The following is a 113536-nucleotide window of genomic DNA, read 5'->3' on the forward strand; positions in this document are numbered from 1 at the left end:
CGCGGCAGTGGGGCGCTTGCCGGCGCCCTTACCGGCTCGTTTGCCGGCTCGCTTGCCGGCTCGCTTACCGGGGCGCCGCTGCCATTGCCGCATCATCCTCCTGCCACCACCCGCCGCCCAGCGCCTGCAGCAGCGCTGCCGAATCCGCCAGCCGGTCGGCGCGCGACTGCGCCAGGTCGAGGGATGCCTGCCGCGCCTCGCGCTCGGCATCGAGCACGGCCAGCTGGCTGACGCCGCCGAGCCGGTACTGTTCCGACACCACCGCCAGCGTGTCGCGTGCCTGGCGCGCGTTGTCGGCGCGTTCGCGCAGCGTGGCGGCGTCGGCCTCGAGCGCGCGCAGCGAGTCCGCCACGTCCTGCAAGCCCTGCAGCACGGCCTGCCGGTAGGCGGCCAGCGCCTGCTCGTACGCCGCTTCGGCCGCGCGCTTGCGCGCCTGCAGCTCGCCGCCGCGGAACACCGGCTGCACCAGCCCGGCCGCCAGGCTCCACACATTCAGGCTGCTGAACAGGTCGCGCGCGGCGGTGGCCTGGCTGCCGCCGCTGGCGCTTAGCGTGACCTGCGGATAGAGGTTGGCCGTGGCCACGCCGATATCGGCGCTGGCCTGGTGCAGCAGCGCTTCGGCCGCGCGGATGTCGGGGCGGCGCCGCGCCAGCGTGGCCGGCAGGCTGACCGGCAGCGTGTCGGGCAGGTGCAGTGCGTCCAGCGTGAATGTCGGCAAGGACGCCGCCGCCGGGGTCTGGCCGGTGTAGACCGCGAGCTGGTGGCGCGTCGTTTCCAGCTGGCGCTGCAGGCCCGGCACCAGCGCCTGCGTCTGGGCGAGCTGTGCGCGCTGGCGCTGCACGTCGACGCGCGCGACACCGCCGGCGCGCAGGCGTTCCTCGGCGATGCCAAGCTGGCGCCGCTGGGCTTCGGCCAGCGCCACCGTGTCGACCAGCTGCGCGCGCAGTCCGGCCTCGCGGATCGCCGCGGTGGCGACGTTGGCGGCCAGCGCCAGCCGCGCCGCTTCCAGCTCGTAGCGCTGGTAGTCGACCGCCGCCTGCAGCCCTTCCAGCTCGCGCCGCTGCCCGCCGAACAGGTCGAGCACGTAGGACACCTGCACCGTGGCGCCGTACAGCGTGAACGGTCCCGGGCTGGGGATCGACGTGATGCCCATCGACTGGAAATTGACCTGCTGGCGCGTGGTATCGAGCTGCGCGTCGACCGCGGGCCAGCGCGTGGCGCCAGTGCGCGCGGCGAGATTTTCCTGCGCCTCGCGCAGCCGCGCGCGCGCCTGCGCCAGCGTGGGGCTGGCGTCGAGCGCCATGCGCATGGTGGCGTCCAGCTCGGGGCTGCGGAACAGCGTCCACCATTGCGCCGGCACGTCGGCGCCGGCGGCCAGCGTCTGCGCGTGCGATTGCGCGTGGCGATCGCCGCTGTCGGCCGCCACGGTGGCAACCGGTTGCGGGCCCGGCACGTAGCCGGCATCGTCGGGCGGCGCAGGGCTGCGGAAGTCGGGGCCGACGGCACAGCCGGCCAGCAGCGCGGCCGCGGCCATCAAGGGAAAAAGTCGGGCCATGGCAGCCATCCTTCAGTCCAGCGTGCGGCGGTAGAAGCGCACCGCGATCATCATCACCACCACGATGAACAGCGCCATCGGCCAGACCTGCGGCCATAGCTCGGCCCAGCCGCTGCCCTTGAGCAGGATGCCGCGCACCATGCGGTTGAAATACGTCATCGGCAGGATGTTGCCGATCGCCTGCGCCCAGCCGGGCATGCCGGCGAACGGGAACATGAAGCCCGACAGCAGGATGTTGGGCAGGAAGTAGAAGAAGGTCAGCTGCATCGCCTGCAGCTGGTTCTGCGCCAGCGACGACAGCGTGATGCCCACCGTCAGGTTGGCCGCGATAAACAGCAGCGCCGCCAGGTACACCGCCGTCACCGAGCCGACGAACGGCACGCTGAAGACCCAGCGCGCGGCCAGCAGCACGATGGTCACCTGGATCAGCCCGATGAAGATGTACGGCACGATCTTGCCGGTCATCACCTCCAGCGGCCGCACCGGCGTGGCCAGCAGGTTCTCCATGGTGCCGCGCTCGCGTTCGCGCGTCATCGCCAGCCCGGTCATCATCACCATGGTCATCGACAGGATCACGCCCATCAGGCCGGGGATGATGTTGTACTGGGTCAGGCCTTCGGGGTTGTACAGGCGCTGCACCTGCACGTCGAACGGCGCCTTGCCGCCCGCCAGCGGCGCCAGCGAGCCTTTCAGGTCATGCTTGCCGACGCTGAACGGCAGTTGCGGCAGCGCCGCGATCGCCTGCCCGGTGGCCGAGGGATCGGTGGCATCGGCCTCCACCAGCAGCGCGGGGCGTTCGCCGCGCAGCAGCTTGCGCGTGAAGTCGGGCGGGATGCTGAGCACGAACTGCACGTCGCCCTTCATCAGCGCCTCGCGTCCGGCGGCTTCGTCGGGCAGCGTCGCGACCACCTTGAAGTAGGTGGAGTTCTGCATGCTGGCAATAAAGGTGCGCGTGAATTCGCTCTGGTCGGCGGCGATCACCGCGGTCGGCAGGTGGCGCGGGTCGGTGTTGATGGCAAAGCCGAACAGCAGCAGCTGCATGATCGGCAGGCCGACGATCATGCCGAAGGTGACGCGGTCGCGGCGCAGCTGCAGGAATTCCTTCAGCACGATGCTCCACCAGCGCTGGAGCGAGAAGCGCGTGGCGTTGGCACGTGGCTTGCGGGGGTTTGGGATTGCGGCGGCGTTCATGTCGGCTCCTTCGCCTTGCGCGTGCCCATGTTGTCCTCGGCCCGGCCCATCATGTGGATGAACACGTCTTCGAGGCTGGTCTCGGCCTGCGTCACGCGGCGCCCCGGTCCGGCCAGGCGTTCCAGCGTGGCGGCCAGCGCTTGCGCATCGCGGCCGGTGACGTGCAGCGCGGTGCCGAATGCCACGGTCTGCTCCACGCCGGGCGCGCCCTGCAACTGCTCCGACAGCGTGGCGAGGTCGTCGCCTTCCACGCTCCATGTCGACAGCTGCTGGCTGGCCACGACTTCGTCGGCGGTGCCCTGCGCCAGCAGCTTGCCGTAGGCGATATAGGCGAGCTTGTGGCAACGCTCGGCCTCGTCCATATAGTGCGTGCTGACCAGCACCGAGATGCCGCGCGCGGCGAGCAGGTGCAGCTGCTCCCAGAACTCGCGGCGCGCCTTGGGGTCCACGCCGGCAGTGGGCTCGTCGAGCAGCAGCAGTTCCGGCTCGTGCAGCAGGCAGGCCGCCAGCGCCAGCCGCTGCTTCCAGCCGCCCGACAGCGACCCCGCGAGCTGCGCCGAGCGCGTGGCCAGGCCCAGGTCCTCGAGCGCGCGGTCGACGGCATTGCGCCGGTCCGGCATGCCGTACACGCGCGCGACGAAGTCGAGGTTCTCGCGGATCGACAGGTCGTCCCAGTACGAGAACTTCTGCGTCATGTAGCCGACGCGGCGCTTGATCTGGTCGGCCTCGCTCAGGATGTCGAAGCCCAGGCAGGTGCCTTCGCCAGAATCGGGCGTCAGCAGGCCGCACATCATGCGGATCGACGTGGTCTTGCCGCTGCCGTTGGGGCCGAGGAAACCGAAGATTTCGCCGCGCGCGACCTGCATGCTGAGGTCGTTGACCACGTGCTTGTCGCCGAAGTGCTTGTTCAGCCCGCGCACGTCGATGGCGAGTTCCTGCGCGCGGCCGTTGGCAGCGTGGCTGGTTTCCATGTTCATTGCCGCACCACCTCGACGGGCTGGCCGGGCCGCAGCTTGGTGGCGTCGGCTGCTGACGGGCGCGCTTCCACCAGGAACACCAGCTTGTTGCGGGTCTCGTTGCTGTAGATCACCGGCGGCGTGTATTCGGCTTCGTTGGCGACATAGGTGATGCTGGCCGCCACCGGCGCGGCGCAGCCATCGCAGCGCACCTGCACCGCCTGGCCGTTGCGCAGCGCGCCGACCACGGCCTCGGGCACGTAGAAGCGCACCTTGACGTTGCCGGGCGGCAGCATGCGCACCACCGGGCTGCCGGCGGGCACCCATTCGCCGAGGCGGTAGGGCGTGTCGTAGACCAGCCCGGCCTGCGTGGCGGCCACGGTCTTGCGCGACAGTTTCCAGTCCGCCTGCGCCAGCGCGGCGCGCGCCGCGGCCACTTGCGCGGCCTGCGCCGCCTGTTGCGCATCGCGGCCCGGCAGCCGTGCCACGTCGATATCGCGCTGCAGCTCGCGCACGCGCGCCGCATCGCTGCGGGCCTGCGCGCGCGATTCATCGAGCTGCGCCTGCGCGATGCCGCCAATCTCGAACTGGCGCTCGTCGCGCCGCAGTGCGGCGGCGCTGCGTTGCGCCTGGGCCTGGGCCTGCGCCAGCTGGGCACGGCTCACGTCGACTTCGACCGGGCGTTTGCCGGTCTTCATGTCCTGCAACTGCGCTTCGGCGGCGCGCAACTGGTCCTCGGCCTGCTGGCGCGCGGCGCGTTCGTCGTCGGATTCAAGCGCGAACAGCGCGGCGCCTTGCGCGACCTGCTGGCCGCGCTGCACGGAGAGGGTGTCGAGGCGGCCGGCAAAGGGTGACGCGACGCTGACGAACTCGCCTTCGATATAGCCTTGCCAGTTGTCGGTACCGGGCTTGCTGCAGCCGGCGGCCAGCAGCGTGGCGCCAAGCAGCGCAGCGATGGGAAGCGCGCGCGACAGCGCGCGAAAGGTGGAAACAGCGGCGTTCATGAAGCGGACTCCGGGGAATGCCTGGGCGCGCGGCCCTTCTTCTTCGATGCGGGCGAGGTTTCGGCGCCGGCAGCCGGCGCGGGGGCCAGCCCATGCGTGAGCAGCGCCGAGACATGGCGCACCAGCGCGTCGGTATCGACCGCTTCGGCGCCCGGCAGCCGGCGCCAGATATGCGTGGTGGCCAGCGGCAGCAGCGTCAGGCCCACCAGCGACGGCATCACCAGCGCCGGCTCCAGCCCGCGGTTGAGCTGCCCGTTGGCGATCGCCGCCGCCAGCGGCGCCATCATGGCGCCGGCACGCTGCAGCGCAAAGCGCTTGAGCACGCGCTCGCGCAGCGCGCCGTCGTCGCTGGCGACCTCGCGGATCCACAGGCCGGGAAACCATGGCGTATCGGCCGCGGCACGGACCAGCCGGGTGGCGATGCCGACCAGCATCGCCAATGGCTCCGTGTCCTGCGGGCCGGCTGCGAAGAACTGCGCCACCAGCGGCTGCACCTTTTCCTCGATCACGGCATCGAGCAGCAGCTCGCGGTCGCTGAAGTAGTAGTGGACCAGTGCTGGCGTGACGCCTGCCTGCACAGCGATGGCCTTGACCGGCGTGCCGGCGACGCCTTGCCGCGAAAACAGGTCGGTGGCAGCGTCGAGAATGCGCTCGCGCTGGCCGGGCTGGCCCGCGGCGGGGCGGCCGGGCGTGCGACGCTCGGGGGGCTTCGGGGTAGCGGGTTTGCGCGGCATGGACGTGTGTCGAACCGGGTTGAATTAATATTAATTTTAGAATTAATTAATTCAAGTTCGGTTACAACGTCGGCATTCGCGCACCTGGCGTGCGGGCAGGTGTCAGCGGGCGGCGCGCTGAAGTGGAGTCCCTGGGGGCCGGTGAAGCCCTAAGGGTGAGGTTGCGCAGGGAGTCTTGAGGCCGGCACGAAGCGCCGGTGGTCGACGATGCCGCTTCAAATCCAGTACGCCGGTCCCCTCTCCCGCGTGCTTGCGGGAGAGGGGAGCAAACTGGTAGCGCTTGAAAACACCTACTGCCGCGCATTCCTCTTGTTGTCCGGCCAGGCCGTATTGAAGTTCGTCCGGAACGGATTGATATCCAGCCCCCCACGCCGCGTGTAGCGCGCATACACCGCCAGCTTCACCGGCTTGCACTGCCGCAGCACGTCCATGAAGATCCGCTCGACGCATTGCTCGTGGAACTCGTTGTGGTTGCGGAACGAGATCAGGTACTTGAGCAGCGCTTCCTGGTTGATCGGCGCGCCCACGTAGCGGATCTGCACGCTGCCCCAGTCGGGCTGGCCCGTGACCAGGCAGTTGGATTTGAGCAGGTGCGACACCAGCGTTTCTTCCACCGGCGTTTCTCCCTGGTCGGCGAACAGCAGTTCGGGCGCGGGCTCGTAGCGGTCGACCTCGATGTCGAGCCGGTCCAGCAGCAGGCCGTCGAGCTCGCCCATCTGCTGCTTGCCGAGATCCGCCTCCGTTACCAGCCGCACCTGCACCGTGCCGCCGGTGGCTTCGGACAGGTCGTGGTGCAGCAGCTGCTGCAGCGCTTCGGGCGAAGCGATTTTGGTCTGGTTGAACGAATTCAGGTACAGCTTGAACGACTTGGACTCGACAATGTTGGGCGTGTCCGACGGGATGATGAAGGTGGCCAGCGCCACCTGCGGCTTGCCCTTCAGGTTCAGCCATGACAGTTCGTACGCGTTCCAGATGTCGACGCCGAAGAAAGGCACCGGCTTGCCTTCGGGCAGGCCGATCTCGGTGCGCTTGGGCTGGCGCGGGATCGGGAACAGCAGCGAGGCGTCGTATTCGGTCTTGTAGGCCGAGGGCTTGCCCAGCGGCGAGTGTTCGGGGAGGCTCATGGGGCGCTCAGCGGAAATCGGGACAGCGGTCAGGACAGCAATCAGGACAGGAACAGCTTGTACACCGGGTTGTCGGTTTCGTCCCAGTGTACGTAGCCCAGCGTCGAAAGGAAGGCGCGGAAGGCGCGCTTTTCGTTCTTCGGCACCTGGATGCCGACCAGGATGTTGGAGGTGTCCGCCCCCTGGTTGCGGTAGTGGAACAGGCTGATGTTCCAGTTCGGGCTCATGCTCGACAGGAACCGCATCAGCGCACCCGGCCGCTCGGGGAACTCGAAGCGGTACAGCAGCTCGTCATGCGCCAGCGCCGAGCGGCCGCCCACCATGTAGCGGATGTGCTGCTTGGCCAGTTCGTCGTTGGACAGGTCGAGCGTGTCGAAGCCATGCTTGCGGAAGCTGGCGGCGATCTTGTCGTTCTCGGCGCGGCTGGCGATCTGCACGCCGACGAAGATATGCGCCATGCTGGTGTCGGCGATGCGGTAGTTGAACTCGGTCACGCTGCGCGTGCCGACCAGCTCGCAGAAGCGCTTGAAACTGCCGCGCTCCTCGGGGATGGTCACGGCGAACACACCTTCGCGCGCCTCGCCCACCTCGGCGCGCTCGGCGACGAAGCGCAGGCGGTCGAAGTTCATGTTGGCGCCGCACGCGATGGCGACCAGGTGCTGGCCCTTGAGCTTCTCGCGCTCGGCATACGCCTTCAGGCCGGCTACCGCCAGCGCGCCGGCCGGCTCCAGGATGCTGCGCGTGTCCTGGAACACGTCCTTCACGCCGGCGCAGATGGCATCGGTGTCGACCAGGATGATGTCGTCGACCAGCTCGCGCGTGATGCGGAAGGTCTCCTTGCCGACCAGCTTGACCGCGGTGCCGTCCGAGAACAGGCCCACTTCCTTCAGCTCGATGCGCTTGCCGGCGTCGACCGAGCGCTTCATCGCATCCGAGTCGACGGTCTGCACGCCGATCACCTTGATCTCCGGACGCACCGCCTTGATGTAGGCGGCAACGCCCGAGATCAGCCCGCCGCCGCCGATGGCGACGAACACGGCATGGATCGGGCCCGGGTGCTGGCGCAGGATTTCCATGGCGATGGTGCCCTGGCCCGCGATCACCTCGGGATCGTCGAACGGGTGGATGAAGGTCAGCTTGTGCTTTTTCTCCAGCTCGGCGGCGTGGTGGTAGGCATCGCTGTAGGACTCGCCGTGCAGCTCGACCTGGACCCACTGGCCGCCGCGCTCGCGCACCGCGTCGATCTTTACCTGCGGCGTGGTCACCGGCATGGCGATGATGGCCTTGCACTGCAGCCGGGCCGCGGACAGCGCCACGCCCTGGGCATGGTTGCCGGCCGACGCGGCAACCACGCCGCGCTTGAGCTCCTCCGCCGACAGCGACGCCATCTTGTTGTACGCGCCGCGCAGCTTGAACGAGAACACGGGCTGCGTGTCCTCGCGCTTGAACCAGACCGAATTGCCGGTGCGCGCCGACAGCTGGTGCGCATAGGTCAGTTCGGTCTCCTGCGCCACGTCGTAGACCTTGGCGGTCAGGATTTTCTTCAGGTAATCGGGGCGGGCGGCGGACGAGCGGGTCATGGTGTCAGGGCAGGGGCCGCGGGGGCGGCGCAAAAAAACCGGAAATTCTGGCGGAAACCGCCAATGATAAAGGATGGCGGCACCGCGCACCCCACCGGGGCGGCCCACCCGTCGCCCGGCGCGGCGTGCACGGGAGGGCGGTGGGCGTTGTCTGAAGTGGCTGGGAGTGCACTGGTGGCGTGGCTCGGAACGAGGCGCCGGGGCTGGCCCCGGACTTGCATCGGCTGACGATTGCGCTGCCGCCATGTAGGACGGCGCCCGGTGGACGCCGGTCAAACTGACGTGTTACGGTGTAACGCGATGCCTCAGCTACCGCTTATCGAACCCAATACCGCCCTGTTTCTCGACTTCGACGGCACGCTGGCCGACCTCGCGCCGCGGCCCGAACTGGTGCAGGTGGAGCCTGAACTGGTCGGCACGCTGCGCCTGCTGTACCAGCGGCTGGACGGCGCGCTCGCCGTCATCTCCGGCAGGCCGATCGTCGAGCTGGACCACTTCCTGCGGCCCTTGCAGCTGCCGGCGGCCGGCATCCACGGGGCCGAATTCCGCACCGACGGCGGCATGGTGTCCCAGACCCCCGCGCCCGCCCTCGAGCCGCTGATCCCACACCTTGAAGCGCTGGTGCACGCCTACCCGGCGTTGCGGCTGGAGCGCAAGTCCGTCGCCGTTGCCATCCACTACCGCCAGGCGCCCGAGCTCGCCGGCCTGGTCGATGCCGCCGTCACTGACGTATTGCGCCACGCGGTGGGGCTGGAGGCCTTGCCCGGCAAGATGGTGGTCGAGATCAAGCCCGCCGGGGTCGACAAGGGCGACGCCATCGCCGCCTTCATGAAGTCGGCACCGTTTTGCGACCGCACGCCGCTGTTTGCCGGCGACGACATGACCGACGAGCCCGGCTTTGCCGCCGTGCGCAAGCTCGGCGGGCTGGGCGTGCTGGTGGGCCGGCGCGAGACCGTGGCCGGCGTCAGCGTGGAGGGGCCCGCGGCGCTGCGCAGCTGGCTGCACCGCTCGGCGCGGGCGCTGGATCAATCCGCGCGCGCCGCCGGCCAGCCCGGCGCCGTGCCGCACGAGGCCGAGCCAGGCCGCGAAGGCGCACCGCGCCACAACCCGCATCCGACAGCATCCTGAGGGAGGTACTGCTGTGACCAATACGAGCAGCCCCAGCGAGCTGGGCAAGCCGCCGAGTGAAGGCGTGAACAAGACCGTGGACGGCAGCAGCCGGTATGCCGAGCCGTCGCTGTCGCTGGGCATGATCGGCAACTGCGCGATCTCCGCGCTGGTGGATGGCCGAGGGCGCATCGTCTGGTCGTGCCTGCCGCGCTTTGACGGCGATCCGGTCTTCAATGCGCTGCTGGACCCCAGCGAGAACGCGGGCCAGTTCTCGATCGAGATCGAGGACTTCCACAGCGCCAGCCAGTGGTATGAACCCAATACCGCGGTGCTGCGCACGCGGCTGACCGACACCCATGGCAACTGCCTGGAAATCACCGATTTCGCGCCGCGCTTCTTCCGGCTGGGACGCTATTTCCGCCCGACCACGCTGATCCGGCGCATCCGTCCCGTGCGCGGCGCACCGCGCGTGCGGGTGGTGGTGGCGCCGCGTTTCGAATGGGGCCGCAAGGCGCCCGAGATCACGCGCGGCAGCAGCCATGTGCGCTACATCGGGGAATCGATGACGCTGCGCATGACCACCGATGCGCCGCTGGCCTACGTGCTGTCGCACACGCCGTTCCTGGTCACGCGCGGGCACAACTTCATCCTGGGCCCGGACGAAACCCTGGCGCATGGCGTGGAAGAGATCGCGCGCGACTTCGAGCAGGAAACCACCGCTTACTGGCGCCTGTGGAGCCGCCGGCTGGCGGTGCCGCGCGAATGGCAGGACGCGGTGATCCGGGCGGCCATCACGCTGAAGATGTCGCTGTACGAAGAGACCGGTGCCATCGTCGCGGCGATGACCACCAGCATCCCCGAGGCGCCAGGCAGCGGCCGCAACTGGGACTACCGCTTCTGCTGGCTGCGCGACGCGTTTTTCGTGGTGCGCGCGCTCAACAGCCTGTCCGAGGTCGGCACCATGGAGGACTACCTGCGCTGGCTCTCCAACGTGGTGATGCAGTCGCAGGACGGGCATATCCAGCCGCTGTATGGCATCGGCCTGGAGCGCGAGCTGCCCGAGAGCATGCTCGACCACCTGGCCGGCTACCGCGGCATGGGGCCGGTGCGCGTGGGCAACCAGGCGCAGGAACACTTCCAGCATGACGTCTACGGCAACGTGGTGCTGGGCGCGGCGCAGGCCTTCCATGACCACCGGCTGCTGCACCGCGGCGGCCCGGCCGAGTTCCGCCGGCTGGAAGAGGTGGGCGAGCAGGCAGTGAAGGTCTTTGGCACGCCCGATGCCGGCATGTGGGAGTTGCGCACGCGCGCCCGCGTGCATACCTCGTCGGCGCTGATGAGCTGGGCCGCGTGCGACCGGCTGGCCAAGGTCGCCGAGAAGCTGCAGATCCCGACGCGCGCGGCGTACTGGCACGACCATGCCAGCCGCATGAAGGAACAGATCCTGGCCGAGTCGTGGAGCGAATCGCGCCAGGCCTTTGCCGAAAGCTTCGGCGGGCGCGAGCTCGACGCCAGCGTGCTGCTGATGGCCGAGGTCAACTTCATCGATCCGCGCGACCCCCGTTTTATCGCCACGGTGAAGGCGCTGGAGACTTCGCTGTGCGACGGGCCGTATATGCGCCGCTACGAGGCGCCCGACGATTTCGGCAAGCCCGAGACCGCGTTCAATATCTGCACCTTCTGGCGCATCGACGCGCTGGCGCGCATCGGCCGGCGCGAAGAGGCGCGCGAGATCTTCGAAGCGATGCTCGCGGCGCGCAACCCGCTCGGCTTGCTGTCCGAGGACACCCATCCCGTGACCGGCGAGATGTGGGGCAATTTCCCGCAGACCTACTCGATGGTCGGGCTGATCAATGGCGCGATGCGGCTGTCGGCGCCGTGGGACACGGTGATCTGACCCTGCACCCGCGCCCCCGTCATCCCGCACCACAACAACAAAGGAATCCAGAAAACAACATATGCCAAGACTTGTAGCCGTATCCAACCGTGTCGCAGATCCGCGCAACGTGGCCGCCGGCGGCCTTGCCGTGGCGCTTTCCGAAGCCTTGCGCCAGACTGGGGGGATGTGGTTTGGCTGGAGCGGCAAGGCGCTGGACTCTGCCCAGGGCGGCACCCCCGGCGAAGGCGAACTGCACCTGCAGCAGGCCGGCAACGTGACGCTGGCCACGGTGGACCTGAGCCGCGAAGACCACGACGCGTATTACCTCGGCTACAGCAACGGCGTGCTGTGGCCGGTGTTCCACTACCGGCTCGACCTCGCCGACTTCGATTCCAACTTCCTCAACGGCTATCGCCGGGTGAACCAGCTGTTCGCGCGCAAGCTGGCGCCGCTGCTCAAGCCCGACGACGTCATCTGGATCCACGACTACCACCTGATCCCGCTGGCGTCCGAGTTGCGCGCGATCGGCTGCGGCCAGAAGATCGGCTTCTTCCTGCATGTGCCGCTGCCGCCGCCGCTGATCCTGGCTGCCATCCCGCAGCATGAGTGGCTGATGCGCGCGCTGTTTGCGTACGACCTGCTCGGCTTCCAGAGCCATGCCGACGTGGAGCACTTCTCGCGCTACGTGCAGGCCGAGGCCCAGGCCGAACCGATGGGCGAACACCGCTACCGCGCCTTCCATCGCACGGTGCGCGCGCAGGCCTTCCCGATCGGGATCGACGTGGATGAGTTCATTGCGCTCGGCCGCGGCGAGGAAGCGCAGGAAACCTACGAGATGATGTGCGCCCAGTACGCGCGCCGGCGGCTGCTGCTTGGCATCGACCGGCTCGATTACTCCAAGGGTTTGCCGCAGCGGCTGAAGGCGTTCTACCGGCTGCTGGCGGAATATCCGGAAAACCGGATGAGCGCCACGCTGGTGCAGATCGCCGCGCCGTCGCGCGAGTCGGTCGATGCCTATGTGGACCTGCGCAGCGCGATGGAGCAGCTGACTGGTGCGATCAATGGCGAGTTCGGCGAGCTGGACTGGATGCCGGTGCGGTATATCCATCGCACTACCGCGCGCAAGCGGCTGCCCGGGCTATGCCGCGCGAGCCGCGTGGCGTTGGTGACGCCGCTGCGGGACGGGATGAACCTGGTGGCCAAGGAGTTTATTGCCGCGCAGGATCCGGAGGATCCGGGGGTGCTGGTGTTGTCGCGTTTTGCCGGGGCGGCGGAGCAATTGAAGGAGGCGCTGCTGGTGAATCCCTACGATACCCGTGCGACTGCGCAGGCGATCCAGCAGGCGTTGCATATGCCGCTGGCCGAGCGCCAGTCGCGGCACCAGAAGCTGCTGGAGCGGATTCGGGTGCAGGATGTGCACTGGTGGAGTGGTGAATTCTTGCGCGCGTTGGCTGAGACTGAGGGTGGTTGATTTGTTCTGCTACCGCCTGTTTGGGAGTGCGCTATGAGTGAGGATCTGGCATCGCAAACATGCACGCCATGTCGTGGCGGCGTGCCGCCGCTGACGCCTGATGAGGCAGAGGCGTTATTGCCGCAGGCGCCTGGATGGGATCTGGTGGATGGGGCTACGCGGTTGGAGAGGCGATTTTCATTTGCCAACTTTGCCGAGGCATTGGCGTTTGTTGATCGCGTCGGGCAGCTGGCGGAAGAGCAGGGGCATCATCCGGAGATCAGTTTTGGATGGGGGCATGCTACGGTTTCCTGGCGGACCAAGAAGATCAAGGGGTTGCATCGGAATGATTTTATTATGGCGGTGAGGAGTGGGGAGTTGGTGGGATAGGGTTCTTGCTGACTGCTGACTGCTGACTGCTGACGTTGCTTGCTGCGGCCTGCATCTGGTGGATATTTGATGTGCCCGGTTCCGCCCTAAAGGGCGGGTAACTTTTTGTCCGAGCGACAAAAAGTCACCAAAAAGCGCGTTTACGGCCCTGCGGGCGGTCACTCTTATCGTAGTGTGCCGGGGCTTTCGTACGGGGCTGGGCTTCGTTGCAGGACAGGGCTGCCTGACGCCTTGGTGCGCCACCGTGGCTCGGGATTGACGCGGTGATTGAACGAGCCCAGAGCTGTGATTGGCCCCTGCTGCGTGGGTCAACGTAGGAACGCCTGCGGCTGCGCTGCGCGCCGGCAGCATCTCAGGGGCAGGGGCAGGGGCAGGGGCAAGGGCTCGGGCACGGAACGCGTCGCTGCGCTCGCTTGGCGCTATTGCTGATGAGCCCACAAGCCTATCCCTGCCCGTTGTTTGCTCCCCTCTCCCGCTTGCGGGAGAGGGGCCGGGGGTGAGGGCCGGAGCCTCCACGAAGTGCATCCAGCCAATTCTGTCAGGCCGGGCCCGAATCCACGTTAGCGATAGCCATATCGCCACGCCCAGCAGACAGGACCTGCGCGCAGCGCAGCCGAAGGCGTTCCTACCACGCCGCCCGCAGCAGGGCCACTCACAGCTCTGGGCTCGTTCAAAAACCGTATCAACCCCAAGCCACGGTGGCGCACCAAGGCGTCAGGCAGTCCTGCCCTGCAACGAAGCAAAGCCCGTACGAAAGCCGTAGCCCACTACGATAAGAGTGACCGCCCGCAGGGCCGTAAACGCGCTTTTTGGTGACTTTTTGTCGCTCGGACAAAAAGTTACCCGCCCTTTAGGGCGGAACCGGGCATATCAAATAGCCACCAGATGCCCAGCCGCAGGCACAGACACATAGGCAAAAAAATTCACCCCAAATCCCCAGGCGTATCAATATCCCGAAACGCCCCCTCATCCTCCGTCAATATCCGCGTCACCGGCTTACCCTGAAGCAAAGCCCGCGCCCCTTCATCCCCATCAAGCCTCAGCAGGTCATCCCGCCAGGCAGCACCAAAGCCGACAGGATGCCCTCGCTGACCATCCCGCCAAGGCGCAGCAATAATATCCGGCGCGGTAATCGTCAACGCCACTGCCCGCACCAGTTCCATCGGCAACCAAGGCATATCGGCAAGCGCAACCACCCATCCCCGCGCCTCAGGCGTAGCCGCCACCGCCGCGCGCAGCGCGGCCCCCATGCCTTGCTCGGCCTCGGCCGATTCGAGTACACGGCACCCCCCACGCCTCAACTCTTCCGCCAACTCCGGATTACCCGGCCGAATCACCGCAATCGAATCCGGCAGCGCCGCAGCCAACGTCCGCGCACTGCGCCAGGCGACAGTGCGCCCGCCGGGCAACACTTCAAGCAACTTGTTCCGTTTGCCGGCAGCATCAAACCGCCGGCCAAAACCCGCCGCCAGCAAAATCCCGGTAGGCAGGTCGGTGCGAAGCAAGGGAGCATTGGGGGCGGCAGTCATGGCGGGTACTCGGTTATCACGCGTCAGGTCGACGGACCAGGAGAAACATCGCAGCTGCTGCCGGTGCCGGCAGCCATCTCGCGCGCGGCCTTGGCGCCTTCCACCTGCAGGATGTCCGGCAGCGACACATGGTTCTTGGCGGCAACGACTTCGGCCAGAATCGAGATGGCGATTTCCGGCGGCGTACGGCTGCCAATATAGATGCCGACCGGCCCATGCAGCCGCGCCAGCTGCAGCTCGGTCAGGTCGAATTCCTTCAGCCGCTCGCGCCGCGTCTGGTTGTTGCGGCGCGAGCCCAGCGCGCCCACATAGAAGGCGTTGGTGCGCAGCGCTTCCATCAGCGCGAGGTCGTCCAGCTTGGGATCGTGCGTCAGCGCGATCACCGCGCAGCGCTCGTCCAGCTTCATGTCCATCACGGTGTCGTCCGGCATGGTGCGCACCATGGTCACGCCGGGGATGTCCCACGTTTCCGTGTATTCCTCGCGCGGATCGCACACGGTGACCTGGAAGCCCAGTCCGACGGCGATCTGGCACAGGTACTTCGACAGCTGCCCCGCGCCGATCACCAGCATCCGGTAGCGCGGGCCGTGGATGGTCAGCAGGGTCTTGCCGTCGAAGCCCAGCCCGTCGGTGGCATTGGCCGGCCCCAGCGTGGCCACACCCGTAGCCATGTCGAGCGTGCGCGCGACCAGCCGGCCGTTTTCCACGGCCTCGAGCAATTCGGCAATGCCGCTGGCCGGCTTGAGCGGCTCGGTGACCAGTTCGATGGTGCCGCCGCAGGGCAGCCCGAAGCGGTGGGCTTCTTCGGCGCTGATGCCGTACTTGATGGCTTCCGGGTGGTCCGACGTGATGCCTTGCCGGCGCACGCGGTCGATGATGTCGTCTTCGATGCAGCCGCCCGAGACCGAGCCGACCACCAGGCCATCATCACGCACCGCCAGCATCGCGCCCTCGGGGCGGGGCGACGAGCCCCAGGTGCGCACTACCGTGACCAGCAGCACGCGATGGCCCTGCTGCTGCCAGTGCACGCCGTTCTTCAGGACTTCGAGATCCACGCTGTCCATGATCGTTTCCGCTTCGGTTCCTCTGTCTGTTCATTCTCGCCCGCGGCTGCGGCGGGGGCGCCCTCGGCCGCTGGCGTTTCTTGTGTGGTGTCCGGTGTTACCGCCTCGGTGAAGCGCGCAAAGAAGGTATCCGCCAGCTTGCGTGCCGCGGCGTCCACCAGCCGCGAGCCGATCTGTGCGATCTTGCCCCCCACATGGGCGTCGACGGTGTACGTCAGCACGGTCTCGTCGCCGTCGGGCTCCAGCTTTACGCGGGCGGTGCCCTTGCCGAATCCGGCCGCGCCACCCTGGCCGTCGAAACGGATCGTGTAGCTGTCCGGCGCCTGGATGTCCTCCAGCGCCATGCGGCCCTTGAAGCGTGCCTTGACCGGGCCTACCGCGGCCGTCATGGCCACCAGGTAGGCGTTTTCGCCGTCGGGCTCGATACTCTCACATCCGGGGATGCATTGCTTGAGCAGCGCGGTGTCGTTGAGCGCTTCCCATGCCACCTGCTGGGGAATCGGCAGGCGCTGGCTCTGGTTCATTTCCATGGCGGGGCTTCCTTTCTTGGTGGGTTGGGGGCGCCGGCCCGCACGGGGTCACCCTGGCCGCCCTGGTCTGACAGCAGGGATTCGAGCGCCAGCAGGCTGGCCAGGTTGTGCGCCGGGCGCAGCGCGTCGACATGCGGCAGGATCGCCTGCACGCCGCGCGCCTGCGGCGTGAATCCAGGGTAGCGCAGCAGCGGGTTGAGCCAGACGATGCGGTGCGCAAAGCGGCGCAAGCGAGCCATTTCGTCGCCGAGCAGGTCGATATGCTCGTGATCGAGCCCGTCGGTGACCAGCAGCACGGTGGCGCGGCCGGACAGCGTGCGGCGCGCCCAGTGGCGGTTGAAGCTCGCCAGCGCGGCGCCGATGCGGGTGCCGCCGGCCCAGTCGCGCACCTGGGCGGTGATCACGGCGACGGCCTCGTCGGGGTCGCGTTCGCGCAGCGAGCGGGTGATGTTGGTCAGCCGTGTGCCGAACAGGAACACCGACAGCCGCTCGCGCGACTGCATCAGCGCATGGCAGAAGTACAGCACCGCGCGCGAGTACTGGCTCATCGAGCCGGAAATATCGAGCAGCAGCACCAGCGGGGGCTTGCGCTCGGCGTGCTTGCGGAATTTCCAGCGCAGCCATTCGCCGTGCTGGCGCACCGCCAGGCGCGCGCTGGCGCGCAGGTCGGCGTGGGTGCCGCAGGTGGCGGCGCGCAGCCGGCGCGTGCGCTGCAGTGCAAGATGGGTGCGGCGGGTGCGCACCAGATGCTGCAGGGCACGCCATTCCTGCGCGGTCAGGGTTTCGAAGTCGCGCTGCGCCAGGCGTTCCTGGTCGGAGAAGGTCAGCGGCACATGGATACGCTCGGGCTCTGTCTGCGCCGGGCGCGATGGCATGTCCGGCTGGCGCGCGGCCAGCGCATCGGCGAGCCGGTTGCTGCGCCTGGGCGGCGGCGCGCCCGCGTCGACGCGCGGCAGCAGCAACGCGCGCAGCTTGCCTTCCCAGTCGGGGTCGCGCCAGAACAGGTCGAAAGCGGCGTCGAACAGCGGCCGCTGGTCGGGGCCGGACAGCACCAGGGCCGCCAGCGCGGCGCGCACGTCATCGCGCCGGCCGATGTCGACGAGGCGCAGCGCGGCCAGTGCATCGACCGCGTGCGCCGGCGACAGGGCGAAGCCGCCGTCGCGCAGCAGCCGCATGAAGTGGGTGACGTTGCGCGCCAGCACCGGCAGTCCTGCATGCGGACCGCCGCTGCGCGCCGCGGCGTGCAGCATGGGCACGGTTCAGCCTCCCGGCGCGGCGCCCGCCAGCAGTTCCGCCACGGTGGGGCCGTCGACGCGCGCCAGGTCGTCCTGGTACTTGAGCAGCACGCCGAGCGTATCGCGCACCGATTGCGGGTCGAGCTCGGTTACGCCCAGCGCCGCGAGCGCGCGGCACCAGTCGATGGCCTCGGCAATGCCGGGCGCCTTGAACAGGTCGATGCCGCGCAGCCGGTGCACGAAGTCGATCGCCCGCGCCTGCAGCGCCGCGGCGGCTTCGGGCGCGCGCGCGGCGACGATCTGCAGTTCGCGGTCGCGGTCCGGATAGCCAACCCATTGGTACAGGCAGCGGCGCTTGAGCGCGTCATGCACTTCGCGCGTGCGGTTCGAGGTGATCACGATCAGCGGCGGGCGCTCGGCGCGGATCACGCCGATCTCGGGGATAGAGACCTGGAATTCGGACAGCACCTCCAGCAGGAAGGCTTCGAACGGTTCGTCGGCACGGTCGATCTCGTCGATCAGCAGCACGCGCGGCACGCCCGGTGCGGCGGGGTCGGGCAGCAGCGACTCCAGCAGCGGGCGCTTGAGCAGGTAGTCGTCGTGGTACAGCGATTGCGCCTCGGGCCGCTCGCCGCGGGCCTCGGCCAGGCGCAGCGCCATGATCTGGCGGGGGTAGTCCCATTCGTAGAGCGCGCTGGCGGCGTCGAGTCCCTCATAGCACTGCAGACGCAGCAGACGCGTGCCGAGGACGCCCGCCATGGCTTGCGCCAGTGCGGTCTTGCCGACGCCGGGCTCGCCTTCGAGGAACAGCGGGCGCTGCATGCGCAGGGCAAGGTAGAGCACCGTGGCGGTTTCGCGGTCGGCGAAGTATTGCTGGTGTTCGAGCTGGGCGAGGGTGTCGTCGATGGAGGTGGGGAGCATGGGGCGATCTATATTGCCGACGCGTCTCGCACGCCAGCGGTTTGCTCCCCTCTCCCACTCGTGGGAGAGGGGCGGGGGTGAGGGCGGGCGCTGGCAACTGCGACGGCGATCACTTCGTTGAGGCGCCGGCCCTCACCCCCGGCCCCTCTCCCGCCTTGCGGGAGAGGGGAGGCCACAATGGGAAACAGGATCCGCCAACTATCCCTTCACCGCCGCCTCCACCGCCCTTGCCGCCAGCACCGGAATCAAATGCGCCCGGTACTCCGCCGACGCATGCAGGTCGGTATTCAGCGTCCCCGCATCGACCTTCACGCCACGCGCCGCCTGCGCGGTGAAGCTGGCCGACAGTGCCTGCTCCAGCGGCCGGCACCGGAACACGCTGTCGGCAGCCCCGGTGACCGCCACGCGCACCGAATTCCCGGAGCGCGCCACCATCACCCCCACCAGCGCAAAGCGCGATGCCGGATTGCGGAACTTCACATAGGCCGCCTGATCCGGGATCGGAAAGCGCACCGCGGTGATCAGCTCGTCCGGCTCCAGCGCGGTCTCATACAGCCCCTTGAAGAAGTCATCCGCCGCGATGCTGCGCCGGTCGGTGACCACGGTGGCGCCCAGCCCCAGCACCGCCGCGGGATAGCACGCCGCCGGATCATCGTTCGCCAGCGCGCCGCCGATGGTTCCCATCGCGCGCACCTGCCGGTCGCCGATGCCGCCGGCCAGCGCCGCCAGCGCCGGGATGCGCTGGCGTACCTCGGCGTTCTCGGCTACGTCGGCATGGCGCGCGGCGGCGCCGATGACGATCTCTTGGCCGTCGACGCGGATCTCGGCCATGCCGGGAATGCGCGTTACGTCGACCAGCGCGGAAGGCGATGCCAGCCGCAGCTTCATCGCCGCCAGCAGGCTCTGGCCGCCGCCGAGGAACTTGGCGTCGGGATCGGCCTTGACCTTGGCCACCGCCGCCTTGGCATCCGCGGCGCGTTCAAAGTTGAATGCGTACATGTCGGTTTCCTTTGCGGTGTGGATGGATCAGGGCTGAGGCCGCGCGGCCTGGATCGCCTGCCATACGCGATGCGGCGTGGCGGGCATCTGCACATCCTTCACGCCCAGCGGCGACAGCGCATCGACCAGCGCGTTGATGAACGCCGGCGGCGAGCCGATCGCGCCGGCTTCGCCGCAGCCCTTTACGCCCAGCGGGTTGTGCGTGCACGGCGTGCCGGTGGCTGTTTCGACGGTGAAGTCGGGCAGGTCTCCTGCGCGCGGCATGGCGTAGTCCATGTACGAGCCGGTCAGCAGCTGGCCGCTGTCGTCGTCGTACACGCACTGCTCCAGCATGGCCTGGCCCAACCCTTGGCCGATGCCGCCATGCACCTGGCCTTCGACGATCATCGGGTTGATGATGTTGCCGAAGTCGTCCACCGCGGTGAACTTGATCACCTGCGACTCGCCCGTGTCGGGATCGACTTCGACCTCGCACACATAGGCGCCGGACGGGTAGGTGAAGTTGGTCGGGTCGTAGAAGGCGTTTTCGTTCAGGCCCGGCTCCAGCTTGTCGAGCGGGTAGTTGTGCGGCACGTAGGCGCTCAGCGCGACCTCGCCGAAAGTTTTGGTCCGGTCCGTGCCCGCCACGCGGAACACGCCATTGCTGAACTCGATGTCGTTGTCCGACGCCTCCAGTAGGTGCGCGGCGATCTTCTTTGCCTTGGCCTCGATCTTGTCGAGCGCCTTGACGATGGCCGAGCCGCCCACCGCCAGCGAGCGCGAGCCGTAGGTGCCCATGCCGAACGGCACGCGCCCGGTGTCGCCGTGCACGATCTCGACCTGGTCGAGCTGCAGCCCGAGGCGGTCGGCCACCACTTGCGCGAAGGTGGTTTCGTGCCCCTGGCCGTGGCTGTGCGAGCCGGTGAAGACCGTCACCGTGCCGGTCGGATGCACGCGGATCTCGCCGACTTCGAACAGCCCCGCGCGTGCGCCGAGCGCGCCGGCGATGTTCGAAGGTGCGAGGCCGCACGCTTCGATGTAGCAGGAATAGCCAAGGCCACGCAGCTTGCCGCGCTGCTTCGCTTCATCGCGCCGTGCCGGGAAGCCCTTGACGTCGGCCAGCTCCTGCGCGCGCGCCAGGCAGGGCTCGTAGTCGCCGGTGTCGTAGGTCAGGCCCACCGGCGTGGCATACGGGAACTGGCGGATGAAGTTCTTGCGGCGCAGCTCGGCCGGATCGGTCTTCAGCTCGTGCGCGGCGGTTTCGACCAGCCGTTCGACCACGAAGGTCGCTTCAGGCCGCCCCGCGCCGCGGTAGGCATCGACCGGCGCGGTGTTGGTGAACACCGCCTTGACCTCGGCATAGATCGCCGGGGTCGAGTACTGGCCGGCCAGCAGCGTCGCGTACAGGATGGTCGGCACGCTGCTGGCAAAGGTCGACAGGTACGCGCCCATGTTGGCGACCGTATGCACGCGCATCGCCAGGAACTTGCCGTCGGCATCGAGCGCCAGCTCGGCCCTGGTCACGTGGTCGCGGCCATGCGCGTCGGTCAGGAAGGACTCGGAGCGGTCCGCGGTCCACTTGACCGGGCGGCCGACCTTCTTCGACGCCCAGGTCAGCGCCACGTCTTCCGGATACAGGAAGATCTTGGAGCCAAAGCCGCCGCCCACGTCCGGCGCGATGATGCGCAGCCGCGACTCCGGCAGCCCCAGCACGAACGCGCCCATCAGCAGGCGTTCGACGTGCGGGTTCTGGTTGGCGACGTAGACGGTGTAGCTGTCGTCCTGGCGCGCATAGCTGGCGTTGACCGCGCGCGGCTCGATCGCGTTGGGGATGAGCCGGTTGTTGACGATCTCCAGCGTGGTCACGTGCGCGGCCCTGGCGAAGGCGGCGTCGGTGGCGGCCTTGTCGCCGTGGCCCCAGGTGTAGCAGGTGTTGGCCGGCACGTCGTCGTGCACCAGCGTCGACGCCGACGCGGCATCGGCGGCGCGCACCACGGCGGGCAGCTCTTCGTAGTCGACGTCGATCTTCTCGGCGGCGTCGCGCGCCTGCTGCAGCGTCTCGGCGATCACCAGCGCCACCTGGTCGCCCACATGGCGCACCTTGCCCTGCGCGATCACCGGATGCGGTGGCTCTTTCATCGGCGAGCCGTCGATGCTGTGGATCAGCCAGCCGCAGGGCAGGCCGCCCACCTTGTCGGCGGCGAGGTCGTCTCCGGTCAGCACGGCGATCACGCCGGGCGCGGCCAGCGCCCCGGTCTTGTCGATCGAGCGGATGCGCGCATGCGCATACGGCGAGCGCAGGAAATACGCATAGCTCTGCTGCGGCAGCACGATGTCGTCGGTGTACTGCCCGTTGCCGGTCAGGTAGCGGAAGTCTTCCTTGCGCTTGACCGGTGCGCCCACCAGGCGCTGGCTCTCGGGTGCGTTCATGGCGTCTCCCCTTTATTCAGCGCTGGCGGCCGTGCCCTGCATGGCCGCCTGGCCCTGCTGCACCGCACGCACGATGTTGTGGTAGCCCGTGCAGCGGCACAGGTTGCCTTCCAGGTGCGCGCGGATGGTGGCGGCGTCGGCGCCGGGATGTTCCTGGACGAGTGCCGTCGCGCTCATCACCATGCCCGGCGTGCAGAAGCCGCATTGCAGCCCGTGGCATTCGCGGAAGGCCTCCTGCATCGGGTGCAGGCCGTTGCCAGGCTTGTCGCCGGCCAGCCCTTCGATGGTGGTCACGGTGGCGCCGTCCGCCTGCAGCGCCAGGATGTTGCACGACTTGACCGCCCGGCCATCCAGGTGGACCGTGCAGGCGCCGCACTGCGCGGTGTCGCAGCCGACGTGGGTGCCGGTCAGGCGCAGCTGTTCGCGCAGGAACTGGACCAGGAGGGTGTTGGGTTCTACCTGCGCGTCAACGGCCTTGCCGTTGACCGTCAGGCGGATCGGAATCGCCATGCTTGTCTCCATGTGGGGTGGACGCGCATGACCAATTCCCAAATCCCGAAAGCAACTGCGCGGGACTGGCCACGACGCGGTATTGCCGCTTAAGACGGCTATAGGACGGCTAATTCGTGATATTGGTGCTGCCGCTGCAACGGCTCCAGGTGCGCCAGCGAACGCTGCGGCCGGCGCTTTGGCACGGCCGGCGAACGTTTGGCCGCGACAGGCTCTAACAGTTAATCACAAATCCCAGGCAGGTGCCATGAGGTTTGCCCGGGCCCCAACCGGGGTAGGGCGCCTCGATTCGGACTGGCCGGGCCGCTGCTAGAATGACCCGGCCCTCCCGCCTGCCCCGACATGGAAGCCTTCTTCGACTGGCTGTTTCAAACCGTCGCCTTGCCCAAGGTGGGCCTGCCCGCGATCTTCGTGGTCAGCCTGGTCTCGGCCACGCTGCTGCCGCTGGGCTCGGAGCCGGCCGTGTTCGGCTACGTCAAGCTCAATCCCGGGATGTTCTGGCCGGCGATCCTGGTGGCCACCGCCGGCAATACCGTAGGCGGCGCGATCGACTGGTGGCTGGGCTATGCCGCCAAGCTGGCGCTGGTGCGCTACCACCTGCGGCGCCGGGCGCGCCAGCACGAACTGGAGCACGAACAGCACCGGGGGCACGCGCGCAAGCCGCCCAAGCCCAAGCTCGACGCCAAATATTTCCGCTGGATGCGGCGGCTGGGGCCCCCTACGCTGCTGCTTTCATGGTTGCCGGGCATCGGTGATCCCTTGTGCACGCTGGCCGGCTGGCTGCGGCTGTCGTTCTGGCCGAGCCTGGCCTGGATGGCGGTTGGCAAGTTCCTGCGCTACCTGGTGATGACGGCCAGTCTGCTATGGATCCCGGACAGTTTTTGGCAGAACATTGCGCATACGGTCAAGGCACTCTTCTGAGTGGAGTGCGTGAAGTGGCACATTTGCCGTAACATGCGCACCACGCCAGTGCGCCTAATCCCTTGTTCCGGCAAGGATTCCTCCTTGTTGCGGTGCGGCGAAACCGGGCCTTGCAGTACAATCGCCCTTTAATGAACGATTCGCGCACTGTCCCCGTGCGCAGCAGGAAGCGGTCCCCTCCATGAACGCCCCACTCGTGCTCGACGCCAAGCTCGCCGCGCAGGACGCCCCGCCGCGCCTGCGTGAGATTCCTTATAACTACACGTCCTTCTCGGACCGCGAGATTGTCATCCGCCTGCTCGGCGAAGAGGCCTGGCGCATCCTGGACGAGCTGCGCAGCGAGCGCCGCACCGGCCGCTCGGCCCGCATGCTGTACGAGGTGCTGGGCGATATCTGGGTGGTTCGCCGCAATCCCTACCTGCAGGACGACCTGCTGGAGAATCCCAAACGCCGTCAGATGCTGGTCAGCGCGCTGCACCACCGCCTGAACGAGATCGAGAAGCGCCGCGCCGCCGACCGTGCCGAGCACGCCGAGCCCGCCGCCGAAGACCGCTCGCACCGCGTGGAGCAGCTGGTCGCCTTCGCCAAGCAGGCGATCGAAGACTTCAAGAACGAATTCGCCGCCGCCTACGACCTGCGCAAGCGCGCGCAGCGCGTGCTGGGCCGCGTCACGCAGAAGGACAACATCAAGTTCGATGGTTTGTCGCGCGTGTCGCACGTGACCGACGCCACCGACTGGCGCGTGGAATACCCGTTCGTGGTGCTGACGCCGGACACCGAGGAAGAGATCGCCGGCCTGGTCAAGGGCTGCTTCGAGCTCGGCCTGACCATCATCCCGCGCGGGGGCGGCACCGGCTATACCGGCGGCGCCGTGCCGCTGACGCCGATGAGCGCGGTGATCAATACCGAGAAGCTGGAGCAGCTGGATCCGGTCGAGCAGACCGACCTGCCGGGCGTGTCGCACAAGGTGGCGACCATCTTCTCGGGTGCCGGCGTGGTGACGCGCCGCGTGGCCGATGCCGCGGACAAGGCCGGCCTGGTGTTCGCGGTCGACCCGACTTCGATCGACGCCTCGTGCATCGGCGGCAATGTCGCCATGAACGCCGGCGGCAAGAAGGCCGTGCTGTGGGGCACCGCGCTCGACAACCTGGCCTGGTGGCGCATGGTGGACCCGGAAGGCAACTGGCTGGAAATCACCCGGCTGGACCACAACCTGGGCAAGATCCACGACGTGCCGGTGGCCACCTTCGAGCTGAAGTGGTCGGACGGCAACCGTGCCCCGGGCGAGAAGGTGCTACGCACCGAGACGCTCGCGATCGAGGGCCGCAAGTTCCGCAAGGAAGGCCTGGGCAAGGACGTCACCGACAAGTTCCTGGCCGGCCTGCCCGGCGTGCAGAAGGAAGGCTGCGACGGCATCATCACCAGCGCGCGCTGGATCCTGCACCGCATGCCGAAGTTCATCCGCACCGTGTGCCTGGAGTTCTTCGGCCAGGCGCGCGACGCCATCCCCAGCATCGTCGAGATCAAGGACTTCCTCGACGCCGAGACGAAAAAGCCCGGCGGCGCCATCCTGGCCGGCCTGGAGCACCTGGACGAGCGCTACCTGCGCGCGGTCGGCTACGCCACCAAGAGCAAGCGCAACGCCTTCCCGAAGATGGTGCTGATCGGCGATATCGTCGGCGACGATGAAGACGCCGTGGCGCGCGCCACCTCGGAAGTGATCCGCATGGCCAACGGCAAGAGCGGCGAAGGCTTTATCGCCGTCAGCCCCGAGGCGCGCAAGAAGTTCTGGCTGGACCGCTCGCGCACCGCCGCGATCGCCAAGCACACCAACGCCTTCAAGATCAACGAAGACGTGGTGATCCCGCTCAACCGCATGGGCGAGTACACCGACGGCATCGAGCGCATCAATATCGAGCTGTCGATCAAGAGCAAGCTACAGCTGGTCGACACGCTCGAAGCGTTCTTCGCACGCGGCAACCTGCCGCTGGGCCGCAGCGACGACGCCAACGAAATCCCCAGCGCCGAGCTGCTGGAAGACCGCGTGCAGCACGCGCTGACGCTGCTGCGCGAGATCCGCGCGCGCTGGCGCTATCTGCAAGACCACCTCGACACGCCGCTGGCGCAGGCCAGGGCCTCGCTGATCGGGCACGGGCTGGGCTTGCTGGGGCAGGAATTCGAGGCGCGGCTGCACCAGCAGCCGGACGCCAGCGTGTTCCACCTGCTGCAGGACCGCACCATCCGCGTGTCGTGGAAGAACGAGATTCGCGCCGAGCTGCGCAAGATCTTCAACGGCGGCGAATTCAAGCCGATCCTGGACGAAGCCCAGAAGATCCACAAGCAGGTGCTGCGCGGCCGCGTCTTCGTGGCGCTGCACATGCACGCCGGCGACGGCAACGTGCACACCAACATCCCGGTCAACTCCGACGACTACGACATGCTGCAGGACGCGCACCGCGCGGTGGCCCGCATCATGGACCTGGCGCGTTCGCTGGACGGCGTGATCTCGGGCGAGCACGGCATCGGCATCACCAAGCTGGAGTTCCTGACCGAGGCAGAGATCGGCGACTTCCGCGCCTACAAGCAGAAGGTCGACCCGCAGGGCCGCTTCAACAAGGGCAAGCTGCTGCCTGGCGCCGACCTGCGCAATGCCTACACGCCGTCGTTCGGCCTGATGGGGCATGAGTCGCTGATCATGCAGCAGAGCGATATCGGCGCGATTGCCGAAAGCGTCAAGGACTGCCTGCGCTGCGGCAAGTGCAAGCCGGTGTGCGCCACGCACGTGCCGCGCGCCAACCTGCTGTACAGCCCGCGCAACAAGATCCTGGCGACCTCGCTGCTGGTCGAGGCCTTCTTGTACGAAGAGCAGACCCGCCGCGGCATCTCGGTCAAGCACTGGGACGAGTTCTCCGACGTGGCCGACCACTGCACCGTGTGCCACAAGTGCGTGACGCCGTGCCCGGTCAAGATCGACTTCGGCGACGTGTCGATGAACATGCGCAACCTGCTGCGCAAGATGGGGCAGAAGAAATTCAACCCCGGCACCGCGGCGTCGATGTTCTTCCTGAACGCCACCAACCCCGAGACCATCAACCTGACCCGCAAGGTCATGATCGACTGGGGCTACAAGGCGCAGCGCCTGGGCAACGAGGTGCTGAAGAAGCTGGCCAAGAAGCAGACCGCGCATCCGCCCGCCACCGTGGGCAAGCCGCCGGTGCGCGAGCAGGTGATCCACTTCATCAACAAGAAGATGCCGGGCAACCTGCCCAAGAAGACCGCGCGCGCGCTGCTCGACATCGAGGACAACGAGATCGTGCCGATCATCCGCGACCCGAAGGCGACCACGCCGGAGTCGGAAGCGGTGTTCTACTTCCCGGGCTGCGGCTCGGAGCGGCTGTTCTCGCAGGTGGGCCTGGCGACGCAGGCGATGCTGTGGCACGTCGGCGTGCAGACCGTGCTGCCGCCGGGCTACCTGTGTTGCGGCTATCCGCAGCGCGGCAGCGGCCAGTACGACAAGGCCGAGAAGATCGTCACCGACAACCGCGTGCTGTTCCATCGCGTGGCCAACACGCTGAACTACCTCGACATCAAGACCGTGGTGGTCAGCTGCGGGACCTGCTACGACCAGCTCGCCGGCTATGAATTCGAGAAGATCTTCCCCGGCTGCCGCATCATCGACATCCACGAGTACCTGCTGGAGAAGGGCGTCAAGCTGGAAGGCGTGACCGGTACGCGCTACATGTACCACGATCCCTGCCACACGCCGATCAAGACCATGGACCCGACCAAGCTGGTCAACGACCTGATGGGCGGCAACACGGGGCTGGGCAAGATCGAGAAGAACGAGCGCTGCTGCGGGGAATCGGGCACGCTGGCGGTGACGCGTCCTGACATTTCGACGCAGGTCCGCTTCCGCAAGGAAGAGGAAATGACCAAGGGCGCCGACAAGCTGCGTGCCGACGGATTCACCGGCGACGTCAAGATCCTGACCAGCTGCCCGTCGTGCCTGCAAGGTCTGTCGCGCTACAACGAAGATGCGTCGGTGCAGGCGGATTACATCGTGATCGAGATGGCGAAGCACCTGCTTGGGGAGAACTGGATGCCGGAGTATGTGGCCAAGGCCAATGCGGGTGGGATTGAGCGGGTGCTGGTGTAAGGCCTGACGGCGTTGACTCTCCCTGCCGGTTTGCTCCCCTCTCCCACTTGTGGGAGAGGGGCCGGGGGTGAGGGGAGGCGCCGGCATACCGCAGTCCTTCGCCATGGCAAGCGCCGGCCCTCACCCCCGCCCCTCTCCCGCTCGCGGGAGAGGGGAGCAAACCGACAGGGTTTGACATTCGCTACTGCAGCGCAATCTGAAAGGACCGCAATGCCCCGCAGCCCCAACTGCCCCCTCTGCGAAACCGACGGCGGCGAACTGGTCTGGATGGGCGACCGCGCCCGCCTGATCCTGGTCGAGCATGACCGCTTTCCCGGCTTCTGCCGCATCGTCTGGAACGACCACGTGGCCGAACTCACCGACCTGGACGATGCCGACCAGGCCTGGCTGATGCGGCTGGTGGCGCGCGTGGAGCGGGTGGTGCGCGAGGTGATGGCGCCCGACAAGGTCAACCTGGCGGCGTTTGGCAACATGGTGCCGCACCTGCACTGGCACATCATCCCGCGCTACCGCTGGGACACGCATTTCCCCGAGGCGATCTGGGCGGCGCCGCAGCGCGCGGCGGACAGCGTGCGGGTGCAGGAACTGGCCAGCCGGCTGCCGGCGCTGCGCACGGCACTTTCGCTGGTCGAAGCCAGCGACGCCTGAAGCCTGAGGCCGGGCGCGGAACCCGCGCCGGCCCGCAACCGTCTGAATGCTGTTGCCGCCGCGGTCGCGCCCGCGCGCCGCGGCACGAGAACAACAAGCCCGGCCATGCATCCCGCTGGCGGGCCAGAAAGCTGCCGCTATGTCCTCGACCCCGACTTCCGTCACCGTGCCGGGCCCGGCCGTCCCCGCCAAGGCCCTCAAGATCCAGAGCCGGCTGCGCATGGCCGCGACCTGGGCATTGATCAAGCCCTACTGGAAATCCGACGACCGCGTCGCCGGCCTCGGCCTGCTGGCGCTGGTGGTCGTGCTCAACCTGGGCATCGTCTATATCAACGTGCTGCTCAACGAGTGGAACCGCGTGTTCTACAACGCGCTGGAGCAGCGCGACTACGCCTCGTTCAAGGTACTGCTGCTGCGGTTCTCGTGGATCGCGGCGTTCTTCATCGTCGCGGCGATCTCGCGCCAGTACTACACCATGATGCTGCAGATGCGCTGGCGTACCTGGATGACCGGCCGCTTCATGGGCCACTGGCTCGGGCACCAGGCCTACTACCGCATCGAGCAGACCCGCGCCACCGACAACCCCGACCAGCGGATCGCCGACGACCTGCGCCTGTTTACCGACGGCGCGCTGTCGCTGTCGCTCGGCCTGCTCAACTCGGTGGTGACGCTGCTGTCCTTCGTCGGCATCCTGTGGACGGTGTCGGGGCCGATCAGCTTTGCGCTGGGCGGCACCGTGTGGACCATTCCCGGCTACATGGTGTGGTTCGCGGCCGGCTATGCGGTGATCGGCTCGCTGGTGGCGCACGTGGTCGGGCGCCCGCTGATCGGCCTGAACTTCCAGCAGGAACAGTACGAGGCGGATTTCCGTTTCACGCTGGTGCGCCTGCGCGAGAACAGCGAGCCGGTGGCGCTGTACCGCGGCGAGCCGACCGAGCAGGCCGGGCTGCGCGCGCGCTTCGACCGCATCCGCGCCAACTGGTACCAGCTGATGCGCTATACCCGGCGGCTGACCTTCGTCAGCTCAGGCTACGCGCAGTTCGCCATCATCTTCCCGATCCTGGTGGCGGCGCCGCGCTACTTTGCGGGCAAGATGACGCTGGGCGGGCTGATGCAGACCAGCTCCGCGTTCGGGCAGGTGCAGGGGGCGCTGTCGTGGTTCGTCGACAGCTATGCCACGCTGGTGGGCTGGAAGGCCGCGGCCAACCGCCTGATCGACTTCCAGGAAGCCATTCGCGTGGCCGAACGCCAGGACCAGGCCCCCGGCGGCACGCGCGACGTCGAGGTCGAGCATACCGGCAAGGCGGAGCAAGGCATCGTGATCGACGGCCTGGCGCTGGCGCTGCCGGTGCGCGCCGCGCGCGGCAGCGCCGTCGGCCAGCGCCCGCTGGTGGCGCCGTTCTCGTTGTCGGTCGCGCCGGGCGAGCGCTGGCTGGTCAGCGGCCCGTCCGGCTGCGGCAAGAGCGTGCTGTTCCGTGCGCTCGCCGGGATCTGGCCGTACGGCAGCGGCACCGTGACCATGCCCGAGGGCAAGCGCATGCTGTTCCTGCCGCAGCGCAGCTACCTGCCGATCGGCACGCTGGCCGATGCGCTGGCTTACCCGGACGCCGGCACCGAGCACAGCAAGGAAACCCTGCAGGCGGCGCTGCGCCAGGCGCGGCTGGCTGCGCTCACCGACCAGCTTGACGTGTTCGACAACTGGTCGCTGCGGCTGTCGCCGGGCGAGCAGCAGCGGCTGGCGTTCGCGCGCGCGCTGCTGCAGAAGCCCGACTACCTGTTCCTGGACGAAGCCACCAGCGCGCTCGACGAGGAGACCGAAGAGGCGATGTACCGGCTGATGGTGGAGTCGCTGCCGGGCGCGGCGATCGTCAGCATTGCGCACCGCAGCACGGTCGCTGCCTTCCACGGCCGGCGCCTGCGCTACCTGCCGCAGGACGAGGAGGCGGCGCGGGCTGCGCAAGCCGGCGAGCCTAGGGTAAGCTATCGGGTCGTAAGCGAAGCGTGATGCGGCGCGAGGCGGCGCCCCCGGGGCGCCGCCTCGCTCATGCCGCTGCGCCGGATTCCCCCCTTAGAGCGCCCGTAAGCGGGCCGCGATCATCATGGCAGGCCTGGACAAAGACACTCCCCATCCCACCGCTCTGACCGTCCACACGCAATCGCGCGTGCTGGAGGTCGGCTTCGACAACGGCCGCAGCTTCCGCCTGCCGTTCGAACTGCTGCGCGTGTATTCGCCCTCGGCGGAAGTGCAGGGCCACGGCCCCGGGCAGGAAATCCTGCAGACCGGCAAGCGCGACGTCGGCATTGGCGCCGTCGAGCCGGTGGGCAACTACGCCATCCTGATCCGCTTCACCGACGGCCACGACACCGGCATTTATTCATGGGAACTGCTGTACCGGCTGGGCGACCAGCAGGATGCGCTGTGGCAGGACTACCTGAAGCGGCTGGAAGCCGCCGGCGTCGATCGCGATACCCCCATGCCTGGCGCCGGCGCGGCCGGCGGCCACGGTTGCGGCCACCACCATTGAGCCGCCCCCGACCATCCTGGAGTCTGAGAAATGAGTGAAACCCACTTCGGGTTTGAGAAAGTCGACGAAACGGAAAAAGCCGGCAAGGTCGCCGGCGTGTTCCATTCGGTGGCGAGCAAGTATGACGTGATGAACGACCTGATGTCGGGCGGCATGCACCGGCTGTGGAAGATGTTCACCATCGCCCAGGCCAATGTGCGGCCCGGCCACAAGGTGCTGGACATCGCCGGCGGCACCGGCGACCTGGCCAAGGCGTTCGCGAAGCAGGCCGGCCCGACCGGCCAGGTCTGGCTGACCGATATCAACGAGTCGATGCTGCGCGTCGGCCGCGACCGGCTGCTGAACAAGGGCATCGTCACGCCGGTGGCGCTGTGCGACGCCGAGAAGATCCCGTTCCCCGACAACTACTTCGACCTGGTTACGGTGGCCTTCGGCCTGCGCAACATGACGCACAAGGAAGCCGCGCTGGCCGAGATGCGCCGCGTGGTCAAGCCGGGCGGCAAGGTCATGGTGCTGGAGTTCTCCAAGGTGTGGAAACCGCTGGAGAAGGCGTACGACGTCTATTCTTTCAAGGTACTGCCGTGGCTGGGCGAGCGCGTGGCAGGGGATGCCCCCAGCTATCGTTATCTGGCAGAATCCATCAGAATGCATCCAGACCAGGCTTCACTTGTACGCTTGATGGAACATGCCGGCCTGGAGAATGTCGAATACTTCAATCTGACGGCCGGAGTGGTGGCGCTCCACGTCGGGCGAAAGTATTAAGAACACTTGAAATTGCCATGCCTCACCCATAGATGGGTGAAACTGACAGGGGATAACAGCATATGTCGTCAATTCGTGGAAAATTCCTGGTAGGGTCGCTGGTCACGGCGCTGGCCTTCGGGATGGCGTTCGACGCCGAGGCCAAGCGCATGGGCGGCTCGCGCAGCATGGGCAAGCAGTCTGAATCGGTGACGCAGCGCCAGCAGACGCAGCCCACCTCGCCCACGCAGCAAGCGCAGCAACCTGCACAGCAGGCAGCGCCGGCCACGGCCGGGGCGGCCGGCGCGGCAGCGGCCGCGGCGCCCAAGCGTAACTGGGGCGGCATCCTGGGCGGCATCGCCGCCGGCCTGGGTATCGGCTGGCTGCTGTCGCACTTCGGCCTGGGCGGCGCGGCGCTGAGCTTCCTGTCCAACCTGATCCTGATCGCGATCGTCGCCTTCGCGGTGATGTGGCTGATCCGCAAGTTCCGCGGCGGCAGCCAGCGCAGCCAGCAGCCGGCTTATGCAGGTGCCGGCAATGCCGGCGGCATGGGCCGCAGCGCCGAGCCGATGCTGCGCCAGCCGACGGCCACCCCGGCGTCCAACCCGGTGATGCCGGGCGCGGCGGCCGCACCGGTGGCAGCCGATGCCGGGGCCCCGCAGCCGTGGGGCGTGCCGGCCGATTTCGACGCCGACAACTTCCTGCGCAACGCCAAGGTCCACTTCGTGCGCCTGCAGGCAGCCTGGGACGCCGGCAATCTCGACGACATCCGCGAATTCACCACGCCTGAGATGTTCGCCGAGATCAAGATGGACCTGTCCGAGCGCGGCGCCGAGGTCAACAAGACCGACGTGGTCACGCTGGAAGGCCAACTGCTCGGCATCGAGTCGACGCCGTCGCAGCATATCGCCAGCGTGCGCTTCTCCGGCATGATCCGCGAGAAGGCCGGCGAGGCGGCGCAGCCGTTCGCCGAGGTCTGGAACCTGGCCAAGCCGGCGACCGGCACCGGCGGCTGGCTGCTGGCCGGCATCCAGCAGGAGTCGTGATGCCGCGCCTCCGTGGCGAGTGATGCGCCCGGGGGAGTAGCTTAGAATGGAGGCCCACGTGAAAGCGTGGGCCTTTTTGTTTTGGGCGCCCGGCGTGCAACCTCGCCGGATGCCCGCATGTCTTCCAGCCAGCCAACCCGCGCTGCCATGAACACTCTGCCTTCCGCCCTGGCCACTCCCGCGATCTCTGCACTGAACCACCTGCTCGAGCAGGAGCCGTGGGCCCGCAACCAGCTCGCGCCGTTTGCCGGGCGCGTGATCCGCTTCGATGCCGCCGCCTTCGTGCTGTCGCTGAAGGTCACCGAACACGGCGGCACCGAGCAGGCGCCGGAAGCCGAGGCGCCCGCGGTGACGCTGCGCGTGCCGGTGCAGCAGTGGCCGCTGGTTGCCGCCGACGTCGCCGAAGGCGGCCAGGCCGCGGCCATGCGCCATGTGCGCATCGAAGGCGATGCCGAACTGGCCAACACCGTGTCGGCGCTGGCGCGCAACCTGCGTTGGGATGCCGAGGAAGACCTGTCCCTGGCGCTGCGCGGCATCATGGGCGGGCCGCTCAGCGACAGCGTGGCGCAGCGCGTGGTCGGCGGTGCGCGCCAGGTGCACGAACAGGCCATGCGCGTCGGCCGTGCGCTGGTCGACAACGTCACCGATTACCTGCTGGACGAGCAGCCGACACTGGTGCGCCACGCCGCGCTGGATGCCTTCGGCACCGACGTGGGCCAGCTGCGCGACAGCCTGGCCCGGCTGGAGAAGCGGCTGGAAAAGCTCGAGCGCGCCGGCCTCTCGGCCAACCCCGCCGCCAGCCCCGCCGCGCCCGGCCAGCTGCCGTCGCCGCACCGCTGAGTCGGCCCCGCCCGAATCCCCCCAATGCCAACCGCTACCCTGACTGCCCGCCCCGGCCCCGAGAAGACTCCCGAATGACCCGCCTCCTGCGCCTTGGCAAGATCCTCTTCGTCATCCTCTACTACGGCCTGGACGAGCTGGTGCTGTCCGGCTTCAGCAACCGCAAGATCCGTTTCCTGGTGCGCGTCATCACCATCGGGCGCAAGCTCGACATGCCGCGCGGCGAGCGCCTGCGGCGGGCGCTGACGGCGCTGGGACCGATCTTCGTCAAGTTTGGCCAGGTCCTGTCGACGCGGCGCGACCTGATGCCGCCCGACATTGCCGACGAGCTGGCCAAGCTGCAGGACCAGGTGCCGCCGTTCGACTCGGTGGTGGCGGTCAGGATCATCGAGCGCTCGCTGGGGCGGCCGATCGCCCAGCTGTTCGAGACCTTCGAGCACCAGCCGGTGGCCAGCGCCTCGATCGCGCAGGTCCACTTCGCCACGCTCAAGGGCGGCCCCAACCACGGCCGCGAGGTCGCGGTGAAGGTGCTGCGCCCGGGCATGCTGCCGGTGATCGACAGCGACCTGGCGCTGATGCGCGACATGGCCACCTGGCTGGAGCGCTTCTGGGCCGACGGCAAGCGCCTGAAGCCGCGCGAGGTGGTGGCCGAGTTCGACAAATACCTGCACGACGAACTCGACCTGATGATCGAGGCGGCCAACGCCAGCCAGCTGCGCCGCAATTTTGCCGACACCAACCTGCTGCTGGTGCCCGAGGTGTTCTGGGACTGGTGCAGCAGCTCGGTGTTCGTGATGGAGCGCATGCACGGCATCCCGATCTCGCGCACCGAATCGCTCAAGGCCGCCGGCGTCGACATGCACCAGCTGGCCGAAGAGGGCGTCGAGATCTTCTTCACCCAGGTGTTCCGCGACGGCTTCTTCCATGCCGACATGCACCCGGGCAACATCCTGGTGTCGGTGCAGCCGGAGTCCTTCGGCCGCTATATCGCGCTGGACTTCGGCATCGTCGGGGCGCTGTCCGAGTTCGACAAGAACTACCTGGCGCAGAATTTCATCGCCTTCTTCCGGCGCGACTACCACCGCGTGGCGCTGCTGCACGTGGAATCCGGCTGGGTCCCGCCCGAGACCCGCGTGGAAGAGCTGGAAAGCGCGGTGCGCGCCTGCTGCGAGCCGTACTTCGACAAGCCGCTCAAGGAAATCTCGCTGGGCATGGTGCTGATGCGGCTGTTCCAGACCTCGCGCCGCTTCAACGTCGAGATCCAGCCGCAGCTGGTGCTGCTGCAGAAGACGCTGCTCAATATCGAAGGGCTGGGCCGCCAGCTCGATCCGGACCTGGACCTGTGGAAGACCGCCAAGCCGTTCCTGGAGCGCTGGATGTACGAGCAGGTCGGCTGGAAGGGCGCCTGGGAGCGGGTCAAGGTAGAAGCCCCGCAGTGGGCCAAGATGCTGCCCGACTTCCCGCGCCTGGCGCACCAGTTCCTGGAGCGGCGCGCGCTGGCCGGCAACGGCGAGCAGGACAAGCTGCTGGCACTGCTGGTGGCCGAGCAGCGCCGCACCAACCGGCTGCTGGGCACCGCACTGCTGCTGGTGGGCGGCTTCGTCGCCGGCATCGTGCTGACGCACGTGCTGGCCTGGGCCGGCCACTGGTAAGCCCGGCCACCGCATATCGCATCCCCTGTATATAGAAAGCAAGAAGCGAGGAGACCATGCCTGACGCGCCCAAGCCCGCCGCGGGCCCCGCCCCGGCCTTCAGCACCCGCAACGCCGCCGATCCGTCGTTCTGGGACGAGCGTTTCGCGCAGCACTACACGCCGTGGGACGCGGGCGGCGTGCCGGAAGAGTTCCGCCAGTTCATCGCCGGTCGTGCCCCGTGCCCGACGCTGGTGCCGGGCTGCGGCAACGGCTGGGAGGCGGCCTGGCTGTTCGAGCAGGGCTGGCCGGTGACGGCGATCGATTTTTCGGCCCAGGCGGTGGCGTCGGCCAGGCGCGAGCTGGGTCCCGCCGGCGCAGTGGTGCAGCAGGCCGACTTCTTCGTCTTCACGCCGCAGCCGCAGTGCCAGCTGGTCTACGAGCGCGCCTTCCTGTGCGCGCTGCCGCCGGCGATGCGCGCGGCCTATGGCGCCCGCGTGGCCGAGCTGCTGCCGCCGGGCGGCCTGCTGGCGGGTTACTTCTACCTGGGCGAGAACCGCGGCGGTCCGCCGTTCGCGATGCCGGAGGCGGAGCTGGATGCCCTGCTAGGCGCAGCCTTCGAGCGCATCGAAGACCGCTCCTCGGCCGCGCCGCTGCCGGTATTCCAGGGGCAGGAGCGCTGGCAGGTGTGGCGCCGGCGGGCTGTCTGAGCCTGGATTGAGTGATGTCTTATCCGCTTCCTCTGTCATTCCTGCGCAGGCGGAAATCCAGCGTCTTTTGAAGTCACGGGGTTCCCGCCTGCGCGGGAACGACGGGGCGTGGCGCATTTGCCCCACCCGGGAATTTTTTTCTCACGCGCTGGTCTCGTCGCTATAATCCGCGTTTTGATTCGGCTACGACCGCAGGCCCTGCCGCGCGCTCCCGCTCCGGGAACTCGCCAAGAAGCTCCTCACGCGGCCCCGACCGATGAATTGGACTCCGGGCAGGCGCGCACCCGTGACGCATGCATGATCTTGCCCGGCATTCGGTTTTTCGCCACAAGGGCACTTTCTGCATAGGGCAGCGGCATGCTGATCTGGTTTGTCATCATCTACTGGGTAATCTCGGTCGGCATCGGCCTGTGGGCGGCGCTGCGCGTACGCAACACCACCGATTTCGCCGTCGCCGGGCGCAGCCTGCCGTTCCATATCGTCACCGCCACTGTCTTTGCCACCTGGTTCGGCTCCGAGACCGTGCTTGGCATCCCCGCCGTGTTCCTCAAGGAGGGGCTGTCGGGCGTGGTGTCTGATCCGTTCGGCTCGTCGCTGTGCCTGATCCTGGTGGGCCTGTTCTTTGCCCGGCCGCTGTACCGGATGAACCTGCTGACCATCGGCGACTACTACCACAACCGCTACGGCAGGCTGGCCGAGGTGCTGACCACGCTGTGCATCGTGGTGTCCTACCTGGGCTGGGTGGCGGCGCAGATCAAGGCGCTGGGACTGGTGTTCTATACCGTGTCGGACGGGGCGCTGTCGCAGGAGGCCGGCATGATGATCGGCGCTGCCAGCGTGCTGATCTATACGCTGTTCGGCGGCATGTGGTCGGTGGCGATCACCGACTTCATCCAGATGATCATCATCGTGATCGGCATGATGTATATCGGCTACGAGGTCAGCGGCCAGGCCGGCGGCTTCACGGCGGTGGTGTCGCACGCGGCCGCGGCCGGCAAGCTCGAATTCCTGCCGGCGCTGGATTTCGTGCAGATCATCGGTTTCTCGGCCGCGCTGTTCACCATGATGCTGGGCTCGATCCCGCAGCAGGACGTGTTCCAGCGGGTGACTTCGTCGCGCACCGAACAGATCGCCGGGCGCGCCTCGGTGCTGGGCGGCGTGCTGTATTTCTGCTTCGCCTTCATCCCGATGTTCCTGGCGTATTCGGCCACGCTGATCGATCCGGGCATGGTGGACAAGTACATCGACACCGATTCGCAGCTGATTTTGCCGCAACTGATCCTGCAGCACGCCCCGATGTTCGCCCAGGTGATGTTCTTCGGCGCGCTGCTGTCGGCGATCAAGAGCTGCGCCTCGGCGACACTGCTGGCGCCGTCGGTGACCTTTGCCGAAAACATCCTGCGCCCTTACTTCCGCCACCTCGACGACAAGCAGTTCCTGCGCGTGATGCGGGCCGTGGTGCTGGTGTTCACCACGCTGGTGACGCTGTTCGCGCTGAACTCGCACCTGTCGATCTTCCATATGGTCGAAAATGCCTACAAGGTCACGCTGGTGTCGTCCTTCGTCCCGCTGGCCTTCGGCATGTTCTGGAAGCACGCCACCCGCCAGGGCGGCCTCGCCGCGATCCTGCTGGGCCTGACCTCATGGCTGACCTGCGAGGTTGCCTTCGCCGATGCGGTGGTGCCGCCGCAGATGGTGGGCCTGCTGTTCTCGGTCAGCGGCATGGTGGTCGGGTCGCTGCTGCCGCAGTGGATCGCGGATCACGCACCGGTCAAGGAAGTGCATATCGCCTGACCCGGCGCCACCGCCACTCCCAGGCAGGGCCCCCGATAGCCCTCCATTTCCGGCCATCAGCCAGCCACAGAACGGTTTATAATTCAAGGCTTTGCATCGCCATGCGGGGCGGCCTGCGCGGGTTTCCGCGCTCCCCGGCACCGGCGGCGATGCCCGCCTTTGTACCGATTTCCGTAGTTTTCTCGCCAAAAGACACCATGCCGATCTATGCCTACCGTTGCGACGCCTGCGGCCACGGGCGCGATGTGCTGCAAAAAATGAGCGACGCCCCGCTGACGGACTGCCCGTCGTGCGGCGCCGCCGGTTCGTTCAAGAAGCAGCTGACCGCGGCCGGCTTCCAGCTCAAGGGCTCGGGCTGGTACGTGACCGACTTCCGCGGCGGCAGCGGCGGCACCAGCGCGCCGGCCGCGGGCGGTGCGGCTGCCGGCGCGGCTGCGGCCAGCGCCCCGGCTGCCGCCGAATCGTCTTCGGCCAGCACCACCACCGCCGCCGCACCTGCCGCCGGCGGTTGCGGCAGCGCCTGCGCCTGCCACTGATCCGGATCGCCACGTGGTTGCCAAGAAGACTTCCGCCCTCAAGACCTGGTTCCTGACCGGTCTGCTGGTGCTGGTGCCGCTGGGCATCACGCTGTGGGTGCTCAGCCTGATCATCGGCACGATGGACCAGAGCCTGGCACTGCTGCCCGAGGCCTGGCGCCCGGACCGGCTCATGTTCGGCAAGCGCGTCACCGGCCTGGGCGCCATCCTGACGCTGCTGTTCATCCTGCTGGTCGGCCTGCTGGCGCATAACTTCATCGGCCAGCGCCTGGTGCGCTGGTGGGAAGCGCTGCTGGGCCATATCCCGGTGGTCGGCCCGATCTACACCAGCGTCAAGCAGGTGTCGGACACGCTGCTGTCGTCGTCGGGCAATGCCTTTCGCAAGGCGCTGCTGGTGCAGTACCCGCGCGAGGGCTCGTGGACCATCGCCTTCCTGACCGGCCGCCCCGGCGGGGACGTGCAGAATCACCTGCAGGGCGAGTACGTCAGCGTCTACGTGCCGACCACGCCGAACCCGACTTCGGGCTTCTTCCTGATGATGCCCAAGGCCGACACCATCGAACTCGACATGACCGTCGACGCCGCGCTCAAGTACATCGTCTCGATGGGCGTGGTGGCGCCGGCCGAACTGCCCCGCAAGAGCGACAGCGGGCCAGCGCCGCAGCGGCCGCCGGCCAGCCGCGCCAGCAGCGGGGAAGCGGTCGAGACGACCGATCCTTAAGCATTCAAACAGATACGAGCCGCCCGATCTGCTGCGGGCGGCAGCGTTTTACCGGGAATCTCCTTATGTCCTCCATGCGTACTCACTACTGCGGTCTGGTGACCGAACAACTCTCGGGCCAGGAAGTGGCCCTGACCGGCTGGGTCCAGCGCCGCCGCGACCATGGCGGCGTGATCTTCATCGACCTGCGTGACCGCGAAGGCCTGGTGCAGGTGGTGTGCGACCCGGACCGCCCCGAGATGTTCAAGGCCGCGGAAGAGATCCGCAACGAGTTCTGCATCCGCGTCACCGGCAAGGTGCGTCCGCGCCCGGCCGGCACCGAGAACGCCAACCTGACCTCGGGCAAGATCGAAGTGCTGTGCCACGAGCTGACCGTGCTGAACCCGTCGGTCACGCCCCCGTTCCAGCTCGACGACGACAACCTGTCGGAAACCACGCGCCTGACGCACCGCGTGCTCGACCTGCGCCGCCCGCAGATGCAGTACAACCTGCGCCTGCGCTACAAGGTGGCGATGGAAGTGCGCAAGTTCCTGGACGCCCAGGGCTTCATCGACATCGAGACCCCGATGCTGGGCAAGAGCACGCCCGAAGGCGCGCGCGACTACCTGGTGCCGTCGCGCGTGAACCCGGGCCACTTCTTCGCGCTGCCGCAGTCGCCGCAGATCTTCAAGCAGATGCTGATGGTCTCGGGCTTCGACCGCTACTACCAGATCACCAAGTGCTTCCGCGACGAAGACCTGCGCGCGGATCGCCAGCCTGAATTTACGCAGATCGACTGCGAGACCTCGTTCCTGAGCGAGCAGGAGATCCGCGACCTGTTCGAGGGCATGATGTGCACGGTGTTCAAGAACGCGATCGATGTCGACCTGGGCGCCTTCCCGGTGATGGAGTTCCGCGAGGCCATGGCCCGCTTCGGCTCGGACAAGCCTGACCTGCGCGTCAAGCTGGAATTCACCGAGCTGACCGAGGTGATGAAGGACGTCGACTTCAAGGTGTTCTCGGGCCCGGCCAACAGCGACAACGGCCGCGTGGTCGGCCTGCGCGTGCCCGGCGGCGGTGCCATCTCGCGCGGCGAGATCGACGCCTACACCCAGTTCGTCGGCATCTACGGCGCCAAGGGCCTGGCCTGGATCAAGGTCAACGAAGTGGCCAAGGGCCGCGACGGCCTGCAGTCGCCGATCGTCAAGAACCTGCACGACGCCGCCATTGCCGAGATCCTGAAGCGCACCGGCGCCCAGGACGGCGACATCATCTTCTTCGGCGCCGACAAGGCCAAGGTGGTCAACGACTCGATCGGCGCACTGCGCCTGAAGATCGGCCACTCCGACTTCGGCAAGGCCAACGGCCTGTTCGAGGACGCCTGGAAGCCGCTGTGGGTGGTGGACTTCCCGATGTTCGAGTACGACGAGGAAGACGCCCGCTGGGTCGCCATGCACCATCCGTTCACCAGCCCCAAGGACGAGCACCTGGAGTACCTGGAGACCGACCCGGGCAAGTGCCTGGCCAAGGCCTACGACATGGTGCTGAACGGCTGGGAAATGGGCGGCGGCTCGGTCCGTATCTTCCGCTCGGACATCCAGAGCAAGGTGTTCCGCGCGCTCAACATCAATGACGATGAAGCCCGCGCCAAGTTCGGCTACCTGCTGGACGCGCTGCAGTACGGCGCGCCCCCGCACGGCGGCCTGGCCTTCGGCCTGGACCGTATCGTGACCATGATGGCCGGCGCCGACTCGATCCGCGACGTGATCGCCTTCCCGAAGACCCAGCGCGCGCAGGACCTGCTGACCCAGGCCCCGAGCCCGGTCGACGAGAAGCAGCTGCGCGAGCTGCATATCCGCCTGCGCGCTGCCGAGCCGAAGCCGAACGCCTGAGCCGCTTCAGCACTTGGGTAAAGAAAGCCGCGCCGATGCGCGGCTTTTTTGCCTTCTGCGCAATACCGGTCGGTGTGACGGTGCCGCCACCAGCGCTTTGGTTTCGATTTGTTACCGGTAGGAACGAAGCCCGCGACGGCCGTGTCTCCTTTCTTTGACACGCAATTTGCCGAGGGGCCCCGCGATGAAGGCTCCCGGCGCTCGGGAGGAAATTCGTGAACCTGAACCTGGATACCGAACTGATCCGCCAGTTTCTGCTGGCCCACCAGGAGACCATCGTGACCTGGCTGGTGGCGGGGCTGGTGATGCTGCTGCTGGCCCGCTTCGAGCTGCGCCGGGCCCAGCGCCGCGCCGCGTTGGCCATGTCCGAAGCGGTGGCGACCACCGTGGCCGCGTGCGTGCCCGATATCGCCCACGCCGTGCAGGCGGCGTCGCCGCAGCCGCTGGCCGAGCCGGTCGAGATGCAGCGCGCCGAAGCGCTGCGCCGGCTGGCGCTGGATACCGTCGGCGCGGTCATGACGCGCGGGCGCTGGCTCGATGAGCTGGGCAACCTGCGCCTGGCCGACGACGCGCTGCTCGACGGCCAGCGTGCCGGCGGCGCCGACCCGCTGCTGGTGGTGGCGCCGCAGCCGGCGGTACAGGCCTACCTGGCGGCCCAGCGCGTGTTCGAGGACGAGGCCGCGCAGGTGCAGGCGCTGCGCCGCGATGCCCAGCGCCACCAGGAAGGGCTGCAGGCGCTGGATGCCGAGGCCGCGCATATCGAGCAGGAGACCGGCAGCATCGTGCTGCGCTTCGAGCAGGTCAATGCGCAGGCCGCCCAGGGCGTCGATGGCGGCGACTACCAGCGCTTCCTGATCCAGAAGTACAACGCTCTTGGCCAGCGTGAGAAGGAAATCGCACAGGAGCGTGTACACCTGCAGGCCCAGGCGCGGCTGAGCGCCGACGTGCTGGCGGATCGCGCCCACGCTGCCTCCCGGCGCTATCGCGAGTCACTGGCGCCGCTGATGGAACAGCTGCGGGCCGCATGGGGCCATGGCGATTCGCCGCAGGTGTTCGATACCTGGCAGCATAGAGGCACCGAGCCGGGCACCGAGCCGTACCTCGCGCCGCACGCCCCCGCGCGCAACGCCGCCTGAGACAAGGGTCATCGGACCCGGGGATAGCGCTTTCGCGTGGCAAGCGCGCGCGGCTGCGCTATCCTTGGGTTTGTCCTTTCGCCCAGACCCATGCCCTACAAGATTCCGGAATCCGTGCTGGTCGTGATCTACACGCCAGATCTTCAAGTCTTGCTGCTGGAACGCGCCGATCGCCCGGGATTCTGGCAGTCCGTGACCGGCAGCCTCGATACCCTGGACGAACCGCTGGCAGTGACCGCCGCGCGCGAGGTGGCAGAGGAAACCGGCATCATCGCCGGCGAGCACCTGCTGGCCGACTGGGGCCATTCGATCCAGTACGAGATCTACCCGCAATGGCGGCACCGCTATGCCGAAGGCGTCACGCGCAATACCGAGCACTGGTTCGGCCTGCGCGTGCATGAAGCGCTGCCGGTGACGCTGGCGCCACGCGAGCACCTGCAATACAAGTGGCTGCCGTGGGAGCAGGCCGCCGCGCACTGCTTTTCCAGCAGCAACGCCGAAGCCATCCGGCAACTGGCCTGGCGTGCCACCACCGGGGTGGCCGGGAAGCCGGCACTGTGCGGAGCGCAGCCATGAAGCTGCGCGTGGTCACCTACAACATCCACAAGGGGGTGACCGGCCTGTCGCGGCGCCCGCGCATCCAGAATGTGCGGGCCGGCCTGCATGCGATGGATGCGGACATCGTCTTCCTGCAGGAAGTGCAGGACCGCAACGACCGCCTGGTGGCGGCGGCGCTGTTCGATCCCGACCATACCCAGCTCAACTACCTGGCGACCGATGCGTACCCGCACTCGGTCTACGGGCGCAACGCGGTCTATGACTACGGCCATCACGGCAACGCGATCCTGTCGCGCCATCCGATCCTGATGTCCGAAAACCTCGACATCTCCGACCACCGTTTCGAGCAGCGCGGGCTGCTGCATGCGGTGGCGGACATCAACGGCATCGAAACCCATCTGATCTGCGTGCACTTCGGCCTGTTCGCCCGCAGCCGCGCGCGCCAGGCCGAGGCGCTGGTCGAGCGCGTGCGCACCGTGGTGCCCGAGGGGGTGCCGCTGGTGATCGCCGGCGACTTCAACGACTGGAATCACCGGCTCGATGCGCAGATCTGCAATACGCTGCATGCGGTCGAGGCGTCCCACGCGCGCGGCGCGCGGCTGCATACGTTCCCGAGCCATATGCCATGGTGGCAGCTCGACCGGATCTACGTGCGCGGCTTCGAGATCGAGCGCGCGCACGCGCTGACCGGGCGGGATTGGGCGCAGCGGTCGGACCATGTGCCGCTGGTGGCGGAGCTTGGGCGTCCGCTCGCTGAGGCGGTGGAAGCGGCGGCCGAGCAGCGCGACAAGGCTGCCTGAGGGCCTCCAACAGCGCTGGCTTTCTCCCGTCTCCCGCCAAGGCGGCGGGGCGGGATTCCGCAGTCAGCGGCTCGAATAGTCGCGGATAAAGGCGAAGACGGCGTCGGCGTCGTTCAGATCCAGCACCGGCAACGACGTCATCGCCGCGGTGGCCGCGACATCATCACTAGCCACCGCCACCACCCCCGGTACTTCATCCCACAGCGGCGTGCGCCCCAATCCGGGCCGGAACACTTCCAGCTTGGGAAAATCGCTGCGCTTGTAGCCCTCCACCAGCACCAGGTCGGTGTCGGCCGGCAGCACCGCCAGCGCATCGTCCAACTCGGGCGACGGCACGGCCTCGGGGTAATGCCGCATCAACGTCAGGTGGCGCGCGCCGACCAGCACGACGTTGGCGCAGCCGGCCTCGCGCATGCGCCAGGAGTCCTTGCCCGGCGTGTCGGGATCGAAGCCGTGGTGGGTGTGCTTGACGCCGGCCACGCGCAGGCCGGCGGCGACAAAACGGGGGATCAGCTGGTCGAGCAGCGTGGTCTTGCCGCTGCCGGACGAGCCGGTGATGCCGAATACCTTCACGATCGGTTCCGTGGGGGGCGCGTCGATGATGGCAACGACGATAGCAGAGATCTGCGCACATGTGCACGCGGCGTCTTTCGGACAGAATTCTGTCCGATAATCTCGGCATGTCACGGATCTCCCACTCCGAGCGGCCGGATGCGACCGCCGCTGGCACCGAACACACCGCCGAACACAGCGCCGAACACGGCGCCGACCGGCAACGCCACCGCATGCTGCGCTGGACATGGCGCCGCGGCAAGCCGACCAGCGGCAACACCGTGCGCCTGCTGCACGGCGGCCAGGACTTCTTTCCCGCGCTGATCGAAGCGATCGACCAGGCCGCTTTCCAGGTGGTGCTCGAAACCTACATCTATGCCGACGACGACATCGGCCGCGCCGTCAGCGACGCGCTGGTACGCGCCGCCGCGCGCGGCGTCTCGGTGCGCGTCACCGTCGACGGCTTCGGCGCCGGCGACATGCCCGCCGCCATGGCCGAACGCCTGAGCGCCGGCGGCGTGCAGCTGCGCGTCTACCGCAAGCTGCGCGGCTTCCGGCTGGCCCGGCGCCACCTGCGCCGGCTGCACCGCAAGCTGGCGGTGATCGACGGCGAGGTGGCCTTCGTCGGCGGCATCAATATCATCGACGACCTCAACCACGGCCCGTTCGAAGGCGCCAACCTCGGGCCGCGCTACGACTTCGCGGTGCAGGTCAGCGGCCCGCTGGTAGACCGCATCGCGCTGACCGCCGAACGGCTCTGGTGGCGCCTGGCGCTGCGCGACACGCACGGCAGCGGCCGCGCCGCCGCGGTGGCGGGCTACCCGCTGCTGACCGACCTGCCGCCGCGCGGCGAGCCCAGCAGCGGCGTGCGCGCCGCGCTGCTGCTGCGCGATAACCTGCGCAACCGCCGCACCATCGAGCGCGAATACCGGCGCGCGCTCGGCGCCGCGCGCCAGGACGTGATCCTGGCCAACGCCTATTTCCTGCCCGGCCACAAGATGCGCCGCGCGCTGCTGGCCTGCCGCGCGCGCGGCGTGCGCGTGCGGCTGCTGCTGCAGGGCATGGTCGAATACCGCCTGCAGCACTACGCCACGCACGCGCTCTATGCTTCCTTGCTGGAGGCCGGCGTCGAGATCTACGAGTACGCAGAGAGCTTCCTGCATGCCAAGGTCGGCGTGGTCGACGAAGCGTGGGCCACCGTGGGTTCGAGCAACATGGACCCGTTCAGCCTGCTGCTGGCGCGCGAAGCCAACGTGGCCGTTTATGATGCTGCCTTCGCCGCGGAACTGCGTACGGCGCTGGAGCGCGCCATTGCGCACCGCAGCGTGCGCATCATGCCCGACGTCCATGCACGGCGCTCGCCACTGCACCGGTTGGCGAACTGGACTGCGTATATGCTGCTGCGGCTCGGCGTGATCATCGCCGGCGTCGCGGGGCGCTACTGAAACGGTTGCCACTGTGGGTTTGCTGCCATGCGGCAACGCACGGCTTGCGAGCCGTTGCGTCGCCTTGCGTGACGGGCATGCTGCATTGCGGCCCGTTTAGAAACACGGGTCTAATTAAAAGCTTGATGGTCGACTGCTGCGCCAGAATAATCTGAACGACCGTTCTTTTTTGGCTTAGACTGCGTGCATTCGCGGTATGCAGTGGCAAATTCGCCGGCTGCCCGCAAACAAATGCAACGTCAGGGTCATACGCACAGGCCGCAGCAGGGCCTTTGCAGAACGGAGAAATAACATGCGACACCAGTCAGCCCGTCTCGAATCCGCCGCCGCCTCCCCCGCGCCCATGCGCAAGGGTGAGATGACGCGCGTGGCGATTCTGGATGCCGCACTGGAGCTGTCGTCCCGCGACGGGCTCGAGGGTCTGACCATCGGCCTGCTCGCGGAACGCATGCAGATGAGCAAGAGCGGTGTCTTCGCGCACTTCGGTTCGCGCGAGGACCTGCAGGTGGAGGTGGTGCGGGAGTATCACCGCCGGTTCGAGCAGGAGGTTTTCTACCCCTCCTTGCAGGAGCCGCGCGGACTGCCCCGGCTGTGGTCGATGGTACGGCGCTGGATGGAGAAGCGCATCCAGGAAGTGACGACTGGGTGCATCTACATCAGCGGCGCCGTGGAGTATGACGACCGCACCGGCAGCCTGGTGCGTGACGAGCTGGTCAAGAGCGTCACCATCTGGCGGGCAGCGCTGAATCGCGCCATCGACCAGGCCAAGGAAGAGGGCCATTTGCGCGCGGATTGCGATCCGCGCCTGATGCTGTTCGAGATGTACAGCCTTGAACTAGGCTTGCATCATGACGCCCGTTTCCTGCGCCTGCCTGACAGTGCCGAGCTTGCCATGGTCGCGCTCAACAAACTGATTCAGTCTTACCGTACCTGAGGCCGTCGGGTCGGACCGGATCGCGAGCAGCGAGGCGGGCGGCGTGGCGGCATCGAATCACTCCAAGGAGTCTCTGATGGGCCAGTACACCGCACCGTTGCGCGACATGCAGTTCGTGCTCCATGAACTGCTCGGCGCCGAAGCCGAACTCAAGGCGATGCCGCCGCACGCGGACATCGACGCGGACACCATCAACCAGGTCATCGAGGAAGCCGGCAAGTTCTGCTCGGACGTGGTGTTCCCGCTCAACCAGGTGGGCGACCGCGAGGGCTGCACCTATGTCGGCGACGGCGTGGTCAAGGCCCCCACCGGCTTCAAGGAAGCCTACCAGCAATACGTCGAAGCCGGCTGGCCGGCGCTGGCGTGCGACCCGGCTTTCGGTGGCCAGGGCCTGCCGATCGTGGTCAACAACGTGGTCTACGAGATGCTCAACTCGGCGAACCAGGCGTGGACCATGTATCCGGGCCTGTCGCACGGCGCCTATGAAGCGCTGCATGCGCACGGCACGCCCGAGCTGCAGCAGGCCTACCTGCCCAAGCTGGTGTCCGGTGTCTGGACCGGCACCATGTGCCTGACCGAGCCGCACTGCGGCACCGACCTGGGCATCCTGCGCACCAGGGCCGAACCGCAGGCCGACGGCTCCTACCTCATCACCGGCACCAAGATCTTCATCTCCGCCGGCGAGCACGACCTGGCCGAGAACATCATCCACCTGGTGCTGGCGCGCCTGCCGGACGCGCCGCAGGGCACCAAGGGCATCTCGCTGTTCGTGGTGCCCAAGTTCATCCCCGACGCCAGCGGCAACCCGGGCGAGCGCAACGGCATCCAGTGCGGCTCGATCGAACACAAGATGGGCATTCACGGCAACGCCACCTGCGTGATGAACCTGGACGGCGCGCGCGGCTGGCTGGTGGGCGAGGCCAACAAGGGCCTGAACGCCATGTTCGTGATGATGAACGCCGCGCGCCTGGGCGTGGGCGCGCAGGGCCTGGGCCTGACGGAAGTGGCGTACCAGAACTCGGTCGCCTACGCCAAGGACCGCCTGCAGATGCGCGCGCTGACCGGCCCGAAGGCGCCGGAAAAGGCCGCCGACCCCATCATCGTGCACCCCGACGTGCGCCGCATGCTGCTGACGCAGCGCGCCTACGCCGAAGGCGGCCGCGCCTTCAGTTACTGGACCGCGCTGCAGATCGACCGCGAACTGTCGCACCCCGATGAAGCCGTGCGCAAGCAGGCCGGCGACCTGGTCGCGCTGCTGACGCCGGTGATCAAGGCCTTCCTGACCGACAACGCCTTTACCTCGACCAACGAAGGCATGCAGGTGTTCGGCGGCCACGGCTACATCTCCGAATGGGGCATGGAGCAATACGTACGCGACGCCCGCATCAACATGATCTACGAAGGCACCAACACGATCCAGTCGCTGGACCTGCTGGGCCGCAAGATCCTGGGCGACATGGGCGCCAGGATGAAGGCCTTCGGCAAGATCGTGCAGGAGTTCGTGGAAGCAGAGGGCACCAACGAAGCCATGCAGGAGTTCGTCAACCCGCTGGCCGACCTGGGCGACAAGGTGCAGAAGCTGACCATGGAAATCGGCATGAAGGCGATGGGCAACGCCGACGAGGTGGGCGCTGCCGCGGTGCCGTACCTGCGCGTGGTGGGTCACCTGGTGTTCTCGTACTTCTGGGCCCGGATGGCCAAGATCGCGCTGGAGAAGGAAGCGAGCGGCGACAAGTTCTACACCGCCAAGCTGGCCACGGCGCGCTTCTACTTTGCCAAGCTGCTGCCGGAAACGGCTGGCGAGATCCGCAAGGCGCGCGCGGGTTCGGCTTCGCTGATGGCGCTGGACGCGGATCTGTTCTGATTGATCTGCATGGCTGACTCCCGCTGATGGTTGCTCCCCTCTCCCATTCATGGGAGAGGGGCGGGGGTGAGGGCCGGCGCTTCAACGAAGTGCGTCGGCATAGCAACCTCCTGCCCTCACCCCCTGCCCCTCTCCCGCAAGCGGGAGAGGGGAGCCAACCGGCAGCAATGGGACAGCCACACACTCTCACCTCAACGCTCACTAATCCAGGAGCGAGCATGTCCAATTTCATCGTCAAGAAAGTCGCCGTGCTGGGTGCCGGCGTCATGGGGGCGCAGATCGCCGCGCACCTGATCAACGCGCGCGTGCCCGTGGTGCTGTTCGACCTTCCCGCAAAAGAAGGCCCGAAGAACGGCATCGCGCTGCGCGCCATCGAGAACCTGAAGAAGCTGTCGCCCGCGCCGCTGGGCCTCAAGGACGAGGCCGGCCTGATCCAGGCGGCCAACTACGAAGACGACATCGCGCTGCTCAAGGAGTGCGACCTGGTGATCGAGGCGATCGCCGAGCGCATGGACTGGAAGCACGACCTGTACAAGAAGGTCGCGCCGCACCTGGCGTCACACGCGATCTTCGCCACCAACACCTCGGGCCTGTCGATCACCGCACTGTCTGACGGGTTTGACCCCAACCTGAAGTCGCGTTTCTGCGGCGTCCACTTCTTCAACCCGCCGCGCTACATGCATCTGGTCGAGCTGATCCCGACCGCGGCCACGCAGCCGGAGATCCTCGACCAGCTGGAAGCCTTCCTGACCACCACGCTCGGCAAGGGCGTGGTGCGCGCCAAGGACACGCCCAACTTCATCGCCAACCGCGTCGGCATCTTCTCGATCCTGGCGGTGTTCGCCGAGGCCGAGAAGTTCGGCATCCCGTTCGACGTGGTCGACGACCTGACCGGTGCCAAGCTGGGCCGCGCCAAGTCCGCCACCTTCCGCACCGCGGATGTTGTCGGCCTGGACACCATGGCGCACGTGATCAAGACCATGCAGGACAACCTGCACGACGACCCGTTCGCGCCGGTGTACAAGACGCCGGCCGTGCTCAAGGGCCTGGTCGATGCGGGCGCGCTGGGCCAGAAGACCGGCGCCGGCTTCTACAAGAAGGAAGGCAAGGCCATCAAGGTGCTCGACGCCAGGACCGGCCAGTATGTCGAGTCGGGCAAGAAGGCCGACGAGATCGTGGTGCGCATGCTGAAGAAGGAGCCGGCCGAGCGCATCAAGCTGCTGCGCGAGTCCACCAACCCGCAGGCGCAGTTCCTGTGGGCGGTGTTCCGCGACGTGTTCCACTACATCGCCGTGTACCTGGAGCAGATCGCCGGCTCGGCCGCCGATATCGACCTGGCGATCCGCTGGGGTTTCGGCTGGAACTCGGGACCGTTCGAGGACTGGCAGTCCGCAGGCTGGAAGCAGGTGGCCGAGTGGGTCAAGGAAGACGTGGTCGCGGGCAAGGCACTGTCGGCCGCACCGCTGCCGGCATGGGTCTTTGACGGCCCCGTCGCCGAGCGCCGGGGCGTGCATACCCCCGAGGGCTCGTGGTCGCCCGCGACGCAGTCGTTCGTCGCGCGCAGCACGCTGCCGGTGTACCAGCGCCAGGTGTTCCGTGCCGCGCTGAAGGGCAGCGAAGCGGTCGATCCGCGCAAGGCGGGCCGCACCGTCGAGGAGAACGACGCCGTGCGCATCTGGGTCAGCGAAGGCCAGGACGACGTGCTGGTGGTCTCGTTCAAGAGCAAGATGAACACCATCGGCCCGGACGTGATCGACGGCCTGACGCGTGCCATCGACCTCGCCGAAGCGCAGTACCAGGGCCTGGTGGTGTGGCAGCCGACTTCGCTGCAGCTCGGCGCGCCGGGCGGCCCGTTCTCCGCGGGCGCCAACCTGGAAGCGGCGATGCCGGCCTTCATGATGGGCGGCGCCAAGGGCATCGAGCCGTTCGTGAAGAAGTTCCAGGACGGCATGATGCGCGTGAAGTACGCGTCGGTGCCGGTGGTGTCGGCAGCGTCCGGCATCGCACTGGGCGGCGGTTGCGAGCTGATGCTGCATTCCGCTGCACGCGTGGCCGCGCTGGAGACGTACGTCGGTTTGGTCGAAGTGGGCGTGGGCCTGGTTCCGGCCGGAGGCGGCCTGAAGGAAGCCGCGCTGGCCGCTGCACGCACCGCCCAGGCAGCGGGCAGCACCAACTACCTGCAATTCCTGACCAGCCGCTTCCAGAGCGCGGCGATGGCCAGGGTTTCCGCATCGGCGCTGGAAGCGCGCCAGATGGGCTACCTGCAGCCGTCCGACAGGATCGTCTTCAACGTGCACGAGCTGCTGCACGTGGCGCAGAACGAAGTGCGCGCGCTGGCCGATGCCGGCTACCGTGCGCCGCTGCCGGCGCTGATCCCGGTGGCGGGCCGCTCGGGCATCGCCACCATCAAGGCGTCGCTGGTCAATATGCGCGACGGCGGCTTTATCTCCGCGCATGACTTCCTGATCGCCAGCCGCATCGCCGAAGTGGTGTGCGGCGGCGACGTCGAGGCCGGCTCGCTGGTCAGCGAAGACTGGCTGCTGGCGCTGGAGCGCAAGGCCTTCGTCGACCTGCTGGGCACCGGCAAGACGCAGGAGCGCATCATGGGCATGCTGCAGACCGGCAAGCCGGTGCGCAACTAACAGGCAAGCGAGGAACCGAGATCATGAAACAACTGCAAGACGCATACATCGTTGCGGCCACCCGCTCGCCGATCGGCAAGGCCCCCAAGGGCGCGTTCAGGAACACGCGCCCGGACGACCTGCTGGCTACCATCCTGAAGGCCGCGGTGGCACAGGTGCCGGACCTGGACCCGAAGCTGATCGAGGACGCCATCGTCGGCTGCGCCATTCCCGAAGCGCAGCAGGGCCTGAACGTGGCGCGTATCGGCGCGCTGCTGTCGGGCCTGCCCAATACCGTGGGCGGCATCACCGTCAATCGCTTCTGCGCCTCGGGCGTCAGCGCCGTGGCGATGGCGGCCGACCGCATCCGCGTGGGCGAGTCGGACGTGATGATCGCCGCCGGCATCGAGTCGATGAGCATGGTGCCGATGATGGGCAATTCGCCGTCGATGTCGCCATCGATCTTCGAGCGCGACGACAACGTGGGCATTGCCTACGGCATGGGCCTGACCGCCGAGAAGGTGGCGCAGCAGTGGAAGGTCAGCCGCGAGGACCAGGACGCGTTCTCGCTCGCTTCGCACCAGAAGGCCATCGCGGCGCAGCAGGCCGGCGAGTTCAAGGACGAGATCACGCCGATCGAGATCGTCGAGCGCTTCCCCGATCTCGCCAGCGGCCAGGTCAGCGTGAAGACCCGCACCATCTCGCTGGACGAAGGTCCGCGTCCCGACACCACGCTGGAAGGCCTGGGCAAGCTGCGTCCCGTGTTTGCCAACAAGGGCAGCGTCACCGCCGGCAACAGCTCGCAGACCTCGGACGGCGCCGGCGCGCTGATCCTGGTTTCGGAAAGGATCCTCAAGCAGTTCAACCTGGTGCCGCTGGCGCGCTTCGTCTCGTTCGCGGTGCGCGGCGTGCCGCCCGAGATCATGGGCATCGGCCCGAAGGAAGCGATTCCGGCCGCGCTGAAGGCGGCGGGCCTGACGCAGGACCAGCTCGACTGGATCGAGCTGAACGAAGCGTTTGCCGCGCAGTCGCTGGCCGTGATGCGCGACCTGGATCTCGATCCCGCCAGGGTCAACCGCATGGGCGGCGCGATCGCGCTGGGACACCCGCTGGGTGCCACCGGTGCGATCCGTTCGGCCACGGTGGTGCATGCGCTGCGCCGCCACAACCTGAAGTACGGCATGGTGACCATGTGCGTCGGCACGGGCATGGGCGCCGCAGGGATCTTCGAGCGCGTCTGATTGCCACAGCCACCAAAAAACGAGGACACCATGAGCATCCGTACCAGCATCGAGCAAGGCATCCTGACCCTCGAGTTCGACCGCATCGACAAGAAGAACGCCATCACCGCGGCGATGTACCAGGCGCTGGCCGACGCGCTGCGCGCGGCCGAAACCGACCGCAATGTGCGCGTGATCCTGCTGCGCGGCAAGCCCGAGATCTTTACCGCCGGCAATGACCTGGAAGATTTCCTGCAACGCCCGCCGACTGCAGGCGAGGGCACGGAACAGGCGCCGGTGTTCCAGTTCCTGTACCAGCTCAGCCATGCCAGCAAGCCGGTCGTCGCGGCGGTCAGCGGCGCAGCAGTCGGCGTGGGCACCACGCTGCTGCTGCATTGCGACCTGGTCTACGCGTCCGACACGGCCAGGCTGTCACTGCCGTTCGTGCAGCTGGGGCTATGCCCCGAGGCGGCATCGAGCCTGCTGCTTCCGCGCCTGGTCGGCTACCAGCGCGCCGCCGAGAAGCTGATGCTGTGCGAGGCGTTCAGTGCGCAGGAAGCGCTGGAGATCGGCCTGGTGACGCGCGTGCTGCCGGTCGCGGAGCTGCATGACTTCGCGCTGCAGCAAGCGCGCAAGCTGGCGGCGCTGCCGGCTTCGTCGCTGCGCGAGACCAAGCGGCTGATGAAATCGGGCGCGATGGCCGAAGTGGACAAACAGATGGCCGATGAAGGCGCGGTGTTCCGGCGCATGCTGATGGCGCCGGAGGCAAAGGAGGCGATCAGCGCGTTCTTTGAGAAGCGGAAGCCGGATTTTTCGAAGTTTGAGTAAGGGGGGGCGGGAGACTGCCTCTACCACTTTCTTGCTCCCCTCTACCGCCTGCGGAAGAGGGGAGAAAAGCCGAGGCGGGCGTGGCCCTCAAGCCGTCGGCAACACCCGCGGCTGCCGCGACTCATCCGTCGCCACATACGTCAACGTCGCCTCGGTCACCTTGACGATCTCGTTGCTGTGCCGCATCCGCTGCGCATAGACCTCCACCTCGACCGTGATCGAGGTACGCCCCGTCTTGACGATATCGGCGTAGAAGCTCACCAGGTCGCCAACAAACACCGGGTGCTTGAACAGGAAGGAATTGACCGCCACGGTGGCGACACGCCCTTGCGCGCGTTCGACCGCGGGAATCGACCCGGCAATATCCACCTGCGCCATGATCCAGCCGCCGAACACGTCGCCGTGCACGTTGGCGTCGGCAGGCATCGGCACCACGCGCAGCGCGGGATTCTTGCCGGCGGGCAGGGCGGGGACGGTATGGGGAGCGTTCATGGTGGTATGCGGGTGGGCTACTGAAGGGCGCGCGGGCCGCAGCGAAAAACCCTTCGCCTGCCGCGCCATGCGATTCCTGCGACAATCGCGCATTGGCCCGGATTCTAACGTATGCGCCGCTATTCCACGACCGCCGAACAGGCCCCCGATCCCGCTTCGGTCAAGCTTTTTCCCGGCCAGCGCGCCCCCCGCAGCGACTGGCAGACCGTCCGCAACCTGCTGCCCTACGTCTGGCACTACAAGTGGCGCGTGATGCTGGCGCTCGCGTGCCTGGTCGCGGCCAAGGTGGCCAACCTGGGCGTGCCGGTGCTGATGAAGCGCCTGATCGACAGCATGAACCTCACCGCCGGCGATCCGCGCGCACTGCTGGTGGTGCCGGTCGGGCTGATTGTCGCGTACGGCATGTTGCGGCTGTCGGCGACGCTGTTCACCGAGTTGCGGGAAATCCTCTTTTCCAAGGTCACGCAGAGCGCCGTGCGCGAGATCGCGCTGCAGGTGTTCCGGCACCTGCATGCGCTGTCGCTGCGCTTCCACCTGGACCGCCAGACCGGCGGCATGAGCCGCGACATCGAGCGCGGCACGCGCGGCATCCAGTCGCTGATCTCGTACTCGCTGTACAGCATCCTGCCCACGCTGGTGGAGATGGGACTGGTGATCGGCTTCTTCATCCTGCACTACGACATCTGGTTCGCGGCGATCACCGGCTGCGCGCTGGTGAGCTATATCGTCTTCACCATCGTCGTGACGGAATGGCGCACGCACTTCCGCCGCAGGATGAACGAGCTGGATTCGCGCGCCAACCAGAAGGCGATCGATTCGCTGCTGAACTTCGAGACCGTCAAGTACTTCGGCAACGAGGAATACGAGGCCCGGCGCTACGACGAGAACCTGCTCAAGTACCGCGCCGCGGCGATCCGCTCGCAGAATTCGCTGTCGTTCCTGAACTTCGGCCAGCAGGTCATCATTGCCGTGGGGCTGATCCTGATCCTGTGGCGCGCCACCGTGGGCGTGGTGGACGGAAAGCTGACGCTGGGCGACCTCGTGCTGGTCAACACGCTGATGATCCAGCTCTATATCCCGCTGAACTTCCTCGGCGTGATCTACCGCGAGATCAAGCAGGCGACCACCGACATGGACCGGATGTTCGTGCTGCTGGGCACGCACCAGGAAGTGGCCGACACGCCCGGCGCGCAGCCGCTCAGGGTCAACGGCGCGCAGGTGCGGTTCCGCGACGTGTGCTTCGGCTACGAGCCGGACCGCACGATCCTGGACGGCGTGGATTTCAATATCGCGGCAGGCACCACGACCGCGGTGGTCGGCCACAGCGGCTCGGGCAAGTCCACGCTGGCGCGGCTGCTGTTCCGCTTCTATGACGTCAACCGCGGCGCGATCGAGATCGACGGACAGGATATCCGCGCGATCACGCAGGACAGCCTGCGCCGCGCCATCGGCATCGTGCCGCAGGACACGGTGCTGTTCAACGACAGCATCTACTACAACATCGCCTACGGTCGTCCCGACGCCACGCGCGAGGAAGTCATCGCCGCGGCGCAGGCGGCGCAGATCGACACCTTTATCCGCGAGCTGCCGCAGGGCTACGACACGCCGGTGGGCGAGCGCGGCCTGAAGCTGTCCGGCGGCGAGAAGCAGCGCGTGGCGATCGCGCGCACGCTGCTGAAGAACCCGCCGGTGCTCGTCTTTGACGAGGCCACCTCCGCGCTGGACTCGCGCACCGAGCAGGCGATCCAGGCCGAGCTGATGCGGCTGGCGCAGAACCGCACCACGCTGCTGATTGCACACCGACTGTCCACCGTGGTGCATGCCGACCAGATCCTGGTGATGGACCACGGCCGCGTGGTCGAGCGCGGCACGCATGCCGAACTGATGCGCGCCGGCGGGCGCTATGCCGAGATGTGGGACATCCAGGCGCGCGCCGCCGCCAAGGGCGGCGAAGCTGTTGGCGCCGAAGCGCTTGCGCTAGACGTGGGCGATGCCACGCAGGACGCGTAGCACCGCGCACGCACCAAGGCGCGGCAGCCATCGGGCAGGTGACGCGCCCCGGCGCGCGGTGGATAATCCGGCGTCATGGAAATCAAATGGCTTGAAGACTTCGTCAGCCTGGCCGAGACGCACAGCTTCTCGCGCTCGGCCGAGCTGCGCCACGTCACGCAGCCCGCTTTCTCGCGGCGCATCCAGTCGCTGGAGGCGTGGGTCGGCACCGAGCTGATCGACCGCTCCAGCTATCCCACCAGCCTGACGGCGGCCGGCAAGGTGTTCTACGAGCAGGCGCTGGCGATGCTGGCGCAGGTCAGCGAAACGCGCGCGCTGATGCGCGGCCAGCGCTCGGCCAATGCGCAGGTGCTGGAGTTCGCGGTGCCGCATACGCTGTCGCTGACGTTCTTCCCGGAATGGCTCAAGGCGCTGGAGCGCAGGGTCGGCACGCTGCCGTGCCGGCTGCGCGCGCTCAACGTCCACGATGCGGTGCTGATGCTGGTCGAAGGCGGTTGCGACCTGGTCATGGTCTACCACCACGCGCGCCAGGCCATCCAGCTCGATCCGGCGCGGTACGACATGCTGGTGCTTGGCACCGAGCGGCTGTCGCCGTACAGCGTGCCGGACGCCGCCGGCAAGCCGCAGTTCCGGCTGCCCGGCACCGACAAGAAGCCGGTGCCGTTCCTCAGCTACACCCCCAATGCATTCCTCGGCCGCATGGTCGACCTGCTGCTGTCGGATACCGCCGAAGCGCTCAAGCTCGACAAATGCTACGAGACCGACATGGCCGAGGCGCTCAAGGTGATGGCGCTGTCCGGCCACGGCATGGCGTTCCTGCCCGAGAGCGCGGTGCGCGAGGAGGTGGCGCAGGGCAAGCTGGTGCGGGCCGAGTCGGCGCGCGGGCTGCCGCTGTCGATCGACATGGAGATCCGCCTGTACCGCGAGAAACCGGGGGAGAACGGCGGCGAGCGGCGCGGTGCGGGGGCACGGCGCAAGCGGCAACTGGTCGACCAGGTGTGGTCGACGCTGGTGGCGGCCTAGCCCTACGCTGGGTTTGCTCCCCTCTCCCGCAAGCGGGAGAGGGAGCACACAATCGGTGTTACAACCGGGTGTGTTGACCAGTCATCTACGTTATGCAGGTTTTGCATAACCGGATGAGCAAACGGCATTGGATTCGGGCGGGCCGCCCCGCCTAAGCTTGCGGGCATTCTTCCACACCGGAACCCAACCGATGTCCTCCGCAGCACCGACCAACATTGCTGGCCAAAAGCACGCACTCCCGTCCTACCTCAACGCCGACAACCTCGGCCCCTGGGGCATCTACCTGCAGCAAGTCGATCGTGTCACGCCCTACCTGGGCTCGCTGGCACGCTGGGTTGAAACCCTGAAGCGGCCCAAGCGCGCGCTGATCGTCGACGTTCCCATCGAGCTGGACAACGGCACCATCGCCCACTTCGAGGGCTATCGCGTGCAGCACAACCTGTCACGCGGTCCGGGCAAGGGCGGCGTGCGTTTCCACCAGGACGTGACGCTGTCGGAAGTGATGGCGCTGTCGGCGTGGATGTCGGTGAAGAATGCCGCGGTGAACGTGCCGTACGGCGGCGCCAAGGGCGGCATCCGCGTCGACCCGCGCACGCTGTCGCATGCCGAGCTGGAGCGCCTGACGCGCCGCTACACCAGCGAAATCAACATCATTATCGGGCCGAGCAAGGATATCCCGGCGCCGGACGTCAACACCAACGCCCAGGTGATGGCATGGATGATGGACACCTACTCGATGAATTCGGGCAGCACCTCCACGGGCGTGGTGACCGGCAAGCCGATCTCGCTGGGCGGCTCGCTGGGCCGCCACGAGGCGACCGGCCGCGGCGTGTTCGTGGTGGGTTCGGAGGCTGCGCGCAATATCGGCCTGGAAATCAAGGGCGCGAGCGTCGCCGTGCAGGGCTTCGGCAACGTGGGTGCCGTGGCTGCCAAGCTGTTCCATGAGGCCGGCGCCAAGGTGGTGGCGGTGCAGGACCACCGCACCACGCTGTTTGACCCGGCCGGCCTGGACGTGCCGGCGATGATGGAATACGCCGCGCACAGCGGCACCATCGAAGGCTTCCGCGGCGAAGTCCTGCGCACCGAGCAGTTCTGGGAAGTCGACTGCGACATCCTGATCCCGGCCGCGCTGGAAGGCCAGATCACCGCGAAGAACGCGCCGTTGATCAAGGCCCGCCTGGTGATCGAGGGCGCCAACGGCCCGACCACCCCGGAAGCCGACGATATCCTGCGCGAGCGCAATATCCTGGTGGCGCCGGACGTGATCGCCAACGCCGGCGGCGTCACCGTTTCGTACTTCGAATGGGTGCAGGATTTCTCCTCGTTCTTCTGGACCGAAGAAGAAATCAACCAGCGCCTGGTACGAATCATGCAAGAGGCGTTCCGCGCAATCTGGCAGGTGGCGCAGGACAACAAGGTGACGCTGCGCACCGCGGCGTTTATCGTGGCCTGCTCGCGGATCCTGCAGGCGCGCGAAATGCGCGGCCTGTATCCCTGATCGCAGGGTACGGGTGAACCGGAACGAGGCGCGCGGCACTGGCATGGTGCGACGCAGCAACCGATCCGGTTCCCAAGGTCCATGACCGCCAGACGCGGTCTCCGGCAAGCGCCGGAGACCGCGTTGTCGTATCCGGACGACGTGCGCACCGATTGCCCTGAATAAGGGTTCTAGGAGAAAACCCAGTTGTATTGCGGCGGATGCTGCGCAATACTGTTTCACCAGAGGGGGTTTTGTCTCTAGAATCCCGCTTTCTCTTCTATGGTCAAGGAGATGTTATGAATTTTGCCAAGTTGGCTTCCCTGATGATTGCCGCCGGCGTGATGTGCGGAACGGCCCAGGCAGCCGAACAACTGACGGGCACGCTGAAGAAGATCAAAGACACCGGCGTGATTACGCTTGGCGTGCGCGAGTCGTCGATTCCGTTCAACTACAACCTCGGCGGCGTGCGCCAGGTCGGCTATTCCTACGATATCAACATGAAGATCGTGGAAGCCATCAAGGACCAGCTGAAGCTGCCGAACCTGCAGGTCAAGGAAATCCCGATCACCTCGCAGAACCGCATCACGCTGCTGCAGAACGGCACCATCGACATCGAGTGCGGCTCGACCACCAATAACCTGGAGCGCCAGAAGCAGGTCGCCTTCACCAACTCCATCTTCATCATCGGCACCCGCATCATGGTGAAGAAGGACACCGGCATCAAGGACTGGGCCGACCTGAAGGGCAAGAACGTCGTCACCACCGCCGGCACCACGTCGGAGCGCCTGCTGCGCAAGATGAACGACGACCAGAAGCTGGGCATGAACATCATCAGCACCAAGGACCACGGCCAGTCGTTCCTGACGCTGGAATCGGGCCGCGCGGTCGCGTTCATGATGGACGATGCGCTGCTGTACGGCGAGCGCGCCAAGGCCAAGAACCCGGCCGACTGGATCGTGGTGGGCAAGCCCCAGTCGCGTGAATCGTATGGCTGCATGATCCGCAAGGACGATCCGCAGTTCAAGAAGCTGTCCGACACCGTGATCTCCGGCCTGATGAAGGACGGTTCGGTCAATACGCTCTATACCAAGTGGTTCATGACGGCGGTGCCGCCGAAGGGGCTCAACCTGGACTTCCCGCTGTCCGAAGACATGAAGGCGCTGATCAAGGCGCCGAACGACAAGGCGCTGGACTGACCTGACGGTGCCAGCAGTGCGAAACGGAAGGCATGTCCTTCCGTTTCTTTTTGAGGACGCAACATGAACTACAACTGGCATTGGGGAGTCTTCCTCGAACAGGCCGCCCAGAACGAGACCTACCTGGACTGGATGATCTCCGGCCTGAAGGTGACGATCGCGCTGGGGCTTTCGTCCTGGGTCATTGCCCTGGTCATCGGCTCGGTGCTCGGTGTGCTGCGGACCGTGCCAAACAAGTGGCTGGCCGGGATCGCCGCCACCTATGTCGAGATCTTCCGCAACATCCCGCTGCTGGTGCAGCTGTTCATCTGGTATTTCGTCGCGCCCGAGCTGCTGCCCGGCGGCGAGACGATCAAGCAGATGAACCCGTTCGCGCAGCAGTTCCTGGCCGCGATGCTGTGCCTGGGCACCTTCACCGCGGCACGGGTCTGCGAGCAGGTGCGCTCGGGCATCAACTCGCTGGCGCGCGGGCAGAAGAACGCCGGCCTGGCGATGGGCTTCACGCTGCCGCAGACGTACCGCCATGTGCTGCTGCCGATGGCGTTCCGCGTGATCGTGCCGCCGCTGACTTCCGAATTCCTGAACATCTTCAAGAACTCGGCGGTGGCGTCGACCATCGGCCTGCTGGAACTGGCCGCGCAGGGCCGGCAGCTGGTGGACTACACCGCGCGCCCGTATGAATCGTTCATCGCGGTCACGCTGATGTACGCGCTGATCAACGTGACGGTGATGCTGGTGATGCGCTGGGTGGAAGCCCGCACGCGCGTGCCGGGCTTCATCGGCGGCAAGTAAGGGGGCGCCATGGCCTATTCATTCGATTTCACCTCGATCAACCCCGCCACGCTGCATGTGCTGTGGGAGGGCATGCTGGTCTCGCTCAAGATCACCGTGACCGCGGTGGTGGTCGGCATTGTCTGGGGCACGCTGCTGGCGATGATGCGCCTGTCGTCGTTCAGGCTGCTGAACTGGTTCGCGCAGGGGTACGTGACCATTTTCCGCTCCATCCCGCTGGTGATGGTGCTGTTGTGGTTCTTCCTGATCATTCCGCAGGTGCTGCAGGGCATCTTCAACCTGTCGCCGGCGGCGGACCTGCGCATGACGTCGGCGCTGGTGGCCTTTGCGCTGTTCGAGGCCGCGTATTACTCCGAGATCATCCGGGCGGGTATCCAGAGCGTGTCGCGCGGGCAGATGTTCGCGGCGCAGGCGCTGGGCATGACCTACGGGCAGTCGATGCGGCTGGTGATCCTGCCGCAGGCGTTCCGCAACATGGTGCCGCTGCTGCTGACCCAGGGCATCATCCTGTTCCAGGATACGTCGCTGGTGTACGTGAGCGCGCTGGCTGACTTCTTTGGCCAGGCCTACGGCATCGGCGAGCGTGATGGCCGTATCGTCGAGATGCTGCTGTTCGCCGGCCTGGTGTACTTCATCATTTGTTTCTCCGCTTCGCTGCTGGTCAAGCGTTACCAGAAAAAGGTGGCTGTATGATCGAAATCAACAATGTTTCCAAGTGGTACGGCTCCTTCCAGGTGCTGACCGACTGCACCACCAAGGTTGCCAAGGGTGAAGTGGTGGTGGTGTGCGGCCCGTCGGGTTCGGGCAAGTCCACGCTGATCAAGACCGTCAACGCGCTGGAGCCGTTCCAGAAGGGCGACATCCTGGTCGACGGCACCTCGGTGGGCAATCCCAAGACCAACCTGCCCAAGCTGCGTTCGCGCGTGGGCATGGTGTTCCAGAATTTCGAGCTGTTCCCGCACCTGTCGATCACCGAGAACCTGACCATCGCGCAGATGAAGGTGCTTGGCCGCTCGAAGGACGAGGCGATGGCCAAGGGCATGAAATACCTGGAGCGCGTGGGCCTGAAGAGCCAGGCCGAGAAGTATCCCGGCCAGCTGTCGGGTGGCCAGCAGCAGCGGGTGGCGATCGCGCGCGCGTTGTCGATGGACCCGATCTGCATGCTGTTCGACGAACCCACCTCGGCGCTGGACCCCGAGATGGTCAACGAAGTGCTGGACGTGATGGTGCAGCTGGCACAGGAAGGCATGACCATGATGTGCGTGACCCACGAAATGGGCTTCGCGCGCAAGGTGGCCAACCGCGTGATCTTCATGGACCAGGGCAAGATTGTCGAGGATGCCGACAAGGAAGAGTTTTTCGGCGATATCGAGCACCGCTCGGAGCGCGCCAGGCAGTTCCTGTCGAAGATCCTGCATCATTGAAACGACTGCCAGCCATATGAAAAAGGGACGCCGAGGCGTCCCTTTTTCATTGTGCCGGATGGCTCAGGTGCAGGCGGTATTGGCCGCGTTCTTGGCCTGGACCTCTGGCGGGATCGGCACGGTCAGCGTCATCACCGGACGCCCGTGCTCGAACATGATCAGCTCGCCCGGGGCGAACTGGGTCCAGGTCTCGTTGTCGGTCAGCGGGGCGGTGGCGATCACGGCAACGCGGTCGTCCGGCGTGGTCACCTGGGCAAAGTCGATCGACAGGTCCGCATCGATCAAATGCGCGGTCGAGAAGGGCCACTCCCGCACGATGTAGTACAGGCGGGTCGAGCAGTGGGCAAACAGGGCCTGGCCGTTGCTCAGCAGGAAATTGAACACGCCATGCAGCGTGATATCGCGCGTGATATCGGCCAGCGCATGGCCCAGTTCATTCAGCGGCGGCTGCGAGCCCGGGAAGCGCTTGCGCAGGCCCTGCATCAGCGTGCAGAAGGCCAGTTCGCTGTCGGTATCGCCCACCGGCTGGTACACGCCCGACAGGAACGGCGAAAAATTCAGCAGGTCGCCGTTGTGGGCAAAGATCCAGTGCCGGCCCCACAGCTCGCGCATGAACGGGTGGCAGTTCTCCAGCAGGACCGTGCCCTGCGTCGCCTTGCGGATATGCGAGATGACGTTCTTGGACTTGATCGGGTAGCGCTTGATCAGGTCCGCCACCGGCGAGGTGCCGGCTGACTGGTTGTCGATGAACAGGCGGCAGGCCTTGTCTTCAAAGAAGGCGACGCCGAAGCCGTCGGCGTGGTGGTCGGTCACGCCGCCGCGGGCGGCGAAGCCGGTGAAGGAGAACGTCACGTCGGTCGGCGTGGCGCAGTTCATGCCTAGCAACTGGCACATATCGGGGCACCGGTCGGCAGCGGGCTGCCGCTTTGCAATAGAATGCAGACATTATCCCGCGCGCCCGGGCCGCTGCCAAGCAACCCGCGGTCGCTTCAGTGCGGTGCCAACGGCGCGACCCATGGCACCACCATACCTGCTAGCAATCCCGAGAACGATGAGCCAATACAAGATTGCCGTGATTCCCGGAGACGGAATCGGCACGGAAGTCATGCCCGAGGGCATACGCGTGATGGACGCCGCGGCGCGCCGCTTCGGCATCGACTTCCAGTGGGATCACTTCGATTTTTCCAGCTGCGACTACTACGCCCGTCACGGCAAGATGCTGCCGGACGACTGGTTCGACACGCTGGTCAAGTACGACGCCATCTACTTCGGCGCGGTCGGCTGGCCGGATACGGTGCCCGACCACGTCTCGCTGTGGGGTTCGCTGCTGCAGTTCCGCCGTTCGTTCGACCAGTATGTCAACCTGCGCCCGGTGCGGCTGATGCCCGGCATCCGGAGCCCGCTGGCGGGCCGCAAGCCCGGCGACATCGATTTCTATGTGGTGCGCGAGAACACGGAGGGGGAATACTCCAGCATCGGCGGCCGCATGTTCCCGGGCACCGAGCGCGAGATCGTGGTGCAGGAAACCGTGATGAGCCGCACCGGCGTCGACCGCATCCTGAAGTTCGCGTTCGAGCTGGCGCAGAAGCGCCCGAAAAAGCACCTGACCTCGGCGACCAAGTCGAACGGCATCTCGATCACGATGCCGTACTGGGACGAGCGGGTCGAGGCAATGGCCGCGAATTACCCCGGCCTGAAGGTCGACAAGTACCACATCGACATCCTGACCGCCCATTTCGTCCAGCATCCGGACTGGTTCGACGTGGTGGTCGCCAGCAACCTGTTCGGCGACATCCTGTCCGACCTGGGACCGGCCTGCACCGGCACCATCGGCATCGCGCCGTCGGGCAATATCAACCCGGACCGCACCTTCCCCAGCCTGTTCGAGCCGGTGCACGGCTCGGCCCCTGATATCGCCGGGCGCGGCGTGGCCAACCCGATCGGCCAGATCTGGTGTGGTGCCATGATGCTGGAACACCTCGGCCATGACGAAGCCGGCGCCGCCGTGCTGGGCGCGATCGAGAAGGTGCTGGCCGCCGGGCCGGAGCACGCGCCGCTGACGCGCGATATCGGCGGCAAGGCCGGTACCGCGGACCTGGGCCGCGCCATCGCGGAGGCGCTGTGAGCGCCGCGTTCGCGGGGGACGCCCGCGCACTGCTGCTCGAGACCTTCCACGCCGCCGTGGCGGCGGCCGACCCGCTGCAGATCGTCGCACGGCACCTGCCACCGCCGCACGCCGATGGCCGCACGCTGGTGGTGGGCGCGGGCAAGGCCGCCGCGTCGATGGCCGCGGCGGTCGAGCGCGCCTATGCCGGCAAGGCTACGCTGGAAGGGCTGGTGGTCACGCGCTACGCGCACGGCATGCCGACCGACCATATCCGCGTGATCGAGGCCGGGCACCCGGTGCCGGACGAGTCGGGCGAGCAGGCCGCGGCGGAGATCCTCGCCGCGGTGCAATCGCTGACGCCGCGGGACCGGCTGCTGGTGCTGGTCTCGGGCGGCGGTTCCAGCCTGCTGTCGCTGCCGGCCGAGGGCATCCCGATGGCCGACCTGAAGGCGACCACCAGGGAACTGCTGCGCTGTGGCGCGCCGATCACCGACATGAACATCGTGCGCAAGCACATCTCGCGCATCCAGGGCGGCCGGCTCGCACAGGCGAGCCAGGCGCCGGTGACCACGCTGATCGTCTCGGACGTGGCCGGCGACGATCCCAGCGCGATCGCCTCGGGCCCGACCGTGGCCGACCCCAGCACCTTCGGCGACGCGCTGGAGATCCTGCGCCGCTATGGCGCGCAGGTGCCGGCCAGCGTGCAGTCGCACCTGGAACGGGGCGCGCGGGGCGAGGTGCCGGAGACGCCCAAGCCCGGCGATCCCCTGTTCGATCGTGTCGACAACGTCATGATTGCCACGGCTCACGGCAGCCTCGAGGCCGCCGCCGCGCTGTTCCGCCAACGCGGCATCACGCCGGTGGTTCTGGGCGACACGGTGACGGGTGAGGCGCGCGAAGTGGCGCGGGTCTATGCCGCGCTGGTGCGCGAGATTCGCGCGTACAATGCGCCGTTCGCCACGCCCGTGGCGCTGATTTCCGGAGGTGAGTGCACGGTCACTTTGCCGGCCGGCGGCGCAAGCAAGGCGCGCGGCGGGCGCTGCTCGGAGTTCCTGCTGTCGCTGGCGGTCGAACTGGCAGGCATGCCTGGCGTGCATGCGATCGCTGCCGACACGGACGGCATCGACGGCTCGGAAGACAACGCCGGCGCGCTGGCCGATCCGACCACGCTGGCGCGCGCCGAAGCCGCCGGCCTGCCGGGCCAGCGCCAGCTCGACGCGCATGACGCCTGGGGCCTGTTCGATGCCATCGGCGACCTGGTCGTCACCGGACCCACGCGCACCAACGTGAACGATTACCGCGCCATCCTGATTCTCTGATTCTGAAGAAGCGCCCGCCGTCCCCGCGGCGGGCCCAAGCAAGCCATGACCCAGAAGCTCACCATCACCCGCCCGGACGACTGGCACCTGCACCTGCGCGACGGCGCAGCCCTGGCGGCCGTGCTGCCCGACACCGCCCGCCAGTTCGCGCGCGCGATCATCATGCCGAACCTGAAGCCACCCGTGACCACGGTGGAGCAGGCGCAGGCCTACCGTGCCCGCATCCTGGCGGCGCTGCCGGCCGGCATGCAGTTCGAGCCGCTGATGACGCTGTACCTGACCGACAACACCAGCCCCGAGGAAATCGTCGCGGCCAAGGCCAGCGGCTTCGTGCACGGCGTCAAGCTGTACCCGGCGGGCGCCACCACCAACAGCGACGCCGGCGTGACCGACATCCGCCGTTGCTACGCCGCGCTGGAAGCGATGCAGCGCGAAGGCCTGCCGCTGCTGGTGCACGGCGAAGTCACCGACCCGGCCATCGATATCTTCGACCGCGAGGCCGTGTTCATCGAGCAGGTGATGACGCCGCTGCGCCGCGACATGCCCGAACTGAAGGTGGTGTTCGAGCACATCACCACGAAGGACGCCGCGCAATACGTGCTGGAAGCCGGCGGCCCGGTCGGCGCGACCATCACCGCCCACCACCTGCTGTACAACCGCAACGCGATCTTCACCGGCGGCATCCGCCCGCACTATTACTGCCTGCCGGTGCTCAAGCGCGAAACCCACCGCGAGGCGCTGGTGGCGGCCGCTACTTCGGGCAACCCGCGCTTCTTCCTGGGCACCGACAGCGCGCCGCACGCGCGCGGGCTGAAAGAGCACGCCTGCGGCTGCGCCGGCTGCTACACCGCGCTGCACGCGATGGAGCTGTATGCCGAGGCCTTCGACGCCGCCGGCGCGCTCGACAAGCTGGAAGCCTTCGCCAGCTTCAACGGCCCGGCCTTCTACGGCCTGCCGCGCAACACCGGCACGCTGACGCTGGAGCGTGAAGACTGGCAGCTGCCGGCCGAACTGCCGTACGGCGACACCACGCTGGTGCCGCTGCGCGGCGGCGAGACGCTGCGCTGGAAGGCGCGCTGACCGCTGCGGCATTGCCAGCCGGAGCAACCGCGGCGGGCGAATCCTTCGCCGCCGCGCTGGCCGGGATCGAATGGTCCCGGCCATGGTTCCAACCCTTTGCCCCGCGCGGCGCAGCGCTGGCCGCGGCAGTGCAGGGCGGGGCCGACCTGCGGGCACTGCTCGATACCGAGTCCGGCGCGCTGGGTCTGCACAACGGGCGCGGCCTGCCGCTGCGCTTTGTCCCGCAACTGGCCTTGCCGGAGGGCAGTGCCTATGAAGCGCATATCGACGCCACCGGCGAGGTCCCGACGCGCGACAATCTCCACGATTTCTTCAACGCGCTGGTCTGGCTGCATTTCCCCCAGGCCAAGCGCGTACTCAACCGGATCCAGGCCACGGTGATCGCGCGCGAAGGCGTGCGTACCACGCGCGGCGGCGTACGCGACGCGGCCACGCTGTTCGACGAGAACGCGGTGCTGTTCCTGGGCGAGGGCGACGAACATGCCGAAGCGCTGCGAGGGTTTGCCTGGCAGCAGCTCTTTGTCACGCAGCGCCACGTGTGGGACACCGCCTGCAGGGTGGTGCCGTTCGGCCATGCACTGCTGGAAAAGCTGGTGCAGCCGTACAAGGCCGTGACCGCTCATGCCTGGACGCTGCCGCTGGTGGCGGATGGCGCGCTGGACAAGGCGGTGGCGTTGTCGCTGCAAGACGCTGCTGCAGCCGGCGCGTTGCGCGGCGGCCGCTGCTTCGCCCCGCTGCCTGTCATGGGGATCCCGGGGTGGTGTGACGACAACGCCTCGCCAGATTTCTATGCCGACACCACCGTGTTCCGGCCCGGGCGCATGCGGGATTTACGCCGGCAACCCGATTGAATCGGTGTTAGACTGCGGCCCGCAAAGCAGGCTAGGCAACCGCTGCCTGTACCGCAAGGTGCAGGGGGAGGAAAGTCCGGACTCCACAGGGCAGGGTGTTGGCTAACAGCCATCCACGGCAACGTGCGGAATAGGGCCACAGAGACGAGTCTTGCCGCCGGGTTCGCCCGGCGGGAAGGGTGAAACGCGGTAACCTCCACCTGGAGCAATCCCAAATAGGCAGGCGATGAAGCGGCCCGCTGAGTCTGCGGGTAGGGAGCTGGAGCCGGCTGGTAACAGCCGGCCTAGAGGAATGGTTGTCACGCGCCGCTGGCCGCAAGGCGGGCGGTGTGCACAGAATCCGGCTTATCGGCCTGCTTTGCTTCAGTCTTCGGCATGACCCGGCGCCTTCGCGGCACACCGGGCGGCCAACTTCCATCAGCCTTCGACGATTTCCAGCGTGTGCGTGATCTCGGCCGTCCTGGCCAGCATGATCGACGCCGAGCAGTACTTTTCGTGCGACAGCGTGATCGCGCGCTCGACCGTGGCGGGGTTGAGATTCTTGCCGGTCACCACAAAATGGAAGTTGATGCGGGTGAAGACCTTGGGGTCTTCGCTGGCGCGCTCGGCCTGCAGCTGCACGCTGCAGCCGCGCACGTCCTGGCGGCCGCGCTTGAGGATCAGCACCACGTCATAGGCCGTGCAGCCACCGGTTCCGACCAGCACCATTTCCATCGGCCGCGGCGCAAGGTTATGGCCGCCGCCCTCGGGAGCGCCGTCCATCGCAACGATATGGCCGCTGCCGGTCTGGGCCACGAAGCTCATGCCGTCGGTGCCCATCCATGTTACTTTGCATTCCATTCTGTTCGTTCCTGTCGTTTATGTTGTGACATTGCGATCACCAGCGCGTGATCTCGCATCTTGCAATTCCAGTATATGGCATCGTCAAGTTGGGCAGCCGGATGCCGATAGCCTTATAAAATCTGAGGGTTTCCTCTAATGTGACGGTTCTATGGCAATGACATCTTGAGTTTATGTCATTGTTTTTAAAGGAAATTCATGCGAGGCGAGGTCGGGGTTCATCTTCCCGCTATACGAAATCGCATTTCGCACTACAAATTCCCCTTGCATCCGGGAAAACCCCATGTATAATTTCAATCATTGAACGACGGCGCTGACAGCGCGCCAGAGTGCGAAAGCGAAGCCTTCCGGATACGCCAGCCGCACCGCCCGCAGGTCCCCGTCGATCTCCAAGTGTCTCCTCCACCCTCCTCCTTTGGTGGATTCAAACCCAAGCTAAACCAGCTTGGGTTTTTTTTCGCCCCTGCTATCGAAGTGGCTCACGCTGCTCAGGTAGTCGATTTGCGGCAACGATCTTGACGAAAACCCCAGTCTTTGCTTGTGCCAGTCCCAGAGCCGCCATTATAATCGTGGGCTTTTCCGTCATGCCCGCGGGAAAGAAGAAGCAGCATCCGGCCAGTCCCCCGGGACCGGCCACAAGACTTGCAGGGGCGAGCACAAGCCTTCGCGAGTCGGATTCGGGCACGAACTAATAGTCAGGAAAAATCATGAAGACCTTTTCCGCCAAGCCTCATGAGGTAAAGCGCGACTGGTACGTGATTGACGCGACGGACAAAGTCCTCGGCCGTGTCGCCAGCGAAGTGGCACGCCGTCTGCGCGGCAAGCACAAGCCGGAATTCACTCCGCACGTCGACACGGGTGATTACATCATCATCGTCAATGCAGCCAAGCTGCGTGTCACGGGTACCAAGGAAACGGACAAGAAGTACTATCGCCATTCGGGCTACCCGGGCGGTATCTACGAAACGACGTTCGGCAAGATGCAACAGCGTTTCCCGGGCCGTGCCCTGGAAAAGGCTGTGAAGGGCATGCTGCCGAAGGGTCCGCTGGGCTACGCGATGATCAAGAAGCTGAAGGTTTACGCCGAAGCCGAGCATCCGCACGAAGCGCAGCAGCCCAAGGCGCTGGAAATCTAAGGAGGCCAATCCATGATCGGTAACTGGAATTACGGTACTGGCCGCCGCAAGAGCGCTGTGGCTCGTGTCTTCATCAAGTCGGGCAAGGGCGACATCGTCGTCAACGGCAAGCCCATCAAAGAGTATTTCGCTCGCGAAACCTCGCTGATGATCGTGCGCCAGCCCCTGGAACTGACCGCCCACGGCGAAACGTTCGACATCAAGGTCAACGTGACCGGCGGTGGCGAAACGGGCCAGGCCGGCGCAGTGCGCCACGGCATCACCCGCGCCCTGATCGACTACGATGCGACCCTGAAGTCGGCCCTGTCGAAGGCTGGCTACGTCACGCGCGATGCACGTGAAGTCGAGCGTAAGAAGGTCGGCTTCCACAAGGCGCGTCGTCGCAAGCAGTTCTCGAAGCGCTGATGCGTTTTCGCGGTTCCGGTCCTGCCGGATGCCGCGAAGTGCAAAAAAACCGCACGCTGGCCGTGCGGTTTTTTTTCGCCCGTGTCCTGCGGATTCGCATTCGGCTGCTGAAATTGCGGTCGGGCTCCCAGACTTTTGTGGGGTATCGGCTGCACGCGGATACAATCACGCCCTGTCGCCTTCGGCAAGCCGTCTGCCAGGGCGATGCGCTCCGGGTGTCGGGCCCGGTACGAACGAGAGAGGAGTGAGCGATGCTGTTTTCGAAGAAGAAAGGCCTTTCGATCGATACGCTGATTGGCGCAGACACCGCCATCGACGGCGATCTGGTGTTTGCCGGCGGCCTGCGGCTGGACGGGCGCGTGCGCGGCAATGTCACCGCGGCGCCGGGCAAGGCGAGCATGCTGGTGATCAGCGAGAAGGGCATGGTCGAGGGCGAGATCAGCGTCGGCCACCTGGTGCTGAATGGCACGGTCAAGGGGCCGGTACACGCTTCCGACCTGCTGGAATTGCAGCCACAGGCCCGCGTGCTGGGTGATGTGCGTTATGCGGCGCTGGAGATGCACCAAGGGGCGTTGGTCGAAGGGAGGCTGGTGCCGCTGGCACAGGGGGCAGCCGGTGAAATCAAGGCGTTGCCCAACGTGGTCGTCGCGGGAGCGGTGACGGAAGTGATGGGAGAGGCGGCTGAGGTCGATGCCGTGGATGAGGAAACTCAGCCCGTCGCGACCAGTCCCACCGAAAAGGCCGCCTGAGTGGCCTGCCGCACGTCGCACGTCCGGAAACCCTTGAAAACAAAGGGGTTCGGCACGATCTTCCAGTAGCGCTTAGAATACAGGCGTATCTAAACAGGAGAACACCCCATGAACGCAGTCGCAGAGGCACCCGTTACCGAGGACGTGCCGGCACCGTTCGTCTTTACCGACAGCGCCGCCGACAAGGTCAAGCAGTTGATCGAGGAAGAGGGCAATGCCGAGCTGAAACTGCGCGTGTTCGTGCAGGGCGGCGGCTGCTCGGGCTTCCAGTACGGCTTTACCTTCGACGAGGAAGTCAACGAAGACGACACCACCATGGTCAAGAACGGCGTCACCCTGCTGATCGACTCGATGAGCTACCAGTACCTGGTCGGCGCCGAGATCGACTACAAGGAAGACATCAACGGCGCCCAGTTCGTGATCAAGAACCCGAATGCCTCGACCACCTGCGGTTGCGGCTCGTCGTTCTCGGTCTGAGCGGTTCCGGCCTAAAAAACGCACCTTAGGGTGCGTTTTTTTGTTTCGGGATCGTGATTACTGGCCGGCGCGCCAGACCACCGGAAACCAGTCCTCGCGCAAGCGCTCGCCGGTCTGCTGGCCGATGCCTGGAAACGGCGGCGAGGTACGTCCCGGCCGCTGCATGAAGCGCACGTCGTCCCCAAGGAAACGCGCCGAGAACGCGCGCCGGCGGCCATTGCCGGTATTGCCCGCGGCGCCGTGCACGGTGCGGAAGTCGAACACCACCGCATCGCCCGGCTCCAGTTCGGGCGCGAGCAGCGTGTGGCTGCCGTCCTCGACATCCGGCATGTCCATGAACGCACTGTCATCGTCGCCCCGGCCGCCATAGAAGCTTTCGTTGCTGGCCCAGCGCCTGGGCCGCACCAGCCGCGGCCAGCGATGCGAGCCGGCCACCACGCGCAGCGTATTGGCCTGCGTGACGGGATCCAGCGGGATCCAGTAGCTCGCGGTCTGGGTGCCGTCGACGCAGTAATAGGGCAGGTCCTGGTGCCACGGCGTGGGCTTGGCCGTGCCGGGCTCCTTCACCAGGATGTGTTCGTGGAACACCTGCACGGCCTGCGATTGCATGATGCGGCCGGCGATGGACGCCGCAGCGGACTGGCGGATAAAGGCATCGAACGGCGCGATGCGCTGCCAGTTGCAGTAGTCCTCGAAAAAGCGCCCGCCTTCGCCGGGCTGTACATTTTCGATGGCGAACGGCCCCGGCTCGGCCAGGTTCTGCGCGAAACCTTCGCACAGCGGTTCGACCCAGTCCGCGAACGCGCCGCGCAGCACCAGCACGCCGTCGCGCTGGTAGGTATCGATCTGTTCCTGGGTGATTTCCATGGCGGGGCTCCATTTGGCGATGCTCGCAGTATCGGCATCCCCGATGGATAGGAAAAGCATATATTTCCTATGTTGTGATATAGGAAAATATGATCCCCTTCTCTTTCCGCCAGCTCGAGTACTTTGTCGCAGCCGCCGAGCACGGCAGCATCAGCGCGGCGGCGCGCGCCCGCCATGTGTCGCAGCCGTCCGTGTCGACCGCGATCGCACAGCTGGAAGACACACTGGGAGAGCCCCTGTTCCGGCGCCAGGTCAGCCGTGGCCTGGCGCTGACGCCCGCCGGCCAGCGCCTGCTTGGCCGAGCCCGCGACATCTTGGCGCTGGCGGCCGGCCTGACTGCCGACGAAGCGGGCGAGCGCGGCCTGAGCGGCCAGCTGTCGCTGACGTGCTTCCAGGACCTGGGGCCGTATTTCGTGCCGCGCCTGCTGGCCGGCTTCCGCGAGCGGCACCCTCGCGTCTCGATGACCTTGTTCGAGGCTGACCTCGCCACCGTGCACCGCGCATTGCAGACCGGCAAGGCCGAACTGGCGCTGACCTATGACCTGGGCCTGGATGCCCGCACCGAGCGCTGCACGCTTGCGCAACTGCCGCCCTACGCGCTGCTGCCCGCGGGACACGCGCTGGCGCGCGGCCCAGACGTGAGCCTGGCCGACCTTGCCGGCGAGCGCCTGATCCTCGAGGACATCCCGCAGACACGCGAATACTTCCTGTCGCTGTTCTGGGCGCATGGCCTGCATCCGGCGCTGCACCAGTACACGCAGACCTTCGAGATGCAGCGCGGACTGGTCGCGCACGGCTACGGCGTGGCGCTGTCCTGCACACGGCCGGCCGGGGACCACAGCTACGACGGCATGCCGATCGCCTGCCTGCCGCTGCGCGAGCCAGTGACGCCGCAGCGCGTGGTCCTGGCGCGCTCGCCGGCCATGCGGGCGTCGCCGCTGGCGCAGGCATTCATGAGGTATGTGGAGGAGGGCGCTGCCGGCACGGAAGCCGTTCAGCGCGGATAGATCGCGCCCAGCACGCGCGGCCCGGCGGCGCCGGTCACGGCAGGCACGTTGCCGGGCAGGCGCAGCGCGCACTGGCGCGCCAGCCAGGCGAAGGCGATGGCTTCCACCTGCGAGACCGGCACGCCGTAGTGTTCCGAGGTTTCGATGGCCACGCCGGGCAGCGCCTGCGCCAGCCGTGCCATCACGAAGGCGTTACGGGCGCCGCCACCGCAGACCACGAGGCGCCTTGCGTCGTGCGCATGGGTGCGGACGTCGCGCGCGATGGCTTCGGCGGTCAGCGCCGCCAGCGTCGCCTGCACGTCCTCGGGCGCGAGGTGCCCGAAAGCCTGCAGTTGGCTATCCAGCCAGCCGGGATGGAACAGGTCGCGCCCGGTGCTCTTGGGCGGCGGCGCGCTGAAGTAGGGATCCGCCAGGCACCGCGCCAGCAGCGCATCGTCGACGCGCCCGCTGGCCGCCCAGTCGCCATTGCTGTCGAACGGCAGCCCGCGGTGGCGGTGGATCCAGTAGTCGAGCAGCGCATTGCCCGGGCCGCAGTCGAAACCGCTGACGGCGCCGGAGGCAGGCAGGATGCTGATATTGGAAATGCCGCCGATATTGCCAGCGACGCGGGTCTCGGTGTTGGTGCCGAACAGCGCATGATGCAGGGCCGGCACCAGCGGCGCGCCCTGGCCGCCGGCGGCGACGTCGCGGCTGCGGAAATCCGCCACCACATCGATGCCGGCGAGTTCGGCCAGCCGGGCCGGATGCTGGCTTTGACGGGTATAGCCGATGCCGTCGTACAGGCCGGGCCGGTGGCGGATGGTCTGGCCATGCGCGCCGATGGCGGCGACCGAGGCGGCTGGCACGCCCGCCTCGCGCAGCAGCGTGGCCACGCAGGCGGCGTAGACCTCGGCCAGTGCATTGGCCGCCAGGGCCTCGCGGTGGATCTCGTCCTCGCCCGGCTGCTGCAGGGCGCCGTATGCGGCGCGCAGCGCCTCGGGGAAGGGTTCGCTGGCGGCGGCCAGTACCTCCGGCCGCGCGCCGCTGAAATCGACCAGCACCGCATCGGCACCATCCATGCTGGTGCCGGACATGATGCCGATATAGCGTTCGCTGCCTGGCGCGGGCTGGGTCACGGTCGGCGCGTCAGTTGGAAGCGGTCAGTACGTTGTAGGCGCGCAGCGCATTGATGCGGCTGAGCAGCCCGCTGGTGTACGTCTGGAATTCCTGGCGCGACTTGCCGCTCAGCGGCGGCGATTCCATCAGCGTGATGGTCAGCGGGTTCTGCGGCACGTCGTTGAAGCGGAACTCATAGTGCAGGTGCGGGCCGGTAGCCCAGCCGGTCGAGCCGACATAGCCGATCAGCTGGCCTTGCCGCACCGGCTGGCCCTGGCGCATGCCGGCAAAGCCGGACAGGTGCGCGTAGTAGGTCGAGTAGCCGTTGGCATGGCTCAGGATGACGATGTTGCCGTAGCCGTTCTGCTGGCCGACGAATTCGACCACGCCGTCGCCGGTGGCCAGCACCTTGGTGCCGGTCGGGGCGGCGAAGTCCACGCCCTTGTGCTGGGCCCAGTCGTGGTGCAGCGGATGCGCGCGGCCGCCGAAGCCCGACGACACGCGCGAGAACTCCACCGGCGAACGCAGGAACGGCCGCTTCATGCTGCGCCCGTCGAACGTGTAATAGGCGCCGGCGCCATTCTTGCTGTCTTCCGGCGAGAACCAGAGCGCCTGGTGCAGCTGGTTGCGGTTGATCAGCTCGATCGCAATCACGCGGCCGTTGCGCACGAAGGTGCCGTCGCGGAAGCCCGCTTCATAGATGATGCGGAAGCGGTCGCCGCTGGTGATGTCGTGGTGGAAGTCGATCACGCCGGAGAAGATCGACAGCATCTGCTGCACGACCTCGTCGGGCACGTTGGCCGCGTCCATGGCCTTGAAGAAGCCGGCGCCGGAAATCGCGCCCGACGCCATCTCGTAGTGCACGTCATTGTCGACGCGCTGGACCTTGGCCTTGTAGGCGGCGGTGCCGTTGCCGGCGGCCGCGCGCACGCGCTCGATCACCAGCTCGCGCGAGGCCGCGGCGTCGCCGCCGAGGTTGGCCTGCAGCGACACCAGCATGTTGCTTTCGTCGATCTCCGCCTGCACCGCCTGGCCGGGGTTCAGGCCGAACAGGCCGCGCGCGGTGGGGTTCTTGACGATAAAGGCCTGCGCATCGGGATCGTCCACGCCGAGACGGCGCAGCAGGCTGCCGATGGTGTCGCCGCGCTGCATGCGCTCTTCGCGCACGTACACGGCCTGGCTGTCGGTCAGCAGGTCGAGCTGCTCGCGCACGTCGGGCATGCGCAGGGGCTGCTCGGTGCGCGGGGCGAGCGGATCGTCGAAGGCGCTGCGCGGTGCAACGCCCATCGCCGCGGCCATGCCGAGCGTGAAGATTGCACCCACCGAGGCAGTGAGCTGCTTGCGCCGGCGCGCATGCTGGGGGTTGGTTGGGTCAACGAGAACCACCAGCTCGCGCGCGAAAACTTCGCGGAGTCTTGACCACATCACGTAAAATTCAACCTTGGTCTGAGCACCGCTGCCGGAACGATGTGTCTCGTTTGCCTTCCTCCCCCGAGGTGCGGCGCGTGCTGTTCACTTTATCGGGCCACCTGCATCGGATCGCTGCCTCGATTCGGATCGAGCGCTGCGGCAGGTGACGGGTGGCGCACAGGAATGGGTCCTGATGGCGCCCGGAAAGGCGGATTATACCAAAATCCGCTGCTCGCGGCTGTCGGAATCTTTCCTAAAATTTCATGTATTTCAAAGACTTACGTCATGACTGAAGTTTCCACGGGCCCCGCGGCCAAATTCCCCCTGACGCCGTCGGTGATGCACGCCCTGGAGGTCTCCAAGCGCGGCTGCGACGAACTTCTGATTGAATCCGAATGGGCGCAGAAGCTGGCGCGCAGCGAGGCCACCGGCGTGCCGCTGCGCATCAAGCTGGGCCTGGATCCGACCGCGCCCGACATCCATATCGGCCACACCGTGGTGCTGAACAAGCTGCGCCAGCTGCAGGACCTCGGCCACCAGGTGATCTTCCTGATCGGCGATTTCACCTCGACCATCGGCGATCCGTCGGGCCGCAACAGCACGCGCCCGCCGCTGACGCGCGAGCAGATCGAGGCCAACGCGCAGACCTACTACCGCCAGGCCAGCCTGGTGCTCGACCCGGCCCGCACCGAGATCCGCTACAACAGCGAGTGGTGCGACCCGCTGGGCGCGCGCGGCATGATCCAGCTGGCCGCCAAGTACACCGTGGCGCGGATGATGGAGCGCGACGACTTCACCAAGCGGTTCCGCTCCGGGATTCCGATCTCGGTGCATGAGTTCCTCTACCCGCTGATGCAGGGCTACGACTCGGTGGCGCTCAAGTCCGACCTGGAACTCGGCGGCACCGACCAGAAGTTCAACCTGCTGGTCGGCCGCGAACTGCAGAAGGAGTACGGCCAGGAGCCGCAGTGCATCCTGACCATGCCGCTGCTGGTGGGCCTGGACGGCGTCGAGAAGATGTCCAAGTCCAAGGGCAACTACGTCGGCGTGACCGAGGCGCCCAACGACATGTTCGGCAAGCTGATGAGCATCTCGGACGACCTGATGTGGCAGTACTTCACGCTGCTGTCGTTCCGCCCGATGGCCGAGATCGACCTGATGAAGCAGGAAATCGCCGCGGGCCGCAACCCGCGCGACTGCAAGGTGCTGCTGGCGCAGGAGATCGTGGCGCGCTTCCACAGCCAGGCCGATGCCGAGAAGGCGCTGGAAGACTTCAACCACCGCGCCCGCGGCGGCGTGCCGGACGATATCCCCGCGGTCAGCCTGGAAGGCGCGCCGCTGGGCATCGCGCAGCTGCTCAAGCAGGCCAGCCTGGTGCCGTCCACGTCCGAAGCCAACCGCAATATCGAGCAGGGCGGCGTCAAGATCGACGGCGCCACGGTCAGCGACAAGGCCACCAGGGTCGCCGCCGGCACCTACGTGGTGCAGGTCGGCAAGCGCCGCTTCGCACGCGTGACGCTGTCCTGAGGCGGCGGGCATGATCGCACTGATCCAGCGGGTCGCGCAGGCTCGCGTGAGCGTCGAGGGCCGCACCACCGGCGAGATCGGCGCCGGCCTGCTGGCCCTGGTCTGCGCCGAGCGCGGCGACACCGAGGCGCAGGCCGAGCGGCTGCTGGCCAAGATGCTGTCGTACCGGGTGTTTTCGGATGCCGCCGGCAAGATGAACCTGCCGGTGCAGAACATGGACGGCAACGGCAATGCCGGCGGCCTGCTGGTGGTGTCGCAGTTCACGCTGGCGGCCGACACCAACAGCGGCACGCGGCCCAGCTTCACGCCGGCGGCGTCGCCGGAGGACGGCAAGCGGTTGTACGAACATTTCGTGGCAAAGGCGCGCGCGGCGCATCCGCAGGTGCAGACCGGCGAGTTCGGCGCGATGATGCAGGTCAGCCTGGTCAACGACGGGCCGGTCACGTTCTGGCTGCGGGTGCCGCCGGCCTGACACAGATAGCAAGACAGATCCCAAGCTGTCGCGCCCCGGCGCGGCATCAAGACAGGAGAGACAAATGAAACTCTGGAGCAAGTCCTTCAACGACAACGCGCCGATCCCTGGCGAGTTTGCTTTCTGCGTGCCCGACGCCGCCAGCCACGTGGCCTTGTCGGCCAACCGCAATCCCGACCTGCACTGGGAAGACGCGCCGGCCGAGACGCGCTCGTTCGTGCTGATCTGCCACGACCGCGACGTGCCCAGCAAGGGCGACGACGTCAACCAGGAAGGCCGCGAAGTGCCGGCTTCGCTGCCGCGCGTGGACTTCTTCCACTGGGTGCTGGTCGACATTCCGCCGGGCCTGAGCTCGATTGCCGCCGCCTCGCACAGCGACGGCGTGATCGCGCGCGGCAAGCCGGGTCCCGAGGCCGCCGGCGGCACCGCCACCGCGGGCGGCCTGCGCCACGGCATCAACGACTACACCGGCTGGTTCGCCAGCGATGCCGACATGAACGGCGACTACTACGGCTATGACGGCCCGTGCCCGCCGTGGAACGACACGCTGCTGCACCACTACGTGTTCACGCTGTATGCGCTGGACATCGACCGCGTGCCGCTGGATGGCACCTTCACCGGCGTGCAGGTGCGCGACGCAATCCAGGGCCACGTGCTGGCGCAGGCCAGCCTGACCGGCACCTACACGCTCAATCCCAAGCTGGCGCAGTAAGCGGCTTCAAGGAAACCGAAGGAATCGGCATGTCGCTAAGCTCCGGGCTGCAATCGCTGGCCTTTACCCACCTGATCGTAATCCGTCATGGCGAAACGGCCTGGAACCGGGAGCGCCGGCTGCAAGGCCAGCTCGATATTCCGCTGAACGAGACCGGCCGCGCCCAGGCGCGCGCGCTGGCCGCCGCGCTGGCCGGCGAGCCGATCGACGCGGTGTATTCCAGCGACCTGTCGCGGGCCATGGAAACCGCGGCGCCGCTGGCCGAGGCGCTGGGGCTGCAGATACGTCCCGACGCGCGCCTGCGCGAACGCAGCTACGGCACGCTGCAGGGCAAGACCTACGCCGAAGTGGCCGAGGACCTGCCCGAAGACTTCGCCCGCTGGCAGGCGCGCGTTCCGGACTACGCACCGCCCGAGGGCGAATCGCTGCTCGGTTTCCATGAGCGCACCGTCGACGCCGTGCTGGCGCTGTCGCGCCGCCATCCCGGCGAGCGTATCGCGCTGGTCGCGCACGGCGGCGTGCTCGACTGCCTGTACCGCGAGGCGACCGGCATGACGCTGGAAGCCCCGCGCCAGCATGAGCTGCTCAATGCCAGTGTCAACCGGCTGCGCAGCGACAGCTCGCACCTGACGCTGGCGGCGTGGGGCGATGTGAGCCACCTGGAAAACCTGGCACTGGACGAGGTGGACCGGCGGGTGCCTTGAATCTTTGGATATCCTTCTCGCGCCCGACATGAAAATTCCCGGCCGAAGCCGGGAATTGCGGGACGGAGCGGTATCGGCCGGGCAGCCGCGTCAGATATCCAGCTTGGTGATCTTGGAGCCGTTCACCGAGACGTCGAACATCAGGCCGGCATTGGTCTGCACGAAGGCAATCACCGGCTGCTGGCTGGTCAGGGTGTCGAGCCTGCCGTCCGCGCCGACCTTGGCCACCGCCACGTTCGCATCGGCGCCGGCGGTCCAGCCCTTGCTGGAAACAAATTTGCTGTAGGCCTCCGGGGTCATGAACATGATGATGACGGCCTTGGACTGCCCGCCGGCGGTCAGCCCGACCGAGGCCTGGGTCGTGCTGTAGTAGCCGACCGTCGCGCCCTTGGACCGCAGCGCGCCCTCGCCGTATTCGCCGCCTACCACCAGGCCGGCCGAGATGACACGCGGGAACACCAGGACCCCCTGCGCACGCTGCGCCAGGTCGCGTGCACCGGCGTTGGCGGCGAACAGCCGGTTCAGCGCTCCGTCCACCCCGGCATCGATTTCCTGCTTCTTGGCGACCGGATCCTTCGAGGCGCTGCTGCCGGTGGTGGTGCAGCCTGCCGCCATTGCGGTGGCAACGAGCAGGCCCGAGCCGGCAACCCGGGTAACAAAGTGGCGACGATTCATAGGTAACCTCCTGGTGGGGAAAAGTACCGCGCCCGGCACGGCGGCTCAGTTGGCGCTGGCCGCCGCAGGGGCCTTGACCGTAATGGCCACGACTTCGCGGTAGACAAGCTTGGCCATCTGTCCGCGCTTGATCTGGTTCAGGTCGATCGCGGGATCCTCGACCTTGACGGTGCGCAGCGTCTCGCGTGGCCCGCGGAACGTGACCAGGCGCTTGGCCGGATCGATCTTGGTGATTTCCGCGGTCACCGTGGTGGTGATCTCACGCATGACGCCCGGCTTGCCGCCCTCGGCGGCGCGCGAGGTGCGATCGACCTGCTCGGCCATGGCGGTGGCCTTGCTGTCGAGCGGTTCCAGCGATGCCACCAGCGCGGCGCCGCGCGTCACGGTGACGATGTCGCCCTTGCGGACCTGGCCGAAGTTCTTCGCCTCGTCGCCCGCGACCAGCTCGACCACATTGCCGCGCGGGCCTTGCACCAGCACGGCCTTGGAGGTGGGGTCGATATCGATGATCTTGCCGCTGATCACGGCTTCCTCGGCGACGCCGACGGGGCCCTGCGCACGCTGGGCATTGGCGTTCCCGGCAGCCAGTAATGCGAATGCGGCACTGGCCAGGGTGGCGGCGAGCAGGGACGAAGCGGAACGGCGCAGGCGACGGCTCATGGCATTCCTTGCAAGGACGGAAACCGGTTCACAATGGCGCCGCAACCCCGGCGGGCAGCCCTTGGGCAACCCTGCCGGGCGGTCATCGGCGGGCACCAGGCAGGTGCCGATGAAGCCATTGTGGACAATGGGCCATGGGCCAGCAATCCACTTCGAAAAAATTTGGGGGGCGAGATTAAAACGTTTAATTGGCTGATGCCGACGCCCCGTCGCCGCGCCTTATTGCCCGTCGAGCAACTCGCCGCCGCCGCCAGCCTGCGGCGACGCCAGCCCGAAATGCCGGTAGGCCGCCGCCGTGGCCACGCGCCCGCGCGGCGTGCGCTGCAGGTAGCCCTGCTGGATCAGGTAGGGTTCGAGCACGTCCTCGATGGTGTCGCGCTCCTCGCCGATGGCCGCGGCCAGGTTGTCCACGCCCACCGGGCCGCCGCCGAACTTGTGCAGCACCGCTTCCAGCAGCTTGCGGTCCATCAGGTCGAAGCCGACGCGGTCGACGTCGAGCATGGCCAGCGCGGCATCGGCCATCTCGCGCGTGATGGTGCCGTCGCCCTTGACCTCGGCATAGTCGCGCACACGGCGCAGCAGCCGGTTGGCGATACGCGGGGTGCCGCGCGCGCGCCGCGCGATCTCCAGCGCGCCCTGCGGATCGATGCTGGCGTGCAGCAACTGGGCCGAGCGCGTGACAATCCGCGCCAGTTCCTCGGCGTTGTAGAACTCCAGCCGCGCCACGATGCCGAAGCGGTCGCGCAGCGGATTGGTCAGCATGCCGGCGCGCGTGGTGGCGCCCACCAGCGTGAACGGCTGCAGGTCGAGCTTGACCGAGCGGGCCGCCGGGCCTTCGCCGATCATGATGTCGATCTGGTAATCCTCCAGCGCCGGGTACAGGATCTCCTCGACGACCGGCGACAGCCGGTGGATCTCGTCGATGAAGAGCACGTCGTTGGCTTCCAGGTTGGTCAGCAGCGCCGCCAGGTCGCCCGGGCGCTCCAGCACCGGGCCGGAGGTCTGGCGCAGGCCCACGCCCATCTCGCGCGCGATGATATGGGCCAGCGTGGTCTTGCCCAGGCCCGGCGGGCCGAACAGCAGCACGTGGTCGAGCGCCTCGCGCCGCTTGCGCGCGGCTTGCATGAAGATATCGAGCTGCCCGCGCACCTTTTCCTGGCCGACGTACTCGTCGAGCAGCTTGGGCCGCAATGCCCGCTCGAACGCCTCCTCCTGCGACGAGGCGGGGGCGGCGGAAATCACGCGGGCGGGGGCGGAAAGCTTGTCGGTCTCGATCATGGCGCAAATGGGGGATACCCCGGAAAAGACCCCGCCATTCTACGCCTCAGCCCTTGGACAAGGCCTTGAGCGCCAGCTTGATGCCCTCGGACACGCCGGTGCCGGCCGGCACCTGCTTGATCGCCGCGCCGGCCTCCTTCTCCGAGTAGCCCAGCGCGAGCAGCGCGTTGAGCACATCGACGGCGCTGTCGGGCACCGCCGCGGCGCCGGGTACATGCCCCAGTTCCGCGCCCAGCTTGCCCTTGAGCTCGAGCAGCAGCCGCTCGGCGGTCTTCTTGCCGATGCCCGGCACGCGCGTCAGCCGGCCCGCTTCCTGCAGCGTGATCGCCTGCGCCAGCTCGGACACCGACATGCCTGACAGCACCGCCAGCGCCATGCGCGCGCCGATGCCGCTGATCTTGATCAGCTCGCGGAAGGTATTGCGCTCGGCCGTCGTGCCGAAGCCGTACAGCAGGTGCGCGTCCTCGCGCACGATCAGCTGGGTCAGCAGCGTGACCGGCTGGCCCGCTGCAGGCAGGTTATAGAAGGTGCTCATCGGTACGTCGACCTCATAGCCGACGCCATGGCAGTCGACCAGCAGGTGCGGGGGATTCTTCTCGATGAGGGTGCCGGCGATGCGTCCGATCATGTCTGGGTTGGTTGGGTAGGGGATGAGGCGGCCGCAAGTGTACCCCGCGGCCGTATTGACGCAATATTGCCGCCTCAGCGATTTGTATCGACCGCGCGGCGCCCCAGCGCCGGGTCGTCGGTGAAGAAGCCATCGACGCCGGCCGCGATGAACGCTTCCAGCTCGCGCACCATGCCCGACGGGCTGCGCGTGGCCTCGTCGCCGCCGGTCTGCAGCGCCTTGGGCAGGAACCTGTTTTCCGGGCGGAAGGTGTAGGGATGGACGAACAGGCCGGCGGCATGGGCCTGGCGGACCAACGCGGTCGGCGCGGCGAGCGCGCCCTCGGCGTCGCGCGGCACGACGCTGCTTTTCTCCGGGCCGATGCCGTCGGCGTAGGTCGCCACTTCGCGCAGGCCGGTCGTATTCAGCATGTCGCCGAAGGTGCGGTTGTCGCCGGCAAGCTTCCAGTCGGCGGGGCTCTTGCGCGGGTTGCCGACCAGCTGCACCAGTTTGACGTTGGACTGCGCGTGGCCGAGCGTGCGCCGCAGCGCGCGCAGGCTGCCGCCTTCAAAGCACTGGATGAACAGCGGCGCTTGCCCGAGGTAAGGCTGGGCGCGCACCGCGGCGGCGAGCTTGTCTTCCATGGGCAGGCCGATGCCGCGGAAATAGCTCGGATGCTTCAGCTCGGCGTAGATGCCGATGGGCTTGCCGGTGCGCAGCGACGCCTGCTCGGCAAGGCGAACGATCTCTTCGAAGGTGGGGATCTCGAACTGGTCGTTCAGCCGCGCATTGGCCGGGCGCAGGCGCGGGATGCGCTCGCGCGCGCGCAACGTCTTGAGCTCGGCCAGCGTGAAGTCTTCGGTGAACCAGCCGGTCAGGCGCTCGCCGTCGATGACCTTGGTGCGCTTGCGGTCGGCAAACTGCGCCACGTCGGCGACATTGGTGGTGCCGGTGATGTCGTTCTCGTGGCGGGCCACCAGTACGCCGTCGCGGGTCATGACGAGGTCGGGCTCGATCGCATCGGCGCCGTCCTCGATCGCCTTGGTGTAGGCGGCCAGCGTGTGTTCGGGGCGCAGCGCGCTGGCGCCGCGATGGGCGATGACCAGCGCCTTCGGTTTCTCCGCGGCGGGGGGCTGCTGCGGCGTGCCTGGTGCCGGGGCCGGCGCCGGCGGCGCATGGGGTTTCGGCCGGGGCGCGGTGGCACAGCCGGCGACCAGCACGGCGCAGGCCGCGACCGTGGTGACGGGAAACCGCCAGCGCCGCAAGGCAAGCATGACGGGGCGGGCGAGGACATCGATCTGGCTTGGCATTCAGTATTCCTGCGGGAAGACGAATGCCCGATTGTAAGAGACGCGGGAGGCTGGCTCAGCCGACCAGCCGGCCGCGCCGCACGCGCATGCCCTTGCGCGCCAGTTCCGGGGCCATGCCTGCAAGCGTGCCCAGCGTATCGCCGCCATTGGCATGGCAAATGGCCACGCCCAGCGCATCGGCGGCGTCGCTGCCGGGCTGGCCTGGCAGCATCAGCAGGCGGGTCACCATCTCCTGGACCTGCGCCTTGTTGGCGCGGCCGTAGCCGACCACTGCGACCTTCAGCTGCAGCGCGGTGTATTCGAATACCGGCAGGCCGTAGCCGACCAGCCCGCAGATCGCCGCGCCGCGGGCCTGGCCGAGCAGCAGCGTCGATTGCGGGTTGACGTTGACGAAGACCTTTTCGATCGCGGCGCAGTCGGGGGCATAGGTGCGGGAGATCTCGCTGATGCCGTCGTAGAGCGTCTTCAGCCGTTCCGGCAGGCTCTCGTTGCCGTTGCTCTTGATCGTGCCCGAGGCGATGTAGGCAAGCTTGTTGCCTTGCTTCTCGATCACGCCAAAGCCGGTGGTGCGGAGGCCGGGGTCGATGCCTAGGATTCGCATATGGGGTTGGTATGGGTCTTGGCGCTGTTGGCACTGGTGACATCCTGTCGGCCGTTGAACCGCCTGGTTCCGCCCTCCTGGGCGGGTCACTTTTTGTCCGAGCGACAAAAAGTAACCAAAAAGCGCGTTTACGGCCCTGCGGGCGGCCACTCTTATCGTAGTATGCGGCGGATTTCGTACGGGGCTTTGCTTCGTTGCAGGGCAGGACTGCCTGACGCCGTGGTGCGCCACGGGGGCTCGGCGTTGAAGCGATGATTGAACGAGCCCAGAGCTGTGGCGGGCCCCTGCTGCCGGCCGCAACGTAGGAACGCCTACGGCTGCGCTGCGCGCCGTCAGCATCTCAGGTCATGGGGTCGGGCACGGAACGCGTTGCGCTCGCTTGGCGCTATCGCCGATGAGCCCACAAGCCTGTCCCTCCCCGCTTGTTTGCTCCCCTCTCCCGCGAGCGGGAGAGGGGCCGGGGGTGAGGGCCAGAGCCCCCACGGAGTGCCAGGGCACCACACCTACGATACTGAGCGCGCGCAGCGCAGCCGAAGGCGTCCCACCGATATCGCGTTTAGCAGGCGGCCTACGCCCGGCATGGGGATCGTCCAATAGTGGATTAACGCAGCCACGATCCCAAACTCACCTGGCGTAGCAGCTTCGAACTACCACCCACATCGAACGGAAATCACCACCGCCCGAACCACCCACGCCGCCAACTTGATAGCCAGCCGCTCAGGCGACGCGCTTTTTGGTTACTTTTTGGCGCTCGGCCAAAAAGTGACCCGCCCAGGAGGGCGGAACCAGGCGGTTCAACGGCCGACAGCATGTCATCAACCGCGACAGCGGGCGCTTGAACGGCCGACAGCATGTCACCAACAGCGACCAGCCCAGCCGTCAAACAAAACAAAACCGCTTAGTGCCTGAAATGCCGCGTCCCAGTCAACACCATCGCAATCCCCCGCTCATCCGCCGCAGCAATCACCTCATCATCCCGCACCGACCCACCCGGCTGAATCACGCAGGTAGCACCCGCATCCACAACCACATCCAACCCATCACGGAACGGGAAAAACGCATCCGACGCCACCGCGGAACCAGCCAGCGTCAGCCCGGCATTCTGCGCCTTGATGCTGGCAATCCGAGCCGAATCCACACGGCTCATCTGCCCCGCACCAACACCCAGCGTCATGCCACCACCACAGAACACAATGGCATTCGACTTGACGAACTTCGCCACCCGCCACGCAAACATCAGGTCATCCATTTCCTTCGGCGTCGGATGACGGCGCGTCACCACGCGCAACTCCGAAGGCTGAACATTCTTGGCATCCGGGCTCTGCACCAGCAGGCCGCCGCCAACACGCTTGAAGTCGAACTGGTTGATCCCCTTGCCCAGCGGAATCTCCAGCAGGCGCACATTCTGCTTGGCCGCGAACACCGCGCGCGCGGCGGCGCTGAACGACGGTGCGATCAGCACTTCGACGAACTGCTTGGCCACCGCCTGCGCAGCGGCTTCGTCCAGTTCCACGTTGAAAGCGATGATGCCGCCGAAGGCCGAGGTCGAATCGGTCTTGAACGCCTTCTCATACGCTTCCAGCGCGTTGGCACCCAGCGCCACGCCGCAAGGATTGGCGTGCTTGATGATCACGCAGGCAGCCCCGTTGGCCGCATCGAACGACTTCACGCATTCCCACGCCGCATCGGCGTCGGCGATGTTGTTGTACGACAGCTCCTTGCCCTGCAGCTGCACGTAGTTGGCCAGCGCGCCATCCACGGCCTTCAGGTCCCGGTAGAACGCCGCCGATTGATGCGGGTTCTCGCCGTAGCGCATTTCCTGGACCTTGTCGAACGCCAGGTTCAGCGTCTGCGGGTAGGCGCTGCGGGCCTGGTGCGACTTGTCCGCACCCAGGCTGGTCAGGTAGTTGGTGATGGCACCATCGTACTGCGCCGTGTGCGCGAACACCTTGGTCGCCAGGCGGAAGTTGGTGTCATAACCAACCGCATTGCCGTTGGCACGCATTTCGTCGAGCACCACGGCATAGTCGGCCGGATCGACGATCACGGTCACGTCGCGGTGGTTCTTGGCCGCCGAGCGCAGCATGGTCGGGCCACCGATATCGATGTTCTCGATCGCGTCCGGCAGCGTGCAGTCATCCTTGGCCACGGTCTGCTGGAACGGGTACAGGTTCACCACCAGCAGGTCGATCGTGGGGATGTTGTGCTCGGCCAGCGCGGCCATGTGCTCGGGCAGGTCGCGGCGCGCCAGGATGCCGCCGTGGACCTTCGGGTGCAGCGTCTTGACGCGGCCGTCGAGCATTTCCGGGAAGCCGGTGTAGTCGGCCACCTCCGTCACGGGCAGGCCGCTGTCGGCCAGCAGCTTGGCGGTGCCGCCGGTGGAAAGCAGCGTCACGCCGAGCGCGTTCAGTTCGCGCGCGAATTCGACGATGCCGGTCTTGTCGGAAACGGAAAGGAGGGCTTGCTTGATCATGGCTGTGGGAAACGCTTCAAATTCAAAGTAAACCGTGCTGCTGCAGTTTCTTGCGCAGCGTGTTGCGATTGATGCCCAGGTAGGCGGCCGCCAGCGACTGGTTGCGCTCGGCGCGCACCATCACGGCTTCCAGCAGCGGCCGTTCGACGGCCTCGAGCACCATGTTGTACATATTGGAAGGCTCTTCACCGTCCAGGTCGCGAAAATACGTGTCCAGGCTGTCCCGGATGCACTGGTCGATAGCGTTGCGGCTCATGCGGCAAGCAACTCCCCATTATTGTTGTTGTTCGCTTCGTCTTTATCCTGCTTGCCCTGGTCGTCGTCCACGTACACCAGCCGGTCCGAGAACTGCGCCTGCTCGTCGAAGAAGGCGTTGACCGCGGCCAGCTGCTCGGTGGTGGATTCCAGCGTGTTCATCCGGTGCCGGAACAGGTTCGCGCCGCGCAGGCCGCGCGTGTACCAGGCAATATGCTTGCGCGCGGTGCGCACGCCGGTGAACTCGCCGTAGAAGGCGTAGTGGTCTTCCAGGTGCGCGTTCATGATCGCGCGGATCTCGGCCACCTCAGGCGACGGCAGCATCTCGCCGGTCTTCAGGAAGTGCTCGATCTCACGGAACAGCCACGGCCGGCCCTGTGCCGCGCGGCCGATCATGATCGCGTCCGCGCCGGTCAGCGCCAGCACCTGCCTTGCCTTCTGCGGCGTGGTGATGTCGCCGTTGGCGACCACCGGGATCGAGATCGCTGCCTTGACCGCGGCAATGGTCTCGTACTCGGCGTCGCCGTGGTACAGGTCGGCGCGGGTGCGCCCGTGGATGGTGAGCATGCTGATGCCCGCGTCCTCGACCATGCGCGCGATGCGCAGCGCATTGCGGTTCTCGCGGTTCCACCCGGTGCGGATCTTCAGCGTGACCGGCACGCGCTCGCCGACGGCGGCGACCACTGCCTCGACGATGCGCACCACCAGCGGCTCGTTCTGCAGCAGCGCCGAGCCGGCGGCCACGTTGCACACCTTCTTGGCCGGGCAGCCCATGTTGATATCGATGATCTGCGCGCCACGGTCGACGTTGTAGCGCGCCGCCTCGGCCATCATCGACGGCTCGGCGCCGGCGATCTGCACGGCGATGGGCTCGACCTCGCCGGCGTGGTTGGCGCGGCGCATGGTCTTTTCGCTTTTCCACAGCTGTGCGTTGGACGCCACCATTTCCGATACCGCATAACCGGCGCCGAGCTGCTTGCACAACTGGCGGAACGGCCGGTCCGTCACGCCCGCCATAGGGGCGACAAACAGGTTGTTGCGGAGTTGGTGAGGTCCGATCTGCACGTTAGGGCGACGATAAGGCGGCGATAAGGCGACGATAAGGCGACGATAAGGGCGGCGGTTCTGCTGGGCCCTGCCGCCCTGGCGGCGCGCGCCGCCGAAGGGATCGGGATGGCCTGCTCTGGTTCGGGAGACCTGCTTGCGGCGATCGGGCGAAACAGAGACGAAACGGAAAAACATGTCCCTGCCGAAACTGCAGCCGGCGATGGGTCGGGACATGTGCGAGGGCGAGATTCTACCGCCAAACGGGAGCGACTGCCCAAGAATTGAGCATCGATGGCGCAATCTGCAGCGCGATCCGTGGTGCGTGGCGCATGCGCCACAGATCGCCGATGCCGTCTTCAGCGGCGCATGCCGAACATCATGTGGCGCGCCAGCGCGTGCCGCAGCGGCGGCAGGCAGGCCAGCGCCGCCAGCGACGCCCCGCGGGCATGCGCGGCCAGCGGGTAGGGCACGCCGAACAGGCGCGGCAGCAGGTCGGTGACCCCGATGGTGACGGCGCGGTCGAGCCGATGCCGGCTGGCAAAGGCCTGCAGCGCCTGCGGCGTGCAGGCGGCACGCAGCGAGTCGGCCAGCGCGAAGGCGTCGCGCAGGCCCAGGTTGAGGCCCTGGCCCGCCACCGGGTGCAGCGTCTGCGCCGCGTTGCCGACCGCCGCGATGCGGCCGCTGACCGTGACCGGCGCGGCGTTCAGCCCCAGCGGGAAGGCATGGCGCTTGCCCGCCAGCGTGAAGTAACCCATGCGGTCGCCGAAGGTGCGGCCGAGCTCCAGCGCGAACTCCGCCTCGGGCAGCGCCAGCCTTCGCGCCGCCTGTTCCGGCGGGCAGCACCATACCAAGGCGTAGCCGGCGATGCCATGCTCGTCGTGCGGCAGCAGCGCCAGCGGACCTTCCTCGGTAAAGCGCTCCCAGGCCCAGCCCGGCTGCGGGCGCGAGCAGGCCACATGGGCGATCACGGCGGTCTGCCCGTAGTCGCGCGTGCGCGCGCCGCGGCCCTGGTGCCGGGCCTGCTCGTGGAACAGGCCACCCTCGGCCTGTATCGCCACCCTGGCGGTAAAGTGCGCTGCCTGCCCGTCATGGGCAGTGCCGGTCAGCCGCACCGTGCCGCCGTCGGCATCGTCGCCGGTGCCGGCGGAGGGCGGCTGCTCGATCTGGTCGATGCGGGTCTCGAATATGCGCTGCAGCCGGTCGGCCGGGCAAGCCTGCGCGGCGCGCGCGAGGGCGCGTTCGAGCACATCGCACAGCTCGCCATAGCGGACCACATAGCCCAGGGCCGGCACGCCGTAGTCGTCATGATGCAGCCGGACATGGCCGAAGCGGCCGCGCTGCGACACGTGGATATGCTCGATCGGGCTGCCGGGCACGGGCCAGGCGCCGATCTGCTCGAGCAACTGGCGGCTGCCGTGCGACAGCGCGATCGCGCGCGGGTCGCGCGCGGCGCGCGCCGGCGTGGCCGCATCGATCAGCGCGACGCGCCAGTCCGTGGTGCGCAGCAGCTGGCAGGCCAGCGCCAGTCCCACCGGGCCGCCGCCGACGATGGCGATGTCGCGGATATCAGCTGGCGCGGCCGGCATCGTCACTGCCTCCTGCATTGCCGCCCGGGGCATCGCTGCCGCCGCCGGTTTCGCCGGCCCCGCGCTTCCAGCAGATCGCGTCAGTGCGCGACTTGCCGGCCGCGGCGTCGCGCAGCGCATTGTCGAGCTTCTGCTGGTTGAAGCCGGGCAGCGCGCGCAGCTGCTCGAGCAGCGCGGCATAGTTGGCGGCATCGGTCGGAACCACGCAACCCTGGCCGCTGTCGGGCGCGCCGACCAGGATCAGCCAGGCAGCGCCCGCCCAGGGCTCGCGGTTGGAGACCCGCACCACGACGCGTTCCAGCGTGTCCCACGCGATCTCCTCGCGCTGGCCATCAGGGCGGTGCACCACGACGCGGTCGTCGAACAGGTTGATGATGAACGGTTCCGAGGGGTCGCGCGCTTGCGCGGCCGCGGCCTGGGTGCTGCCCTGGCCGGGAAAGAGTCTGCGCAGCCAAGAGATCATTGCCGGCCTCCGGCATCGCGCATCAGCGCTTCGATCTCGTCGGCATGCACCGGCACGCCGCGGGTGATCAGCTCGCAGTCGCCATCGGTCACCACGGCGTCATCCTCGATGCGGATGCCGATATGCCAGTAACGTTCCGGCACGTCCTGCGCCGGACGCACGTAGATGCCGGGCTCGATGGTCAGCACCATGCCCGGCTGCAGCGGCCGCCACGGACGCTCGCCTTCGCCGCCATGGCTGGCGACGCGGTATTCGCCCACGTCGTGCACATCCATGCCAAGCCAGTGCCCGGTGCGGTGCATGTAGAAGCGGCGGTAGCTGCCGCTGGCCAGCACGTCGTCGAGCGAGCCTTCCTTGTTGCGGTCGAGCAGGCCGGTATCGAGCATGCCTTGCGCGAGCACGCGCACGGCGGCATCGTGGGGCACGTTGTAGGGCACGCCGGCGCGGGTTTCGGCGATCGCGGCTTCCTGCGCTGCCACCACCAGGTCATACAGCTCGCGCTGCGCCGGCGAAAAGCGTCCCGACACCGGGAAGGTGCGGGTGATGTCCGAAGCGTAGCCGTCAAGCTCGCAGCCGGCGTCGATCAGGCACAGGTCGCCGTCCTTCAGCTCGGCCGGGCCGGCGCGGTAGTGCAGCACGCAGGCATTGGGACCGGTGGCGACGATCGAGTTGTAGGCCACGCTCTGCGCGCCGTGGCGGCGGAATTCATAGAGAAGCTCGGCTTCGAGGTGGTATTCGCGCAGGCCCGGGCGCGTGGCCTGCATCGCGCGGACATGGGCCCCGGCGGAGATTTCGCCCGCGCGGCGCATGATCGCCAGCTCGCCCGCGTCCTTGAACAGCCGCATCTCGTCGAGCAGCGTGCGGATATCGATCGCCACCGACGGCGCCGACACCCCGGCGCGGCCCTGCATGCGCACCGCGTCGAGCCAGCGGCGCATCTGCATGTCGGTGCAGGTCGACTCGGCCAGCGGGTAGGCCACCTGCGCGCGATTGGCCAGCAGCGGCGGCAGCGTCGCGTCGATCTCTTCGAACGAATGCGCCTCGTCGAAGCCAAACGCGGCGCGCGCCCCTTCGGGGCCGTAGCGGAAACCGTCCCAGATCTCGCGCTCCTCGTGCTTGGGGCGGCAGAACAGGATGCTGCGGTCGGCATCGGCCGGGTCGCCCGGCGCGCCGGCCACCAGCACCAGCACGGCCTCGGGCTCGGTGAAGCCGGTCAGGTAATAGAAATAGCTGTCGTGCCGGTACGGATAGTCGCTGTCGCGGTTGCGCATGGCTTCCGGCGCCGTAGGCAGGATCGCCACGCCACCGCCGCCGGCGCGCAGGTGCTGCAGCACACGGGCGCGGCGTTCGCGGCAGGCGGCGAGGAGGGCGTTGTCGGGTGCGGACATGATATGGCCTGGGAAGAGAAGAATCAGGCCGATTCTAACGCCGGCAGGCGCGTTGCAGCGCCGGTGAAGCAAAAGGCGCGTCGCGCCACTGCCATGGCGCTGCTCCGATACCCCGCGATCAGCGGCCGGCGGCGGCGGCCGGCACAGGCGCAATCCTGGCGTCCAGCTCTGCCAGCTGCGCCGGCGTGCCAACGTTTTCCCAGCGCCCGTCGAAACGCTCTCCGCTGGCGGTGCCGGCGGCGATCGCGGCGCGGTAGAAGGGTGTCATGGCGACCCGCGTGCCAGCGGCGATGCCGGCAAACAGGCGCGTATCGTACAGGCCGATATTGCCGAAGGTGAGGCGCTCGCCGTGGATCGGGTGCTCCTCCAGCGAAAGCCGTCCTTGCGCGTCCATTCCGAAATCGCCACGCGGATGGAACGCCGGGTTGGGCACCATGACCAGGTGCATGCGCGGCTCGGCGGCGCCGGCCATCGCGGCGGCGCGGGGCAGCAGCTTGCGGAAGTCGTAGTCGCAGAAGATGTCGCCCGACACGGCCAGGAAGATCTCGCCGCGGGCCGGGTCGTGCGACAGCAGCGGCAGGGCCTTGGCGATGCCGCCGGCGGTCTCCAGCGCCTCGGTTTCGGGCGAGTACGCGATGCGCACGCCGAAGCGGCTGCCGTCGCCGAGCGCGGCTTCGATCTGCGCGCCGAGCCACGCGTGGTTGATGACGATGTCGCGCAGGCCGGCGCGCGCCAGCGCCTCGATCTTCCAGACGATCAGCGGCTTGCCGCCCACGGCCAGCAGCGGCTTGGGGCAGGTATCGGTCAGCGGGCGCATGCGGTCGCCGCGGCCGGCGGCGAAGATCATGACCTTCATCAGAACAGGGCCTCCAGGGCAAGCAGCGTGGCCATGCCGCCGGCGATGGTCCAGCCGACGCTGCGGGTACGCGCGGCGATCAGGATGGCGACCACGCCGGCCACCAGCCGCGCATTGGTTGGGGTGAGCGCGAGTTCGCCGCCCTGCATCAGCAGGTCGGGGGCGATCAGCGCCGACAGCATGGCGGCCGGGACGAACTGCAGCGCGGTGCGGAACCACGCCGGCAGCCGCACGCGGCCTTCCACGGCAATGAACGACAGGCGGATAAGGAAGGTCGCCAGGCCGGCGGCCAGGAAGACCCATAGCAAGGTCAGCGCATTCATGCGGCCTCCTTGCCGACCGAGCCGGCGCGATCCGCCGCGCCGGCCCGGCGCGCGCCGGGGCGGTTGCCGCGGCCCAGCAACAGCATGCCGGCGGCGATGCCGCCCAGCGCCGCCACCATCAGGCCGAGCTTGTGCGGCAGGCCGTAGCAGGCCACCGCCAGTATGCTGGCGGCCACCGCGGCGGCCACGTGCGAGCGGTGCCTGAGACCGGGCACGATGATGCCGATGAAGGTCAGCGGCAGGAAGAAATCGAGCGGCCAGTCGCGCGGCACCTGGGCGCCGACCAGCACGCCGGCCAGCGTCGACACCTGCCAGCTGGCCCACAGCGCGAAGCCGCCGCCGAAGTAATACCAGTGGCGGTATTGCGCGCGCGGGCCGGTATCCCCCAGCCGGTGCGTCATCGCGGCGAAGGCCTCGTCGGTCAGCAGGTAGGCGATCAGTGCCTTCCAGCGGCGCGGCAGGTGGGCCAGCGTGGGCGCGATGGTGGCGGAATACAGGGCGTGGCGCAGGTTGACCATGGCCACCGTCAGCGTGATCACCACCGCGGGCGTGCCGGCGGTCCACAACTGGGTCAGGATCATCTGCGAGGCGCCGCCGAACACGATCGCGCTCATGGCGCAGGCGAGCCACGCCGGCATGCCGGCGCCGACGGCCAGCACGCCGTAGATCAGGCCGAACGGCACCACGCCAAGCAGCATCGGCGCGAGCGCGCGCGCGCCTGCCAGCCATTCGCCGAAGGCGGTGATGGCGGGACTGGCGTCGGAGGCGTGCGGCCGGGCCGGGTCGTTGGCGTCAGGCACGTCGTCAGAAGGTATAGCCGGCCGGGCTGGCCACGCCTTCCAGCGCATCCAGCAGGCGGATCAGCTTGCGCAGCTCGCTGTAGCGGCCGGCAACGCTGCGGGTGTACTTCAGCACCAGCGGCAGGTTGGCGAGGTAGCCGTCCTTGCCGTCGCGGTGGTACAGGCGCGCGAAGATGCCCAGCACCTTCAGGTGGCGCTGCAGGCCCATCCATTCGAAATCGCGGTAGAACTCGCCGAAATCGGCATTGACCGGCAGGCCGGCCTTGCGCGCGCGCTCCCAGTAGCGGATCAGCCAGTCGAGCTGCTGTTCCTCGTCCCATTCGATATAGGCGTCGCGCCACAGCGAGACCGCGTCATAGGTGATCGGGCCGATCACCGCGTCCTGGAAATCCAGCACGCCGGGATTGGCGCCGCCGTCCAGCACCATCAGGTTGCGCGAGTGGTAGTCGCGGTGCACGTAGACCTGCGGCTGCGCCAGGTTGTTGGCAAGCAGCGTATCCATCACTTCACGCAGGTCGGCCTGCTGGGCGTCGCTCAGCGTGGCGCCAAGGTGCCTGGCCACGTACCACTGCGGGAACAGGTCGAGTTCGCGCTGCAGCAGCGCGCGGTCGTAGGCGGGCAGCTCGCCGGGGCGGGTGGCGGCCTGGATGCGGACCAGCGTCGCGGCGGCGTCGGCATACATGCCATGGGCCGTGGAATCGTCCAGTCGCGACAGGTAAGTCTGGCTGCCCAGGTCCGCGAGCAGCAGGAAACCCTGCGCCAGGTCCTGCGCGAGCACGGTCGGCACGGTTACGCCGGCCGCGCCGAACAGCTGGCAGACGTGGATGAAGGGGCGGCAGTCCTCGTGTGCCGGCGGCGCGTCCATGACGATGGCGGTCGGGTGCGCCGGGTTGCCGGTACGCACGCGGAAATAGCGCCGGAAGCTGGCATCGGCCGATGCGGGCACGCAAGAGTCGGGATCGGCGGACCATGCCGGGCCAAGGCCGGACACCCAGGCCTTGAGCTGGTCCAGGCGCGGGTCGTGGGGAAGAGCTGCCATACAGGAAGGGCGCGGAAAAATATCGTGGAGCGGGGGAGGCCGGCCGCAAGGGCAGGTTTGGATGCCCCGTATAATACCCGACCAGACCCGGGCGCCGGGCGGCCCCCGGGAGGGGCCTTCGTTGCCCCGCAGCCTGTTCTGGCAGGGGTTGGCGGCTTGCAGGCGGCCGCGGCCCACGCCGAGACTGACAACCCGTGCGAATGACCGAACAACGACGAACACCGAATAACAAGGCCTTGCTTTCGCCTGCCCCCCCTGGCGCCGCCGCCCGCGCCAGGCGCGCCGGCCGCCTGAACGCGGGCCGGCTGCGTCCGCTGGTGCTGGCCATGGCCGGCCTGTCGGCCGGCGCCCAGGCGCAGATGTCGGGCTCGGCGATTCCGGACCTGGACCAGGTCGAGCCGGTGTTCGAAGCCGCACCACAGGCGCCGGAGCCGCCCACGGTCTCCGGCGAACTGGTCCCGCGGCTGGCCGAGCCCCCCAAGACCAGCGAGCCCGATTCCGGCGCGCCGACGTTCATCGAGGGCGACCGCATGACCGGCTACAGCGAGCGCGGGGTCGAACTCGAAGGCCATGCCGAGCTGCGCCGGGACGGCGGCGTGGTCAAGGGCGACAAGCTGAGCTACGACCAGGATACGGACGAGGCCCATGCCCAGGGCAACGTGCGGCTGTCGCGCAGCGGCACGCTGGCGGTGGGGCCCGAGGCCAAGCTGAAGGTCGAGGCCAACGAAGGCTACATGCTGTCGCCGGACTACTACTTCCAGCAGACCGGCGGCGCCGGCAAGGCCGAGCGCATCGATTTCCTGGACAAGGACCGCAGCACCATCAAGCGGGCGTCGTACACCACCTGCTCGCCGGACAACGCGGACTGGTATTTCAGCGCGAACCAGATCGACCTGGACAGCGACCGCCAGGTGGGGGTGGCCTATGGCGGCGTGCTGAATTTCTTCGGGGTGCCGATCGCGGCGGCGCCGGCATTCAGCTTTCCGCTGAACGATGACCGCCGCAGCGGCTTCCTGGCGCCGTTGATGGGTTACGGCTCGCGCTCGGGTTTCGACCTGACCATGCCGTACTACTTCAACATCGCGCCGAACCGCGACCTGACCATCTACCCGCGGCTGATGACGGAGCGCGGCCTGCAGCTGGGCGGGGAGTACCGCTACCTGGGACAGGGCTATTCCGGCCGCATCCGCGCCGAATTCCTGCCTGACGACCAGAAGACCAACTCGAACCGCTGGGCCTACTCGATCCAGCACAACCAGAGCCTGGCCAAGGGGCTGAACGCCTACCTGAACGTCAACCGGGTCTCGGACGACCAGTACCCGGACGATTTCAACCGCAGCGTGGCGCAGTCCGCGCAGCGCCAGTACGTGCAGGAAGGCGGCGTCACCTACAACTGGCAGGATTTCTTCCTGATGGCGCGGGTGCAGAAGTTCCAGACGCTGCGCCCCAGCGAGCCGTCGTACGAGCGCGAGCCGCAGCTCAACGGCAAGTACATCCGCTATGACCTGGGCGGCTTCGACGTGCAGGTGGAGGGGGACTACACCCGCTTCCGCATCCCGCTGACGTCCACGGGCTTCCAGCAGCCGCAGGGCGATCGCATGTACATCCAGCCGAGCATCAGCTACCCGATCGTGCGCGCCGGCTGGTATGTGACGCCGAAGGTCACGTTCAATGCGACCCAGTACCAGATGGAGTCGCAGGACAATACGCCCAACGCGCAGACCAATTTCTCGCGCGTGCTGCCCACCGTCAGCCTGGATTCGGGCATGACGTTCGAGCGCGAGGCGCCGACCATGAGCCGGCTGTTCGGCGTGAACTACCTGCAGACGCTGGAGCCGCGCCTGTTCTACGTCTATACGCCGTTCCGCGACCAGAGCCTGTTCCCGCTGTTCGACACGGTCCAGTCGGACTTCGGCTACGGCCAGATCTTCAGCGAGAACCCGTTCACGGGCTACGACCGCATCGCCGACAACAACAAGATCACCGGCGGCCTGACCACGCGCCTGATCGAGTCGGATTCCGGCATCGAGCGCTTCCGCGGCACCATCGCGCAGCGCTACGACTTCACCGGGCAGCGCGTGCAGATCAACGGCACGCTGGAGGACCCCAAGCCCGGCGCCTCCGATCTGCTCGCCGCGACCACCGTCCAGATGTTCCGGGGCTATTACCTGGACATGGGCGTGCAGTACAACCTGGATACCGACCGGGTCAACTACGGCAACGTGGCGTTTTCATACCGCCCGGAGCCGCGCAAGGTCTTCAACGCCGGCTACCGCTACCGCCGTCCGACCGCCGTGACCGACAACACCGCGATCGACCAGTTCGAGCTGTCGGGCCAGTGGCCGATCACGCGGCGCGCCTACGCCATCGCGCGCTTTGCCTTCGACCTGAGCGCGAGCCAGATGGTCGATACGCTGGCCGGCGTCGAATATGCCGCGGACTGCTGGGTCGGCCGCGTGGTCTACCAGCGTTTCCGCAACACCACGCAGGGCTACACCGGGCGGGTCTTCCTGCAGGTGGAGTTCCGTGGCCTTTCCAAGATCGGGTCCAATCCGCTGAACATCCTGCGCCTGAACGTGCCGGGCTACGAGCCCGTGTCCGCCAAGCCGGTGCCGACGACCCAGTACGATCACTATGAATGACGGATTAAGATGAAACGTCAAGAATTCGCCGTGTTTTCCTTTCTCATGACGTCGTGGCACCGCCTGCTGCTGCCGGCCGTGCTGGCTGCGATCACCGTACCGGCCGCCGCGCAGCTGAAGGCACCGGGCGCGGGACGTGCCACCGGCATCTTCGTGCCGCAGTCGTCCGACGTCACCGCGCCGGCGAGCCAGCCCAAGCTCGGCGTGCCGCAGCCTGGCGACCAGAAGCGCTCGCAGCTGGTCGACGAGGTGGTCGCCGTGGTCAACAACAGCGTGATCACGCGTCGCGAGCTGCTCGACCGCGCCGATGAAATCGAAGGCCAGCTGCGCGCCGCCGGCCGCCCGGTCCCGCCGCGCGCCGACCTGCTCGGAGAGGTGCTGGAGCGCCTGGTGATGGAACGCGTGCAGACCCAGGCCGCGCAGGACGCCGGCATCCGCGTGACCGACCAGGAGATCGACCGCGCCATCGAGTCGGTGGCGCAGCAGAACCGCATGAACGCCACCGAGCTGCGCCGCCGCGTGGAAGCCAGCGGCATGACCTGGACCAAGTACCGCGACGAACTGCGCAAGCAGGTGCAGGTGATCCGCCTGCGCGAGCGCGAGGTCGATTCCAAGGTGCAGGTCTACGACGGCGAGATCGACAACTTCCTGGCTGCCCGCGGTGGCCAGTCCGCGGCCACCGGCCCGACCGAATACAACGTGGCGCAGATCCTCGTGCGCGTGCCCGAGAATGCCTCGGACGCACAGAAGCAGGCGCAGCGCGCCAAGGCCGAGGGGCTGCTGAAGCAGGCCCAGGGCGGTGCCGATTTTGCGCAGCTGGCGCAAGCCAGCTCGGAAGGCCCGGAAGCCGCGCAGGGCGGTGCCATGGGCTTTCGCGAGATCGGCCGCCTGCCGGCGCTGTTCGCCAACGCGGTGGTCGACCTCCAGCCCGGCGCCGTGGCGCCCCAGGTGGTGGAAAGCGCCGCGGGCTTCCACGTGGTCAAGCTGGTGGCCAGGCGCGCCGCGCCGGCATCCGGCCCGGCCGCGGCCGGCAAGATCACGCAGACCCAGGTGCGCCATATCCTGATCCGCACCGGCCCCAACATGCCCGAAGCCGAGGCGCGCCGCCAGCTCAGCACGCTGCGCGACCGCATCACCCACGGCGGCGACTTTGCCGACGCGGCCAAGCGCTTCTCGCAGGATGGCTCGGCGCAGAACGGCGGCGACCTCGGCTGGGTCTCGCCGGGCGAGCTGGTGCCCGAGTTCGAGCAGGCCATGAGCCGCCTGCGCCCGAACGAGATCTCCGAGCCGGTGGTCACGCAGTTCGGCGTGCACCTGATCCAGGTGCTGAACCGCCGCGAGACCGAGCTGTCGCCCGAGAAGCAGCGCGACTTTGCCCGCGCCGAGGTCCGCGAACAGAAGCTGCGGGCCGCGTATGATGACTGGGTGCGCCAGCTGCGCTCGCAGGCGTACGTCGAGTACCGCATCAACCGGCAGCGCTGAAGCGCGCAAGCGCCGCTCACCCGCCCTCCCGACCACGCCGACATGCCTAACCCGCTATCCCTGGCCATTTCCACCGGCGAGCCCGCCGGCATCGGCCCCGATATCACCATCGGGGCGTTGCTGCAGCTCGCCGGCGCCAACCATGGCAACAACGGGGGCAGCGGACATTACCGCTTCCATGTGCTGGGCGATGCCCGCCTGCTGGCCGAACGCGCCGCGGCGCTGGGCGTGACGCACGCCTGGGAGCGGCGCATCGCCGATGGCGATGTGGTGATCGAGGACATCCCGCTGGCCGTCGCGTGCGACCCGGGCCGCCTCGATGCGCGCAACGGCCCGTACGTGCTGGCGCTGCTCGATGCCGCCATTGCCGGCTGCCTCCCGCAGGGCCGCGCCACGCCGCGCTATGCGGCCATGGTCACGGCGCCGGTGCAGAAGAGCACCATCAACGACGCCGGCGTGCCGTTCACCGGCCACACCGAATACCTCGCCGACAGCGCCGGCGTGGCGCGCGTGGTGATGATGCTGGCCGGTCCGCAGCCCGCGCACGACAACGCCATGCTGCGCGTGGCGCTGGCGACCACGCACCTGCCGCTGCGCGCGGTGCCGGATGCGCTCTCCATCCCGCTGCTGTTGCAGACCCTGATCATCATCGATGCCGACCTGCGCCGCTACTTCGGCATCGCGCGCCCGCGCATCCTGGTCACGGGCCTGAATCCGCACGCCGGCGAAAGCGGCCACATGGGCCGCGAGGAGATCGACGTGATCGTGCCCGCGCTGGCGCGGGCCAAGGATGCCGGCATCGATGCGCGCGGCCCCTTCCCGGCCGACACGCTGTTCCAGCCGCGCCACCTGCGCGATGCCGACTGCGTGCTGGCGATGTACCATGACCAGGGGCTGGCGCCGCTGAAATACGGCACCTTCGGCCACGGCGTGAACATCACGCTGGGGCTGCCTTTCATCCGCACCTCGGTGGACCACGGCACCGCGCTGGACCTCGCTGGCACCGGCCAGGCCGAGCATGGCAGCATGATCGAGGCCATCCGCAGTGCGGTCACCATGGCCGGCCATGCCACCGGCCGCCATCCCGATGGCGCCGGCGCCAGCCATCCGGGCCATACCAATCCTGGCTTGCAGCCGCCGTGCTGAAGCCGGACCTCATGCTGCAACATCGAACCATGCGTTCCCACGTGCACCAGGGCCATGTGGCCCGCAAGCGATTCGGGCAGAACTTCCTGGTCGACGACACCATCATCCACGGCATCGTCAATGCCATCAGTCCGCAGGCCGAAGACGTGCTGGTCGAGATCGGGCCGGGGCTCGGCGCGCTGACCAGCCCGCTGCTCGAACGGATCCCGCAGATGCAGGTGGTCGAACTCGACCGCGACCTGGTCGAGCGCCTGCGCCGCCGCTACGGCGAGCGCCTGCAAGTACATGCCGGCGACGCCCTGGACTTCGACTTCGGCAAGCTGGAAGTGCCGGGCAGGCCGCTGCGCATCGTCGGCAACCTGCCGTACAACATTTCCAGCCCGCTGCTGTTCCACCTGATGCAGTTCGCCGACCGGGTGCGCGACCAGCACTTCATGCTGCAGAAGGAAGTGGTCGAGCGCATGGTGGCGGAGCCCGGCAGCAAGGCCTTCGGCCGGCTGTCGATCATGCTGCAGGTGCGCTACTACATGGAACATGTGCTGGACGTGCCGCCGGGCAGTTTCAACCCGCCGCCCAAGGTCGATTCCGCCGTGGTGCGGATGATCCCGTGGCCGCGCCACGACGACGGCCGCCTGCGCTCGCCCCATGCCGATTGCGACATCACCGTGCTTGGCGACGTGGTCACCGCGGCGTTCTCGCAGCGGCGCAAGGTGCTGCGCAATACGCTGTCGTTCCTGCGCGACCAGGTCGACTTCGACGCGATGGGCTTCGACCTTGGCCGCCGCGCCGAGGAAGTGCCCGTCGGCGAGTATGTCGAGCTGGCCCGCCGCGTGGGTGGCGGCGCCGCGGGGCAGGCCGCCTGAAGCCCAGATCAACCACCCGAATTCCCGCTACTATTTCCTGCAAGACCGTCCCATGACAGCCCAAACCAGCCAAACCAACCGGCGCCCCGTGATCCTGACCGGCGACCGTCCCACCGGCCCGCTGCACCTCGGCCACTTCGTCGGCTCGCTGCAGAGCCGCGTGGCGCTGCAGGATTCGCATGAGCAATACCTGCTGCTGGCCGATACCCAGGCCATGACCGACAACGCGCACGATCCCGACAAGGTACGCCGCAACGTGCTGGAAGTGGCGCTGGACTACCTGGCAGTCGGCATCGACCCGGCCAAGACCACCATCACCGTGCAGTCGCACCTGCCGGCGCTGGCCGAGCTGACGCTGATGTACCTGAACTTCGTCACGGTAGCGCGGCTGGAGCGCAACCCGACCATCAAGGAAGAGATCCAGGCGCGCGGCTTCGGCCGCGATATCCCGGCCGGCTTCCTGTGCTACCCGGCCGCGCAGGCCGCGGACATCACCGCCTTCAAGGCCCAGGTGGTGCCGGTGGGCGAAGACCAGGCCCCGCTGATCGAGCAGACCAACGAGATCGTGCGCCGCATCAACAACCAGGTCGGCCGCGAGGTGCTGCCGGAATGCAAGGCGCTGATCCCCAAGTTCGGCCGCCTGCCCGGCGTCGACGGCAAGGCCAAGATGAGCAAGTCGATGGGCAACGCGATCGCGCTGGGCGCGTCGCCGGAGCAGATCAAGGCCGCGGTGCACAGCATGTACACCGACCCGAACCACCTGAAGGTGTCGGATCCGGGCCAGGTCGAGGGCAACGTGGTGTTCACGTACCTGGATGCGTTCGACCCGAACACCGAGGAAGTCGAAGCGCTGAAGGAGCACTATCGCAAGGGCGGCCTGGGCGACATGGTGCTCAAGCGCCGCATCGAAGGCATCCTGCAGGACATGCTGGCCCCGATCCGCGCCCGCCGCGAAGAACTGGCCAAGAACCCGGACTATGTGTTCGATGTGCTGCGCCAGGGCACGCAGAAGGCACGCGAGCTGACCCAGCAGACGCTGGAGGAAGTGCGCGACGCGCTGGGGATGTTCTCGTTCGAGGCGCGCCGCTGAGCTAGAAGGCGGCGCTCAATAGGGCCCACCGGTTTTGGGTGCTCCCAAGCCGCCCGAGCTTGCCTAAGCAAGGTGTTCTCCCCTCAGGGGGAGAGGGCCCGGGGTGAGGGGTGGGCTAGCAAGGTGCCACATGAAGCGAGGCCAACGGTTTTTACCCCAACGCTGGCGCGCCCCTCACCCTCGCCGATTCACCAGCACGATCCCCGCCAGCACCAGCACCGCCGCCACCGCAAAGCGCGGCCCCACCGCGTCGTGCATCAGCAGCACGCCGAACGCCACCCCGAACAGCGGCGTCAGGAAGGAAAACACCGACAGCCGCGACGCCAGGTAGCGCTGCAGCAGCCAGAACCACGCCAGGTAGCTGGCAAACGCAATCAGCACCGACTGGTAGAACAGGCTCGCCACCACCACGCCGTCGATCCGCACGGTCGCGGTCTGGCCCGCGGCCACCGCCATCGCCAGCAGCAGCACCGCCGATACCGCCAGCTGGTACAGCAGCGTCTTGCTGGCCGGCGCGCTTGCCAGCGGGCTGGCGCGCACCACCACCGTGGTGGCGGCCCACAGCGCCCCGGCCAGGATGCCGAGCGCATCGCCGAGCAGCGTGCTGCCGTGGGCCGACGGTGCCGCGATGCCATCGGCGAACGCCAGTGCCATGCCCAGGAACGCCAGCGCCACGCCGAGCCACTGCCCGGTTTGCAGCCGCTCGCCCGGCACGGCGAAATGCAGCCCCAGCGCGGTGAAGATCGGCGCGGTGTACAGGAACACCGCCATGCGCGAGGCCGTGGTGTGGCCCAGCCCGACAAAGATGCAGAAGAACTCGGCGCCGAACAGCAGCCCCGCCAGCAGCCCGGCGTTGAGCGTCCCGTCGCGGCGCCAGATCGGCGTGCCGCGCCAGGCGGCAAAGCCGAACACCAGCAGCGCCGCCACCGCCGAGCGCACGCCCGCCTGCAGCACCGCGCCCATCAGCGGCGCGGTCACCTTGATCACCACCTGCTGCAGGCCCCAGGCGGCGCACAGGACCACCATCAGTCCTACCGCCATGCCGTCCAGCGGCCGGCGGGTCAGGGTTTGCGCGTCCACGGTCGCGATCGATGGACGCGTTACGGGCGGCTGGCGTCGCGGGTGGAATGGCGCTCGATCAGCTCGATCTTGTAGCCGTCCGGGTCTTCGACGAAGGCGATCACGGTGGTCCCGCCCTTGACCGGGCCGGCTTCGCGGGTGACCTTGCCGCCGGCCGCGCGGATGCGCTCGCAGGCCGCCGCGGCGTTGTCGGTCTCCAGCGCGATATGGCCGTAGGCCGTGCCCAGGTCATACTGGTCGACGCCGTAGTTGTAGGTCAGTTCCAGCACCGCGGTTTCGCTTTCGGGGCCGTAGCCGACGAAGGCCAGGCGGTACTTGTACTCGGGGTTGTCGCTCTCGCGCAGCAGCTGCATGCCGAGAATGCGGGTGTAGAAATCGATGGAGCGCTGCATGTCGCCGACGCGCAGCATGGTGTGGAGGAGTCGCATTTGAGGGCCTTCAACTGTTTTAGGTATTGGAAGGCGCCATTTTAGTGCGTTTGGCCGAAACGCACCGGCTGCTTGAAAGTGGCTTGGAAGCGTGGCCTAGAAGGTCGGCAGCAGCTCGGGCGGATGCGCGCGCAGCTGCGCGCGGGCGTCGCGGAATTCCGGGAAGATCGATTCCACGGTCTGCCAGAAGCGCGGCCCGTGGTTCATTTCCTTCAGGTGGGCGAGTTCGTGCGCCGCGACGTAGTCGATCATCGACAGCGGAAAATGCATCAGGCGCCAGTTCAGCCGGATCTTGCCGTCGGCGGTGCAGCTGCCCCAGCGGGTGGCCGCCGAAGTCAGCGCAAAGCCGGAATGGCGCACGCCCAGCTTGTCGGCATAGACGTCGAGCCGTTCGGCCAGCAGCCGGCGTGCCTGCTGCTGCAGCCAGCCCTGCACGCGGTCCTTGATCTGCTGCTCGTCGGCGTGCGCAGGCAGCGCCAGGTGCAGCACGCGGCGGCCGGCGTCGAACAGCAGCGCGCCGATCGGCGACTCCAGCGACAGCGTCAGCGGCTGGCCCAGGAAGGGCATGCTGGCGCCGTCGCGCCACTGCACCGTGGGCAGCACGCGGCGTGCCTCGCGGTGGCGCCACTCGCCGAGCTTGTTGAAGATCCAGCGCTGCTTCTCCAGGATGGCCGATTCGATGTCGGCCAGCGTGACCCAGCGCGGCGCCGTGATCGACAGGCCGCGGTCATCGATGGTGAAGCCGATGGTGCGGCGCGACGAGCGCTTGAGCGTATAGTGCAGCGCGCGCTCGCCCACGTGCAGCAGCCGGCCATTGGGCTGCGGCACCGGCCATGCCGGCTGCACCGGCAGCAGCGGCGCCGCTGCTGCATGGACTGCGGGAGCGGCCTCTGCCAGCGGCAGTTCCAGCTGCGCGCCGTCGGCGTCGGAGGCGGGGCGCAGCAGCTTCATGCGGCCGGCTCTACCCGTGCTTCGCTGCGGTAGCTGTCCGCGTCGATGCGGCGCATGTCGCGCTCGATCCAGTCGGCCACTTCCTGGTTGAGCTGGTCGGCGGTCTTGTTGGCCGAGGCGATCGGCGGGCCGACCGAGATCGTCACCATGCCCGGGTATTTGAGGAACTTGTTGCGCGGCCACACCCGGCCGGAGTTGACCGCCATCGGCAGCACCCAGGCACCGGTCTCGACCGCCAGGCGCGCGCCGCCGCTCTTGTAGCGCGGCTTTTCCAGTCCCGACGGCGTGCGCGTGCCTTCCGGGAACATGATGATCCAGGCGCCTTCGGCCAGCCGCTCGCGGCCCTGGCGCACGGCCGAGGCGAAGGCGCGGGTGCCTTCCTTGCGGTTGATATGGACCATCTTGAGCATGCCCAGCGCCCAGCCGAAGAACGGCACCAGCAGCAGCTCGCGCTTGAACACGAAGCACAGCGGCCTGGGCATCAGCGCCACGTAGGCCACCGTCTCCCACGCCGACTGGTGCTTGGACAGCAGCACCACCGGCTTGTCGAGCATGCGGTCCATGTGCTCATGGCCCTCGATGCGGTACTGGATGCCGCAGATGCCGCGCGCGGCCCGGATCACCAGCCGCGGCCAGCCGCGCACGAAGCGGAAGCGCTGGTCGGCGTTCATGAAGGGAAAGACGAGGAAGCAGGCGCAGGCGTAGGGAGGCGTCAGCACCAGCAGGTACAGCGCAAACAACAGGGAACGGAGAAACGTCATGCGTGGGGGCGCAAAAAAGAGGGTCGGTGCCAGCGTCGGCAATGGCTTATTGTGCGGATTCGCGGGTGGCGCTGTCTTTGCCGACATCGTTGCCGCCGTCATTGCCGGTCAGCCAGCGCGCAAAGGCGCGCAGGTCGTCATGCACCTGCGTGCCGGGCGGCAGGCCGCCTTTGTCGAGGGTCTTCAGGCCCTTGCCGCTGCGCACCAGGTGCGGCGTGCAGCCGACCGCGACACCGGCCTCCAGGTCGCGCAGCGAATCGCCCACGATCGGCACGCCCCGCAGCTCGATGCCGAAGCGCTCGCTGATCTGCTCGAGCATGCCGGACTTGGGCTTGCGGCAGTCGCAGCCGTCCGCGGCGGTATGCGGGCAGAAGAACACGGCCTCGATGCGCCCGCCCAGGCGTGCCAGCGCCGTGTACATCTTCTCGTGCATGGCGTTGAGCGTGCTCATCTCGAACAGGCCGCGGCCGATGCCGGACTGGTTGCTGGCGATCACCACGCGATAGCCGGCCTGGTTCAGCGCGGCGATGGCTTCCAGGCTGCCGTCGATGGGAATCCACTCGTCGGGCGACTTGATGAACTGGTCGCTGTCGAGGTTGACCACCCCGTCGCGGTCCAGGATGACAAACTTCGGCGGCGTCTGCGGCATGTGCGGCTCCGGTATCGCGTGCTGGCGCCGCTCAGGCGGCCAGCTTGGAGATGTCGGCCACGCGGTTGGCCAGCGCATGCAGCGAAGCCAGCAGCGCCAGGCGGTTGGCGCGCAGCTGCGCATCCTCGGCCATCACCATCACGTCGTTGAAGAAGCGGTCGACGGCATCGCGCAGCTGGGCCAGGTCGCGCAGCGCGGCGGCGAAATCGCCGCTGGCGAAGGCGGCCTCGACGGCCGGGCGCACCTTCTCGATCGCCGCGTGCAGCGCGCCTTCGGCCTCTTCCTGGAACAGCGCCGGGTTCACCGCGCCGACCGGCTCGGTGTTCTTGCGCAGGATATTGGTGATGCGCTTGTTGGCGGCGGCCAGCGCCTCGGCCTCGGGCAGCGCGGCGAAGGTGCGCACCGCTTCCATGCGGCCCAGCACGTCGTGCAGCTGGTCCGGGCGCAGGCTGACCACGGCCTCGACCTCGTTGGTGGTGTAGCCCTTTTCCTTCAGGTAGCCGCGCACGCGGTCATACAGGAAGTCGGCGATGGCGTCCGGCGCCGGCTTGACCGTGGCAATGCCCGCGAATGCCTGCTGCGTCAGCGCCAGCAGTCCGGTCACCGACAGCGCCAGCGGCTTCTCGATCAGCATGCGCAGGATGCCCAGCGCATGGCGGCGCAACGCGAACGGGTCCTTCTCGCCGGTCGGCTGCAGGCCGATGCCCCAGATGCCGACCAGCGTTTCCAGCTTGTCGGCCAGCGCGACGGCGGTGCTGACCGAGCCTTCGGGCAGCGCGTCGCCGGCGAAACGCGGACGGTAGTGCTCGGAGCAGGCCAGCGCCACGTCCTCGGCCTCGTCGTCGTGGCGGGCGTAGTACGTGCCCATGGTGCCCTGCAGCTCGGGGAACTCGCCGACCATGTCGGTCAGCAGGTCGGCCTTGGCCAGTTCGGCGCCGCGCATCGCGGCGGCCTTGTCGGTGGCTACGCCGGCGGCGTTGAGCGCGTCGGCGACATGGCCGGCGATCTGCTGCAGGCGCTGCACGCGGTCCAGCTGCGTGCCGATCTTGTTGTGGTAGACCACGCTGGCCAGCTGCGGCACGCGCGAGGCCAGCGTCTTCTTGCGGTCCTGGTCGAAGAAGAACTTGGCATCGGCCAGGCGCGGGCGCACCACGCGCTCGTTGCCGGTGATGATCGACTGCGGCGTCTCGGTGGCCAGGTTGGAGACGATCAGGAAGCGGTTGCGCAGGTTGCCGTCGGCATCGGTCAGCGCAAAGTACTTCTGGTTGGTCTGCATGGTCAGGATCAGGCATTCCTGCGGCACCGCCAGGAAGGCTTCCTCGAAGTGGCAGGCGTAGACCACCGGCCATTCCACCAGCGAGTTGACTTCATCGAGCAGCGACTCGGGCATGATCACCTGGTCGGCGCCGGCCTCGGCCAGCAGCGCGGCACGCATGCGCTCGCGGCGTTCGCCATAGCTGGCCAGCACGCGGCCGGCCGACTCGAGCTGCTTCGCGTAGTCGTTGGCATGCGCGATCTCGATCGTGCCATGCGACAGGAAGCGGTGGCCCTGCGTCACGTTGCTGGCCTGCAGGCCCAGCACCGACACCGGCAGGATCTCGCTGCCGAACAGCGCGATCAGGCTGTGCGCCGGGCGCACGAAATGCACGGTGCTGCCGTCCGGGCGCTGATAGCTCATCACCTTGGGGATGGGCAGCCTGGCGATGGTGTCTTCCAGTGCCGCCTGCAGGCCGGCGGCCAGCTCGGCGCCGCGCGCGGTGTAGCGGTAGAAGAAGGCCTCGGCCTTGCCGTCCGAGGCGCGCTCCAGCGACTGCCAGTCGATCTCGGCGACGCCGACCGATTTGGCCAGCGCGGCCAGCTTCTTGGCCAGCGGCGGGGTGGGCTCGCCGTTGGCGCCCAGCGCCACCGACAGCGGCAGGACCTTCTCGCGCTGCTCGCGGTCGGGCGCGCTGCGGCGCACGCCCGACACCAGCGCGGCCAGCCGGCGCGGCGTGGCGAACGGCGTCACGGTGGCGCCCGGCTCAAGCAGGTCGCGCTCGCCCAGGCCGGCGAACAGGCCCTGCGCGAAGGCGTCGCCCAGACGCGCCAGCGCCTTGGGGGGCAGCTCTTCGGTGAACAGTTCGATCAGCAGCGAGTCGGTCATGGGTTGCGACATGAATCGTATCCAACAGGTTGTGGCGCGCGCCGCTGTCAGCAGCGCGGCGAATGATTAGGTTCCACTCCGGACAGCAGCCACAGGCCGTTCTGTTGCCGGAATTGCAGCGTGGTGAAGGCGCATTGCGCGGCCGCCGCGGCGCTGGCCGCGCCGTTGCTGCCGCCGCGGCTGCCCGCGGCGGGGAAGCGCGCGTCGATGCGGCGCAGGCGCTTGTCGTAGCGGATCTCGTCGATGCGCCCGCCGATCCAGAAATCGATCTTCGGCGGCAGCTGGGCCGCCGAGTAATAGGTCCTGGTCTTGCGCCGGGTGCGGCCGTTGGTGGTTTCCACCTCCACCCAGGTCAGCGGGTAGCGGATCGCGCTTTCATAGGCGCGCAGCGGCACGCGGTGCCAGCCCAGGTCGCGCTGGCCCGACAGGTCGCAGGCGAACGAGCGCACCAGCTGCGTCCACTGGTCGAGCGCGTTCAGCGACGGGCGCCAGTGGCGCGCCATGGCCAGCTGCAGCGCCTGCGGGTCGGCTTCGCACACATTGCTCAGTTCGGCCGGCAGCAGCAGCGCCTGCGGTGCCGGGGCGGCCACGGCGCGCGCGGCGGCGGCATTGCCGGCGGCAGACAGGGTGGCGATGACCAAGGCACAGCACAGCGCGCTGCGCGCCAGTTGCGTCATGCCCGGGCTCCGCCGTTGCCGCACATCGGGAAGCCGAGGGCCTCGCGCGAGTCGTAGTAGGCCTGCGCCACCTGGCGCGACAGGTTGCGGATGCGGCCGATATAGGCGGCGCGCTCGGTCACCGAGATGGCGCCGCGGGCGTCCAGCAGGTTGAACGTGTGCGCGGCCTTCAGCACCTGTTCATAAGCGGGCAGCGCCAGGCGCGTGCCGGGCTGGCTGCCGTCGGTGCCCTCGGCATTGCCCATCAGCCGCCTGGCCTCGCCCTCGTGCTCGGCGAAATGGCGGAACAGGATTTCGGTGTTGCTGTGCTCGAAGTTGTAGGTCGACTGCTCGACCTCGTTCTGGTGGTACACGTCGCCGTAGGTCAGGCGGCGCGTCTCGCCGTTCTCGACCCATTCGGTCCAGACCAGGTCATAGACGTTCTCGACCTTCTGCAGGTACATCGCCAGGCGTTCGATGCCGTAGGTGATCTCGCCCGTGATCGGCTTGCAGTCGATGCCGCCGACCTGCTGGAAGTAGGTGAACTGGGTCACTTCCATGCCGTTGAGCCAGACTTCCCAGCCCAGGCCCCACGCGCCCAGCGTCGGGTTCTCCCAGTCGTCCTCGACGAAGCGGATGTCGTTCTGCTTCAGGTCCAGGCCCAGTGCCTCCAGCGAGCCCAGGTACAGCTCGAGGATGTTCTCGGGCGCGGGCTTGAGCACGACCTGGTACTGGTAGTAGTGCTGCAGGCGGTTGGGGTTCTCACCATAGCGGCCGTCCTTCGGGCGCCGCGACGGCTGCACGTAGGCGGCGCGCCACGGCTCGGGGCCGATCGCGCGCAGGAAGGTATGCACGTGGGAAGTGCCGGCGCCGACCTCCAGATCGATGGGTTGCAACAGCGCGCAGCCCTGCCGGTCCCAGTAGGCCTGCAGGGTCAGAATCATTTGTTGGAAGGTCAGCATATGAAGACTAGGTAGTGGCTGATCGGGCGGCTGGGGGCGAAGTTGCGCCGCCCGGCGTGCTGGCGGCGCAGCGCGTGCCGGGGCCGCCGCATACGGATTTTGCCAAACCCTGAATTCTATCGGCTTTTTGGCCGCCCGCCCCGATTGGCGGGGTGGGGGCTGGCGCGCGGAGGTGCCGGCGGATGTCGGTCTTTCGCAACGCATGGGGAAAATACCGACCCCCTTTCAAGTTGAGGGAACGCTAGCCGATAACGTTTTTGTATACAGTATGAGTAAGCAACCCGTTCGAGAGCGTTGCGGTTGGCAGGCCAGGCCGTCTGCCGGTAGACAAATTAATGTTGGGGACTTGGGATCATGACGCTCCTTTCTCGCAAACCTTACCTGGTCGCAATCGCGGTCATGATCGCCGCGGCCGCCGTGTCGGTGGCGACCGGGCTGCTGTGAACTGACGCGGCCGGCGCGCGCCTGACGCGCCTGGACGCCGCGGCTCGGGAGACTGCGGCGGGAGGCCCGGCGTGTGCGCCGGATTCTGGCTTCAGCCCGCGCGCCGCGCGCGCCACGCAGCGGCACCCAGCACCAGCGCAAACAGCGCCAGCACCGGCGCATTCCCCCAGCGGATGTACGGGGTCAGCCCCTGCATGCCCTGCACCTCGGCCACCAGCGTGCCGGTCGTGAAGGTGGGCAGGCGTGCCTGCACGGTGCCGTCCGGGCGCACCACCGCGGTCATGCCGGTATTGGTCGAGCGCAGCATCGGGCGGCGCGTTTCCAGCGCGCGCATGCGCGAGATCTGCAGGTGCTGGTCCAGCGCGATGGTGTCGCCGAACCAGGCCAGGTTGGTCAGGTTGGCCAGCACGTTGGCGGGCGCGGGCTGCTGGCGCAGCGTCTGCGCGATCTCCTCGCCGAACAGATCCTCGTAGCAGATATTGGGCGCCACGCGCACGCCGCGCACCGGCAGCGAAGGCTGGTCGAGCCCGCCGCGGCGGAAATCGCCCAGCGGCATCTTCATCATGTCGACGAACCAGCGGAAGCCCAGCGGGATGAATTCGCCGAACGGCACCAGGTGGTGCTTGTTGTAGCGGTACAGCCGCTCGGTCAGCGGCCCCAGCCCGAACACGCTGTTGGTGAAATCGACCGGCGAATCCGCGCCGGCCGCGCCGAACAGCACGGTGGTGCCGCTCTGCAGCGCGTAGTCGCGCACCGCCACGGCGACGTCGACAGGCAGTTCCTGCAGGATCACCGGGAAGGCGGTCTCGGGCGTCACCACCAGGTCGGCGGGCGCGGCGGTGATCATGTCGCGGTACAGCGCGATCGAGCGCTGGATGCCGGCGGCCTCGAACTTGATGTCCTGCGGCACATTGCCCTGCAGCAGCCGCACCGTCAGCGGCTTGCCGGCCGGCGTGGTCCAGGCCAGCGGCGACAGCGCGGCGCCAAGTGCCGGCAGCAGCAGCGCCAGCGCCAGCGACACCACGGCACGCGTGCGCGCACCGTGCCCCAGCCCGCGCACGGCCCCGGCCAGCAACGCCGCGACAGCGGCCGCCAGCGCCCCGATGCCATAGACGCCGACCAGCGGCGCAAAGCCGGCAAGCGGCCCGTCGGTATGGGCATAGCCGCCCGACAGCCACGGGAACCCGGTGAACACGACACCGCGCAGCCACTCCGACAGCCCCCACGCGGCACCGAACGCCAGCGGCGCCAGCAGCGCCGCGGCCCATGTGCCGGCGCGCAGCCGTGCCGTCAGCCGGTGCCACAGCCCGCCGGCCAGTGCCGGCCACAGCGCCAGGTAGCCCGAGAACAGCACCACCGCCAGCGCCGCCATCCACGCCGGCATCTCGCCGTAGACGTGCATGCTGATATAGAGCCACCAGATGCCGGACAGGAACCAGCCCAGGCCGAAGGCATAGCCGGTGGCCGCGGCGATGCGCGCGCGCGGCGCGTCGGCCATCAGCGCGGCCAGGCCGGCCAGCGACAGGATCTGCAGCCACCACCAGTCATGCGGGGCGAAGGCCTGGGTGTGGGCAATGCCGAGCACGCCGGCCAGCAGCAGCCGCGCCATGGCAGTGGCGCGCGAACGCGCGCCGGGCACGCTGCCAGCACCGGCGTCGGCAGCAGCGGCGCCGTTGGGGATCGGGGCGGGACGCTTCATGCGCCGGCAGCGCTCGCGCCGTCAGCCAGGGATTCGCGGCGCACCTGCAGCAGGTGCACCTGCCGCGCGTCGGCGCGCAGCACTTCGAAGCGGATCGGCGGCAGGGTGATGACCTCGCCGCGGTGGGGCACGTGGCCCACATGGTTGGACAGCAGTCCGCCCACGGTGTCGACGTCGTGGTCGGAAAAGCCGGTGCCGAAGGCCTCGTTGAACTGGGCGATCTCGGTCAGGCCGTGCACGCGCCAGCTGCCGTCGGGCATCGGCAGGATATTGTCCTGGTCTTCGTCCAGGTCGAACTCATCCTCGATATCGCCGACGATCTGCTCGAGCACGTCCTCGATCGTCACCAGTCCGGCCACGCCGCCGTACTCGTCGACGACGATGGCAATATGGTTGCGGTTGATGCGGAACTCGCGCAGCAGGATGTTCAGGCGCTTGGATTCGGGGATGAACACCGCCGGGCGCAGCGTTTCGCGCAGCTCGAAGGCGGGGTCGGTGTAGTAGCGCAGCAGGTCCTTGGCCAGCAGGATGCCGATGATGTTGTCGCGGCTGCCGTCATAGACCGGGAAGCGCGAGTGCGCGGTCTGCTGCATGAACGGGATGAAGGTCTCCGGCGCGTCGGCGATATTGACCAAATCCATCTGCGCGCTCGGCACCATGATGTCGCCGGCGGTCAGTTCGGAGACCTGGAACACGCCCTCGATCATCGACAGCGAATCGGCGTCGATCAGGTTGCGCTCATGCGCTTCCTGGAGCACTTCGAGCAGTTCGGCGCGGGTGTCCGGCTCGGGGGATATCAGGTCTGACAGGCGTTCGAGAAGCGATCTGGGGCGATCGACCTGCTTCAGGTAGGCGGGCTTCGAACTGGGATAGGGGTCGTTCATTTCGCGGCGAGCGCGTGGTGGAGATCGACTGAAGGATACACCAAAAGGCTGTCGATCCCGTGACAGCCGCCGGGCAGCGGCTGCTGCATGTGATGCCGGCGGCCTTCGCGTCGGGCCGCCGGTGCGCCGCCAATCACGCGGCGTGGGTGCGCTCGGCGAGGTAGGGATCCGCGTAGCCCAGCGCCTGCAGGGTTTCGGTCTCGATCGCCTCCATTTCCTCGGCCTCGGCGTCTTCCTCGTGCTCGTAGCCCTGGGCATGCAGCACGCCGTGCACGATCAGGTGCGCGTAGTGCGCTTCCAGCGGCTTGCGCTGCTCGCGCGCCTCGGCTTCCACCACCGGGCAGCACAGCACGATATCGCCGGTCACCGGGTCGTCCTCGTTCTCGGCATAGGCAAAGGTCAGCACGTTGGTGGCGTAGTCCTTGCCGCGGTAGGTGCGGTTGAGCAGGCGGCCTTCTTCCTCGCCGACGAAGCGGATCGTCAGCGCGGCATCGGCATACAGCGCCGACTTGACCCAGGTTTCGATCTTCCTGCGCGGCGGCAGGCCGTCCTGCCTGCCGATGCCGTTGCCTTGCTGGATCTCCAGCTCCAGCGCCGGCGGCGTGGCCGGGGTGCCGGTGGTGGTCACGACCGGCGTGGCGGTCACGGCCACGGACAGCGAGTCATGGTTGTCCGGGCGCACCAGCAGGCCGGCCTGCTGGTTGGTGTCGGTGTGCTCGGCCAGCAGCGCGACCACGCCGTCGGCGGCCTGCGACAGGTCCAGCGTCAGGCTGCGGCCATCCGGCAGCTGCACGCGCAGCGCGTGCGCGGTGCTCTTGCGGGCGCGGCCTTCGCCATCGAACAGGGTCAGGCTGACGCCGGAGGCCCTGGATTTCTGGTTCTTCGGGGATTTCAATTACGCGTCCTTGTGCTGGGCGTGGTATTCGTCATAGGCATCGACGATGCGCGCCACCAGCGGATGGCGCACCACGTCGATGCTGGTAAAGCGGGTGCAGGCAATGCCGCGCACGTCGCGCAGCACGTGCTGCGCTTCCACCAGGCCGCTCTTCTGGCCCTTGGGCAGGTCGATCTGCGTGGTGTCGCCGGTGATCACCGCCCTGGAGCCGAAGCCGATCCGGGTCAGGAACATCTTCATCTGCTCGGGCGTGGTGTTCTGCGCCTCGTCCAGGATGATGAAGGCGTGGTTCAGCGTGCGCCCGCGCATATAGGCCAGCGGCGCGATCTCGATCATCTGGCGCTCGAACATCTTCTGCGTGCGGTCGAAGCCGAGCAGGTCGTACAGCGCGTCATACAGCGGGCGCAGGTAAGGATCGACCTTCTGCGCCAGGTCGCCGGGCAGGAAGCCCAGGCGCTCGCCGGCTTCCACCGCCGGGCGCGTCAGCACGATGCGCTTGACCGCGTCGCGCTCCAGCGCGTCGACCGCGCAGGCCACCGCCAGGTAGGTCTTGCCGGTGCCGGCCGGGCCGATGCCCATGGTCAGGTCGTGCGACAGGATATTGCGCAGGTACTCGCGCTGCGCCACGGTGCGGCCCTGCAGGCCGGTGCGGCGGGTGTGCAGCACCGGCGATTCGTCTTCGAACTCGCGCTCGTTGCCGTTGCGGTTGTCCTCGTCATTGCCGGGCAGGTAGCTGCCATGCGCGCTGAGCTGGCGTGTCTCGACCAGGCCGAGCTGCACGTCGTCGATCGACAGCGGCGTGCGCGCATGGTTATAGAAACGCTCCAGCGCCAGCGCGGCGTCCTGCGCATGGGTGCCACGCACCGTCATGCGATGGCCGCGCCGCTGGATGGTCACGTCCAGCGCCTGCTCGATCTGGCGCAGGTTCTCGTCGAGCGGCCCGCACAGGTTCTGCAGGCGCGTGTTGTCGTCCTTGGGGGCGACGAATTCTGCCGAAGGGATTTTCATCTTTTGCCGGAGGCTCGATTACTGGCGCACCACGATCTCGCCGCGCAGCGAGTGCGGGAACGCCTGCGTGATGCTGACATCGACCATCTGGCCGACCAGCCGGTCGCGGCCCGCCTGCGGCACGCCCGGCAGCGCAAAGTTGACCACGCGGTTGTTCTCGGTGCGGCCATGCAGCTCGGTCGGGTCCTTGCGCGCCGGGCCTTCCACCAGGATGCGCTGCACCGTGCCGACCATGTCCCGGCTGATGCGCTGCACGTTTTCCTCGATGGTCGCCTGCAGGCGCTGCAGCCGGCGCAGCTTGACCTCGTGCGGCGTGTCGTCGTGCAGGTTGGCCGCGGGCGTGCCCGGGCGCGGGCTGAAGATGAACGAGAACGAGGTGTCGTAGCCGATCTCCTCGATCATCGCCATCAGCTTCTCGAAGTCGGCATCGGTCTCGCCGGGGAAGCCGACGATAAAGTCCGACGACATCGACATCTGCGGGCGCAGCGCGCGCAGCTTGCGGATGATGCTCTTGTATTCCAGCACGCTGTAGCCGCGCTTCATCGCCATCAGGATGCGGTCCGAAGCATGCTGCACGGGCAGGTGCAGGTGGTTCACCAGCTTGTCGCAGCGGCCGTACAGCTCGACCAGCCGCGAGGTGAATTCCTTCGGGTGGCTGGTGGTGTAGCGGATGCGCTCGATGCCGGGGATCTCGGCCACGTATTCGATCAGCAGCGCAAAATCGGCGATCTCGGTGGTGTCGCCCATCTTGCCGCGATAGGCGTTGACGTTCTGGCCCAGCAGCGTGACTTCGCGCACGCCTTGCTCGGCCAGGCCGGCGACTTCGGCCAGCACGTCCTCGAACGGGCGCGACACTTCCTCGCCGCGGGTGTAGGGCACCACGCAGTAGCTGCAGTACTTGGAGCAGCCTTCCATGATCGAGACGAAGGCGCTCGGGCCTTCCACGCGC

At 67.5% G+C, this 113536-nt stretch carries 103 protein-coding genes and 1 other RNA gene (1 of these 104 only partly in view); 53 read left to right on the top strand and 51 right to left on the bottom strand.

Features of this window, described 5'->3' with window-relative positions; all coding sequences use genetic code 11:
• Positions 1-64: 64 nt before the first annotated feature.
• From JTE92_RS14165 to ilvA, 7 genes are all read right to left on the bottom strand, one after another.
• A complete protein-coding gene (locus JTE92_RS14165; RefSeq protein ID WP_371136922.1) occupies positions 65-1555 on the bottom strand; it encodes an efflux transporter outer membrane subunit in 1491 nt (496 codons plus the stop codon).
• 12 nt (positions 1556-1567) lie between these two features.
• The gene (locus tag JTE92_RS14170) at positions 1568-2746 is read right to left on the bottom strand and encodes an ABC transporter permease (protein ID WP_063236729.1); all 1179 of its coding nucleotides are present in this window, start codon (positions 2744-2746) and stop codon (positions 1568-1570) included.
• Positions 2743-3717: an ABC transporter ATP-binding protein gene (locus tag JTE92_RS14175; protein ID WP_063236730.1), complete on the bottom strand. Its 975-nt coding sequence runs from the start codon at positions 3715-3717 to the stop codon at positions 2743-2745. Before JTE92_RS14175 ends, JTE92_RS14170 begins: the two co-directional genes overlap by 4 nt.
• Before the next feature lie 2 nt (positions 3718-3719).
• Positions 3720-4706 carry an HlyD family secretion protein gene (locus tag JTE92_RS14180; RefSeq protein WP_063236731.1) on the bottom strand — a complete coding sequence of 329 codons (987 nt, stop codon included), beginning with the start codon at positions 4704-4706 and terminating at the stop codon, positions 3720-3722.
• Positions 4703-5440 (bottom strand): TetR/AcrR family transcriptional regulator, encoded by a 738-nt coding sequence (locus tag JTE92_RS14185; protein WP_063236732.1) that lies wholly within the window; start codon positions 5438-5440, stop codon positions 4703-4705. The genes JTE92_RS14180 and JTE92_RS14185 overlap by 4 nt, the downstream gene beginning before the upstream one ends.
• 290 nt (positions 5441-5730) lie before the next feature.
• Complete coding sequence (queF, locus tag JTE92_RS14190) at positions 5731-6564, bottom strand: NADPH-dependent 7-cyano-7-deazaguanine reductase QueF (RefSeq protein WP_063236733.1); 834 nt, start codon at positions 6562-6564, stop codon at positions 5731-5733.
• Between the two features lie 41 nt (positions 6565-6605).
• On the bottom strand, positions 6606-8144 hold the full coding sequence (ilvA, locus tag JTE92_RS14195; protein ID WP_063236734.1) for a threonine ammonia-lyase, biosynthetic: 1539 nt from the start codon (positions 8142-8144) through the stop codon (positions 6606-6608).
• A 300-nt stretch (positions 8145-8444) separates the two neighbouring features.
• On the opposite strand from ilvA, the gene otsB reads away from it, so the two are divergent.
• The 4 genes from otsB (at position 8445) to JTE92_RS14215 (ending at position 12973) form a co-directional block, all read left to right on the top strand.
• Positions 8445-9272, top strand: coding sequence for a trehalose-phosphatase (otsB, locus tag JTE92_RS14200; RefSeq protein WP_063236735.1), 828 nt, complete (start codon positions 8445-8447; stop codon positions 9270-9272).
• A 13-nt stretch (positions 9273-9285) separates the two neighbouring features.
• Entirely contained in the window at positions 9286-11151 is a 1866-nt protein-coding gene (locus JTE92_RS14205) for a glycoside hydrolase family 15 protein (RefSeq protein ID WP_084254410.1), read from the top strand.
• Between the two features lie 61 nt (positions 11152-11212).
• The gene (gene otsA / locus JTE92_RS14210) at positions 11213-12604 is read left to right on the top strand and encodes an alpha,alpha-trehalose-phosphate synthase (UDP-forming) (RefSeq protein WP_063236736.1); all 1392 of its coding nucleotides are present in this window, start codon (positions 11213-11215) and stop codon (positions 12602-12604) included.
• Between the two features lie 33 nt (positions 12605-12637).
• Entirely contained in the window at positions 12638-12973 is a 336-nt protein-coding gene (locus JTE92_RS14215; RefSeq protein ID WP_084254411.1) for a 4a-hydroxytetrahydrobiopterin dehydratase, read from the top strand.
• A 923-nt stretch (positions 12974-13896) separates the two neighbouring features.
• Here the strand turns inward: JTE92_RS14215 and JTE92_RS14220 are convergent.
• From JTE92_RS14220 to JTE92_RS14255, 8 genes are all read right to left on the bottom strand, one after another.
• The gene (locus JTE92_RS14220; RefSeq protein ID WP_063236737.1) at positions 13897-14502 is read right to left on the bottom strand and encodes a nucleotidyltransferase family protein; all 606 of its coding nucleotides are present in this window, start codon (positions 14500-14502) and stop codon (positions 13897-13899) included.
• Between the two features lie 23 nt (positions 14503-14525).
• Complete coding sequence (locus JTE92_RS14225) at positions 14526-15566, bottom strand: XdhC family protein (protein WP_063236738.1); 1041 nt, start codon at positions 15564-15566, stop codon at positions 14526-14528.
• Positions 15539-16096 carry an SRPBCC family protein gene (locus tag JTE92_RS14230; RefSeq protein ID WP_063236739.1) on the bottom strand — a complete coding sequence of 186 codons (558 nt, stop codon included), beginning with the start codon at positions 16094-16096 and terminating at the stop codon, positions 15539-15541. Before JTE92_RS14230 ends, JTE92_RS14225 begins: the two co-directional genes overlap by 28 nt.
• Positions 16087-17346, bottom strand: a complete 1260-nt coding sequence (locus tag JTE92_RS14235; RefSeq protein ID WP_063236740.1) for a vWA domain-containing protein — start codon at positions 17344-17346, stop codon at positions 16087-16089. The genes JTE92_RS14230 and JTE92_RS14235 overlap by 10 nt, the downstream gene beginning before the upstream one ends.
• 9 nt (positions 17347-17355) lie before the next feature.
• A complete protein-coding gene (locus JTE92_RS14240) occupies positions 17356-18252 on the bottom strand; it encodes an AAA family ATPase (protein WP_063236741.1) in 897 nt (298 codons plus the stop codon).
• A 198-nt stretch (positions 18253-18450) separates the two neighbouring features.
• Positions 18451-19251 (bottom strand): FAD binding domain-containing protein, encoded by an 801-nt coding sequence (locus JTE92_RS14245; protein ID WP_063236742.1) that lies wholly within the window; start codon positions 19249-19251, stop codon positions 18451-18453.
• Positions 19252-19278: 27 nt separating this feature from the next.
• Positions 19279-21660 (bottom strand): xanthine dehydrogenase family protein molybdopterin-binding subunit, encoded by a 2382-nt coding sequence (locus tag JTE92_RS14250; RefSeq protein WP_063236743.1) that lies wholly within the window; start codon positions 21658-21660, stop codon positions 19279-19281.
• Positions 21661-21672: 12 nt separating this feature from the next.
• Positions 21673-22170 carry a (2Fe-2S)-binding protein gene (locus JTE92_RS14255; protein WP_063236744.1) on the bottom strand — a complete coding sequence of 166 codons (498 nt, stop codon included), beginning with the start codon at positions 22168-22170 and terminating at the stop codon, positions 21673-21675.
• Between the two features lie 342 nt (positions 22171-22512).
• On the opposite strand from JTE92_RS14255, the gene JTE92_RS14260 reads away from it, so the two are divergent.
• The 17 genes from JTE92_RS14260 to JTE92_RS14340 all read left to right on the top strand — a co-directional run bounded on the left by JTE92_RS14260 (position 22513) and on the right by JTE92_RS14340 (position 42804).
• Positions 22513-23091, top strand: a complete 579-nt coding sequence (locus JTE92_RS14260; protein ID WP_063236745.1) for a YqaA family protein — start codon at positions 22513-22515, stop codon at positions 23089-23091.
• Positions 23092-23272: 181 nt separating this feature from the next.
• Positions 23273-27247, top strand: coding sequence for a DUF3683 domain-containing protein (locus JTE92_RS14265; protein ID WP_063236746.1), 3975 nt, complete (start codon positions 23273-23275; stop codon positions 27245-27247).
• Between the two features lie 210 nt (positions 27248-27457).
• Positions 27458-27895, top strand: a complete 438-nt coding sequence (locus JTE92_RS14270; protein ID WP_063236757.1) for an HIT family protein — start codon at positions 27458-27460, stop codon at positions 27893-27895.
• Positions 27896-28034: 139 nt separating this feature from the next.
• Entirely contained in the window at positions 28035-29900 is a 1866-nt protein-coding gene (locus JTE92_RS14275; RefSeq protein WP_063236758.1) for an ABC transporter ATP-binding protein/permease, read from the top strand.
• A 94-nt stretch (positions 29901-29994) separates the two neighbouring features.
• Positions 29995-30420 carry a gamma-butyrobetaine hydroxylase family protein gene (locus tag JTE92_RS14280; RefSeq protein ID WP_063236759.1) on the top strand — a complete coding sequence of 142 codons (426 nt, stop codon included), beginning with the start codon at positions 29995-29997 and terminating at the stop codon, positions 30418-30420.
• 30 nt (positions 30421-30450) lie between these two features.
• Positions 30451-31182, top strand: a complete 732-nt coding sequence (gene ubiE / locus JTE92_RS14285; RefSeq protein ID WP_063236760.1) for a bifunctional demethylmenaquinone methyltransferase/2-methoxy-6-polyprenyl-1,4-benzoquinol methylase UbiE — start codon at positions 30451-30453, stop codon at positions 31180-31182.
• Between the two features lie 62 nt (positions 31183-31244).
• Positions 31245-32207: a Tim44 domain-containing protein gene (locus JTE92_RS14290; protein ID WP_063236761.1), complete on the top strand. Its 963-nt coding sequence runs from the start codon at positions 31245-31247 to the stop codon at positions 32205-32207.
• 147 nt (positions 32208-32354) lie between these two features.
• A complete protein-coding gene (locus JTE92_RS14295) occupies positions 32355-33047 on the top strand; it encodes a ubiquinone biosynthesis accessory factor UbiJ (protein ID WP_063236762.1) in 693 nt (230 codons plus the stop codon).
• Between the two features lie 74 nt (positions 33048-33121).
• The gene (ubiB, locus tag JTE92_RS14300; protein ID WP_063236763.1) at positions 33122-34699 is read left to right on the top strand and encodes a ubiquinone biosynthesis regulatory protein kinase UbiB; all 1578 of its coding nucleotides are present in this window, start codon (positions 33122-33124) and stop codon (positions 34697-34699) included.
• Between the two features lie 56 nt (positions 34700-34755).
• A complete protein-coding gene (locus tag JTE92_RS14305; protein ID WP_063236764.1) occupies positions 34756-35388 on the top strand; it encodes a methyltransferase domain-containing protein in 633 nt (210 codons plus the stop codon).
• A 357-nt stretch (positions 35389-35745) separates the two neighbouring features.
• The gene (locus JTE92_RS14310) at positions 35746-37182 is read left to right on the top strand and encodes a high affinity choline transporter 1 (RefSeq protein WP_063236765.1); all 1437 of its coding nucleotides are present in this window, start codon (positions 35746-35748) and stop codon (positions 37180-37182) included.
• 197 nt (positions 37183-37379) lie between these two features.
• A complete protein-coding gene (locus JTE92_RS14315) occupies positions 37380-37718 on the top strand; it encodes an FmdB family zinc ribbon protein (protein ID WP_063236766.1) in 339 nt (112 codons plus the stop codon).
• 13 nt (positions 37719-37731) lie between these two features.
• Entirely contained in the window at positions 37732-38439 is a 708-nt protein-coding gene (locus JTE92_RS14320) for a DUF502 domain-containing protein (protein WP_063236767.1), read from the top strand.
• A 65-nt stretch (positions 38440-38504) separates the two neighbouring features.
• On the top strand, positions 38505-40310 hold the full coding sequence (gene aspS / locus JTE92_RS14325; protein ID WP_063236768.1) for an aspartate--tRNA ligase: 1806 nt from the start codon (positions 38505-38507) through the stop codon (positions 40308-40310).
• Between the two features lie 221 nt (positions 40311-40531).
• Complete coding sequence (locus JTE92_RS14330) at positions 40532-41446, top strand: hypothetical protein (protein WP_063236775.1); 915 nt, start codon at positions 40532-40534, stop codon at positions 41444-41446.
• 90 nt (positions 41447-41536) lie between these two features.
• Positions 41537-42022, top strand: coding sequence for a dihydroneopterin triphosphate diphosphatase (nudB, locus tag JTE92_RS14335; RefSeq protein WP_063236769.1), 486 nt, complete (start codon positions 41537-41539; stop codon positions 42020-42022).
• Positions 42019-42804, top strand: coding sequence for an endonuclease/exonuclease/phosphatase family protein (locus JTE92_RS14340; protein ID WP_063236770.1), 786 nt, complete (start codon positions 42019-42021; stop codon positions 42802-42804). The genes nudB and JTE92_RS14340 overlap by 4 nt, the downstream gene beginning before the upstream one ends.
• A 63-nt stretch (positions 42805-42867) precedes the next feature.
• On the opposite strand, the gene mobB is transcribed toward JTE92_RS14340, so the two are convergent.
• On the bottom strand, positions 42868-43377 hold the full coding sequence (gene mobB / locus JTE92_RS14345) for a molybdopterin-guanine dinucleotide biosynthesis protein B (RefSeq protein WP_063236771.1): 510 nt from the start codon (positions 43375-43377) through the stop codon (positions 42868-42870).
• 107 nt (positions 43378-43484) lie between these two features.
• Here mobB and clsB point away from each other — a divergent pair, with 107 nt between their 5' ends.
• The 6 genes from clsB to JTE92_RS14375 all read left to right on the top strand — a co-directional run bounded on the left by clsB (position 43485) and on the right by JTE92_RS14375 (position 52268).
• On the top strand, positions 43485-44801 hold the full coding sequence (clsB, locus tag JTE92_RS14350) for a cardiolipin synthase ClsB (protein WP_371136923.1): 1317 nt from the start codon (positions 43485-43487) through the stop codon (positions 44799-44801).
• 343 nt (positions 44802-45144) lie between these two features.
• Positions 45145-45735 carry a TetR/AcrR family transcriptional regulator gene (locus JTE92_RS14355; protein WP_063236773.1) on the top strand — a complete coding sequence of 197 codons (591 nt, stop codon included), beginning with the start codon at positions 45145-45147 and terminating at the stop codon, positions 45733-45735.
• 76 nt (positions 45736-45811) lie between these two features.
• The gene (locus JTE92_RS14360) at positions 45812-47599 is read left to right on the top strand and encodes an acyl-CoA dehydrogenase C-terminal domain-containing protein (RefSeq protein WP_063236774.1); all 1788 of its coding nucleotides are present in this window, start codon (positions 45812-45814) and stop codon (positions 47597-47599) included.
• A gap of 218 nt (positions 47600-47817) precedes the next feature.
• On the top strand, positions 47818-50241 hold the full coding sequence (locus tag JTE92_RS14365; RefSeq protein ID WP_063236776.1) for a 3-hydroxyacyl-CoA dehydrogenase/enoyl-CoA hydratase family protein: 2424 nt from the start codon (positions 47818-47820) through the stop codon (positions 50239-50241).
• 20 nt (positions 50242-50261) lie between these two features.
• Positions 50262-51461 (top strand): acetyl-CoA C-acyltransferase, encoded by a 1200-nt coding sequence (locus JTE92_RS14370; protein ID WP_063236958.1) that lies wholly within the window; start codon positions 50262-50264, stop codon positions 51459-51461.
• Between the two features lie 30 nt (positions 51462-51491).
• Positions 51492-52268 carry an enoyl-CoA hydratase gene (locus tag JTE92_RS14375; RefSeq protein WP_063236777.1) on the top strand — a complete coding sequence of 259 codons (777 nt, stop codon included), beginning with the start codon at positions 51492-51494 and terminating at the stop codon, positions 52266-52268.
• A gap of 87 nt (positions 52269-52355) precedes the next feature.
• Here JTE92_RS14375 and JTE92_RS14380 read toward each other — a convergent pair whose 3' ends face one another.
• Entirely contained in the window at positions 52356-52760 is a 405-nt protein-coding gene (locus JTE92_RS14380; protein ID WP_063236959.1) for an acyl-CoA thioesterase, read from the bottom strand.
• A gap of 111 nt (positions 52761-52871) precedes the next feature.
• Between JTE92_RS14380 and JTE92_RS14385 the strand changes: the two genes are divergently transcribed.
• From JTE92_RS14385 to JTE92_RS14415, 7 genes are all read left to right on the top strand, one after another.
• Entirely contained in the window at positions 52872-54770 is a 1899-nt protein-coding gene (locus JTE92_RS14385) for an ABCB family ABC transporter ATP-binding protein/permease (protein ID WP_063236778.1), read from the top strand.
• A gap of 75 nt (positions 54771-54845) precedes the next feature.
• Entirely contained in the window at positions 54846-55793 is a 948-nt protein-coding gene (locus tag JTE92_RS14390; RefSeq protein WP_063236779.1) for a LysR substrate-binding domain-containing protein, read from the top strand.
• Between the two features lie 190 nt (positions 55794-55983).
• Positions 55984-57291: a Glu/Leu/Phe/Val family dehydrogenase gene (locus tag JTE92_RS14395; protein ID WP_063236780.1), complete on the top strand. Its 1308-nt coding sequence runs from the start codon at positions 55984-55986 to the stop codon at positions 57289-57291.
• Between the two features lie 278 nt (positions 57292-57569).
• Positions 57570-58469: a glutamate/aspartate ABC transporter substrate-binding protein gene (locus tag JTE92_RS14400; RefSeq protein WP_063236781.1), complete on the top strand. Its 900-nt coding sequence runs from the start codon at positions 57570-57572 to the stop codon at positions 58467-58469.
• A gap of 63 nt (positions 58470-58532) precedes the next feature.
• A complete protein-coding gene (locus JTE92_RS14405) occupies positions 58533-59261 on the top strand; it encodes an amino acid ABC transporter permease (RefSeq protein ID WP_063236782.1) in 729 nt (242 codons plus the stop codon).
• A gap of 9 nt (positions 59262-59270) precedes the next feature.
• Entirely contained in the window at positions 59271-59954 is a 684-nt protein-coding gene (gltK, locus tag JTE92_RS14410) for a glutamate/aspartate ABC transporter permease GltK (RefSeq protein WP_063236783.1), read from the top strand.
• Complete coding sequence (locus JTE92_RS14415; protein ID WP_063236784.1) at positions 59951-60685, top strand: amino acid ABC transporter ATP-binding protein; 735 nt, start codon at positions 59951-59953, stop codon at positions 60683-60685. Before gltK ends, JTE92_RS14415 begins: the two co-directional genes overlap by 4 nt.
• A gap of 63 nt (positions 60686-60748) precedes the next feature.
• On the opposite strand, the gene JTE92_RS14420 is transcribed toward JTE92_RS14415, so the two are convergent.
• Complete coding sequence (locus JTE92_RS14420) at positions 60749-61579, bottom strand: class II glutamine amidotransferase (RefSeq protein ID WP_029048545.1); 831 nt, start codon at positions 61577-61579, stop codon at positions 60749-60751.
• 157 nt (positions 61580-61736) lie between these two features.
• On the opposite strand from JTE92_RS14420, the gene JTE92_RS14425 reads away from it, so the two are divergent.
• The 5 genes from JTE92_RS14425 to rnpB all read left to right on the top strand — a co-directional run bounded on the left by JTE92_RS14425 (position 61737) and on the right by rnpB (position 66406).
• Positions 61737-62810, top strand: a complete 1074-nt coding sequence (locus tag JTE92_RS14425; RefSeq protein ID WP_063236785.1) for a tartrate dehydrogenase — start codon at positions 61737-61739, stop codon at positions 62808-62810.
• On the top strand, positions 62807-64111 hold the full coding sequence (locus JTE92_RS14430) for a glycerate kinase type-2 family protein (protein ID WP_063236786.1): 1305 nt from the start codon (positions 62807-62809) through the stop codon (positions 64109-64111). The genes JTE92_RS14425 and JTE92_RS14430 overlap by 4 nt, the downstream gene beginning before the upstream one ends.
• Positions 64112-64156: 45 nt before the next feature.
• Positions 64157-65191 carry a dihydroorotase gene (gene pyrC / locus JTE92_RS14435; protein WP_063236787.1) on the top strand — a complete coding sequence of 345 codons (1035 nt, stop codon included), beginning with the start codon at positions 64157-64159 and terminating at the stop codon, positions 65189-65191.
• Between the two features lie 11 nt (positions 65192-65202).
• Entirely contained in the window at positions 65203-66042 is an 840-nt protein-coding gene (locus tag JTE92_RS14440) for a DUF3025 domain-containing protein (protein ID WP_063236788.1), read from the top strand.
• A gap of 23 nt (positions 66043-66065) precedes the next feature.
• Positions 66066-66406, top strand: an RNA gene (gene rnpB, locus JTE92_RS14445) — RNase P RNA component class A.
• Positions 66407-66459: 53 nt separating this feature from the next.
• Here rnpB and JTE92_RS14450 read toward each other — a convergent pair.
• The gene (locus JTE92_RS14450) at positions 66460-66882 is read right to left on the bottom strand and encodes an OsmC family protein (protein ID WP_063236789.1); all 423 of its coding nucleotides are present in this window, start codon (positions 66880-66882) and stop codon (positions 66460-66462) included.
• A 707-nt stretch (positions 66883-67589) separates the two neighbouring features.
• Between JTE92_RS14450 and rplM the strand changes: the two genes are divergently transcribed.
• From rplM to erpA, 4 genes are all read left to right on the top strand, one after another.
• Positions 67590-68018, top strand: a complete 429-nt coding sequence (gene rplM, locus JTE92_RS14455; protein ID WP_010813907.1) for a 50S ribosomal protein L13 — start codon at positions 67590-67592, stop codon at positions 68016-68018.
• A gap of 12 nt (positions 68019-68030) precedes the next feature.
• A complete protein-coding gene (gene rpsI / locus JTE92_RS14460) occupies positions 68031-68423 on the top strand; it encodes a 30S ribosomal protein S9 (RefSeq protein ID WP_018312775.1) in 393 nt (130 codons plus the stop codon).
• Between the two features lie 251 nt (positions 68424-68674).
• Entirely contained in the window at positions 68675-69172 is a 498-nt protein-coding gene (locus JTE92_RS14465) for a bactofilin family protein (protein WP_063236790.1), read from the top strand.
• A gap of 108 nt (positions 69173-69280) precedes the next feature.
• Positions 69281-69649: an iron-sulfur cluster insertion protein ErpA gene (gene erpA, locus JTE92_RS14470; RefSeq protein WP_010813904.1), complete on the top strand. Its 369-nt coding sequence runs from the start codon at positions 69281-69283 to the stop codon at positions 69647-69649.
• 57 nt (positions 69650-69706) lie between these two features.
• On the opposite strand, the gene JTE92_RS14475 is transcribed toward erpA, so the two are convergent.
• Positions 69707-70516 carry a phytanoyl-CoA dioxygenase family protein gene (locus JTE92_RS14475; protein WP_063236960.1) on the bottom strand — a complete coding sequence of 270 codons (810 nt, stop codon included), beginning with the start codon at positions 70514-70516 and terminating at the stop codon, positions 69707-69709.
• An 89-nt stretch (positions 70517-70605) separates the two neighbouring features.
• Between JTE92_RS14475 and JTE92_RS14480 the strand changes: the two genes are divergently transcribed.
• Entirely contained in the window at positions 70606-71523 is a 918-nt protein-coding gene (locus JTE92_RS14480) for a LysR family transcriptional regulator (protein WP_063236791.1), read from the top strand.
• Here JTE92_RS14480 and JTE92_RS14485 read toward each other — a convergent pair.
• Together JTE92_RS14485 and JTE92_RS14490 are read right to left on the bottom strand one after the other, a co-directional pair.
• Positions 71511-72596: an anhydro-N-acetylmuramic acid kinase gene (locus tag JTE92_RS14485; RefSeq protein WP_063236961.1), complete on the bottom strand. Its 1086-nt coding sequence runs from the start codon at positions 72594-72596 to the stop codon at positions 71511-71513. The genes JTE92_RS14480 and JTE92_RS14485 overlap by 13 nt on opposite strands.
• 52 nt (positions 72597-72648) lie before the next feature.
• Positions 72649-74043: a M23 family metallopeptidase gene (locus JTE92_RS14490; RefSeq protein ID WP_063236792.1), complete on the bottom strand. Its 1395-nt coding sequence runs from the start codon at positions 74041-74043 to the stop codon at positions 72649-72651.
• Positions 74044-74313: 270 nt separating this feature from the next.
• Between JTE92_RS14490 and tyrS the strand changes: the two genes are divergently transcribed.
• The 4 genes from tyrS (at position 74314) to JTE92_RS14510 (ending at position 77443) form a co-directional block, all read left to right on the top strand.
• The gene (tyrS, locus tag JTE92_RS14495; RefSeq protein WP_063236793.1) at positions 74314-75555 is read left to right on the top strand and encodes a tyrosine--tRNA ligase; all 1242 of its coding nucleotides are present in this window, start codon (positions 74314-74316) and stop codon (positions 75553-75555) included.
• A 10-nt stretch (positions 75556-75565) separates the two neighbouring features.
• Positions 75566-76027, top strand: a complete 462-nt coding sequence (gene dtd, locus JTE92_RS14500) for a D-aminoacyl-tRNA deacylase (protein WP_063236794.1) — start codon at positions 75566-75568, stop codon at positions 76025-76027.
• 64 nt (positions 76028-76091) lie between these two features.
• The gene (locus JTE92_RS14505) at positions 76092-76739 is read left to right on the top strand and encodes a YbhB/YbcL family Raf kinase inhibitor-like protein (protein ID WP_063236795.1); all 648 of its coding nucleotides are present in this window, start codon (positions 76092-76094) and stop codon (positions 76737-76739) included.
• Positions 76740-76768: 29 nt separating this feature from the next.
• Entirely contained in the window at positions 76769-77443 is a 675-nt protein-coding gene (locus tag JTE92_RS14510; RefSeq protein WP_035878153.1) for a histidine phosphatase family protein, read from the top strand.
• A gap of 90 nt (positions 77444-77533) precedes the next feature.
• Here the strand turns inward: JTE92_RS14510 and JTE92_RS14515 are convergent, their stop codons facing one another.
• The 16 genes from JTE92_RS14515 to JTE92_RS14590 form a co-directional block, all read right to left on the bottom strand.
• Positions 77534-78118 carry a BPSL1445 family SYLF domain-containing lipoprotein gene (locus tag JTE92_RS14515; RefSeq protein WP_063236796.1) on the bottom strand — a complete coding sequence of 195 codons (585 nt, stop codon included), beginning with the start codon at positions 78116-78118 and terminating at the stop codon, positions 77534-77536.
• Between the two features lie 45 nt (positions 78119-78163).
• Positions 78164-78778 (bottom strand): hypothetical protein, encoded by a 615-nt coding sequence (locus tag JTE92_RS14520; protein ID WP_232353218.1) that lies wholly within the window; start codon positions 78776-78778, stop codon positions 78164-78166.
• 219 nt (positions 78779-78997) lie between these two features.
• Complete coding sequence (gene ruvB / locus JTE92_RS14525; RefSeq protein WP_063236797.1) at positions 78998-80056, bottom strand: Holliday junction branch migration DNA helicase RuvB; 1059 nt, start codon at positions 80054-80056, stop codon at positions 78998-79000.
• 46 nt (positions 80057-80102) lie between these two features.
• On the bottom strand, positions 80103-80684 hold the full coding sequence (gene ruvA, locus JTE92_RS14530) for a Holliday junction branch migration protein RuvA (protein WP_063236798.1): 582 nt from the start codon (positions 80682-80684) through the stop codon (positions 80103-80105).
• A 74-nt stretch (positions 80685-80758) separates the two neighbouring features.
• Positions 80759-81937 (bottom strand): glycerophosphodiester phosphodiesterase, encoded by a 1179-nt coding sequence (locus tag JTE92_RS14535; RefSeq protein ID WP_063236963.1) that lies wholly within the window; start codon positions 81935-81937, stop codon positions 80759-80761.
• 91 nt (positions 81938-82028) lie between these two features.
• Positions 82029-82574 carry a crossover junction endodeoxyribonuclease RuvC gene (ruvC, locus tag JTE92_RS14540; protein WP_063236799.1) on the bottom strand — a complete coding sequence of 182 codons (546 nt, stop codon included), beginning with the start codon at positions 82572-82574 and terminating at the stop codon, positions 82029-82031.
• A gap of 898 nt (positions 82575-83472) precedes the next feature.
• Positions 83473-85047, bottom strand: coding sequence for a bifunctional phosphoribosylaminoimidazolecarboxamide formyltransferase/IMP cyclohydrolase (purH, locus tag JTE92_RS14545; RefSeq protein WP_063236800.1), 1575 nt, complete (start codon positions 85045-85047; stop codon positions 83473-83475).
• Positions 85048-85069: 22 nt separating this feature from the next.
• On the bottom strand, positions 85070-85303 hold the full coding sequence (locus JTE92_RS14550) for a Fis family transcriptional regulator (protein ID WP_019447044.1): 234 nt from the start codon (positions 85301-85303) through the stop codon (positions 85070-85072).
• The gene (gene dusB, locus JTE92_RS14555) at positions 85300-86367 is read right to left on the bottom strand and encodes a tRNA dihydrouridine synthase DusB (protein WP_084254417.1); all 1068 of its coding nucleotides are present in this window, start codon (positions 86365-86367) and stop codon (positions 85300-85302) included. Before dusB ends, JTE92_RS14550 begins: the two co-directional genes overlap by 4 nt.
• Positions 86368-86705: 338 nt before the next feature.
• Complete coding sequence (locus JTE92_RS14560; RefSeq protein ID WP_063236802.1) at positions 86706-87935, bottom strand: UbiH/UbiF/VisC/COQ6 family ubiquinone biosynthesis hydroxylase; 1230 nt, start codon at positions 87933-87935, stop codon at positions 86706-86708.
• On the bottom strand, positions 87916-88398 hold the full coding sequence (locus JTE92_RS14565; RefSeq protein WP_063236803.1) for a hypothetical protein: 483 nt from the start codon (positions 88396-88398) through the stop codon (positions 87916-87918). The genes JTE92_RS14560 and JTE92_RS14565 overlap by 20 nt, the downstream gene beginning before the upstream one ends.
• Complete coding sequence (locus JTE92_RS14570; protein WP_063236804.1) at positions 88395-89786, bottom strand: aminopeptidase P N-terminal domain-containing protein; 1392 nt, start codon at positions 89784-89786, stop codon at positions 88395-88397. The genes JTE92_RS14565 and JTE92_RS14570 overlap by 4 nt, the downstream gene beginning before the upstream one ends.
• A 118-nt stretch (positions 89787-89904) precedes the next feature.
• Positions 89905-90642, bottom strand: coding sequence for an N-acetylmuramate alpha-1-phosphate uridylyltransferase MurU (gene murU, locus JTE92_RS14575; RefSeq protein WP_063236805.1), 738 nt, complete (start codon positions 90640-90642; stop codon positions 89905-89907).
• Positions 90642-90965 (bottom strand): AzlD domain-containing protein, encoded by a 324-nt coding sequence (locus JTE92_RS14580; RefSeq protein WP_063236806.1) that lies wholly within the window; start codon positions 90963-90965, stop codon positions 90642-90644. Before JTE92_RS14580 ends, murU begins: the two co-directional genes overlap by 1 nt.
• A complete protein-coding gene (locus JTE92_RS14585) occupies positions 90962-91663 on the bottom strand; it encodes an AzlC family ABC transporter permease (RefSeq protein WP_232353341.1) in 702 nt (233 codons plus the stop codon). Before JTE92_RS14585 ends, JTE92_RS14580 begins: the two co-directional genes overlap by 4 nt.
• Positions 91664-91769: 106 nt before the next feature.
• Positions 91770-92804 (bottom strand): aminoglycoside phosphotransferase family protein, encoded by a 1035-nt coding sequence (locus JTE92_RS14590; RefSeq protein ID WP_063236808.1) that lies wholly within the window; start codon positions 92802-92804, stop codon positions 91770-91772.
• A 200-nt stretch (positions 92805-93004) separates the two neighbouring features.
• On the opposite strand from JTE92_RS14590, the gene JTE92_RS14595 reads away from it, so the two are divergent.
• The 5 genes from JTE92_RS14595 to trpS are packed head-to-tail and all read left to right on the top strand — an operon-like array spanning position 93005 to position 100027.
• A complete protein-coding gene (locus JTE92_RS14595; protein ID WP_063236809.1) occupies positions 93005-95446 on the top strand; it encodes an LPS-assembly protein LptD in 2442 nt (813 codons plus the stop codon).
• A 9-nt stretch (positions 95447-95455) separates the two neighbouring features.
• Positions 95456-96928: a peptidylprolyl isomerase gene (locus tag JTE92_RS14600; protein ID WP_063236810.1), complete on the top strand. Its 1473-nt coding sequence runs from the start codon at positions 95456-95458 to the stop codon at positions 96926-96928.
• A 42-nt stretch (positions 96929-96970) separates the two neighbouring features.
• Positions 96971-98074, top strand: coding sequence for a 4-hydroxythreonine-4-phosphate dehydrogenase PdxA (pdxA, locus tag JTE92_RS14605; protein WP_063236811.1), 1104 nt, complete (start codon positions 96971-96973; stop codon positions 98072-98074).
• 29 nt (positions 98075-98103) lie between these two features.
• On the top strand, positions 98104-98937 hold the full coding sequence (gene rsmA / locus JTE92_RS14610) for a 16S rRNA (adenine(1518)-N(6)/adenine(1519)-N(6))-dimethyltransferase RsmA (RefSeq protein ID WP_063236964.1): 834 nt from the start codon (positions 98104-98106) through the stop codon (positions 98935-98937).
• A 52-nt stretch (positions 98938-98989) separates the two neighbouring features.
• The gene (trpS, locus tag JTE92_RS14615) at positions 98990-100027 is read left to right on the top strand and encodes a tryptophan--tRNA ligase (protein ID WP_063236965.1); all 1038 of its coding nucleotides are present in this window, start codon (positions 98990-98992) and stop codon (positions 100025-100027) included.
• A 174-nt stretch (positions 100028-100201) separates the two neighbouring features.
• Here the strand turns inward: trpS and JTE92_RS14620 are convergent, their stop codons facing one another.
• The 13 genes from JTE92_RS14620 to miaB all read right to left on the bottom strand — a co-directional run.
• Positions 100202-101068, bottom strand: a complete 867-nt coding sequence (locus JTE92_RS14620; RefSeq protein ID WP_063236812.1) for a DMT family transporter — start codon at positions 101066-101068, stop codon at positions 100202-100204.
• 59 nt (positions 101069-101127) lie between these two features.
• Positions 101128-101535, bottom strand: a complete 408-nt coding sequence (gloA, locus tag JTE92_RS14625; protein ID WP_029048797.1) for a lactoylglutathione lyase — start codon at positions 101533-101535, stop codon at positions 101128-101130.
• 96 nt (positions 101536-101631) lie between these two features.
• The gene (locus JTE92_RS14630; protein ID WP_063236813.1) at positions 101632-102486 is read right to left on the bottom strand and encodes a M48 family metallopeptidase; all 855 of its coding nucleotides are present in this window, start codon (positions 102484-102486) and stop codon (positions 101632-101634) included.
• The gene (locus JTE92_RS14635; protein WP_063236814.1) at positions 102483-103247 is read right to left on the bottom strand and encodes a lysophospholipid acyltransferase family protein; all 765 of its coding nucleotides are present in this window, start codon (positions 103245-103247) and stop codon (positions 102483-102485) included. The genes JTE92_RS14630 and JTE92_RS14635 overlap by 4 nt, the downstream gene beginning before the upstream one ends.
• A gap of 46 nt (positions 103248-103293) precedes the next feature.
• Positions 103294-103896 (bottom strand): D-glycero-beta-D-manno-heptose 1,7-bisphosphate 7-phosphatase, encoded by a 603-nt coding sequence (gene gmhB / locus JTE92_RS14640; RefSeq protein WP_063236815.1) that lies wholly within the window; start codon positions 103894-103896, stop codon positions 103294-103296.
• Between the two features lie 31 nt (positions 103897-103927).
• The gene (gene glyS / locus JTE92_RS14645) at positions 103928-106051 is read right to left on the bottom strand and encodes a glycine--tRNA ligase subunit beta (RefSeq protein ID WP_063236816.1); all 2124 of its coding nucleotides are present in this window, start codon (positions 106049-106051) and stop codon (positions 103928-103930) included.
• A 35-nt stretch (positions 106052-106086) separates the two neighbouring features.
• Positions 106087-106716 (bottom strand): hypothetical protein, encoded by a 630-nt coding sequence (locus JTE92_RS14650; protein ID WP_063236817.1) that lies wholly within the window; start codon positions 106714-106716, stop codon positions 106087-106089.
• Positions 106713-107657 carry a glycine--tRNA ligase subunit alpha gene (glyQ, locus tag JTE92_RS14655; RefSeq protein WP_063236818.1) on the bottom strand — a complete coding sequence of 315 codons (945 nt, stop codon included), beginning with the start codon at positions 107655-107657 and terminating at the stop codon, positions 106713-106715. Before glyQ ends, JTE92_RS14650 begins: the two co-directional genes overlap by 4 nt.
• A 535-nt stretch (positions 107658-108192) precedes the next feature.
• The gene (gene lnt / locus JTE92_RS14660; protein WP_063236819.1) at positions 108193-109800 is read right to left on the bottom strand and encodes an apolipoprotein N-acyltransferase; all 1608 of its coding nucleotides are present in this window, start codon (positions 109798-109800) and stop codon (positions 108193-108195) included.
• The gene (locus JTE92_RS14665) at positions 109797-110684 is read right to left on the bottom strand and encodes a CorC family transporter (protein ID WP_063236820.1); all 888 of its coding nucleotides are present in this window, start codon (positions 110682-110684) and stop codon (positions 109797-109799) included. The genes lnt and JTE92_RS14665 overlap by 4 nt, the downstream gene beginning before the upstream one ends.
• A 133-nt stretch (positions 110685-110817) precedes the next feature.
• Entirely contained in the window at positions 110818-111579 is a 762-nt protein-coding gene (gene ybeY, locus JTE92_RS14670; RefSeq protein ID WP_063236821.1) for an rRNA maturation RNase YbeY, read from the bottom strand.
• The gene (locus tag JTE92_RS14675) at positions 111580-112587 is read right to left on the bottom strand and encodes a PhoH family protein (RefSeq protein ID WP_063236822.1); all 1008 of its coding nucleotides are present in this window, start codon (positions 112585-112587) and stop codon (positions 111580-111582) included.
• Between the two features lie 18 nt (positions 112588-112605).
• Positions 112606-113536, bottom strand: the 3' portion of a protein-coding gene (gene miaB / locus JTE92_RS14680; RefSeq protein ID WP_063236823.1) for a tRNA (N6-isopentenyl adenosine(37)-C2)-methylthiotransferase MiaB. 422 nt of this gene lie beyond the right edge of the window; 931 of the gene's 1353 nt are visible here — the last part of the coding sequence; its start codon lies beyond the right edge, outside the window — the gene reads right to left on this strand; its stop codon occupies positions 112606-112608.

This window comes from Cupriavidus oxalaticus (assembly GCF_016894385.1).
GTDB lineage: Bacteria > Pseudomonadota > Gammaproteobacteria > Burkholderiales > Burkholderiaceae > Cupriavidus > Cupriavidus oxalaticus.

Bases quoted from the DNA above. Each gene is read 5' to 3' on its own strand.
- JTE92_RS14635 (WP_063236814.1), bottom strand. From the start codon at position 103,247: ATGACGTTTCTCCGTTCCCTGTTGTTTGCGCTGTACCTGCTGGTGCTG.
- ilvA (WP_063236734.1), bottom strand. From the start codon at position 8,144: ATGACCCGCTCGTCCGCCGCCCGCCCCGATTACCTGAAGAAAATCCTG.
- JTE92_RS14295 (WP_063236762.1), top strand. From the start codon at position 32,355: ATGAACACTCTGCCTTCCGCCCTGGCCACTCCCGCGATCTCTGCACTG.
- pyrC (WP_063236787.1), top strand. From the start codon at position 64,157: ATGACCCAGAAGCTCACCATCACCCGCCCGGACGACTGGCACCTGCAC.
- otsA (WP_063236736.1), top strand. From the start codon at position 11,213: ATGCCAAGACTTGTAGCCGTATCCAACCGTGTCGCAGATCCGCGCAAC.
- rpsI (WP_018312775.1), top strand. From the start codon at position 68,031: ATGATCGGTAACTGGAATTACGGTACTGGCCGCCGCAAGAGCGCTGTG.
- JTE92_RS14340 (WP_063236770.1), top strand. From the start codon at position 42,019: ATGAAGCTGCGCGTGGTCACCTACAACATCCACAAGGGGGTGACCGGC.
- tyrS (WP_063236793.1), top strand. From the start codon at position 74,314: ATGACTGAAGTTTCCACGGGCCCCGCGGCCAAATTCCCCCTGACGCCG.
- JTE92_RS14590 (WP_063236808.1), bottom strand. From the start codon at position 92,804: ATGGCAGCTCTTCCCCACGACCCGCGCCTGGACCAGCTCAAGGCCTGG.
- JTE92_RS14375 (WP_063236777.1), top strand. From the start codon at position 51,492: ATGAGCATCCGTACCAGCATCGAGCAAGGCATCCTGACCCTCGAGTTC.
- JTE92_RS14290 (WP_063236761.1), top strand. From the start codon at position 31,245: ATGTCGTCAATTCGTGGAAAATTCCTGGTAGGGTCGCTGGTCACGGCG.
- JTE92_RS14650 (WP_063236817.1), bottom strand. From the start codon at position 106,716: ATGACGCAACTGGCGCGCAGCGCGCTGTGCTGTGCCTTGGTCATCGCC.
- JTE92_RS14580 (WP_063236806.1), bottom strand. From the start codon at position 90,965: ATGAATGCGCTGACCTTGCTATGGGTCTTCCTGGCCGCCGGCCTGGCG.
- erpA (WP_010813904.1), top strand. From the start codon at position 69,281: ATGAACGCAGTCGCAGAGGCACCCGTTACCGAGGACGTGCCGGCACCG.
- ubiB (WP_063236763.1), top strand. From the start codon at position 33,122: ATGACCCGCCTCCTGCGCCTTGGCAAGATCCTCTTCGTCATCCTCTAC.
- JTE92_RS14560 (WP_063236802.1), bottom strand. From the start codon at position 87,935: ATGCCGGCCGCGCCAGCTGATATCCGCGACATCGCCATCGTCGGCGGC.
- JTE92_RS14595 (WP_063236809.1), top strand. From the start codon at position 93,005: ATGACCGAACAACGACGAACACCGAATAACAAGGCCTTGCTTTCGCCT.
- JTE92_RS14405 (WP_063236782.1), top strand. From the start codon at position 58,533: ATGAACTACAACTGGCATTGGGGAGTCTTCCTCGAACAGGCCGCCCAG.
- JTE92_RS14165 (WP_371136922.1), bottom strand. From the start codon at position 1,555: ATGGCCCGACTTTTTCCCTTGATGGCCGCGGCCGCGCTGCTGGCCGGC.
- JTE92_RS14225 (WP_063236738.1), bottom strand. From the start codon at position 15,566: ATGGACAGCGTGGATCTCGAAGTCCTGAAGAACGGCGTGCACTGGCAG.
- ubiE (WP_063236760.1), top strand. From the start codon at position 30,451: ATGAGTGAAACCCACTTCGGGTTTGAGAAAGTCGACGAAACGGAAAAA.
- JTE92_RS14505 (WP_063236795.1), top strand. From the start codon at position 76,092: ATGAAACTCTGGAGCAAGTCCTTCAACGACAACGCGCCGATCCCTGGC.
- JTE92_RS14255 (WP_063236744.1), bottom strand. From the start codon at position 22,170: ATGGCGATTCCGATCCGCCTGACGGTCAACGGCAAGGCCGTTGACGCG.
- nudB (WP_063236769.1), top strand. From the start codon at position 41,537: ATGCCCTACAAGATTCCGGAATCCGTGCTGGTCGTGATCTACACGCCA.
- JTE92_RS14245 (WP_063236742.1), bottom strand. From the start codon at position 19,251: ATGTACGCATTCAACTTTGAACGCGCCGCGGATGCCAAGGCGGCGGTG.
- JTE92_RS14480 (WP_063236791.1), top strand. From the start codon at position 70,606: ATGATCCCCTTCTCTTTCCGCCAGCTCGAGTACTTTGTCGCAGCCGCC.
- JTE92_RS14180 (WP_063236731.1), bottom strand. From the start codon at position 4,706: ATGAACGCCGCTGTTTCCACCTTTCGCGCGCTGTCGCGCGCGCTTCCC.
- JTE92_RS14400 (WP_063236781.1), top strand. From the start codon at position 57,570: ATGAATTTTGCCAAGTTGGCTTCCCTGATGATTGCCGCCGGCGTGATG.
- JTE92_RS14390 (WP_063236779.1), top strand. From the start codon at position 54,846: ATGGAAATCAAATGGCTTGAAGACTTCGTCAGCCTGGCCGAGACGCAC.
- gmhB (WP_063236815.1), bottom strand. From the start codon at position 103,896: ATGCCGCAGACGCCGCCGAAGTTTGTCATCCTGGACCGCGACGGGGTG.
- glyS (WP_063236816.1), bottom strand. From the start codon at position 106,051: ATGTCGCAACCCATGACCGACTCGCTGCTGATCGAACTGTTCACCGAA.
- JTE92_RS14565 (WP_063236803.1), bottom strand. From the start codon at position 88,398: ATGATCTCTTGGCTGCGCAGACTCTTTCCCGGCCAGGGCAGCACCCAG.
- JTE92_RS14305 (WP_063236764.1), top strand. From the start codon at position 34,756: ATGCCTGACGCGCCCAAGCCCGCCGCGGGCCCCGCCCCGGCCTTCAGC.
- JTE92_RS14360 (WP_063236774.1), top strand. From the start codon at position 45,812: ATGGGCCAGTACACCGCACCGTTGCGCGACATGCAGTTCGTGCTCCAT.
- JTE92_RS14395 (WP_063236780.1), top strand. From the start codon at position 55,984: ATGTCCTCCGCAGCACCGACCAACATTGCTGGCCAAAAGCACGCACTC.
- dtd (WP_063236794.1), top strand. From the start codon at position 75,566: ATGATCGCACTGATCCAGCGGGTCGCGCAGGCTCGCGTGAGCGTCGAG.
- JTE92_RS14630 (WP_063236813.1), bottom strand. From the start codon at position 102,486: ATGAAGCTGCTGCGCCCCGCCTCCGACGCCGACGGCGCGCAGCTGGAA.
- JTE92_RS14475 (WP_063236960.1), bottom strand. From the start codon at position 70,516: ATGGAAATCACCCAGGAACAGATCGATACCTACCAGCGCGACGGCGTG.
- JTE92_RS14355 (WP_063236773.1), top strand. From the start codon at position 45,145: ATGCGCAAGGGTGAGATGACGCGCGTGGCGATTCTGGATGCCGCACTG.
- pdxA (WP_063236811.1), top strand. From the start codon at position 96,971: ATGCCTAACCCGCTATCCCTGGCCATTTCCACCGGCGAGCCCGCCGGC.
- rplM (WP_010813907.1), top strand. From the start codon at position 67,590: ATGAAGACCTTTTCCGCCAAGCCTCATGAGGTAAAGCGCGACTGGTAC.
- JTE92_RS14620 (WP_063236812.1), bottom strand. From the start codon at position 101,068: ATGGCGGTAGGACTGATGGTGGTCCTGTGCGCCGCCTGGGGCCTGCAG.
- ruvB (WP_063236797.1), bottom strand. From the start codon at position 80,056: ATGATCGAGACCGACAAGCTTTCCGCCCCCGCCCGCGTGATTTCCGCC.
- murU (WP_063236805.1), bottom strand. From the start codon at position 90,642: ATGAAGGTCATGATCTTCGCCGCCGGCCGCGGCGACCGCATGCGCCCG.
- JTE92_RS14315 (WP_063236766.1), top strand. From the start codon at position 37,380: ATGCCGATCTATGCCTACCGTTGCGACGCCTGCGGCCACGGGCGCGAT.
- JTE92_RS14275 (WP_063236758.1), top strand. From the start codon at position 28,035: ATGTCCTCGACCCCGACTTCCGTCACCGTGCCGGGCCCGGCCGTCCCC.
- JTE92_RS14385 (WP_063236778.1), top strand. From the start codon at position 52,872: ATGCGCCGCTATTCCACGACCGCCGAACAGGCCCCCGATCCCGCTTCG.
- JTE92_RS14465 (WP_063236790.1), top strand. From the start codon at position 68,675: ATGCTGTTTTCGAAGAAGAAAGGCCTTTCGATCGATACGCTGATTGGC.
- JTE92_RS14310 (WP_063236765.1), top strand. From the start codon at position 35,746: ATGCTGATCTGGTTTGTCATCATCTACTGGGTAATCTCGGTCGGCATC.
- JTE92_RS14415 (WP_063236784.1), top strand. From the start codon at position 59,951: ATGATCGAAATCAACAATGTTTCCAAGTGGTACGGCTCCTTCCAGGTG.
- JTE92_RS14485 (WP_063236961.1), bottom strand. From the start codon at position 72,596: ATGTCCGGCACCAGCATGGATGGTGCCGATGCGGTGCTGGTCGATTTC.
- JTE92_RS14380 (WP_063236959.1), bottom strand. From the start codon at position 52,760: ATGAACGCTCCCCATACCGTCCCCGCCCTGCCCGCCGGCAAGAATCCC.
- JTE92_RS14570 (WP_063236804.1), bottom strand. From the start codon at position 89,786: ATGTCCGCACCCGACAACGCCCTCCTCGCCGCCTGCCGCGAACGCCGC.
- JTE92_RS14215 (WP_084254411.1), top strand. From the start codon at position 12,638: ATGAGTGAGGATCTGGCATCGCAAACATGCACGCCATGTCGTGGCGGC.
- clsB (WP_371136923.1), top strand. From the start codon at position 43,485: ATGTCACGGATCTCCCACTCCGAGCGGCCGGATGCGACCGCCGCTGGC.
- JTE92_RS14600 (WP_063236810.1), top strand. From the start codon at position 95,456: ATGAAACGTCAAGAATTCGCCGTGTTTTCCTTTCTCATGACGTCGTGG.
- ruvC (WP_063236799.1), bottom strand. From the start codon at position 82,574: ATGCGAATCCTAGGCATCGACCCCGGCCTCCGCACCACCGGCTTTGGC.
- glyQ (WP_063236818.1), bottom strand. From the start codon at position 107,657: ATGCTGACCTTCCAACAAATGATTCTGACCCTGCAGGCCTACTGGGAC.
- JTE92_RS14510 (WP_035878153.1), top strand. From the start codon at position 76,769: ATGTCGCTAAGCTCCGGGCTGCAATCGCTGGCCTTTACCCACCTGATC.
- otsB (WP_063236735.1), top strand. From the start codon at position 8,445: ATGCCTCAGCTACCGCTTATCGAACCCAATACCGCCCTGTTTCTCGAC.
- JTE92_RS14520 (WP_232353218.1), bottom strand. From the start codon at position 78,778: ATGAGCCGTCGCCTGCGCCGTTCCGCTTCGTCCCTGCTCGCCGCCACC.
- JTE92_RS14665 (WP_063236820.1), bottom strand. From the start codon at position 110,684: ATGAACGACCCCTATCCCAGTTCGAAGCCCGCCTACCTGAAGCAGGTC.
- JTE92_RS14240 (WP_063236741.1), bottom strand. From the start codon at position 18,252: ATGCTCCCCACCTCCATCGACGACACCCTCGCCCAGCTCGAACACCAG.
- lnt (WP_063236819.1), bottom strand. From the start codon at position 109,800: ATGAAGCGTCCCGCCCCGATCCCCAACGGCGCCGCTGCTGCCGACGCC.
- queF (WP_063236733.1), bottom strand. From the start codon at position 6,564: ATGAGCCTCCCCGAACACTCGCCGCTGGGCAAGCCCTCGGCCTACAAG.
- JTE92_RS14365 (WP_063236776.1), top strand. From the start codon at position 47,818: ATGTCCAATTTCATCGTCAAGAAAGTCGCCGTGCTGGGTGCCGGCGTC.
- JTE92_RS14550 (WP_019447044.1), bottom strand. From the start codon at position 85,303: ATGAGCCGCAACGCTATCGACCAGTGCATCCGGGACAGCCTGGACACG.
- JTE92_RS14185 (WP_063236732.1), bottom strand. From the start codon at position 5,440: ATGCCGCGCAAACCCGCTACCCCGAAGCCCCCCGAGCGTCGCACGCCC.
- purH (WP_063236800.1), bottom strand. From the start codon at position 85,047: ATGATCAAGCAAGCCCTCCTTTCCGTTTCCGACAAGACCGGCATCGTC.
- JTE92_RS14425 (WP_063236785.1), top strand. From the start codon at position 61,737: ATGAGCCAATACAAGATTGCCGTGATTCCCGGAGACGGAATCGGCACG.
- JTE92_RS14250 (WP_063236743.1), bottom strand. From the start codon at position 21,660: ATGAACGCACCCGAGAGCCAGCGCCTGGTGGGCGCACCGGTCAAGCGC.
- JTE92_RS14535 (WP_063236963.1), bottom strand. From the start codon at position 81,937: ATGCTTGCCTTGCGGCGCTGGCGGTTTCCCGTCACCACGGTCGCGGCC.
- rsmA (WP_063236964.1), top strand. From the start codon at position 98,104: ATGCGTTCCCACGTGCACCAGGGCCATGTGGCCCGCAAGCGATTCGGG.
- trpS (WP_063236965.1), top strand. From the start codon at position 98,990: ATGACAGCCCAAACCAGCCAAACCAACCGGCGCCCCGTGATCCTGACC.
- JTE92_RS14230 (WP_063236739.1), bottom strand. From the start codon at position 16,096: ATGGAAATGAACCAGAGCCAGCGCCTGCCGATTCCCCAGCAGGTGGCA.
- ruvA (WP_063236798.1), bottom strand. From the start codon at position 80,684: ATGATCGGACGCATCGCCGGCACCCTCATCGAGAAGAATCCCCCGCAC.
- JTE92_RS14280 (WP_063236759.1), top strand. From the start codon at position 29,995: ATGGCAGGCCTGGACAAAGACACTCCCCATCCCACCGCTCTGACCGTC.
- JTE92_RS14170 (WP_063236729.1), bottom strand. From the start codon at position 2,746: ATGAACGCCGCCGCAATCCCAAACCCCCGCAAGCCACGTGCCAACGCC.
- JTE92_RS14490 (WP_063236792.1), bottom strand. From the start codon at position 74,043: ATGTGGTCAAGACTCCGCGAAGTTTTCGCGCGCGAGCTGGTGGTTCTC.
- JTE92_RS14420 (WP_029048545.1), bottom strand. From the start codon at position 61,579: ATGTGCCAGTTGCTAGGCATGAACTGCGCCACGCCGACCGACGTGACG.
- JTE92_RS14585 (WP_232353341.1), bottom strand. From the start codon at position 91,663: ATGCTGCTTGGCGTGGTGCCGTTCGGCCTGATCTACGGCGTGCTGGCC.
- JTE92_RS14175 (WP_063236730.1), bottom strand. From the start codon at position 3,717: ATGGAAACCAGCCACGCTGCCAACGGCCGCGCGCAGGAACTCGCCATC.
- JTE92_RS14270 (WP_063236757.1), top strand. From the start codon at position 27,458: ATGCCCCGCAGCCCCAACTGCCCCCTCTGCGAAACCGACGGCGGCGAA.
- gltK (WP_063236783.1), top strand. From the start codon at position 59,271: ATGGCCTATTCATTCGATTTCACCTCGATCAACCCCGCCACGCTGCAT.
- JTE92_RS14235 (WP_063236740.1), bottom strand. From the start codon at position 17,346: ATGCTGCACGCCGCGGCGCGCAGCGGCGGTCCGCATGCAGGACTGCCG.
- JTE92_RS14220 (WP_063236737.1), bottom strand. From the start codon at position 14,502: ATGACTGCCGCCCCCAATGCTCCCTTGCTTCGCACCGACCTGCCTACC.
- JTE92_RS14675 (WP_063236822.1), bottom strand. From the start codon at position 112,587: ATGAAAATCCCTTCGGCAGAATTCGTCGCCCCCAAGGACGACAACACG.
- JTE92_RS14265 (WP_063236746.1), top strand. From the start codon at position 23,273: ATGAACGCCCCACTCGTGCTCGACGCCAAGCTCGCCGCGCAGGACGCC.
- gloA (WP_029048797.1), bottom strand. From the start codon at position 101,535: ATGCGACTCCTCCACACCATGCTGCGCGTCGGCGACATGCAGCGCTCC.
- JTE92_RS14260 (WP_063236745.1), top strand. From the start codon at position 22,513: ATGGAAGCCTTCTTCGACTGGCTGTTTCAAACCGTCGCCTTGCCCAAG.
- JTE92_RS14450 (WP_063236789.1), bottom strand. From the start codon at position 66,882: ATGGAATGCAAAGTAACATGGATGGGCACCGACGGCATGAGCTTCGTG.
- aspS (WP_063236768.1), top strand. From the start codon at position 38,505: ATGTCCTCCATGCGTACTCACTACTGCGGTCTGGTGACCGAACAACTC.
- JTE92_RS14515 (WP_063236796.1), bottom strand. From the start codon at position 78,118: ATGAATCGTCGCCACTTTGTTACCCGGGTTGCCGGCTCGGGCCTGCTC.